Consider the following 106,876-nt stretch of genomic DNA (forward strand, 5'->3'; position numbering starts at 1 on the left):
CCTCTCATTCGCGAGCCGCTTCATTGTGCAAGCCCGGAAATTCATCAAAGCAGTTCGTTGACAAAATGTCGATAAAATGATGACATAAAATCGTCAAGATGAGGAAGAGCTGAATGACGAAGAAGTCGGAGGATAGCTTTGAAGGACGGGAATGGGCCGAAAACGCCCTGCCCGAACATTTGAAGCCGGTCGCGGCCATCGGCCCGATCGTTTCCTCCGCGCATCTCGCCGAAGGCGGCTCTCCCGGCCTCTCCGAAGTCGAATACGGGCTGATCCTCGCATCGCACGCCTTTCACCGCTGGATGATGCGCTGCATGGCCGCCGCCGGCGTGCCCGGTCTTTCTCCCATCGAAATCCTGATCCTGCACACGATCCGCCACCGTGATCGCGGCAAGAAACTCGCCGACATCTGCCTGGTGCTCGACATCGAGGACACCCATGTCGCGACCTACGCCATCCGCAAGCTCGAAGCAGCCGGCCTCGTGACGACGGGCAAGGAAGGCAAGGAAAAGACCATCCTCATCACCGACAAGGGCTCGGACGCCTGCACGCGCTACGCCCAGATCCGGGAACGCCTGCTGGTTTCCTCCACCGCCAAGGCCCGCCCATCGGAAGAGACACTTTCCGAAATCGCCGCCGTCCTGCGTTTCATGTCGGGCGCCTATGAACAGTCCGCGCGCGCCGCGACCACACTTTGAACGAGGATGACCGCGTGACTGCCGAAATGCCTGCGCCCCTGCTCGCCGTCGAGAAGCTGTCCGTTGCCTTTAATGGCAATCCCGTCGTCGAAGACCTGAGTTTCTCCGTCACGCCCGGCCGGACATTGGCGATCGTCGGCGAATCCGGCTCCGGCAAATCGGTGACATCTCTATCGATCATGCGGCTGTCCGACATGATGGGCGGTCAGTTTCCTTCAGGCCGCATCGTCTTTCGCGGCAAGGACGGCGAGATCGACCTGACGCGCGCGCCGCAAAAGACCATGCGCACCATCCGCGGCAAGGAGATCGCCATGATCTTCCAGGAGCCGATGACCTCGCTGAACCCGGTCTTCACCATCGGCGACCAGGTCGCCGAGGTGCTGATGCTGCACGAGAAGATGACGAAGGCAGAAGCGCTTGTCGAGACGCGCCGGCTGCTCGACATGGTTCGCCTTCCAGACAGCGCGGAACTGATCGGCCGTTATCCGCACCAGCTGTCCGGCGGCATGCGCCAGCGCGTCATGATCGCCATGGCGCTCGCCTGCCGGCCCAAGCTTCTGATTGCCGATGAGCCGACCACGGCGCTCGACGTCACCATCCAGGCGCAGATCCTGACGATCATCCGCGACCTGCAGCAGGAACTCGGCATGGCGGTGATCTTCATCACCCATGACATGGGCGTCGTCGCCGAAATGGCCGACGACGTCGTCGTCATGTGGAAAGGCCGCAAGGTCGAGGAAGGCCCGGTCGGCGAGATCTTCAAAGCTCCCAAGCACCCCTATACCCAGACGCTGCTGTCTGCCGTGCCGAAGCTCGGCAGCATGACCGGCGAGGAATTCCCGAAGCGCCTGCCGCTGACCATGATGGTCGACGGCGAGCCGAAGCTGGTCGGCGACGTTCACCTGCAGCGCACCGCCCGCTACGACGCGGCCCCGATCCTGTCGGTGCGCGATCTCGTCACCCGTTTCGACGTGCGCAAGAACCTCTTCGGCAAGGCGACGCACCGCGTGCACGCCATCGAAAACGTCAGCTTCGACATCTTTCCGGGCGAGACGCTGGCGCTCGTCGGCGAAAGCGGCTCGGGCAAATCGACGATCGGCCGCACGATCCAGCAGCTCCAGAACGCCACGTCCGGCGAGATCCTCTTCGGCGGTCGCCCGGTCTCGGCCATGAACTATGCCGAGCGGCAGCGGCTGAAGCAGGAGATCCAGTACATCTTCCAGGATCCCTTCGCCTCGCTCGATCCGCGCAAGACCGTCGGCTTCTCGATCGCCGAGCCGATCCGTACCCATGGCCTGATCCTCGGCGAAAGAGAAATCGAAAAGCGCGTGCACGAACTGCTGGAGCGTGTCGGCCTGACGGCCGCGCACGCCAAGCGCTACCCGCACGAGTTCTCCGGCGGCCAGCGCCAGCGCGTCTGCATCGCCCGTGCGCTTGCGTCCCGCCCCAAGCTGATCATCGCCGACGAGGCGCTGTCGGCGCTCGACGTCTCGATCCAGGCGCAGATCATCAACCTGTTCATGGAGCTGCAGGAACAGGAAGGCCTCGCCTATCTCTTCATCAGCCACGACATGGCGGTGGTCGAGCGCATGAGCCACCGGGTCGCCGTGCTCTATCTCGGCCAGATCATGGAGTTCGGCAGCCGCCAGCAGGTATTCGAAACGCCCGCCCATCCCTATACGCGCCGGCTGCTATCCGCCGTGCCTGTCGCCGAGCCCGGCAAGGGCCGCGAGCGCGCCATGCTGGAAGGGGAAATCCCGAGCCCGATACGGCGCGTCGGCAACGAACCCGCGGTTCTGCCGCGCAAAGAGATCGCCCCTGGCCATTACGTGGCCAAGGGTGCGTGAGCCGCTTTCTCTTCTCAAGAAGGCTGTCGAAACAGGAGTGAGTAAATGATCAACAAAAAGGGGATCCACGCCGCTTTCATCGCAATTGCGATGGCGGGCAGTTTCATGACCGCAGCGCCGGCTTTTGCCGCTGGTACGCTGACCGTGTCATCGCCGCAGGATCCGGGCAGCTGGGACCCGGTCGACACCTTCCTCGTCAACTGGGCGTCGGTTGCCACCAACGTCTATGACGGCCTCACCTATCGTGGCCCGGACCTCAAGCTCGTGCCCGGTCTTGCCACCGCATGGGAAGAGCTCGACGGCGGCAAGCGCCTGCGCTTCACGCTGCGCGAAGGCGTCAAGTTCCACAACGGCGAGCCCTTCAATGCCGAAGCGGTGAAGTTCACCTTCGAGCGCCTGCTCGGCGAAGAAGGTTCCAAGGGCCCGCAGAAGTCCAACTATGCGGTGATCGAAAAGGTCGAGATCGTCGACGAAAAGACCGTGGATCTGGTTCTCAAGACCCCGGATCCGGTGCTGCTCACCAAGCTTGCCGGCTATGGCGCGATGATCGTGCCGCCGAAGTACATCAAGGAAAAGGGCGAGGACTATTTCAACGCCCATCCGGTCGGAACCGGCCCGTTCAAGGTCGTCTCCTATGAGCCGAAGGTCGGCATCAAGCTTGAAGCCTTCGCCGAGCATTGGGGCGGCGCGCCGAAGCTTTCCAACCTCAACTACCGCTTCATCTCGGAGCCGGCGACCGCCGTTGCCGAACTGCAGGCAGGCCGCGTCGATCTCGTCATCCCGCCCACCATTCCGATCGGCATGATCCCGACGATCCAGGACGACAGCAACCTGGAGATCGCTTCAAGCGCCGGTCCGACCGTTTACGCACTGCGCTTCAACACCCGCGACGGCATCACCAAGGATCCGAAGGTCCGCAAGGCGCTGATCCTCGGTGTCGACCGCGACACCATCATCCAGTCGATCCTCGGCGGCCAGGCGGACCCGATTGCCAGCTTCCAGGGCAAGCTCTCCTTCGGCTTCGACCCGGCGATGAAGCCGCTGCCTTACGATCCGGAACAGGCCAAGGCTCTGCTGAAGGAAGCCGGTGTTGCGCCGGGCGCCTCGGTCCAGATCGACGTTCGCGGCAACGATGCGACCTTCAACGAGGTCGTGCAGGCAGTGGCAAGCTACCTGCAGCTGATCGGCATCAACGCCACGATCAAGCCGTACGAGACCAACGTTCTGCTGAACGACATCATCCCGGCCGGAAAGACCGGTGCGATGTTCCAGCAGTCCTGGGGCGGCTGGACGCTCGACTACGACAACACCGCCTACTCGATGTACCACTCGGGCGAAAAGTGGAACCCTTACGACAGCGATCCGGAACTCGACAAGCTGCTTGAATCCCAGCGTTCGATCACCGACCGGGCAAAGCGCGAGGAAATCCTCAAGCAGATCGCCAACTACGCCGCCGACCGTTCGCTCGAGATGCCGCTCTACAACCTCAACGCCATCTTCGGCGTGAGCAAGCGCGTCAAGAACTTCACGCCGGTGCCCGACAGCCGCCTGCGGCTGACGGACGTGACGGTCGAGTAAACAATCCGGTCCGCCGCTCGCATGAGGCGGCGGACCACTTTCTCTAAAGGGCGGGTCACTTGGCCGGATTTCTGATCAAACGTTTTCTGCAGGCGGTCTTCGTCGTGTTCGTCGTGACGCTGACCGTCTCCTATGCCATTCGCTTCACCGGCGATCCGGCCCTGATGCTGGCGCAGGGCGCCGGCAGCGTGACTGAGGCAGACCTCGTGCGCATTCGCGAGGGGCTCGGCCTCAACCAGCCCTTCCTTGCACAGTACTACGACTTCATCACCGGCATGTTCAGGCTCGATTTCGGCCGTTCCTTCATGGGCGGCACCCCGGTCTCGCAGCTGATCGCCTCGGCGCTGCCGGCGACCATGCTGCTGGCCTTCGCCTCGCTGATCGTCTCCATCGCCATTTCCATTCCGCTCGGCATCCGTGCTGCCGTCGCCCGCGGCAAATGGGCCGACCAGACGATCCGCATCCTGTCGCTCGTCGGGCTTTCCTTCCCGAACTTCTGGCTGGCGATCATGCTGGTGCTCTTGTTTTCGATCGTCTTGAAATGGCTGCCGCCGAGCGGCATGGACGGCTTTGCAAGCTTCATCATGCCGGCGCTCACCATGGGCATCATCCTGACGGCGACCAATGTGCGGCTGGTGCGCACCGCGATGCTCGAAACGCTGCAGTCGCAATATATCATGGTCGCCCGCGCCAAGGGCCTCAGCGAAAGCAAGGTGCTCTACAAGCATGCGCTTCGTAACTGCGCGATCCCGCTGATCACCTATTTCGGCCTGCAGTTCGGCGGCCTGCTCGGCGGCATCGTCGTCGTCGAGCTGGTCTTCAACTGGCCGGGCATGGGCACGCTCGCCTTCGACGCGGTCGCCTCGCGCGACTATCCCGTTCTTCAAGCCGTGATCACCGTACTTTCGCTGATGATCGTCGGCGTCAACCTCCTGGTCGACATCGCCTATGGCCTCGTCGATCCGCGCATCCGGACGGAGTGAGCCGATGACGTCCAAGGCCTCCAGCACCCGCTTCGCCCGTTTCCGCAATCTCGAATTCATCCTCGGCGCGCTTCTGACCGGCGGCATCTGCCTCGCCGTTCTCTTCTCCGGCGTGCTCTTTCCGGGTGGCGTCGACAAAATCGACCTGATGGCGCGGCTGACGCCGCCCTTCGTCAACTGGGCGCATCCGCTCGGCACCGACCCACTGGGCCGCGACGTGCTGGCCCGTGTCGTTGCCGGCGGCAAGATCTCGCTGCTCGTCGGCCTGACCTCGGTTGCCGGCGCCGTCGTTCTCGGCGTCGTCATGGGGCTCGTTTCGGGCTACTATCGCGGCTTCTGGGACATGCTCGTCATGCGTTTTGCCGACGTGCAGCTGGCGCTGCCCTTCATCCTGCTGGCGATCACCTTCATCGCCATCGTCGGCGGCGGACTGACCAACACCATCATCCTGCTGATCGTGTCGCAATGGGTGCAATATGCGCGCCTCGTGCGCGGCTCGGTGCTGTCGCTGCGTGAGCGCGAGTTCATCCAGTCGGCCCGCGCCATCGGCGTGCGCGACTACAAGATCCTGTTCCAGCACCTGCTGCCGAACCTGATCGGCCCGGTCATCGTCTTGATGACGCTGAATGTCGCCAACAACATCCTGCTTGAAAGCAGCCTCACTTTCCTCGGCCTCGGCGTCGATCCGCTGATCCCGAGCTGGGGCGGCATGCTCGCCGACGGCCGCACCTATCTCCAGAACGCCTGGTGGGTCAGCGTCTTCCCCGGCCTTGCGATCCTCTTGACCGTTCTCGGCCTCAATCTTCTCGGCGACTGGCTGCGCGACAGCCTCGACCCAACCGGCAGAACCTCGCGATGACCATGATTTTCGAAGGCGCCTTCGAGCGCACGCTCGACACGCTTCTGACCACCTACGGCAAGGAAGCCGCCCGCGGCACCAAGCTCGAGGCCTGGCTGTTCGACGATGCGGCGAGCCGCAAGGCAGCCGAACAGAAGCTCGCAAGCTTCGGCGTCAAGGCCATGCTTCGCAGCGCCTACAAGCCGTTGCTGCACTTCTTCCTCGAAGAAGTCGATCGTGACGCGCTTGCCAGCGTGACCATCGCCTATCCCCAGCATGAAGGCGCGCCGCAGAACCGCTTCCTGCTCGAAGCCTATCCGCTGGCGGCCCTCGTCGGCGATGCCGAGATCCGCTTTGCGGCCGGCAGCACGAAAGCCTTCACCTACGATGTCGCGCTGACCTTCCGCGACGGTCGCCAGCAAAGCCACAGCGTCTTTGCGCCGAACCACATCCACACCGATTTCATCGGCGAGACCCTGCTGTCCCCGACCGGCTGGATCCGGCTCGACGAGGGCTGCGACAAAAACCGCGAATGCCATCTCGAAACCGATTACGAGCGGCTTTTTGCCGGCACCATGCGGGCGATCGCCGACCATGCCTGGGGTGACAGCGAACCCTATTTCGAAGAGCTCAGCATCCGCGCGACCCTGCCGGTCACCGACTTCCGCCTTCCCGTCGGCGAAGAAGTCCTGAGCCTGCGCGAAGCGCTGCACGAGGACTTCTATTTCTCGCTGCTCGAAGTCTTCCAGAAGAAGTCCGGTCGGCCGCTCGGCGACCGCGGGCTGAAACCCGGACAGATCGTCCCAGAAATCGTCTTTGGCGTCGACAAGCCGACGGTCGTTGTCGAGACGAGGCCTCTCCAAGCGACGGACGTGGACGGCGACGCCCAGCCGATCGGAACCGCCGAAGCGCCGTTGTCGGTCGCACAGGTCCATGCCGAGCTCGCCGAAATCGACGGCCAACCCTTCCAGGCGCAATCGCGTGCCGGCCGGCCGGTCAAGGCCCGCTATCGCAAGGGAAGCGATGCCGCCGTGATGATCAGCGGCGGCCAGCATCCCAACGAGACGACCGGCATCGTCGGGGCACTGCGCGCCGCCCAGGCGCTTGCCGCCCGTGCGGGCGCGCACTTTACCATTTCGCCGCTCGAAAACCCCGACGGCTATGCCGTGCACCAGCGGCTTCGCGCCGACAATCCGCTGCACATGCACCATGCAGCCCGCTACACCGCCCTCGGTGACGACCTTGAGTACCGCACGGGGGCGGCGCTCAACGAGCGCGAGATCCGCAAGGAGGCCGAGCGGCTGACCGGTGCACAGCTGCACGTCAACCTGCACGGCTACCCGTCGCATGAGTGGACCCGGCCGCTTTCCGGCTACGTGCCTCGCGGTTTTGCCATGTGGACCCTGCCCAAGGGCTTCTTCCTGATCATGCGTCACCATGCCGAATGGGAGAGCCGCGCCGAGCAATTGATCGAAGCGGTCACGCTCAGGCTTGCGGCGGTCCCGGGCTTGCTCGCCTACAACGACGCCCAGATCGCGCTTTACGAGATCCACGCCGGCGAAACCGGTTTCAGGATCATCAACGGCTTCCCCTGCATGATCTCTGTCGACGATCGCCACACGGCGCCGCTGACGCTGATCACCGAATATCCGGACGAGACGATCTACGGCGACGCTTTTGTCGCCGGTCATGGAGCGCAGATGGAAACGGTGCTGGCCGCTTACGACGCGTTTCAAGACATGATGGCACTTGCCTGACGCCAACCACCTGCAGGCAGCGTAGCAGTTGAGGCCCGTCGACAGACGGGCCTGCGGCGTCACAAGCCGAAGTCGGTGCCAACGCCCCTCGACGAAAGTCGCATCCCAGTCCGCAGAGCTTCGCGCCCGCCCGAAAAAGCTGGGAATAAACGCAACCAATTGTAGAAACTTCCCCTAATCGCCGTTAACGATGGCGACAAAAGCCATATGAGGCAATTGCCTGCGATTGTTGGGTTTATCTCCTGATTCATCACATGGCGCGAAGGGCAAGCATATCGCGGGGGCGAAAACGAGATGAAGCTGCTGAAAAGCGCACAACAATCATTGATTGAAAGCATATCCAACCGTCAGTTCGTCACGCTGGCAAACGGCACCAGCGCACTGAAGGGCCACAAGCATCGCATCGCGATGAATGACAACGACAGCATGATGACTTTGACCGATGGCGACAGCACGTTGCACATCTGCCGTCGAGACCGGCTGTGGCTGTATAAGCGCGGCATTGCAGCGCGTATAAAACAGCTGTCGGAATCCTATCTTCTGCACCGCATCACCGGGCCGCTCGAAGGCGCCTTCATTGACTGCGGCGCCAATGTCGGCGAACTCGGCGCCTTTAGCCGCGCCAAGGGCCTTGAGTACCACGCCTTCGAACCGGAAGGCCTGGAAGCGGATTGCAGCGACCTCAACAACTTCGGCGGCGCGCGCAAAACCAACCGTTTCGGGCTCTGGTCGAGCGACGGCGAGCTGACCTTCTATTCGAAGCCCAATTCGGCAGACGGCTCGCTGTTCGAGACCGAAGCCTATGTCGATCAATTCAAGATCAAGGTGCGCAGCCTCGACAGCTATGCAGCCGAGACCGGCCTCAAGAAGGTCGCCATTCTCAAGATCGAGGCAGAGGGCGCCGAGCCGGAAATACTGGCCGGAGCACATGAAACGCTGAAGCAGACCGCCTATGTCACCGTCGATTGCGGCTTCGAGAAAGGCGTGAAGAAAGAGAGCACGCTGGTCCCGGTGTTCAACATCCTGCTCGAAGCCGGCTTCGAAGCGATCGAGTGGAACCCGCAACGGGTCACGGCCCTGTTCAGAGCCAAGGCACGCTAGGCGGTTCGGTCGGCCACGAGGCACTATTTATCGGGCGACAGCGCGTCTGACGCCGCCCAGGTTCAGGCTTCGCGTTTCAATGCCGTCGATCGTCTCCAGCGCGAGCGTTCCGGCCGTTCGGCCATCTCACCGGGCGCGAAAGCTCGCATTTCCTTGGGGGTTGGGAAGTCTTGCTTCCCAACCCCCATCTGTTTTCGCCTCTAAGCACTCGTTCGATCCGATACGGTAACCTGCGACCGTTCTGCGTTGCGACGTTCCGCCATACCCCGTTAGAACCGAGACAAATGGCGTGACAATGCGCCGCAACGTTGCGGCAATCCTCGTCCACCAGAGGTGGGCAGCACACGCCCGTCAGTTTCGGAGATCCCCAATGCGCCTGCTTCTTGTCGAGGACGAATTGGAAATGGCGTCGGCGCTCAGCGCCGCGCTTGGCCGCTATGACATGATCCTGGATCATGCCCCCTCGCTCGACCACGCCTTGGCCGCCATTGCCAACCACGTGCACGACGGGATTATCCTCGACCGGCAGCTGCCCGACGGGGATGGCCTGTCGCTCATCCCGCGCGTGCGTGCGCTGAAGTCGGGAATTCCGGTGATCGTGCTGACGGCACGCGGCAGCGTCGACGAACGGGTGAAAGGTCTCGACATGGGCGCCGACGACTACCTCGCCAAGCCCTTTGCCGTGGAGGAACTGCTCGCACGGATTCGCGCCCTCATGCGGCGCGCGCCTGACATCGCGCCGATGACGGCGCGCATCGGCAATCTTGTCTTCGATTTTGACAGCAGGCAGGCACGAGTCAACGATCGTATTCTCGATCTTCCCCGCCGCGAGTTGCTCGTTCTGGAGACACTGGCACGCAGACAGGGCCGAACGGTACAGCGCTCGACGCTGGAGGAATCCGTCTATGGCTACGACGACGAAATCCAGTCCAACTCGCTCGACGCCCATGTTTCGAGGCTTCGTCGCAAGCTCCTCGAAACCGGCGCCGACGTCGAGATCCACAGCATCCGTGGCGTCGGCTACCTGTTGCGGTTAATCCCATGACCTCAAACCCGACCAACTCCCTGAAGAAGCGGCTGATCTGGCAGATCCTCACCTTTCAGGTGCTGTTGCTGATGGCCGTGATCGCCGGCTTCATGGCCCTGCTCACGCGCGCCGATCTTGGCGGAAAGTTCATGGATGCCGACGCGGCCTCGGTTGCAGTCGGCTCCATCAAGCCGATACCGGGCCAAGGCCTGACGTTGGTCGAGACAGCCCAGCTGCGTGCCATGCGGGCCGAGTCTCCGGACTTCTGGTTCATCGCGCGAAACGAGCGCGGCGACGTCATCCGCACCGGACCTGTGCCGGACGCCTATCGCAGCATTGGCGAGCACCTGGACCGGATTGCCTTTGGCGACATCCGTGACAGCGTCGCGCCCTACACCCTCTCGTCGATCGTCCGCTCCATCACCACCGATACCGGCACCTACACCGTGCTGACGGGAGGCGGCCGCCTGTGGAGCGCTTCCTTCGCAGTGTTCCTCCTGGCGAACCTGCTGCTGCTGCCAATCGTGCTGATCGTCGTCCTGATCCCCGCCTTTGCCATCCCGATCATTGTCAGGCGTGCGTTTGCCGGTCTTGCGGATGTGGTTGACCAGGCCAGGAAGATCGATGTCGACCGGCGGGGTGCGCGTCTGCCCGAGCATCAGATTCCGGGCGAGGTCCGCCCGCTGGTCGAGGCGTTCAACGGCGCCCTGCAGCGGCTCGACGACGGCTATGAACGCCGCCAGAGGTTCATCCTCGATGCTGCGCACGAACTCAGAACGCCGGTTGCGATCCTGCAGACACGGCTAGAGGGCCTTGACGCGGGACCACTTAGAAGCCGCCTGCTGATCGATTCCAACCGCATCGCCGGCCTTGCCGAACAATTGCTGGATCTCGAACGCATCGATCGCGACGGCGCCGATTTCGCAAGGCTCGACCTCGTGTCGCTCTGCCGCGATGTGGCGGCGGACCTCGCGCCGCTTGCGCTTGGGGCTGGCTGCGAGCTCTCCTTCTGTTCTGTAAGCGAACGCGTCCTTGCGCGCGGCGATGCCGGCGCTCTGGAGCGGGCTATTACGAACCTGGTGCGCAACGCCATCGAACACGCGGGCGGTCAGATTACCATCTCGGTCGAGCGTGGCGGCGTGATCGAGGTCACGGACGAAGGACCGGGCGTACCGGAGCGCGAGCGCGAACGCATCTTCGAACCGTTCCATCGGCTGCACCCGCGCGACCACGGTGCGGGTCTCGGCCTCCATCTGGTGAGCGAAATCATCGGCCGGCACAAGGGACACATTTCCGTCGTCGACGGACCATCCGGCGGCGCGTGCTTCCGCATCAGCCTGCCTGTCGATTGATACGGACGCGGGTCAGTTAACAAATAATTAACACAAAAATCAGTGATTTAGCTAAATTTGCGCAATGTTGGTGCAATCGGTGCGGCCGACAAAGGGCCCCATCTTCCTGCACCGCGCCCGCACGCCCCCATGCGAGGCGCGAATAGCGGAAGAAAGCGCCACGATCGGCGCGGATCCAATCACGGAGCACATTCATGCGGCACTCCATCAAGCGTTCCATCTGCCTCAGCCTCTCCCTCCTCCCGTTCGTCTTCGCCCAGCATGCGCTGGCAGCGGACTTTTCCGCCCCCACCTATCAAGACCCGCCAGCCTTCAGCTGGAGTGGCGCCTATGTCGGTGCCCATGGCGGCATCGGCTTCACCGGCACGCCCAACCCATTCGCCGATCGCAACGGAGTCGCACTTGGCGTCCAGGCGGGCTACAACATGCAGGCCGGTCCCGGCATCGTCGGCGCCGAAATCGAAGGCTCCTACCTCGGCGACACCGAGCACAAGGTCAACGGCGGCAAGCTGAAGGAAAAATGGCGCGCAGCGGTCAAGGCAAAGGCCGGCCTCACCTTCGACCAGACGCTCGTCTACGGCACGGCCGGCTATGCCATGACCAGCTACAAGAAGGGCGGCGGCGTTCAGAACGATGTCGGCTTCAAGGGCGGCTACCTTGTCGGTGCCGGCGTGGAACAGGCCTTTGCCGGCGGTCTCTCGGCCAAACTCGAATACAACTACATCATGACGCCGGATGTCCGCACCAGCACCATCGCGGGTTCCAGCGAAAAGGACATCAACAGCCACGTCATCAAGGCCGGCATCAACATGCGCTTCTAAGCCTGGCCGTCGGTTCGCCGCAGCGCTGCCTGCGCCCCCGGGCAAGCTGCGACCGACCGACGTCCGAGCTTTCGACCGCTGGCCAAGCCGTGCATGCGCGGGGCCCGGCCAGCGGTCGATCGCGGTCTTCGCCGATCAGCAATCAGGCGGCGGCATCCCTTTCCACCGGTTCTGCCTTGGCCAGCCGGCGCCAGATGGGTGCCAGCGCGGCAGCAATGTCGCCGTGGAGCGCGAAACGCCTGTCGTAATGCGCCCGCAACGCCGGGTTGGGACGGTAATGCCGCTCGGTGCGGACCATCGCGGCCGCACCGGCCGAAAGGTCGGCAAACAGCCCGATCCCGACGCCTGCGGTGATCGCGGCCCCAAGCGCGCCGGTCTCGCGCGACCGGGCGACCGTGACCGGCACGTCAAGCACGTCGGCGAAGATCTGCGGCCAGATCAGGCTGCGCGATCCGCCGCCCGACAGCACCGCCTCGCTAAAGCGCGCACCGGCGGCACGCAGCGTCGCGATGTGCTGGCGATGGCCGAAGGCGACGCCTTCGAGCACGGCGCGCACCAGATGCCCCTTCGTGTGCCAGCCGGCGACACCGTAGAAGCCCGCCCGGGCATGACCGTCCTGCTGAGCCCCGTAGAGATAGGGGTGATAGAGCGGATCGTCCGCGCCGGGCTCGATCTCTGCCGCCAGCTGGCAGCAGAGGTCGAAGGGCGAGCGACCGTCCTTTCCATCGTGCGGAAACAGTTCCCGCACCAGCCATTCGAGATTGGCGGCGGAGGTGGCGCTCGCCTCGATCGCCATGTAGCGCGTGCGATCGAAGGTCGAGGACATGAAGATCGGCCGCGAGAGATCGGGCCGATCGACGATCACCTGGTTGATGCTCCAGGTGCCGGCGATGATCGAGGCCGCTCCTGTCCTTGTCACCCCCGAGCCGATTGCCGAGGCGACAACGTCGAAGAGGCCGCCGACAACGGGGGTGCCGGCCGAAAGGCCCGTCTCCGACGCCGCCGTCGCGCTGACCCTGCCGACGATCGCATCGCTCTCAAAGAGATCCGGCAGCAGATCCATGCTGTCGCCAAGGCCGTAGGCGGCCATCAGCGCCTGGTCGTAGCGCCGTCCCGCCACGTCGAGCAAGCCGGCGCCGCTCATGTCGGAGACATCGCTGACGCGGGCGCCGGTCAGGCGATTGACGACAAAATCCTTGCAGAGGAACACCGTGCCGATTTTCGCGAAGAGATCCGGCCGGAAACGCTTCAGCCAGGCGAGCAACGTCGGCGTTTGCGACGCCCAGGGGCTTTGTCCGGCGATCGGATAGGTCCGCGCGCCGACGCCCTCCCCCCGCCATTCATCGACGATGCCCGCGGCGCGGGTGTCGAGCGACTGGATGGCGATGAGCGGTTCGCCATTGCGGTCGAGCGCATAAAGGCCGTTGCCGTGTCCGGCGCAGCCGATCGCGACGATCTCGTCCGCCCGGATACCGGCACGCTCGATTGCGGTGCGGATGACCACCTGTGCCTGGCTCCAGAGCTCGCCGAGCCCGCGCTCGACATGGCCGGGCGCCGGCATATGGCTGTGTCCCTCTTCCGCGGCGAACGCGACCTCGTTGCCCTCTCGGTCGAACAGCACCGCCTTGATCACGGTGTTGCCGGCGTCGATCCCGAGCAGATACTCTCCCATGCGCGAACCCCTCCCAAGGTTCTGATCCTTTCGGTCGAGGCGCCGCCACTCTCCTTAGCGACGGCGTGCTCCAACCCAACACATGACGCATCGCGCCTTAAGGCACGACACGTCCCAGTCATTCTCAACCGCGCTGGTAAAGCGCGTAGGCTTCCTCGCCGCTGGCATCCTCATGGATGATCGCCATCAGGCCGCTAACGACGGCGCTCGGATTGGCGTGCTGGTAGATGTTCCGTCCATAGACCATGCCCATTGCGCCCTGGCGCATCAAGGCCGCCGATTTGTCAAAGACGTTGCGCAGGTCTTCCTTGCCGCCGCCGCGCACCAGAACCGGGCAGCGCGCCGCCTCGACGACCCTGTGGAAATCCTCCGCATTGGTTGTTGGGTCCGCCTTGACGATATCGGCACCCATCTCGCGCGCAAGGCGGGTCAGCGTCACGATCTTCTCGGCATCCCCATCGACCATGTAGCCGCCATGCTCGGTGACCGGCTGCATGACCAGCGGCTCGATCATCAACGGCATGCCGTATTTGTCGCAATCGGCCCGGACGCGCGAAATGTTGGCGACGCATTGCCGGAAGAGATCGGGCTCATCCGGCAGCATGAACAGGTTGACGACGACGCAGGCCGCGTCCATCGCCAAGGCGCCGATCAGCGGCTCGGCCTCGTTCTGCAGCACAGCCCACATGTGCCGGTGGCGAATGCGGTTGTAAGGATTGCCCATGTCGAGCCGCATGACCAGCGCCGGCTTGTCCTTGCCCGGAACCTCCTGCAGCAGATCGGCTTGGCCGAAATTCATCTGGATCGCGTCAGGGCTGGCGGCAACCAGCGCCTTGACCACCGCCGACATGTCTTCGAGGCCATTGAGGAACGATGGTTCGTTGCAGACGCCATGGTCGATCGCGACATCGAGGCAACGTCCACCACCGAAGAGACGGTTCATCCGGACCTTGCTGTTGTTTCGCATAATGCACTCCTTTGTTCGTTCCGTGCGGAAAGGGTTTCCTCGTCGACGCCGTGGCGCGCGGCGAGGAGGGTGAGAAAGCGTTCACGCTCGTGTGCGGCGCGGGCCGGCGGCCAGTGTTTTTCATGCGCCAGCAAAGCGAGAGCAGCGTCGGTCATGTCGAGCGAGAGCTCGCCCGATATCGCCAGCGTCGTGCGGCGCAGGAGCAGATCGTCGAGGTGCTCGACGGCCTCGTTGCGGATCAGGAACTGCAGCTCGCGCGCCGAGTAACCGGGATGCGGAAGAACATGGTCGCTGCCCACGGCAATGAAGTCGGCAATCAGCGTCGAGTCCGTTCCGTAGCGCGCAAGAAGCGTGCGCATCCGCTCCTTGGAAAGACCGGTCGCCAGCGCGACATCGTGGATCCAGGCCTCGCGATCGGAAGGGAAATGCCGGCCGCCGCCAATTGCGCGGTCGCCGGTAGCCACTCGGCGCTGGCGTTCCAGGCGTTCCAGCGCGAGATCGGCCGCCAGTTCGCCGAAGGATCGGAACGTCGTCCACTTGCCGCCGATCATGCACAGCACCGGCGGGCCGTTGTCGCCCGTCTCGACAAAGGTGCAGAAATGGTCGCGCGGGATGCGTCCCGTAAAACTGTCTTCGCTTGCCGGCAGCGGCCGCACGCCCGAAAACTGGAAGACCACCTCTTCCGGCCGGATCTTGATGTCAGGCAGGACGAAAGCGAGAGACTGGAGGATGTAGTCGCGCTCGTCCGGCTCGCAGCGGACCGTTTCCGGGTCATCGACGCGGATGTCGGTCGAGCCCACCAGCACCTTGCCGAGATAGGGAAAGAGGATGCAGATGCGGCCATCCTCGTTCTCGTAATAGATCATGTGCCCGTCGAGCGCTTCCATGAGCTCGGGATTGTCGATGATGAGGTGCGATCCCTTGGTGCCGCCCATCAGCGGCGCCGGCCTCGATGCCTTCGAGAACAGTGCGCCGTTGGCGATGTCGATCCAGCCGCCGGTGGCGTTGATGATCAACGCCGGTTCGATGGCGGCGACAGTGCCGGTCACGCCGTCCTTGAGTTCGTAGCGCCCCGGCGCCGTCAACGTCAGTTCCGCATGGTTGACCGCGCGGGCATGGGATCCAGCGGCAAGCCCATCCTTCAGAAGCTCGATGCCGAGACGTTCGGGCTGGCTGACCCAGGCGTCGTAGTAAGTGGCCGAACTTTTGATCTGCGGGTTGAGCGCCGGCCAACGCGACAGCGTGGCGCGCCGCCCGCGGAACGCGTGCTTCGGCATGAGCGCGCGCTTCCGCGTCAGGAAGTCATAAATGCCGAGGCCCATCTTGACCGCGACCGCACCGCGGCGGCTCGGGCGCCGCGTCAGGCCGAGGAAGCGCACCGCACCGTTGGCGAGCCCCGAGAAGATGTCGAAGATCGGCACGGTCGTCGGCAACGGCGCAACGTAATGCGGCGCGTTCTTCAGCAACCGGTCACGCTCCACCAGCGATTCCCGAACAAGGCTGAACTCGCCGTTTTCGAGATAACGCAAGCCGCCATGAACCATGCGCGACAGCGCCGCACTCGCGCCCGAACAGTAGTCGTGCTTCTCGACGAGCAGCACGTTCACCCCCTGCAGCGCCAGTTCGCGAAAGACGCTGAGGCCATTGATGCCGCCGCCAAGGACGCACACGTCTACCTTCGGGCTCTCGGCGAGCCCGTTGAAAATCTCTTCACGGTTCATGATGCCAGCCCGTTACCTGTCCATGTTCGCCAGCTTCGCGGCGACCGCCGCGTCGATTGTCGAAAGGTCGTCCTGATCGAGCCGGATCGTTCCGGCCCGGGCATTGTCGAGCGCCTGCGCCGGATTGCGGGCACCGCAAAGCGCAAAGGTCACACCCTCCTGGGCAAGCGTCCAGGCAATCACGATCTGGGCAATCGTCGCGCCATGTTTATCTGCGATTGGCCGGATCGTCTTTGCAAACGCCGCGACCTTCTCGCGATTGCCGACCGAAAAGCGCGGATTGTCACGCCGCTGGTCGTCGCCGGAAAACACCCGCTCTGGTCCGATGCCACCCGAGAGAAGCCCCAGCGCCAGCGACGAATAGCTGAGCGTCGCCACATTGTTGCGCCTCGTCAGCGGCAACAGCTCCGCCTCGATCTCGCGATCAATCATGCTGAAGCGTTCCTGGATTGCATCGAGCCCTCCGATCGCGATGTACTGCTCCAGTTCGCTTCGGCCGACATTGCTGGCGCCGATCGCCCTGATCTTGCCCGCCTGGCGCAGCTCTTCGAGTGCTGCAACCGTTTCCTCGATCGGCGTCGTCGGGTCCTGCCAGTGGGTGATATAGAGGTCGATATAGTCGGTGCCGAGCCGCTTCAGGCTCTGCTCCACCTCGTGACGGATCGCGTCGCGGCCGAGATAGCGATGCACAGGCTTGCCGTCCTGGTCGAAGAAGTGCCGGCCCTTGTCGGTGTGCCAGACGAGCCCACATTTGGTGGCAATGACCGCCTTGTCGCGCCGGCCGACCAATGCCTTGCCGACGATCTCCTCCGAGCGGCCGAGGCCATACGCCGGCGCCGTGTCGATCAGCGTCACACCGGCGTCGAGCGAAGCCTGAATCGCAGCGATCGATTCCCGTTCGTCGGTGCCGCCCCACATCCAGCCACCGATCGCCCAGGTGCCGAGCCCGACGGCCGAAGCCTTCACGCCCGAACGGCCGATCTCCCGCATCAATTGATCCCCACTCATGCCAGAAGTCCCTTTTCACTAGCCATTGCGAGCACCCGCTCGCCGGTCGCTTCGTCCGTCACCAGTGTGTCGAGATGCCGCCCACGCATGACGCTGAGGATCGGTCCTGCCTTGTTCGGCCCACTCGCCACGCCGATCTTCATCGGGATCGAGGCAAACTCCTGAAGCGTCAGCGAAACCAGCGAACGATTGAGGCTGTAGTCGCAGACCTGGCCCTTGTCATCGAGCAGGTGGGCCAAGAGTTCGCAGCTTGCGCCGGATCGTTCGATCGCCGCCCGGTCGGTGCTCGAGGACGGATGCAGGTCGTAGTAACTCGAATCGTCCGACAGGATTGAGCCGATGCCGACCACCGCGACCTTCGCCTCACGCGCCCTGCCGAAAACATCGGCGACCGAGCGCATGTTGATCAGCATCGCGCGCTCGGCGGCGCTGTCGGCAAAGAGCGGCGCGTGGATCTGGAAGGAGCGACCGCCGAGCCGGTCGGCCATCAGCGTCGAGACGTGGTTGACGTCGGTATAGTGCTTGCCCTGGACGCAGCCGGTCGCCGGGATCACCTCGACATCGAAGCGGCGCGGCGCCTGGAGCCCCGCGACGACGGCGCTGACGCCCTTGCCGCCGGTGATGCAGATGGTGTCGCCGTCGCCGATCTCTTCAAGCAGCAGCCTTGCTGCCGCCTCGCCGACCGCCTGAAGCGCGGTCTGCTGGTTGTCAGAAACCGTCGGCACGACGATCGCCCGGCGGATGCCGCCGATCGCAAGCAGCTGCTCTTCCATGTCGACCAGCGGTTCGATCGGCGACTTGATCTTGATTTCGACGAGGCCGAGCTGGCGGCCGCGCTTGATCAGCCGGTTGACGGTCGGCTGCGAGATGCCGAGCCGGTCGGCGATCTGCGACTGGGTCAGCCCTTCGAGGAAGTGCAGGACCAGCGCCTGGTGCATCTGCCTGGCGACGACAAGTTCCTCGCGGGCATTCGAAACCGGGGAGAGTGTGGGTTTGGCAATCGGCATGGTCAGACGGCCTTCCGCTTGTGCAGCAAGTGGTCGATGGAAACGGCAGCCAGGAGAATGCAGCCTTTGATCATGTCCTGCCAATAGACGGACACGTCGAGAAGGATCAAAGAGCTGGTGACGACCGAAAGCAGGGCCATGCCGAGAATGGCGCCGAGGATCGTGCCGGAGCCGCCGTTGAGCGAGGCGCCGCCGATGACGGCCGCGGCGATGATGTTGAGTTCCATGCCGACACCGAAGGTCGGCGTCGCCGCCCCGAAGCGCGACATATAGATGACGCCGGCGACACCCGCGAGCGTCGAGCAGAGCACCGTCACCCAGAACTTCACCTGCTTGGTCTTGATGCCCGAGTAGAGCGCCGCCTTCTCGTTGCTGCCCGTATAGAACACCTTGCGGAAGGCGGTGGCACGACGCAGCAGGAAGTCGAACAGGATCACGACGGCGACGAAGATCAGGATGACATAAGGGACACCATGGAACGTGCCCTGCCCCACCGCCTTGAATGAGGCAGGCAGCGTGAAGAGCGACAGCGGCGTACCCTTGGTGATGACGAGGCAGAGGCCGCGCACGATGACCATCGCCGCCAGCGACGTGATGAAATGGTTGAGGCCGACCACGGTCACGAAGAAGCCCATGATCATGCCGATCATGCTGCTGGCGAGAATTCCGACCAGCGAGGCCGTCCAGGGATCGACGCCGGCCAAAAACAGCGAACCGGCGAGCACCATGGCGAAGCAGACGACAGAACCGACGGCGAGGTCGATACCGCCGACGATCAACAGGATCGTCATGCCGACAACGACGATGCCTTCAACCGAAAAGCTCATCAGCATGGCGCGCATGTTGCCGAAGGTGAGAAAATGCGGCGAGGCAAAGCTCATGATGATGCCAAGTGCCAGGATGATCGCGATCAGCCCTGCCTCGCGCATCGTGCCGATGCGTTTCCAGGCCGGCGCCTGCCTCTCGGTTGCAACCATCGTATCCACTGCCATTTCCGCCTCCCCGGCTCTTTCCGTTCTTTCAGGCGACATGTGTTGTCCTGCCCGTTGCGATCCGATCCGTCTGCGTCACGCCGGACGCCAGACGGATCACCGCCTCCTCGCTCATGTCACTATCGTTAAGTTCGCCGGCGATCGCGCCCTCGCGCACCACCAGAACCCGGTCGCAGAGCCCGAGCAGTTCCGGCAGTTCCGATGAGATGACGACGATGCCGATGCCGGTCTCCGCAAGCTCGCGCAGCAGCCTGTGGATCTCGGATTTCGCGCCGACATCGATGCCCCGCGTTGGTTCGTCCATCAGGATCACCTGCGGGCGGACGGCCAGTTGCTTGGCGATTGCCACTTTCTGCTGGTTGCCGCCCGAAAGCGACGACACCGGCATGTCGATGCCGCCCATGCGCACGCCGAGGCGGCGCACGAAATCGCGGGCAAGATCGGCTTCGGCCCTCGCGTTCAACAATCCAAGCGGACCGGTCAGCGTCTTCAGATCGAGCACGGATATGTTCTGGGCGATCGACAGCTCGGTGAAGACGCCGGAGCCCTTGCGGTCTTCCGACAGGTAGACGATGCCGGCGTTGACCGCGTCGCGGTAGTTGGCGATGCGCTGGACTTTTCCGCGCAACGCGACCTCGCCTTTCGACCTGGCTCTGAGGCCACAGATCGCCTCGGCAATCTCGGTGCGGCCCGAACCGATCAGGCCACCGATGCCGAGGATTTCGCCGCGCTTCAGGTCGAAGGACACATTGTCGATGCGATCGCCATCGCCAAGCTGCCGCACGGAAAGAATGGTCTCGTCCGAGCGCGCGTTCGGCGCCTGTTTCGGCGGATAGAGCTGGCTGATTTCGCGGCCGACCATGCGACGCACGACATCGTCGGGCGTCACGTCGGCGATATTTTCCGTCACCACATGGCGGCCGTCGCGAAACACCGTGACGCGGTCGCAGAGTGAGAAAATCTCGGCCATGCGGTGGCTGATATAGATGATCGAAATACCCGCGGCCTTGAGGTCACGGATGATGCCGAACAGCGCCTGGGCTTCGGCCTCCGTCAGTGCCGCGGTCGGCTCGTCGAGGATCAACACGCGGCAATCGAGCGTCAGCGCCTTTGCGATCTCGACAAGCTGCTGGCTGGAAATGCCGAGGTCGGCGACCTTGCGGCGAACATCGATCAGTGCAAGCCGGTTCATCACGAGCTGGGCCTCACGCTCCAGCGCGCCGTAGTTCATCAGCGGCGAGCGGCGGCGGTTGGTGGCAGCCATGAACATGTTCTCCGCCACCGTCGCATCCGGGCAGAGGGCTATTTCCTGGTGGACGAGGCCGATGCCGAGCGTCTGGGCGATCGCCGGCGAGCCGATTTTGACCGGCGCGCCGTCGACCAGCACGTCACCGTCGTTCGGCTGCAACACGCCGGCAATGATGTTCATCAGCGTGGACTTGCCTGCGCCATTCTCGCCGCAGAGCGCGTGGATTTCTCCCCGCTCCAGCTGAAAATTCACCTCCGTCAACGCCTTCACCGCACCGAAATGCTTGGTGACGCGCCGGACCTCCAGAACCGGTTGTGCTGCCATGCCGTCCTCCACCCGCATCACTGGCTGCCCGACGCACGCCGGGCAGCCAAGTCGTATCCTTACTCGTCGATACCCTTGGTACCACGACGCTTCAGGTACTTGTCCCAGTAGAAGTCATCGGCATTTTCGGCGGTGACGATGGAAAGGCCGTTGTCGACGACGGGGATGCTCATCGGGTTGAAGCCCGAGCGCTTGGCGTCGTTCATCGGGTCGATCAGTTCCGGGTGTTTCGCGAGCCAGAGCAACATGAAGCCCATGTAGCCCTGCATACCCTGGTTCGGGTTGATCGAACCGAAGACTTCGCCGGCCTTGATCATGTCGAGAATGTTGGCGTTGACGTCGGCGCACATGACCAGCACCTTGCCGCCGCTTTCCTTGCTGGCCTGGGCAGCACCGATTGCCGAGTTCGCTTCCGGCATGAACACGGCGCCGAGGTTCGGATTGGCCTGGATGAGGCTCATCAGTCCCTGATAGGCCTTGTTCGGATCCTGGTTGGAGGCGGCGCGGCCGACAAGTTTCATCTCGGGCCACTTTTCCCCCATGCGGGCGACGAAGGCGGCGATGCGCTTGTCGTGGTTGTCCTGACCGGGGTTTTCGAGGACCGCATACTCGCCCTTGCCACCCATCTTCTCGGCAATCGCGTCGGCGGCATAGGTGCCTTCGCGGGTGTTGTCCGAGGTGATGAAGGAGACGCGCTTCGACAACGGCGAGTCCGCTGCGAAGGTGACGACCGCCGTGCCCTGATCGATCGCCCGGTTGATCGGTTCGATGAACGGATCGGAGTTCATCGGATGCACCAGAATGCCGGCCGGGTTCTGGGCGAGCGCCTGGTCGAAGGTGGCGATCTGCTTGTTGACGTCGTATTCCGGCGTGCCGGTATATTCGGTCTCGCAGCCGAGCTGCTGGCCGGCCTGCTTGAACATCTCATAGACCGGGAACCAGTATTCGACGCCCGAGACCATGACGTTCATGACGTATTTTTCGCCGGGCTGGCAGCGAAACGGGTTCGCCGTCTCTGCACTCGCCGAAGTGGCCCAAAGCGAACTTGCCAAAGCCGATGATGCAATGACCGCCAGAGCGGTCGTGCTGAAAAATTTGCGCACGCTTCCTCCTCGAGGCCGAAGCCCCTCCCAAAAACCGATAGGGTCGCTTCCTGCGACCGCTGAATGTATGAGTTCGCCGGAACTCCTCCTCGACTTCCGACAGTCACGATTAAAGCGGCGGACTCGGTGAGTGTCAATATAATTCACGCGATGAATAATAATTCATTCCCGAAGTGGAAAACCGGCGCCGCTTCCTTCAATCTGCTGTCATGGGGATCGGCTAGAGGGCGGCGATGGCTACCCTTCAACAGATCGCCTTTCATGCCGGCTGCTCGCTGGCGACTGTCTCGCGCGTGCTCACCGGCGAAGGGCCGGTCAGCGACGAGATGGTGCGCCGCGTACGCCGGGCGGCCGCCGAACTTGGTTATCGGCCGCCTCCGGCTGCAGGGCGCACCGCCAGCCGCAGCCAGCCGATCGTCGGCGTGCTGGTGCCGAGCGTCACAAACCCGGTTTTTGCCGCCTCGCTCGCCGGCATCCAGCACCGACTGCAGGCGGCCAACCACGGCGTGCTGATCGCCCAATCCAATTACGACCCGGCACTGGAAGCCCGCGCCGTGCGCTCGCTGCTCGAACAGCGCCCGACCGGCCTGATCCTGACGCTCTGCGATGCCCGCACCAGCGAGGCGCTGTCGGCGGCATTGCCGCCGACGGTGCTTCTCAACAACCGGCCCGTCGCCCGTTTCGCCGCCGCGGTTACCGTCGACAATTATCGTGCCGGCTTCGAACTGACCCGGCATATCCTGGCGCATGGGCACCGCCGCATTGTCGTCGTCTCTGGCCACTTTCACTCGTCCGACCGGGCGCGCCTGCGCTACGAAGGATATTGCGTGGCGATGCGGGAAGCCGGCGTCGCGCCGCTGGAAGCCGTCGAGATCCCCTTCGTCGACGGCTATGAGAACCTAGACCTCAGCGTCGTCATCGCCCACCATCGCCCAACGGCAATCATCGCCTCCAATGACCTTCTCGCTCTCGGCGTCATCGCGGCCTTGCGTCGCGAGGGACTGTCGGTGCCGGCCGACGTCTCGGTCGCCGGCTTCGACGGCATTGCGCTCGGGCGGCTGATGAGCCCGACGCTCACGACGATCGCGATGCCCGACGGCGACATGGGGCTCGCCGCAGCAGCGCTGCTGCTCGACATGGCCGAGAATGCCTCGCGCTGCCGCCATCTCACCCTCGACGGCCGGCTCTATCCCGGCGGGACCGTTCGGCATCTCTAGCCTCGAAACCAGGCAATCGGAGAAGCTCTCCTCGCCTGCTGACATCGCGCCGGCATGAAAAACGCCGCCCGCGAAGTTTCCTCCGGGGCGGCGACAAACGTCACAAAAGGTTGGTTCAGCTGCGCGGCAGCAGGCTTTCGACTTCGGCCGCGGCCTCGTCCAGCGCTTCCTTCGGGGTTGCCGTCTGTTCGACGATGCGCGAGAGGTTTTCGACGATCGTCTGCGTGACCTTCACGCCGTTGCTGCCCGGGAAAGCATACCAGGGGCGCATGCGCGGCATCTGTTCGAGACCGGCGCGAAACAGCGGGTTTTCCTTGTAGAAGTTGGCCAGATACTCCGGCGACTTGGCGGCAAGCTCGTTGTTCGGCACGTAGCCGGTGCCGGGAACGACGACCGACGCGCCATAGGGGCCGGCGGCGAACTTCGCAAACTTCCAGGCAGCTTCCTGCTTTTCGGCGTCGCGGGTCAGGATGACGACGGCATTGCCGCCGGTCGGCAGCTTGCCATTCACCGGATCGATCAGAGGGATATGGGCGGTCCGCAGGTCGAACTTGTCGCCGACATTCTTGATCGTGTTGCGCAGGGCCCCGGTCGTCTGGAAGGCAAAGCCGATCTTGCCGGCAACGAAGGCCTGTTCGCCGGCCTGCTTGGTCAGAACAGGCAGACCGCCTTCCTTGACCATGCGGTCGAGCACTTCGACGGCCTTCTCGCCTTCGGGGCCATTGAACGCAACCTTGCTTTCGTCAGCACTCAGCATGTCGCCGCCGGCACCGAAGAGTAGTGCCGAGAACATCCAGTCGTCGCCCTGCCAGCGGAAGTCGATGCCTTCGTTACCGTCGCCGAGCGCCTTGATCTTGCCGCCGAGCGCGATGACCTCGTCCCAGGTCTTTGGCGGGTTTTCCGGGTCGCCGCCGGCTTTGCGCACCAGATCGGCGTTGTAATACATGATCGGGTTGGAGGTGGCGAAGGCAAGGCCCACCTGCTTGCCGCCGACCTGGGCAAGCTTCAGGATGTTTTCCGAAAAGCCCTGTTCGGCCATGTTTCCGTCCTTGGCGATGAACGGGCCGAGGTCGACGGGAATGTCACGCTCGTTGACCATGCGCAGGCGGTTGAGGCCGATGAAGGTGAGATCCGGCATTTCGGCGGTACCCGCCTGACGCATGATCGTCTGGATGCCTTCCTCATAGGTCGCCGAGGGGTTGGCGAAGGTGATCTTGATGTCGGGGTTTTCTTCCATGAACTTCTTCGAGATCGTGTCCATCACGTCCTTGAAGAATCCGGGCATCGGATAATGCACCGTCAGCTGTGTCTCGGCATAGGCGGGTGCGGCAAGCATCAGCGATGCGGCAGCCGCGGTAAAAAGCTGTCTCAGATGTGTCATGGGTTGCGCTCCAGGTTGGACCGTTCAGCCTTTGAGACCGGTCATGGTGATGCCCTCGACGAAGCGCTTCTGAGCCAGCAGAAATGCGCTCACGAGGGGAAGGGTGATGATGAGGGTCGCGGCCATTAGCGCGCCGTAGTCGTCGCCGGCTTCCGCGGCGCGGAAATAGAGCAGGCCGAGCGGGGGCGTGGCGTAATCCTGGTTTGTGACGACGATCAGCGGCCAGAAGAGATCGTTCCAGTGGGCAACCACCGAGAAGATCGCAAAGGCGGTGATCGCCGGCCAGGCATTCGGCACGATGACGCGCGCGACGATGCCGGCCTCCGACATGCCATCGAGCCTTGCCGCATGGATCAGGTCGTCGGGCATAGCGCGGAAGAACTGCAGGAACAGGAAGATCGCAAAAACCGAGATCGAAAAAGGCGCCACAAGGGCCGTGTAGCTGTTCAGCACCGACAACTTGTCGAAGGCCACGTAGATCGGCAGCGCCGTCGCATGGATCGGCACGAGCAGGCCGAGCATGACGAGGACCATCATGGTCCGCGCGGCGCGGAACTTCAGCTTCGCCATGGCATAGGCGCAAGGGATGGCAACGACGATCTGGATGACGAAGATGAGGGCGCAGACGATGACGCCGTTGAAGAGCAGCGTCGTCATCGAGACCCGCGACAGGGCCTTCGAAAAATTCTCGATGTAGGACCACTGCTGCGGGATCAGCGACAGCGACGAGGAGAAGATCTCGCTCTGCGCCTTGCCGGCGGTCGAGACCATGAAGATGTAGGGCGCGAGGAAGAGGAGAGCGCCAAGCGAGAGCACCGTCAGACGGGCAATGCGTGCAACGGAAAGAGCGTTGGTCATGCGTAATGCACCTTCCGGTCAAGCACGCGGTACTGCAGGAACATCAGGACGACGAGGATTGCGAGGAAGGCGACGGTCATCGCCGAAGCGTAGCCGACGCGCAGGTAGACGAAGCCCTCCTGGTAGATCGTGAAAAGCAGCACCTCCGACGCCTTGTTCGGCCCACCCTCGGTCAGCGTCTTCACCGTCTCGAACACCTTCACCGAATTGATGATGCTGATGGTGGCGACGAACAGCGTCGTCGGTCCGAGCATCGGCCAGGTCACGAGGCGAAAGCGGTCGAACCAGGATTTCGCGCCGTCGACTTCCGCCGCCGCATAGAGTTCGCGCGGGATGGCGGTGAGGCCGGCGAGAAACAGCACCATGTTGAAACCGACGGACTGCCAGATGCCGATAATCGACAGGCCGTAGAGCACGGTGCTGGAAGCGCCGAGCCAGTTGGGACCGGCAATGCCAAAGAGGGCGAGGAAGGTGTTGATCGGGCCGATGGTCGGATGGAAGAGGAACTGCCAGACCGTTGCCATGGCAACGAGCAGCGAGGCGACCGGCAGGAAATAGACTGTGCGGAAGAAGGCCCTGCCCTTGCTTTCCGCCTCGATCAGCATGGCGATCGCCAGCGCCAACACGATCGAGACCGGCGTGACGATCACCGTATAGACCGCCGTGTTCCAGAGCGAGCGGCGGAAGGTCCGGTCGCCGAAGAGCTCGGCATAGTTCTCGAAGCCGACGAAGCGAAAGCTGCCGTAGCCGAGCTCGAAATCGGTGAAGCCGAGCACGATCACCGCCAGCGTCGGCAGCAGAATGAAGAGGAAGAGCAGGACAATCGCCGGAAGGGCGAGCAGCCAGGCGATGCGGGCCTCACGCGTCGCGGGCTCGACGGTCACGGCTTCGAAGGTCCCAACGCTAGCCATGGACCTTCTCCACCGTGGCGGCAATCGCAACCGGCTCGGCCTGAAGGCGCGCGCCGTCCTGGCCGAAGAGCATCGCGCGCTCGGCCATGATCTCGACGTCGACCGGCTGGCCAAGACTGAGCGAGGCGGCCTCGGATGGCGACGCCTTCGACGTCATCACCTCGCCGATCGCGTCAAGACGGGCATGGAGGATCACCTCCGAGCCGAGAAACTCCATGCGCTCGACCCGCGCGGTCAGGCGGCCGGTGCCTGTCGGGTGGAAGCGAACGAATTCCGGACGGACGGCGAGTTGCACCGGCTGATCCGGTGCCTGCCCCCGTTTTGCCAGCAGCACGAGATCGCCGAAGCGCACGATGCTGGCAGCATCGGCGCGGGTCGCAAGCACGTTGATCTTCGGCTGGCCAAGAAAGCGGGCGACCTCGATGTGGGCGGGGTTGTCGTAGATCTCCTTCGGGCTCGCCAGCTGCAGCAGGTTACCGCCAATCATCACCGCCACCCGGTCGGCCATCGACAGCGCTTCCGACTGGTCATGGGTGACGTAGAGCGTCGGTACGCCAGCACGGCGATGAAGGTCGACGATCTCGCCCCGGGCATGGACCCGCAGGTTGGCGTCAAGGTTGGAGAGCGGCTCATCCATCAGGAAGACGGCCGGGCGGCGTACCATGGCGCGCGCAAGCGCCACGCGCTGGCGCTGGCCGCCGGACATCTGGCCGGGCTTGCGGTCGAGCAGATGATCGATCTTCAGCGCCAGCGCCATGTCCTTGACCTGACGCTGGATATCGGTTCGGACCTGCTTTTGCCCGGGCAGAAGATTGCCGATGACGGGAAGGCGCTGCATCGCCGTCAGACGCCGCATGGCAAGCGGCACGGCGATGTTCTGGCCCGCTGTCAGATGCGGATAGAGGGCATAGGACTGGAAGACCATCGCGACGTTGCGATCGGCCGCGGGCATGCGTGCAACGTTCTTGCCGCCGATGACGATCTCGCCGGTATCGCCATGGTCAAGGCCGGCAACAATGCGCAGAAGCGTGCTCTTGCCGCAGCCAGAGGGGCCAACGAGCGCGATGAACTCACCCGCTTCGGCTTCCAGGCTGACGCCTTTGAGGATGGCGTTACCGCCATAGGACTTGGTGATCGCGCGAAGCGAAAGTACGCTCATTGCGCCGCCTCCACCTGGATCTTCTTCTTCGCGGCGAGCGGGTAGACCTGTTCGACGATCGGATCGAGCACGTGGTTGACAACCCCTGGAACCCGGATGATTTCGCTGGACACGTCGTCGTCGGTGAACACGTGCACGACGGCGCCGACCAGCCGCTCGCCCGGCATCGGCCGCTCCAGCGTGTCGATGATGAAGGAGGTCGGTGGCGCCCAGACGAGCGACATTCCGGCATGTTCGCCGGTCCAGGCCCAATGCAGGTGGCCGCTGGCATGCAACACCACGTCAGAAGTGGCAAACAGATCAAAGAGGCGCTGGCGCTGGCGGGGGCGAATGCCCCAATAGCCGGTGTCGCCTTCGTTGGGGTCATCGACGAACAGCGGCTTATGGGCGAAGACGGCAACCTTGCGCCCGTCACGGCCCTGCAACTGATCTTCCAGCCAGGCGAACTGCTTTTCTTCCTCTTCGTCCTCGAAGCCGAAGAGCAGGCTGTTGAGACCGACCAGCCGCCAGCCGGCGTGATCGGAAACCCAGTAGTCGGGGCCGGCAAGGCCGCGCCAGCGGGCAAGCCGCAACGGGTCGACCGGCTGGTGCGAGCCCGGCAGATGGCCGACATCGTGATTGCCGGGCACGGTCAGAACCGGCATCGAGAGTTGGCCGAGCAGGCCAAGCGAAAAGGTGATGTCGTCTTCGTGGTCGGCACCATCGATCGTCACGTCGCCGGTGTGAATGACGAGATCGGGTGCGACGTCCTCGATCCAGGCGCGAACCGGTTCCCAATTGCCGTTGAAGTGGCTTTTGGCGGGGCTGAGATGGGTGTCGCTGATCTGGACGATCTTCATGGGAAACGGGCCTCCGACGATGGCTGCGGGCATTGGCGTCGGAGAATGCGCATCTCCCTTCCGCCGTGGTTGGCCGCAGTCTTTAGGGAGCTGCCATGTCAGTTTGGTAACAGCCGTTCTCAGCTGATTTTCAGTTTCTCCATGAAAGCGTCACCTTCAGGAATGCCAAGCGGTCGCCAAATTCGCTCTTGCCTACCCCGGCGGAGGTGCCGCGGCCGTTGTGCTCAAAATTTCACGTTATCGTATACAATAATTTGCGCATATTGACGACGAAAAGCCCAAATCATGAGCAGTCGCCCTGAACCGTCGACGACCGCATCCGGCACCAAAAACGGCCATTCCCGCTATAAAACATAGCCTTAGGCACGACGATCAGACTTGGCACGATTGATGCTTCTTCTTTGATGCAAGGAGAACGCCTCATGTCGAAAGCCGCAGAGATCGATATCGTTTCCGTTTCCAAGATGTATGGCGCGACCACGGCCGTGCATTCGATCAGCCTGAAAATCCCCGCCGGCAGCTACTGCTGCTTCCTCGGTCCGTCCGGCTGCGGCAAGACCTCAACCCTGCGCATGATCGCCGGCCACGAGAGCATTTCCTCGGGCGATCTCAGGCTCGGCAATGTCGTCGTCACCGATTTCCCGCCGGCCAAACGCAGCACGGCGATGATGTTCCAGTCCTATGCGCTGTTCCCGCATCTCGACCTCATCGACAATGTCGCCTTCAGCCTGAAGATGAAGGGCGTCGACCGTGAGATCAGGCGCGCCAAGGCGCTCGACATGCTGAAGCTGATGCAGATGGGGGCCTATGGCACCAGGCGTCCGGCCCAGCTCTCAGGCGGTCAGCAGCAGCGCGTGGCGCTGGCGCGCGCCCTGATCACCGAGCCGGAAGCGCTGCTGCTCGACGAACCGCTCTCGGCTCTCGACCCGTTCCTGAAAATCCGCATGCGCGCCGAACTGAAGAAGCTGCAGAAGTCGCTCGGCATCACCTTCGTGCATGTCACCCACAGCCAGGAAGAGGCGATGGCGCTCGCCGATCTCATCGTCATCATGAACAACGGCCGGATCGAACAGGCGGCGGCACCCCGAACCGTGTTCGAACGGCCGTCAACCGCCTTCGTCGCGCGCTTCATGGGCGACCACAATGTGCTCTCCGGCAAAGTCCGGGCGATCAGCGACGACATTGTCGAGATGGAGACGATGGAAGGTCAGACCTTCTCGGTGCGCGACATCGGTCAGGAAATCGGCCGGCCGATCGACATCGGCATCCGCACCGATCGCGTGCGGCTCGCGACATCGGGCGACAAGGGCCTCGGCTTCCAGGCCGTGGTTTCCAACATCGAATACCGCGGCGCCTCGGTGAAGCTCACCGCCATCGGCGCCGGCAGCGACGACTTCACGGTGATCGTCAGCGACGCCGACTATTTCAGCAAGCCCGTCGCGGTCGGCGACGCGGTGTCCCTGAGCTGGACCCTGGAGGACGTCGTCCCCCTCGGCCGCCTTTCCGCATGAGCTAATCAACCATCACAAGAAGGGGAACTGCCATGACGACTGAAACCAAGACCGAGAAACCTGCGAGCGGCCTGACACGCCGTTCGCTGCTCAAGACCGGCGCTGCCGCCGTCGGCGCGATCGCCGGCTCCGGTGTGATCACCGGGTTCCCAACGATCTGGGCGCAGAACCCGATCACGCTGCGCCAGTTCGGCACCGGCGTTTCCAACATCAATGCGATCGCCGAGAAGTGCAAGGAAGACCTCGGCATCACGCTGGAGATGACGGCGACCGATTCCGACGCCGCAGCCCAGCGCGCGGTGACCCAGCCAGACTCCTACGACATTGCCGACATCGAATACTGGATCGCCAAGAAGGTCTTTCCGGCCGGCGTGATGCAGCCGATGGACGTGAAGAAGATCAAGTACTTCGACAAGATCGTGCCGCTGTTCATCGATGGCAAGTTGAAGCCCGAGAGCGTCGTTGCGCAAGGCACGGCGCCGCACACCGTCGGCTTCGTCGACGCGCAGGATTCAAAGACCTTCGCCAGGTCGCCGACCGACTGGATGACGCTGATCCCGACGATCTATAACGCCGACACGCTCGGCATTCGCCCCGATCTCGTCGGCCGCGAGATCTCGACCTGGGCCGACATCATGGACCCGGCCTTCAAGGGCAAGACCGCGATCCTCAACATTCCATCGATCGGCATCATGGATGCGGCGATGATCATGGAGGCGATGGGCAACATCAAATATGCCGACAAGGGCAACATGACCACGGACGAGATCGACAAGACGATCGACTTCCTGATCAAGGCCAAGCAAGACGGACAGTTCCGCGCTTTCTGGAAGTCCTTCGACGAGAGCGTCAACCTGATGGCCTCGGGCGAAGTTGTCATCCAGTCCATGTGGTCTCCGGCCGTCGCTGCCGTCCGCTCCAAGGGCATCGCCTGCAAGTACCAGCCGCTGAAGGAAGGCTACCGCGCCTGGGGCGGCGGCCTCGGCCTTGCCGCGCATCTAGAGGGCGCCCAGCTCGATGCTGCTTACGAATACATCAACTGGTACCTGTCGGGCTGGGTCGGCGCCTACCTCAACCGCCAGGGCTACTACTCCGCCGCGATGGAAACCGCCAAGGGCTTCATGTCCGAGGACGAGTGGGGTTACTGGGTCGAAGGCAAACCCGCCAAGGGCGACATCCTCTCGCCCGAGGGCAAGATCATGGAGAAAGCGGGTGCGGTGCGCGACGGCGGCTCGTTCGACGAGCGCATGGGCAAGGTCGCCTGCTGGAACTCGGTGATGGACGAGGACCGCTACATGATCAAGCGCTGGAACGAGTTCATCGCGGCTTAGCGGCAACGCCCACACTGAGGTGCTGCCCCTCTCCTCGGGTTAAACCCGAGGACTAACCCTCTCCCCGCTCGCGGGGAGAGGGGACGTGCCACGAAGGGCGCGCGGTGCAGTTACGCAAGCCAACAATACGTGTGGATCGACCCGGAGGCGCCACATCTGCCTTCTCCCCGCCTGCGGGGAGAAGGTGCCGGCAGGCGGATGAGGGGCAGCCCCATTCGATGAAAACAAGAGAGGAACGAAGATGGCGACACTTGCGACATCGCAGTCAGGGGAGATCGGAACAGAGACGGCACCTCGGCGCCTCAACATCCCCCGCACGCTGGCCTCCTACATCCAGGCCCTGCCGCTCACCCTGATCCTCGGCTTCTTCTTCGTGCTGCCGATTCTCACGATCGTGGTCGTCAGCTTCTGGGACTATGATTTCGCCGGGCTCTACCCGGACTTCCTGACGATGAACTATGCCGACACGCTCGGCTCCTGGGTCACCTGGAAGACCTATCTCAACACGCTGAAGTTCACCGTCCTCGTTTGGGCGCTGACACTGGTGATCGGCTTCTGGGTCGCCTATTTCCTCGCCTTCCATGTCCGCACCACCACCATGCAGATGGTGCTCTTCCTCGTCTGCACCGTGCCGTTCCTGACCTCCAACATCATCCGGATGATCTCCTGGATCCCGGTGCTCGGCCGCAACGGCCTCGTCAACTCGACTCTGATCGAGCTCGGCCTCATCCCGCAGCCGATCGAGTGGCTGCTCTATTCCGATTTCGCGGTCGTGCTTGCCATGGTCCACCTCAACACGCTGTTCATGGTGACGCCGATCTTCAACACGCTGATGCGCATCGACCGGTCGCTGATCGAGGCGGCGCGCGATTGCGGCGCTTCCGGCGGCCAGATCCTCTGGAACGTCATCCTGCCGCTCGCCAAGCCCGGCATCGCCATTGGCTCGATCTTCGTCGTCACCCTCGTCATGGCGGATTTTTCGACAGTTCAAGTCATGTCCGGCGGCCAGAGCGCCTCCGTGGCGCTGATGATGAAGAACCAGATGTCGTTGCTGCAATATCCGGCCGCCGCTGCCAACGCGGTGGTTCTCCTGATCGTCGTTCTCCTGATGGTCGCCGCGATCCTGCGCGTCGTCGATATCCGCAGGGAGCTTTGACATGAACCACGAGAAACGCGGCAAAGGCTTCTACCTGCTCGCAGCCTTCTTCACCCTGTTCGTGCTGTTCCTCTACGGGCCGCTCTCGGCGGTGCTGATCCTCTCCTTTCAGGGACCGGACGGCGGTCTCACCTTTCCGCTGAACGGCGTCTCCGTGCACTGGTTCTACAATCTGTTCGAGAAGCAGGCGGTCGGCGACTTCGGCGCTTCGTTCCGCCGTTCCTTCACGCTCGGGCTGATGGTGATGGTGGTCAACGTCGTGGTCGCGCTGCTTGCGGGCCTCGCCTTCCGCCGGCGCTTCCGCGGCGCGACGGCGCTCTTCTATCTGACCGTCGCAAGCCTCGTCGTGCCGTCGATCATCATCTCGCTCGGCATCGGCGTTGTCTTCCAGCAGTTTGGTCTGAAACCCGCCTGGTACTCATCCGGTTTCGGCGCGCATCTGACCTGGACACTGCCCTTCGGCGTGCTGATCATGTTTGCGGTCTTCAACCGGTTCTCGCCTGCTTACGAGGAGGCGGCGCGCGATCTCGGCGCGACGTCCTGGCAGACCTTTCGCCACGTGCTCCTGCCGATGATTGCCCCGAGCCTGATCGGCGTCGGCCTCTTCGGCTTCACGCTCTCCTATGACGAGTTTGCCCGCACGCTGATGACCTCGGGCAGCTACAATACCCTGCCGCTCGAAATCTACGGCATGACGACGAACGTGACGACGCCGGTGCTCTACGCGCTCGGCACGGTCACCACGCTTTTCTCTTTCACCATCATCCTCGTCGCGCTCGCCATCATCCTGATGCTGCGGCGCCGCCAGGCAAAGCTGAGCTAGGCCCGATGCGCATTCTGATCGTCAATCCCAACACCACCGCCTCCATGACGTCAAAGGCAGCAGCGGCTGCGCGGGCGGTCGCCGAACCCAACACGGAAATCCTCGCCCGCACGTCGAAATCCGGCCCGGCCTCGATCGAGGGGCATTATGACGGTGCGATCGCGCTTCCGGGGCTGCTTGCGGAGATCCGTGACGGCGAAGCCGCAGGCGCGGACGCCGTCGTCATCGCCTGCTTCGACGATACGGGGCTTGAGGCCGCGCGTGCGCTGGCCCGCATCCCGGTGGTAGGCCTATGCGAATCCGCTGTCGCGACCGCTTCCATGCTGGCGCAGCGCTTCACCGTCGTCACGACGCTGGAACGTTCGCGGGTACTGATCGAAAACCTGACCCGGCACTACGGCATGGCCGGCCGGGCGAAGGTGCGCGCCGCCGATATTCCCGTGCTTGAATTGGAAGACAACGGTTCCAACGCTCTTGCCAAGCTCCGGCGTGAAATCGAGCTGGCGCTCCATCAGGACGGCGCCGAGGCGATCGTGCTTGGCTGCGCCGGCATGGCGGATCTCGCCCGCATGCTCCAGGCCGACTACGGCGTACCGGTCATCGACGGCGTCTCGGCCGCGGTCAAGCAGGCCGAAGCACTGGTGTCGCAAGGACTTTCCACCAGCAAGCGCGGCTCCTACGCGCCGCCGCTCAGCAAGTCCTATTCGGGTTTGATGAGCGCGCTTGCGCCGGCCACGGCCTGAGGTGATGTGGAGATGAGGATTCATCCGTCACAGTCGCCATGCCCCGGCCACGCCTTGAGATGACGATGGCGACCAGGATTGATCCATCACCGTCGCCAACACCGCGTTCGATGCATCCGCTTCGGCAACGATCCAGTCGCGAAAAGCCTGGATCTTCTTTTGACGCCGGCTACTCTGCGGATAGACCAGCCAATAGGCGCGGCCGTCCCTAACGACATGATCGAACGGCCGGATGAGCCTGCCGCTCTTCAATTCCTCCATCAGGAAGGTCGAGACGGCGATCGCAATGCCATGGTCGGCGAGCGTGGTCGCGACATCCATCGCCTGAACATCGAAGATCAGTTCGGTGCCGTTGCTCGCCGGTGGCTCGACGCCGGTCTCGATCATCCAGCGCCGCCACCAGCTGGCATTGCCGAAGCGCCGGACCCGCAACACGTCGGAGGGTTCCTTCAGCTGGTGCTTCTCCAGGAATGACGGTGTGCAGACCGGCACGTAGTCGAGCGGGAACAGCGGAAACACGTCGTTGCCGGGCCAGTCGCCGGCGCCGCTGCGTACCGCGAGATCGATGGCATCGCGCTTGAAGTCGATCAAGTCGGTCGACATGTGGACGCGGATGCTGATGTTCGGATGCGCCGTCTGAAACGAGGCAAGCCGCTGGCCGAGCCAGCTCGACACGACAGTCGGCAGCACCGAGATGTGCAGATGATGTTCGGTCTTGTCGGCAATCTCGGAGAAGGCCGCACCCAGAAGATCGATCGCTTCGGTCACTTTCGGCGCAAGCAGGCGCCCGGCAGCGGTCAGCCGCACCTCGCGTGGAAGGCGGACGAAAAGCGGCGTGCCGACCCGGTCCTCCAGCAACCGGATCTGGTAACTGACGGCCGCTTGCGTCATGCCGAGTTCGTCGGCGGCGCGGGTGAAGCTCAGGTGCCTTGCAGCCGCCTCGAAGGCGCGCACCGCACTCATGGGTGGAATCTTGCTCATGGCGTTGAGATAAGCATTCTTTATGCCAGCATGCGAGAAATCGCTTTGCGCGAAGCGGCAAAAAACCTCACTTTTTTCGCGAACACACCACAGCCAAGAATGAGGATAGCAATGCTTAGTGCAGTGCGATCAACGATTTATCATGTCCTGAACTGGGCCGATAAGGCCCTCAGTTCCCCCGTCGCCATCGATACGTTCAACGAATTCCAGCTCCGGGATATCGGACTGACGCGGGACCAGGACCACATCCGTGCGCGCGTCGGCGACACGACGGATCCGTGGCACTGGCCGGATGAGTGCTCACCCAAGACACAGCCGTTGCCGGAACGGACGCAGGGCCAAGCCCTTCGCACCGCGGCCATCTCGCCGCGGGCAACCGCCGGCGAAAATAAACACATAAGCATTTCTTTATGCGATTGACGCGACCCCGACGACAGTGCATTGTCCTGCCATCGTGGTTCTTCGCCCGCCTTTTGGCGGGATGGAGCTAAGAGGGAATTCGGTGCGGCGCCTCAAAAGCGCCCATGCCGGAGCTGCCCCCGCAACTGTAGGCGGAGAGCGGCCGTTCGATGATGTCACTGAGGAAGACGCCTCGGGAAGACGGAACGGCTCGTGACGACCCGCAAGCCAGGAGACCTGCCGCGATGAACAACGTCCACGGGCGGGGTGTCCGATGAGGCGCGTTGACGACGCGGGATAACTCCCGCGCCGCGGCTGCGTCGCATTGAAATCCTTGCCCACAACCTTCGGGGTAAGGAAATGACCATCAAGACTGCCAATCTCGGTTTCCCACGCATCGGTCGCCAGCGCGAACTGAAGTTCGCGCTCGAACGCTATTGGGCCGGAAAAGCCACACGCGACGAGTTGCTCGCAACAGGAGCGAAGCTGCGGGCCGAAAACTGGGCCGCGCAGAAGGCGCGCGGCATCGACATCATCCCGTCGAACGACTTCTCCTTCTACGATCACGTGCTCGATACGGCCGTGCTTGTCGGCGCCATCCCGGCGGCCTATGGCTGGAAGGGTGGTCCTGTCGATCTCGACACCTACTTTGCCATGGCGCGCGGCTCGACCGGCACCCCTTGCGCTTCCGGCTGCACGCATGCGGCAAACGACAGCGGCCATCCCGCGCTGGAAATGACCAAGTGGTTCGACACCAACTACCACTACATGGTGCCCGAATTCGAACGCTACCAGCACTTCGAGCTGACGCATAACCGGCCGCTCGAAGCCTACATTGAGGCTGAAGCGCTCGGCTATCGCACACGCCCGGTGCTGCTCGGTCCGGTGACGTTCCTCAAGCTCGGCAAGGCGAAAGGCGGCGGCTTTGATCCCGTCGACCTGATCAAGCGGCTGCTGCCAGCCTATGTCCGGGTTCTCACCGAACTTGCCGATGCCGGCGTCGAATGGGTCCAGATCGACGAGCCCTGCCTGGTGCTCGATCTCACGGACAAGGATCGCCGGGCCCTCGACCTTGCCTATCGCACCTTCGCCGCCGAGATCCCTCGGCTGAAGATCATGCTTGCGACCTATTTCGGCTTGATCGGCGACAACACGGCAGCCGCACTGGCGCTTCCCGTTGCCGGCCTGCATGTCGATCTCGTACGCGCCCCGCAACAGATCGATGCGCTCATCCAATCGACCCCGGCCGACCGGATCATTTCCCTCGGCGTCGTCGACGGCCGCAACATCTGGCGCACCGATCTTGCCGGCCTATTTGGACGGCTGCAGGCGCTGGTCTCCGCCCATGGCCGCGACCGCATCGAGCTTGCGCCCTCGTGCTCGTTGTTGCACGTGCCGATCGATCTCGACCTCGAGCGGGCTCTCGATCCCGAGCTTTCCTCCTGGCTTGCCTTCGCCGTGCAGAAACTCGACGAACTGAGCCTGCTTGCCCGCGCCTTCGAGCCGGGTCTGGCCAATCCCGAGAATGTGTTCTCGGCCTCGATCGAGGCTGCCAAGGCGCGGCTCACCTCGCTCAGGATACACGATCCGCTGGTCGCGGGACGGCTGAAGATGCTGACGGCTGCCGACAGCCGACGGCAATCGCCATTCGCAACGCGCCGTCAGCTGCAGGCGGAACGGCTGTCGCTTCCGCTTTTCCCGACGACGACGATCGGCTCCTTCCCGCAGACGTCAGAGGTTCGGCACGCCCGGTCGCTGCATGCCAAAGGCGAGCTCAGCTATGTCGACTATGTCGCCTATCTGCGCCGCGAGACCGAACAGGCGGTGCGCTGGCAGGAGGAGATCGGCATCGACGTGCTGGTCCATGGCGAGTTCGAGCGCAACGACATGGTGCAGTACTTCGCCGAGCAGCTTTCCGGCTATGCCTTCACCCAGAGCGGCTGGGTCCAGAGCTACGGTTCGCGCTACGTGCGTCCGCCAGTCATCTTCGGGGACGTCTCCCGGCCCAATCCGATGACCGTCGAATGGGCGGCCTTCGCACAGTCGCTGACCGATCGGCCGGTCAAGGGCATGCTGACGGGTCCGGTCACCATGCTGCAATGGTCCTTCGTGCGCGACGATCTTCCCCGGCAAGTCGTGTGCAGGCAGATCGCACTGGCGCTGCGCGACGAGGTGAGCGATCTCGAAGCGGTGGGCATCGCCATCATCCAGATCGACGAACCGGCGCTGCGGGAGGGCTTGCCGCTTAGACAGGACGACCGCAGGGCCTATCTCGACTGGGCGGTCGAATGCTTCCGTCTCAGCGCCGCCGGCGTCGCCGACGCCACCCAGATCCACACCCACATGTGCTATTCCGAGTTCAACGACATCATGGCGGCGATCGCCGCCATGGATGCCGACGTCATCTCGATCGAGACATCGAGGTCGAAGATGGAACTGCTCGGCGCCTTCACCGAGAAGGCCTATCCGAACGAGATCGGCCCGGGCGTCTACGACATCCATTCGCCACGGGTGCCCGGCGTCGAGGAAATGGTACACCTCATCGAAAAGGCGACCGAGGGTCTCACTCCGGACCAGATCTGGGTCAACCCCGATTGCGGCCTAAAGACCCGGCGCTGGGCGGAAACACGACCGGCGCTCGTCAACATGGTTGCGGCTGCGCGTTCGCTGCGACAGGCCCTCTCCGCAGCGCCTCGCGAGACTGTCCGCGCATGACGGTCCACACCGAAACGGCGCCGAGGGAAACCTCGGCGCCACAAACCCTGATCGACATCGTTTTCCCCGGCGACACCAACCATCACGGCACGCTTTTCGGGGGCGCCGGTCTCGCGCTCATGGACCGGATCGCCTTCATCGTCGCCACGCGCCACGGCCGCGTGCCGTTCGTCACCGCATCCTGCGATCGCGTCGACTTTCGCGCACCTGCGCGTATCGGCCAGATCGTCTGCTTCGCCGCCCAAGCGATCCGCATCGGGAGGCGATCGATGGTGGTCTCCGTCGATATGACTGCGGAGGATATCGCCACCGGCGACCGTGAACTCTGCAGCCGTGGCACGTTCACCATGGTCGCGATGCCGGGCGCCGATCAAGCGAGTTGGGTACTGCCCCCGCTCGAAATGGCGACGAGCACGCCCGACGATGACGACGTTCTGCACATGGTCGACATCGTCTTCCCCGACCAGGCCAATAGTTTTGGCGCGATGTTCGGCGGCGACGCGCTCGCGCAAATGACGAAGGCGGCTTTCATTGTGGCGTCGCGTCGGAGCCGCCGGGCAACTGTCCTCGCCTCCTGCACCGGCATGGACTTCAAGCACCGGATCACCGTCGGCTCGATCATCGAACCCGTCGCCCGGATCATCAGGACCGGTCGCAGCTCAGCGACCGTCGAGGTCGAACTCTGGTCGGAAGAGCTGTTGACCGGCATGCGCCGCCGGACGGTCACCGGAACCTTCGTCATGGTCGCCGTTGATGAGGACAACCGGCCGGTGCGCGTTTTCGCCGCCTGACTGGAGGGCTCCCGGAGCATGCATTGCCGCACGGGCGCCCTATCCACAGCCTTGATGGCGGGCGGCCGTTTACTCCCCGTTATCCACACTCGAAAAGAAATCATCCCCTTGCCCCACCATTCGGCACCTGGAACCTATTGACGTAAATTCGCGATGAACTACTATATCTAGTGTTCAAGGTTCTCTCGATTCGTAGGGATTGAGAGCTAAGATGGGAATACGGTGCGCCGGCGGATTTCTGCCCGGCTATGCCGTAGCTGCCCCCGCAACTGTAGACGGCGAGCGACTGTCCGGAATTGGACCACTGAGGCATGAGGCCTCGGGAAGGTCGGGATTGAAGCTGAGACCCGTGAGCCAGGAGACCTGCCTCGAACACCAAACGTCCACGGGCGGGGTGTCCGGAGGGGTTGAGTTGCGTGCGGCAGGATGAGCCTGTCCGATCGTCTCGACATCTCCCCGGCAACCTGCCGTAAGCTTCGGGGTGAAGTCATGTCAGTTTCTTCCAGTTCAGATCCACCCGTTGGAAACGGGTGCGCTTTCCTGCGCGCCTGATCGAATTGCCGCGTGCCGAAAGTGCGAGAATTCGGCGCGTCCCATCACGAACGATCCGGCCCGGTCGCTCCGAGCGATGATCGGGCCCGCCTGATGACGCCAACTTCGACCCGTTCGGGTCGGAGCACGGCATCTCATTGTCCATCGCCATCCCTGACGGTTCGCGTCCGCGCGCGCCGACAACCTTTTGCGCCCAGTTTCGAATTCCGTTCACGAGGAACCCATGTCCATCACCGTCTACAGCAAGCCTGCCTGCGTCCAATGCACCGCCACCACCCGTGCGCTCGACCGCCAGGGCATCGACTACAGGATCGTCGACATCTCCGAAGATCAGGATGCCTTCGCCCTCGTGCAGGGCCTCGGCTACCGCCAGGTCCCGGTGGTCGTCGCTGGCGAGCAGCATTGGGCCGGGTTCCGCCCGGACATGATCGGCTCGCTTGCGTGAGGGAGAGGCGGTGGGCCTGATCGTCTATTTTTCCAGCCGTTCGGAAAACACCCATCGCTTCGTCGAGAAACTCGGCCTTCGCGCGGCCCGCATACCGCTCAGGGAAGGTAAGCAAGAGCTTACGATTTCCGAGCCCTACGTGCTCGTCGTGCCGACCTATTGCGGCGACGACGGTCGCGGTGCGGTGCCGAAACAGGTGATCCGCTTTTTGAACGATGCGGGCAACCGCTCCCACATTCGCGGCGTGATTGCCGCGGGCAACAGCAATTTCGGCGCGACCTACGGGATCGCCGGCGACGTGATTTCGGCCAAGTGCCGGGTGCCCTACCTCTACCGGTTCGAGCTTCTCGGAACAGAAGAGGACGTCGCCAATGTCAAAAACGGGATGGAACGATTTTGGACGTCACAACACTCGAACGCCCCCTGAAGGCGACAGAAACAGCGCTCGATTACCATGCGCTGAACGCGATGCTGAACCTCTATGACGAGGACGGCAGGATCCAGCTCGACAAGGACCGGCAGGCGGCGAAGCAGTACTTCCTCCAGCACGTCAACCAGAACACCGTCTTCTTCCATAACCTTAGGGAAAAGCTCGATTATCTGGTGACCGAAGGCTATTACGAGCAGGAGGTGCTCGACCAGTACTCCTTCAATTTCGTGCACGATCTCTACGACCACGCCTATTCGAAGAAGTTCCGCTTCCCGACCTTCCTCGGCGCCTTCAAGTACTACACCTCCTACACGCTGAAGACCTTCGACGGAAAGCGCTACCTGGAGCGCTACGAGGACCGCGTCTGCATGGTGGCGATGGCGCTTGCGCGCGGCGACGAGGGGCTCGCCCGTGATCTCGTCGACGAGATCATTTCCGGCCGTTTCCAGCCGGCGACCCCGACTTTCCTCAACGCCGGCAAGAAGGCGCGCGGCGAACTCGTTTCCTGCTTCCTGCTGCGCGTCGAGGACAACATGGAGAGCATCGGCCGCGCGATCAATTCGGCGCTGCAGCTTTCAAAACGCGGCGGCGGCGTGGCGCTGTCGCTCACCAACATCCGCGAGATGGGCGCGCCGATCAAGCAGATCGAGAACCAGTCCTCCGGCATCATCCCGGTGATGAAGCTGCTGGAAGACTCGTTCTCCTATGCCAACCAGCTCGGCGCCCGTCAGGGAGCCGGTGCCGTCTACCTGCACGCCCACCACCCCGATATCATGCGCTTTCTCGACGCCAAGCGCGAAAACGCCGACGAGAAGATCCGCATCAAGACCCTGTCGCTCGGTGTCGTCATCCCCGACATCACCTTCGAACTCGCCCGCAACAACGAGGACATGTACCTGTTCTCGCCCTATGACGTGGAGCGGGTCTATGGTGTGCCGTTGACCGAGATTTCGGTGAGCGAGAAGTACCGCGAGATGGTCGAGGACGCGCGCATCCGCAAGCGGAAGATCAAGGCACGCGACTTCTTCCAGATCCTCGCCGAGATCCAGTTCGAAAGCGGCTATCCCTACATCATGTTCGAGGACACGGTGAACCGGGCAAACCCGATCGCCGGCCGTATCACCATGAGCAATCTCTGCTCGGAAATCCTGCAGGTGAGCGAGCCCAGCGCGTTCAACGATGACCTCTCCTACAAGCACATGGGCAAGGACATTTCCTGCAATCTCGGCTCGCTGAACATTGCGGCTGCGATGGACACGTCCGATTTCGGCAAGACCATCGAGACCTCGATCCGGGCGCTGACGGCCGTATCGGACATGAGCCACATCTCCTCCGTGCCCTCGATCGAGAAGGGCAACGACGACAGCCACGCGATCGGCCTTGGCCAGATGAACCTGCACGGCTACCTCGCCCGCGAACGCATCTTCTACGGCTCCGAGGAAGGTATCGATTTCACCAACATCTATTTCTACACGGTGACCTACCACGCCATCCGTGCTTCCAACCGCATAGCCATCGAGCGCGGCGAGAGCTTCAAGGGCTTCGAGAACTCGAAATATGCGTCCGGCGAATACTTCGACAAATACACCGAGGCCGAATGGGTGCCTGCGACGGAGAAGGTGAAGGAGCTGTTCGAAGCGGCCGGTGTCGACATCCCCACCCAGGAGAATTGGCTGGAGCTGAAGCAGGCGGTGATGGAGGGCGGGCTCTACAACCAGAACCTCCAGGCCGTGCCGCCGACCGGCTCGATCTCCTACATCAACCACTCGACCTCCTCGATCCACCCGATCGTCTCGAAGATCGAGATTCGCAAGGAAGGCAAGATCGGCCGCGTCTATTATCCCGCCGCCTTCATGACCAACGACAACCTGGAATATTACCAGGACGCCTACGAGATCGGCCCGGAGAAGATCATCGACACCTATGCGGCCGCCACCCAGCACGTCGACCAGGGCCTGTCGCTGACGCTGTTCTTCCGCGATACGGCCACCACCCGCGACATCAACCGCGCCCAGATCCATGCCTGGAAGAAGGGCATCAAGACCATCTACTACATCCGCCTTCGGCAGATGGCGCTTGAGGGCACGCAGGTCCAAGGCTGCGTTTCCTGCGCGCTTTAACCTCGCATCCCTATTCGATGCCCCTCACCCTAACCCTCTCCCCGCAGGCGGGGAGAGGGGACGTGCCAAGCGAAACGCTGAGGGGCATCTCTCACCGCGCGGATGAGGGGCCAGCACCATTCAAAAAGGTCCAACCATGAACATGCACACCAAACCCGCAAGCCGCATCCGCGCCATCAACTGGAACCGCATCGAGGACGACAAGGACCTCGAAGTCTGGAACCGTCTGACCGGCAATTTCTGGCTCCCCGAAAAGGTGCCGCTCTCCAACGACATTCCTTCCTGGGCTACACTGAAAGCCGAGGAGCAGAAGCTCACGATCCGCGTCTTCACCGGCCTGACCCTGCTCGACACCATCCAGAACGGCGTCGGCGCCGTCAGGCTGATGGAGGATGCGGCGACCCCGCACGAGGAAGCGGTGCTCTCCAACATCTCCTTCATGGAGGCCGTGCATGCGCGCTCCTACTCCTCGATCTTTTCGACGCTCTGCCTCACCCCCGACGTCGACGACGCCTATCGCTGGTCGGAGGAAAACGAGTTCCTGCAGAAGAAGTCGGCGCTGATCATGGAGCAATATGCCTCCACCGATCCGCTGAAGAAGAAGGTCGCCAGCGTCTTCCTCGAGAGCTTCCTGTTCTATTCCGGTTTCTACCTGCCGATGTACTGGTCGAGCCGAGCCAAGCTCACCAACACCGCCGACATGATCCGGCTGATCATTCGCGACGAGGCGGTCCACGGCTACTACATCGGCTACAAGTTCCAGCGCGCGCTGGAGCGGTTGAGCGAAGAACGCCGGCAGGAGATCAAGGACTTCGCCTTCGACCTGCTTCTCGAGCTCTACGACAACGAGGCGAAGTACACCGAAGCGCTTTACGACGGCGTCGGCCTTACCGAGGACGTGAAGAAGTTCCTGCACTACAACGCCAACAAGGCGCTGATGAACCTCGGCTACGAGGCGCTGTTTCCGGCCGAGGCGTGCAAGGTGAACCCCACCATTCTCTCCGCCCTCTCGCCGAACGCCGACGAGAACCACGACTTCTTCTCCGGCTCCGGCTCCTCCTATGTCATCGGCAAGGCGGTCGCGACCGAAGACGAGGACTGGGATTTCTGAGAGGCTCCGGGCATTTTCGAAATATTGAACGCCGCCCGAGCATCTGGTCTTCGGGCGGCTCCGCGCATCAACGGGCTTGGCTCTCCGTTGCGACCGAGCGCCTAAAACCCATGGTCGCCTGATTCCCTCCTATCTCGTGATCCGAAATCCGTTGATGTTCTCCGCCGCCTCGACATTTTCGGCAACGACCTGCGAGACCCGCGCGGCCGGGGGCCCTTGATGCAAGCGCTCAAGCATGGTCGCCACAGCCGCTTCCGGGCCGATGATCAAGGCGGAGACCGAACCGTCTGCTTCGTTGCGCACCCATCCAGCGAGGCCCAACCCTTGGGCCTCGTCACGCGCCCAGACGCGAAAACTGACACCCTGAACGCGCCCGATGATCCGAACACGCACCGACTTTCGGGCCTCGGCCATGATCGCCTCCAGCGTTTTCCTCTCTATCTGGAGCAACGGGTGACGAAGGCAAGCGCGGCCGGCATTGGCGGCCTCAGCCTTGGCGCCGGTTGGCCACGACCGCCTCGATCGAACTCAGTTCCGACGCGATGCGATCGATCAGCAGCCGCACCCGGCGCGGCTGGACGCTGAGCGGCGGGTAGACGATCTGCAGCCCCGTTTCGCCGGTCGCAAAGTCCGCCAGCAACTCGACAAGCGCGCCGGAGGCGAGATCCTCCGCAATGTCCCAAACGGATTTCAGCGCAATGCCATGTCCGGCCCGGCACCACTGCGCCACCAGCCCGCCGTCGTTGGCAACCCGCCTGCCGCGCACCATGACCTTGTAGGGCTTGCCGGCCACCTGAAAGGCCCATTCGCGGTCGAGATTGGCGCCGAAGCGCATGATGATACAGTCGTGTCGTGAAAGATCGTCGGGATGCTGCGGTTTGCCCGAGGCTTCCAGATAGGCAGGTGCCGCGCAAACGACGCGACGGTTCTCGCCCAGCGCTTTTGACCGCAGCGTGCTGTCGGCAAGAACGCCATGGCGAATGGCGAAATCCATGCCCTGCCCGACGAGATCGACATAGCCATCGGTGAGGTTCAGGTCGACCGTCACGCCGGGGTGCTCGGCGAGAAACCGGTCGAGGATCGGCACGATGTAGCGTCGCCCCATATCCTCCGGCGCGCTGAGCCGGATCGGCCCGGAGATCGTGCGGGCGCCAGAGCGGACACCCGCCTCGAGTTCGTCTGCCTCCGCCAGCAGCCGGCGCGCACCATCGACGAGGAGGCGCCCCTCTTCCGTCAGGCTGATCGCCCGCGTCGTGCGCTTCAGAAGGGCCGCGCCATAATGCGCTTCGAGCGCCGCCAGCCGTTCGGATACCGAGGCCGGTGACAGCCCCTTTTCGCGCCCGGCGGCGGAAAGCCCACCCTTTTCAACGATCAGCAGGAACAGCGAGAGATTATCGAGCAACATTCTTCGGTTCCTCCGAAACATCATTTCGGATTTAAGCCAATTATCCGGATGCGCCGCAACAGCTAACTTCCCTATCGAAAGGAAGCGCACCATGCAGCTCGACCATGTGACCATCCGCACACGCGATATCGAGGGAACACGAGCCTTCTTCGAAGCGGTTTTCGATCTGACCACCGGTCAGCGCCCCTCGTCCATACGTCGCATTGCCGGATACTGGCTCTACGCGTCAGGCAAGCCGATCGTCCACATCATCGGCAGCTATGGCGACGGCTTCGATCACTCCGCCGAGGCGATCGACCACGTCGGCTTCCGGCTCGACGGCTATGTGGCTTTTCGCGCCAGGCTCGACCGCCTCGCCGTTGCCTATTCGACCATGGATCTCGCCGATATCGGCGAGCGCCGGCTGTTCCTGCGCGCCCCCGGCGGCCCGCTGCTCGAAGCCGTCTTTTCCGAACCTGTTCCTCTGGAGAATGAACATGACATTCAGTGACAACACCGTGTCCGTCGTCATCGGCGGCACCAGCGGCATCGGCGCCGCCGTCGCGCGCGCGCTGACCCGGCGCCCCGGCTGCGTCGAGATCGCCAGCCGCGCCACCGGCCTCGATATCGCCGACGCCGAAGCGGTCGCCGCTTACTTCCGCAAGCTCGGACCGATCGACCATCTCGTCGTCACCGCCGGCTCGTCCGCGCCCGGCGGAAAGGTGGCCGATGTCGACCTCGACGCCGCCAAGGCCGCCTTCGACGTCAAGTTCTGGGGTTCGGTCGTGCTTGCACGCGAAGCTGCAACAGTGATGCGCCCCGGCGGCACCATCACCTTGACCTCGGGCTTCCTCGCCCGCCGCACCGTTGCCGGCACCTTCGTCAAGACGGCGATGAATGCGGCGCTTGAAGCCACCGCAAAGGTGCTCGCGCACGAACTGGCGCCGGTGCGCGTCAACGTGGTCAGCCCTGGGCTGACGCAGACGGAAGCCTATGCCGGCATGGCGGGTGACGCCCGCAACGCCATGTTCGATCGCGCCGCAGCCACCCTGCCCGCCGGCCGCTTCGGACGGCCCGAGGATATCGCGCAAGGCTATCTCCTTGCCATCGACAACCCCTTCGTTACCGGGTCGATCATCGACATCGAAGGCGGCGCGCTCATCCAATGAACGCAGACCAACGTGGCATCTGCGGCCCGCGGCGCGGGAATATGCGGATGCCACGACACTTTTCTTTTCACGTCGTCTATGGTGCTGCCGACACGCCGTAACCTGACCAGCGCTGGCGGCACCGAACTCGACTTCGTCACCGCCGAATTCATACGCGTACACACTTCGTCCATTGTTAGGAGCAAGCCATGAAAGCCGTCGCCCTCACCCGCTACCTGCCGGTCTCCGACCCGGAGAGTTTCCTCGATGTCACCCTGCCGAAACCGGCGCCTGAGGGGCACGATATCCTCGTTGCCGTGGCCGCCGTCGCGGTCAATCCGGTCGACGTCAAGATGCGGGCGCCGAAAGACAAGATCGAGGAAACGCCGCGGGTGCTTGGCTGGGATGCAAGCGGGATCGTCGAGGCCGTCGGCGCCGATGTGACGCTGTTCAAGCCCGGCGACCATGTCTACTACGCCGGCGACCTGACGCGGCCCGGCTCCAACCAGCAATTCCACCTTGTCGATGAGCGCATCGTCGGCCACAAGCCGAAGAGCCTCACCTTTGCCGAGGCGGCTGCCCTGCCGCTGACGACGATCACCGCCTATGAGGCCTTCTTCGATCGGCTCGGCATCGACAGGGACGGCGCCGATCGCGGCCAGTCGATCCTCATTGTCGGCGGCGCCGGCGGCGTCGGTTCGATCGGCATTCAGCTGGCAAAGCGCGCCGGCCTCACGGTCATCGCCACGGCCTCCAGGCCCGAGACCATCGCGTGGGTCAAAGAGCTCGGCGCCGATCACGTCGTCAGCCACCGCGAACCCCTCGTCGAGCAGGTTCGGGCGCTCGGCTTTGCCAATGTCGACCACATCGCCATCTTCAACGACATGCGCCATTGGGACGCCGCGGTCGAACTGATCCGCCCGCAAGGCGGCATCGTCTCGATCGACAACACCGACGTGCCGATGCCGATGGCCGGCATGAAGACCAAGGCCGCCAGCCTGCATTGGGAGTTCATGTTCGCCCGCCCGATGTTTAAGACCCCTGACATGGTCGAGCAGCACCGTCTGCTCTCCTTCGTCGCCGACGAGATCGATGCCGGACGGCTGAAGACGACGCTTGCCGAGGTGCTGTCGCCGATCAACGCCGAAAACCTGCGCGAGGCACACCGCCGGATCGAAACCGGGGCGGCCAAGGGCAAGATCGTCATCGAAGGATTTGGCGATTAATCTCTGACAGCAGGACTAAGCGAAATCGCTCGCTGCGAGATAGATCGCGGCGAGCGCCTCGAAGCCGGCCTGATCTGTCTCATCGAAACGTTCGGGTGTGGGGCTGTCGAGGTCGAGTACGCCGAGCACCTTGCCGTCCTTGATGAGCGGTACGACCAGTTCGGAGCGCGACGCCGCATCGCAGGCAATATGCCCCGGAAAGGCATGCACGTCCGGAACGAGCATCGTCTCCTTCTGCGCCACGGCACTGCCGCAGACGCCCTTGCCGACCGGAATGCGCACGCAAGCGACCTTGCCCTGAAAGGGCCCAAGCACCAGCTCATCGTTCGCGCGCAGGAAGTAAACCCCCGCCCAATTCAGGTCCGGCACGAGATCGAAAACAAGCGCCGAGAGGTTGGCGGCATTGGCGATAAAGTCGCGTTCGTCGTGTAAAAGGCCGCCGAGTTGACTGGCCAGTTCGCGATAGAATTCAGCCTTGTCGCCGGTGTCGATGGTCTTCGTCGCAAACACGGTTGTTCCTTTCAAATCTCGGCATCAGGCCGGTCGGCCGGGTCTGCCATTGGCTCGCAGCCCGCGCGCCTTCGGCGCAGCAATATCACCAACCCCGGACACAGCAAATTGCGATCCCGGGTCACAGGCGATATATCCGCGTCAATATATCGATTCCACAGACTGGCCTTTCAAGCCCCATCCCGCCCGCCTCCCCTGCTGCGCCCTACTGGAAGACAAGGAGAAAACCATGCCCTACGATCTCATCCTGTGCCAGGGACGCATCGCCGACAGAACGCCGGGCGCGATACCGGGCGCTGCGTTGACCGCAGAAGCGCTAAGCAAACGCACGGGGTTGCGGGCCACCGTTATCGGCGCCCCGGCGCCCGCCAGGGAGGATGACTGGTCGGAGAGCTTGCCGGAAGCAGGCCAGGCTCTGGCCGGCCTGCAGCATGCCGTGGCTGAGACGCTCCAGCGTGGCAGCAAGCCGCTGGTGGTGGCCAATACCTGCTCGGCGAGCCTTGCAACGCTTCCGGTCGTCGCCCGCAAACACCCCGATGTGGTCGTGCTGTGGATCGATGCCCATGGCGACTTCAACACGCCCGAGACCACCGAGAGCGGCTACCTCGGGGGCATGGTTCTTTCTGCCGCCTGCGGGCTCTGGGACAGCGGCCACGGCAGTGGCCTGAACCCGGCCCAGATCGTCATCCTCGGCGCGCGCGACATCGATGCGCCCGAGGCGCTCTTGATGCAAAGGGCCGGCATCCGCACGCTTTCGCCGGCGGAAGCAACACCGGAAGCCATGCATGCGATCATCGGAGACAAGCCCGTCTGGATCCACGTCGATTGGGACGTGTTGGAGCCAGACCACGTGCCGGCCGCCTACGCCATTAAGGACGGCCTCCTGCCAGGCCAGTTGCGGGCCATTTTCGAGATCATCCCGGAAGCACAGATCGCGGGCATCGAGCTTGCGGAATTCGAAGCCACGCAGGACAAGTTGAAGGACGCAGCCGCGATCGAATGCCTGCTTCACATCGTGTGGCCGCTGAAAGCGATGCGGCCCGAATGATAAGGCGCGAGTAACCTCAGCCGTCCGTCTCCGGCGCCGCCTTCACCGCCGTGATGATTTCGCCGAGCAAGAGATGGAGCGCGTCGCGGTAGCCGTTGCGGGCAGACGGTCCGCTCTCGGCAGAGGTCATGACCACGGTGAGGTCGAGGCTCGGGATGATGTAGAGCATCTGGCCGCCATAGCCCCAGGCGAAATGCACGGTCTCGCCGGCGATCTCGCGGGCGAACCAGCCGTAGCCGTAGCTGTCGCCGGAGAAGCGTGAAATGGTACGGTGCTGCCAGGACGCTTCGATCCATGTGGGAGACACAAGCTGCACGCCTGACGCCGTGCGACCGCCATTGCGATAAAGTTCGCCGAAGGCAAGCAGCGAACGGGCGCTCATCGCCATCTGGTTGCCGCCGAGATAGATGCCCTGCGGATCGCGGTCCCAGGCGCCGATGCGGAAACCGTCGAGCGGTCCGAGCCACTCGCGCGCGAGAGTGAGGGTCGACTTGCCGCTGACCTTGGTCAGGATCCCCGAGAGCAGATGGGTCGAGGCGGTGGAATAGAGCATCTGCCCGCCGGGATCGTCGTCGAAGGGCTGGGCAAGTGCGGTGCGCACCCAGTTGCGGCTCGCGACCCATCGCCCGTAGTTCGGACCGGATAGGCGCCCGAGACCGGCCTGCATCGACAAGAGATTGCCGATGGTGATGTCATTGATGCGCGGATCCGGCGAGGCCGGCAGATCGGCTTTGAGGATCGGCGCGATCTTCTGGTTCGGTCCTTGGAGCAGCCCCTTGTCGATGGCCATGCCGACCAGCGCCGAGATGATCGATTTCGACGCTGACTTGATGTTCGTCGCGTCCGTTACCCGGTTGCCGCGATAGCCGCGCTCTGCAAGGATCGCGCCGTCGCGGGCAACGATCACGGTTTTCAACGGGCTGAGGTCCGGACGCTCCGTCAACGCGTCAAGGAGCGCCGCAGCCGGCGCCGACGTCTGTGCGGCGGCGGGCAAGGCGATCAGCATCAGGGCGCAGAGGGCAACGACAAATCGGATCATGAAGCAGCATCTAAGACTGCCGTGCGTCGCCGTCACCCGTCACAACGCCATCTCACACCGAATTGAAAGCCGGTTGATCGCTGCCGATGACGCGGATCAGGGCGACGGCGGCTTCGCAAAGGCGTCGACGAAACGCCGGAGGCTTTGCTCCACGAATGCGGTCACGGACACGCTGGGGTCGAAACTCCACCAAAGCAGCGACCCCTGCCACTGCGACGCCATCAGCAATCCGAGCCCGGGGGATGCCGCAGGTAACCCGGCGAGGCATTCGTCGAGCACACCCGAAAGCACGTCGCGCCACTTCGCGCCGCGGGCGCGCAGCAGCGGATTACGCAGGTCTTCGCGCAATATTCTGAGGTCATCGGCATAGCTGTCGATGCCGCCGTAATCGCCGGAGAGCCCGACCAGCAACGCGATCGCACCTTCCGGCGTTCGCGGCACGCCCGCCATCAACTCCGCCGTCTGGCCGTCCAGCCCATCCCAGGCGTGGACGAGCGCGCTCTGGATCAGCCGCGCCTTGTTGTCGAACCGCTGCACCAGCGTGGCGCCGGATAGCCCCGTTCTCGCGGACAGTGCTGCGAAGGTCAGCCCCTCCGGCCCTTCCGCCCGCATGATCGCGAAGGCTGCCTTCAACACCTCTTCGTCGGGCATCGTCTTTGGACGCGGCATCTTGACTCCAATTTATAAACGAACAATCATTTATATATTGAAGTGGTCGTACATGCCAGAGGCTAACGACGCGAAGGAGGAAGTCATGACGCTCAAAGGAAAAGTCGCACTGGTCGCCGGCGCCACGCGCGGCGGTGGTCGTGGCATCGCCAGCGAACTCGGGGCGGCCGGCGCGACAGTCTACGTCACAGGTCGCACGACCCGGCAGCAGCAATCCGAGTACAAGCGGCCTGAGACGATCGAGGAGACGGCCGAGATCGTCAGCGATCTCGGCGGCGAGGGCATCGCCGTTCAGGTCGATCATCTGCAACCAACCGAGGTCGAAGCACTGGTCGCGCGCATCCGCCGCGAACAGGGGCGCCTCGACATTCTCGTCAACGACGTCTGGGGCGGCGAACTGCTGTTCGAATGGAACAAGCCGGTGTGGGAACACAACCTGGAAAACGGTCTCCGACTGTTGCGCCTCGGCGTCGACACCCATCTGATAACCGCCCATTACGCCCTGCCGTTGATGATCGAGAACCCGGGCAGCCTGCTTGTCGAGGTCACCGACGGCACCGCCGAGTACAACGCCGTGAACTACCGGCTGTCGCCCTTCTACGATCTCGCCAAGGTTTCGGCCAACCGCATGGCCTGGGCGCACGCCAAGGATCTCGCCCCACACGGTGCGACATCGGTGTCGCTCACGCCTGGCTGGATGCGCTCGGAGATGATGCTCGAACATTACAGCGTCCGCGAAGACAACTGGCTTGAGGCGACGAAGAACCAGCCGCATTTCGTCATCTCGGAAACACCGCGCTTCGTCGGCCGCGCCGTGGCGGCTCTTGCGGCAGACCCCGAAAAGTCGCGATGGAACGGTCAGTCGCTGTCGAGCGGAGCGCTGGCTCAGGTCTACGGTTTTACCGACCTCGACGGCTCACGGCCCGACTGCTGGCGCTACATGCGCGAGGTGATGGAGGCCGACAAGCCGGCCGACGCCACCGGATATCGCTGACATTTGGGTGCCTGAACCACCATCAACGGGCGTTGCGATCTTGAACCCGAGGGTCGCCTCCTATAGTTCGAAGCTTCAGGCAACCAATGAGCCGCTGCGCCGCATGTCCCAACAGGGAAGTCTGCGCCGCCAGGTAAGTGATAGAAGATGGCATCGCGGGATCGTTATTCGAGAAAGCTGGAATGCGCCAAGTGCGGAGCCTCCGGCTTTGCCGAAGCCTCCGAGAACGACAGCGCCAAGGGCGGCAACCGCGGTTTTACCATCGACGCCATGCCCAAGGGCTTTTCGACCGAGCGCAATTCCTCCGACCCCGCCAAACACATGGTCCGCTGCCGCTGCGGCAATGTGTTCGCGTTCAAGCAGAAGACGGTTTACGCGCCGGGCAGCGAGCCGCGCGGCTAAGCTTCGCGCAAGTCCGCGCGTCCATGTTGAGAAAAAATTCACCATCTTGTCTCAACATCGACCCAATCGGCGGGCAGCTATGGCGCGGACGCGCGTTCAAGTTTTGTTGATCGCAGTGGCCCGTGGCCAAGGCTTGCGGCCAAAGCTGCCACCGCTTAATCGCTGACGTTGAAGCCGACCGCAGCGTGTTGATTTGCGCACAGTCGGCGCCCGCGCCGCACGAAGGATGCTTGGCGGCGAAGCATTTTCCAGGAGCCCGAATGCGGCGCGAGACGAAACAGAGCCCTTCTTCCGAAACGCCCCGCGCGGCCACGCTTTTGGCGCCCCTGCGCCGGATGCGCAGTGCGCTTGCGATCGGCGCGATGGCAATTGCTCTGTCCGGCTGCATGGCGCTCGATGCCGACGACGTGCGCGAGCCGCCACCGATCCCGGCCAAGCTCATTGCCGCCATGGCGAAGAACGGCAGCAAGCCGGAAAGCCCCGTGCTCGTTCGCATCTTCAAGCAGGAGAGCGAGCTTGAGGTTTGGAAGCAGAACAGCAAAGGCCAATACGTACTTCTGAAGACCTATCCGATGTGCCGCTGGTCGGGGAAACTCGGGCCCAAGATGAAGTCGGGCGACCGCCAGGCGCCGGAAGGTTTTTACCATGTCTCGGCCGGCATGTTGAACCCGAAATCGCAGTATTTCCTGTCGTTTAACCTCGGCTACCCGAACCGTCTGGAATCGGCGCTCGGCTATACCGGCGAGGCGCTGATGGTGCATGGCGCCTGCTCGTCTTCGGGCTGCTACGCGCTGACCGACCAGGGCGTCGGCGAGATCTATTCGGTGGTCCAGCGCGCGCTTGCGGGCGGTCAGGGCAATTTTCAGGTCCAGGCCTATCCTTTCCGAATGACGGCGGCAAACATGGCCAGCCACCGCGGCGATCCGAACTTCGACTTCTGGAAGAACATCAAGCAGGGCTACGACATCTTCGAGGCGACGAAGCGCCAGCCGAAGGTTTCGGCCTGCGGTCGTCGCTACGTCTTCAACACCGAGTTTGAGGGTGGCGAGCCGACCGATCCGCTCGCCGCCTGCCCGCCGGCCATCTCGACGCCCGACGCCGGGCTGGTGGCACGGTTGCAATCGGAAGACGCCAAGCTCGCGGGCCTGATGGCAAACCAGACCTCGGCCCCGCTCAACGCCTATGTGGACGGCGGTATGCATCCGAGCTTCCGGGCGCTGCTTGAGAAAAACGGCGCGGAAAAGCTGGCCGCGAAGATATCGGGAACTAAGTATCCCATTAGCCGACCCGAAGCGGCACTGGCGGACCCCTACGCCGGCCTGTGATCGCTTCGACTGGAAACGCGCATGTGACCCTGGGGCTGTGCGCGTCGCCAGCAGCGAACAACAGGACGACCGAGGGTTCCATGCCTGACCAAGTGATCCGCCGCCGCACTTTCCTGCAACTCTCAGGCGGCCTGGCGGCCGCGACGCTTGCGGGTTGCGCCTCGCCCCGTCCGATGGTGACCCGCTCCTACGCGCCGGAGCAACCCCAGATCGCTAGTCCCGCGCTTGCGGAGATCTACGGCGAAAAGCCGAACGAGCCCTATCCGCTACCGGCGATCCCCTACGAGAAGATCGAGCCGCAGTTCTACCGCCAGATGGTCGCCGATCCGACCGGCGAGACGCCCGGCACGCTGGTCGTCGATGTCGGTGGCCATTTCCTCTATCGGGTTTATGAGGGCGGGCAGGCGATGCGCTACGGCGTCGGGCTCGGCAGGGCGGGCTTTGCCTGGGCCGGGCGCGGCGTCATCCAGTACAAGCGCGAATGGCCGCGCTGGAACCCGCCGGACGAGATGGTGGCGCGCCAGCCCGAGTTGCAGCAATACAGTATCGAGGCGGGCGGCATGGATCCGGGCTTGCGCAACCCGCTCGGTGCCCGCGCCATGTACATCTTCCAGAACGGTGAGGACACGCTCTACCGCATTCACGGCTCGCCGGAATGGTGGACCATCGGCAAGTCGGTGTCGTCGGGCTGCGTGCGGATGATCAACCAGGACGTCGTCGATCTTTACAACCGGGTGCCGAACGGCACGCCGATCGTCGTCACCGACCTCTCGGGCGGCGGCATGGCACAGTCGCAGCCACAGCCGCAACCACAATACCTTCCGGAAGAGCAGCCGCAGTCGCGGCGACCGAACTACATGCGGATGGGGCCGGACGGACTGCCGGCCCTCTAGCCCCTTTGGATCAATTCGTCCGGAATATGGCGGCAATAGCCGCCATTCTGTCGCCCGCTACAGGACGAGCAGCGGTGTCTTGCCCCTGACCCGATTGTAAAGATCGATCGCGTCCTGCTGCAGCATGCGCACGCAGCCGGCGGACGCGTTCTTGCCGATCGAGCGCCACTGCGGCGAACCGTGAATGCGATAGAGCGTATCCTGGCCATCCTGGAAAATGTACATGGCGCGGGCACCGAGCGGGTTGTCGAGACCCGGATCCATGCCGCCGGCATCGATGCCGTATTTCTTCAGGTGCGGCTGGCGCGCGACCATGTCGTCGGGCACGGTCCAGCGCGGCCATTTGCGCTTCCAGTGCACCACGGCGCGCCCCTTCCAGGCACGACCGGCAGCACCAAGACCGACGCCGTAGCGGATGGCGCGACCACCGGGCAGCACGTAATACAGGAACATCGTCTGGGTATCGACAACGATCGAATACGGCGGTTCGTTGGTGGCATAGGCCACTTCCTGGCGCAGGAACTGCGGCTTGATCTCCGTGTACTGGATACCCGGAACATCGTAGCCTTCGTCCTTCACCGGCGCGTAGATCGACGCATAGTCGTAGGTCTTCGTCGGCACGTCCGCCGCGTCCGCTGCCTTTTCCGGCGAACCGCCGCCGCCCGCGATCGGTTCGATCAGCTTCGGCTTCGGTTCGGGTTTCGGGATCTGCGTGCAGGCAGTCAAAACGGAACTGGCGATCACCGCGAGCAGCGACCGGCGGGACAAATTCATCGACACTTTAATTCTATTCCAGGTTGGAGATTTCGCTTGGAGAGGGTCCGAGGAGAGGCCCAAGGCTGTTGGGCCGAACCGTGACCGAAATGTGGTGAAATCCATTCTTTGGCGTGGATCTCGCGCCATGTTGAGCACTCGATCAGGCACTGTTGCAGATTTCCCGCGCTGCCCGTCATGACTGCCTCACCCGACCGCCAGATCGCCCATCGCCGGGTCCGGAATGACGACGATGGTGCTGCCATCGCGGACCTGATCGTGAAGGTAAACGACATCCTGGTTGATAAGACGGATGCAGCCGGACGAAACCGCCTTGCCGATCGAATGCGCCTCGGGACTGCCGTGGATGCGGTAGAGCGTGTCCCTGCCATCCTTGTGGATGTAAAGCGCGCGTGCCCCGAGCGGGTTCTTCAGACCTGGCGGCATGCCGCCATTGGCGATGCTGTAGGGCGCGAGTTTCGGTTGGCGCGCCACCATCTCGTCGGGTGGGGTCCAGCGCGGCCATTTGCGCTTGTAGGCGACAACCGCCCGACCGGACCAGGCAAACCCTTCGCGGCCGACGCCGATGCCGTAGCGCATCGCCCGCCGACCGGGCAGCACATGGTAGAGATATTTCGCCGGCGTATCGACGATCAGCGTGCCCGGCCGCTCTGTAGTCGGATAGTCGACCTCCTGGCGCCAAAACTTGGGGTCGACATCGGCAACCTTGACCTCGGGGATCGGGAATTCTTCGTCCGGCATCGCATGATACATCGGCGGCACGGTACGCCGATCCGGGAGCGGCGGGGCTGCGCGTGCTGGCAGCACGGTCGGCGTCGGGCGCACGGTCGCGCAACCCGTGACAAACAGCGACGCCGCCCCAATGAAGAGGCTGCGACGGGTGAGCGTGATGCCGGTCTTGTGATCGGCCGTGGGTGAAGAAAGCTCGTCTGGTTTGGTCATATCGGGCATTCAACGATTCGATTTGTTGCAATGCCGCCTTCAGGGAAGTCCTACCTTAAGGCTGCCTTAAGGGAGGGGCTCAAGAGTTCCGCTCGCAAAAAAGTGAGGAATACCAATGCGGATCCTGATCGTCGAAGACGACGATATCCTGCGCGACGGCCTCAAGGTTGGACTGGCGCTGGCCGGCTTCACCACCGATGCCGTCGGCACCTGCGACGCAGCCGCAACGGCGCTTGCGGCCAACGGCTTCGACGCCGTGGTGCTCGATCTCATGCTGCCCGACGGTTCCGGCTTGGACATCCTGCGCGACCTGCGCGCCAACCAGAACGATATCCCGGTGCTGCTGCTCACCGCCCGCGACACGGTCCGCGACCGGGTGGCGGGCCTCGATACAGGCGCCGACGACTATCTCGGTAAGCCGTTCGATCTTGACGAGGTCGCAGCCCGGTTGCGCGCCCTTTCGCGGCGCTCCAGCGGCCGTGCGACCGCTGCTCTCGAATGGGCGACGTTGAAGCTCGATCCGGCACGCCAATCGGTGGAACAGGCGGGCAAGCCGGTGCAGCTCTCAAGGCGCGAATATTCGATCCTTCACATGCTGATGGCGCATCCGGGCGTCATCTTCTCCAAGGCCAAGCTCGAGGACAAGCTTTACGGCTGGCAGGAGGAGATCGAGAGCAATGCCGTCGAAGTGCACATCCACCATCTGCGCAACAAGCTCGGTCCCGGCCTGATCGAGACCGTCAGAGGCATCGGCTACCGTCTCGGTGGAGCCGGTTGATGCGGTCTTTGCGCACCCGGCTCTTCGCCATCCTCTTGATCACCACCGGCCTGCTCTGGCTGTCGGCCACGGTCTGGATCTTCCTGAGCACCCGTGCCGAGGTCGAGCGCGTGCTCGATGCGAGGTTGATGGAGGCGGCACGCATGGTCAATTCGCTGATCGTCAGCCAGGACATGCTGAAAGACGACGAGGCGAGCGACCGCCCCGCCCAGAGCGCGATGAGAATCCCCGTTCTCGATCACCCGCACTACGACCGGCAGCTCTCCTGCCAGATCTGGTCGCTCGACGGCACGCTCATCGGCAAGTCGGACAGCGCGCCAAACACGACGCTTGCCGCCCATGCGACCGGTTTTTCCGAGACCGTCATCAATGGCGAAACCTGGCGGGTGTTTGCGGTCGAGAATGCCGGCCTCGGCGTGCGCGTGCTCGTCGGCGACAACCTGCGCATCCGCGACCGGCTGGTCAACGATCTCGTCAAGGGCCTCCTGTTTCCAGCACTTCTGATCATTCCGCTGCTTGCGGTCCTGATCTGGCTCAGCGTCGGGCGCGGACTGGCGCCGCTCAGGCGGCTCGCTGGCGATCTGGCCGCACGGGACGCCTCGGATCTGCATCCGATCGACGGTCTCGACACGACGAAGGAAATCAGACCGGTGCTCAAGTCCCTGAACGGCCTCTTTGCCCGCGTCGCCGGCGCCCGCGAGCGCGAGCAGAACTTCATCGCCTTTGCCGCACACGAACTGCGCACACCGCTCGCCGGCTTGAAGACCCAGGCCCAGGTGGCGCTCGCCAGCGACGACCGCGACATCAGAGACAAGGCGCTCGGCCAGATCGTCGCCGGCGTCGACCGCACCGGCAAGCTGGTGCGACAGCTGCTCGACATAGCGTCGGTGGAAGCGGTGGAGGACGGCAAGGCGGCCGGAGCCTTCAGCCCGGGGGAGATGCTCGCAAGCCTCGGGACGGAGCTGCGGAGCCACGGGACGCCGGCTGCAGAGATCCATATCGACGAACAGCTGCGCAGCTTGAAGATCGGCATGGAACCGGAGCTATTCCGACTGGCCGCGCGCAATCTCCTGGAAAACGCTCTCAATCATTCGCCGCCTGGCACGAGCGTCAGATGCGGCATGGAAAGACAGACCGGCGGTGTCGTCATCGCGATCGACGACGCCGGACCCGGCATCCCCGAAGACGAGATGGCACATGTGACCGAACGCTTTTTCCGTGGGCGTTTCAGGACAGCGATCGGCAGCGGCCTTGGGCTCAGCATCGCCGAACTCGCGCTTGATCGCGCCGGCGCCGAGCTACAATTGCGCAATCGGGCGGAGGGCGGCCTTTCGACCCGCATCGTCCTGCCGCAAAGTCTCATTCTGTGAGGCAATCACGCTGCGGGCCGATTTCATGGCTCTGCTATTGCGCAACTCCGGACGGAAACCACTTCAGGCGCTTTTTCGCATCGGCGGGTCCGGCAACGGCACTGCCGCCATCAGCGCCCGGGTATAGGCGTCCTGAGGGTTCTCGAAGACCGCCCGCCGCGTTCCCATCTCGACGATCCGGCCGCCGCGCATGACGGCAACATGGTGCGACATGCGCTCGATCACCGCCATGTCGTGCGAGACGAAGAGATAGGCAAGACCCATCGTTTCCTGCAACTCGAGCATCAGGTCGAGCACGCGGGCGCGCACCGACACGTCGAGCGCTGCCACGCTTTCATCCGCGACGATCAGCTTCGGATTGACCGCTAACGCCCGGGCAATGCAGATGCGCTGACGTTGGCCGCCGGAAAACTCGTGCGGGTAGCGGCTGGCGGCATCGGGCCCGAGACCAACGCGGCGCAAGAGGTCGGCGACGCGGTCAGTGCGTTCGCTGCGGTTGCCGATGCCGTGGATGACGAGCGGCTCGGCGATCGCCGCGCCAACGGCCATGCGCGGATCGAGCGAGGCATACGGATCCTGGAAGATCATTTGCGCCGAGCGGCGCACCGGCCGCATCTGCCGCTGTGTAAGCGCGCCGATCGCCTGTCCGTCGATTGTCACGTCGCCGGCAAACGGGATGAGGCCGAGCACCGCCTTGCCCGTCGTCGATTTGCCCGAGCCGCTTTCGCCGACGAGCCCCAGCGTCTCACCGGGGAAGATATCGAAGGAGACGTCACTGACGGCGGCAGTCAACTTCTTTCCACCCAGCAGACCACTCGGCTTCTTGCCGTAGTGGACAACGAGGTCGCGTACGGAAAGGACAGGGCCGCTTGCCCGTGGGATCGAAGTCGGCAAAGCCGGGCCGATGCGCGGTGGACCGTCGGTGCCTGCATGCGCGCCGAGCCTTGGTACTGCCGCCAACAGGTCCTGCGTGTAGCGCTCGCGCGGAGCACGGAAAATCGGCGAAACGTCCCCCTGTTCGACGATCCGCCCCTGCTGCATGATCACCACGCGGTCGGCCATCTGCGCCACCACGCCCATGTCGTGGGTGATCAGGATGATCGAGGCGCCGAATTCCTTTTTCAGATCCTTCATCAGCGTCAGAATCTGGGCCTGGACCGTGACGTCGAGCGCCGTCGTCGGCTCGTCAGCGATTAGCACCTTGGGACGGCAGGAGAGCGCCATCGCGATCATCACCCGCTGCCGCATGCCACCCGACAGCTCGTGCGGATATTGCCTCATCCGCCTCGCAGGTTCCGTGATCTGCACCGCATCGAGCATGCGCAAGGCAACGGCGGCAGCGGTCGTCCCCTCGGAGCCCTGATGCTCACGGATGGCCTCGGTCAGCTGCTCGCCGATCGACATGACCGGGTTGAGCGACGTCATCGGCTCCTGGAAGACCATGGCGACATCGCCGCCGCGCACGCTGCGCATGGCGCTGTTGGAGAGCTTCGAGAGTTCGCGGCCTTCAAGCTTGATGCTGCCGGACGCGATCCTGAGCGAGGTCTTCGGCAAGAGCCCCATGACGGCGAGCGAGGTCACGGACTTGCCGGACCCGCTCTCGCCGGCAATGCAGAGCGTCTCCCCAGTTTTAAGGTCGAAGCTGACCGCGTCGAGGACCCGGCGTGGGCCCTGAGGTGTCAGCGCATCGACCGAGAGCCCGTCGACGCTGAGAACGGGAGACGCTGCGATCACGAAAAGACGATCCTCGGGAAGTAGAAGGAGACCACCCAGTTCGGCTGGTCGACGATTTCGCTGATCCTCAGATCGCCGCAGACCGAGCAGAGCAGATAGGCGTCGACTGGGCTCAAGCCGTGCTCGGCGCCGAGAAGGTCGATCATGCGCATCAGGCTTTCGCGCGCACCGGTCATCAGGTCCGGCCCGATGCCGGTCGTCACCTCGTAGCCGGCCGCGTCGAGATGGCGGGTCACCGGACCCGGCGTGGTGAAGCGGGGGCTTGCGAGACGCGCGTCCTTGACGAGCTCGATCGTCGCTTCCACTTCCATCTGGCTCTCGATGGCCGTGCCGCAGACCTCGCCGTCGCCCTGGGCCGCGTGCGTATCGCCGATCGAGAACAGCGCGCCTTCCACCTCGACCGGCAGATAGAGCGTAACGCCCGATGTCAGGTCGCGAATGTCGAGATTGCCGCCGACGCGGCGCGGCGGCACTACGGAGTGCAGGCCTGGCTCCGCCGGCGCGACGCCGATCGTGCCGGCGAACGGTTTCAGCGGCACGCGGCCGCCGGGACCGTAAAGAGCCGGTGCCATGCTGGTGGCGTCATAGGACCACATGTGGAGCGCCGGATCGGTGAACTGGTCGGCAAGCAGGCCGAAGCCCGGAATGTTGGCCGTCCAACCGACGCCCGAGGGAATGAAGCGACGGATCGTTACTTTCAGTGCGTCACCGGGTGCGGCACCTTCGACATAGACGGGGCCCGTCACCGGATTGATCCGGTCGAAATCGAGCGCGGCCAGCGTCTCGAGCGTCGAGCCGGCACCGAGCTGGCCCCCGGAGGAATCGAGACACTCGAAGTGAATGGTCTCACCGGGCTTGGCGATCAGCGTAGGCTCGAAGTCACGGTTCCAGCCAAAGTGATGCTTGGCGCGGTGGATGGTGTGGGTGCAGGCAACGCACATGAAATCTCTCCCAAACTCAAGAGGAGGCTCCCCGCAGACAACCTGCGGGGAGCCTGACGCTTACTCTTTCACGAAGATCGCGTCGTAGTTGATGACGCGGGTCGGATCGACGTAGATGTCGCCGTCGCCGCCCATGCGCGGCGACTTGGCCACGACCCGGCGCTCGTTGGTGACGGGCACCCACGGCGCATCGGCCATAATGTCGGTGAAGATCTTGCCCCAGGCCGCCTGACGCTCGACCGCTTTCGCCGGATCGGACATCGAATCGGCTTCAACTGCACGCTTGTCGAGCGCCTCGTTGCAGTACCACGACCAGTTCCAGCCGCCCTGCACGGCGCCGGAGCAACCGAGGATCGGGCCGTAGAAATTGGACGGATCCGGGAAGTCGGCGATCCAGGCCATGCCGCCCGACCAGATCATCGGCGCCTCGCCTTCCGTTCCGCCGGCGGCGATGACATTGGCCTGCGCCAGCGCCCGGACTTCCGCCTTGATGCCGATCGCGGCCAGATCTTGCTGGATTGCCTGGGCGATGCGCGGCTGCGGATCGGTGTTGGTCGAATAGAGCACCGTCTCGAAACCATCGGCATGGCCGGCTTCGGCCAAGAGCGCCTTGGCCTTCTCGACGTCATAGGCATAGCCGGTGAACGCCTTGTCGTAGCCCGGCATCAGCGGCGGCAGCGGCTGGTTGGCAGCCGTCGCGCGGCCGTTCAGGATGCGGGTGATGCGCTCCTTGTTGATCGCCATGTTGACGGCCTGGCGAACCTTGACGTCGTCGAAGGGCTTCACCTTGGTGTTGAGCGTCACATAGCCGGTGTGCAGTTGCTGCCCGTCCACGATGATCTCCGCACCTTCGGGCGAGTTCTTGATTTCGAGGAACTTCGCCGGTGGGATGCCGTCGCCGGCAATGTCGACCTCGCCCTTCTGCAGGCGCAAGAGCGCCACCAGCGGCTCCTGGCCAACCTCGACGGTGAACTTGTCGATATGCGGCATGTCCTTGACGAAGTAGTCCGGGTTGCGCTCGAAGGTCAGGCTCTGGCCGACCGTCCAATCCTTCAGGATGAAGGTGCCGGAGCCGACCGGCTTCTTGCCGAAATCGCCGGCCGCCGCTTCCACTGCTTCCTTCGGCACGACCGAGGCGAAGTTGACGGCGAGCACGTGCAGGAAGGTGGCGTCCGGGCGCGAGAGATGGAAGACGACGGTGCCGTCGTCTGGCGCTTCGATGCCCTCAAGTGTCGTCGCCTTGCCGCCCGAAAGGTCGTCAAACCCCTTGATCGCTCCGAAGAAGCCGGCACCAGGCCCTTGCGTCTTCGGGTCGACGGCGCGCTCGATCGAGTATTTGACGTCAGAGGCGACGATCTCGCGGCCATTGGTGAACTTCACGCCCTTACGCAGCTTGAAGGTATAGGTCAGGCCATCCGGTGCGACCTCAAAGGTTTCGGCCAGCGACGGCACCAGTTCGGTGGTGCCCGGCTTATAGTCCATCAATCGTGAGAACAGGCTCTTGATCATCGACCAGTTGACCCAGTCGTAGCCGATCGCCGGATCGAGCGTGGCGATGTCGTCCTTGTAGGTGATGACGATATCGCCGCCCTGTTTCGGCGCGTCCTGCGCCGTCGCTGCAAGCGGTGCCAGGACAAGTGCTGCGGCGACAGTTGAAGTTCGAAGCCAGCTTTTGAACATTTTTGTTCCCCTTTTTGGTTGCTGTGCGGATGAGCTTTTCCAGGAAAAGTGCGGAGCGGTTTTCCGCGCGGGATTGCGTAGAAAACTCCTAGCGGGCGCGGATGCGCGGATCGATGAGCGGCGCGATGAGATCGGCGATCAGATTGCCGATGACGATCGCGAGCGCCGAAACGAGCGTCACCCCCATGATGATCGGAATGTCGACCTGCTGGATCGCCTGCCAGGCCAGCTGGCCGATGCCCGGCCATCCGTAAACCGCTTCGACGACGACCACGCCGCTCATGAACTGGCCGATGTCGATGCCGATCATCGCGATGATGGGCAGCAGCGCATTGGGCAGGGCATGTCGGAAGACGATGCGGAACGACGAGAGGCCCTTGGCGCGCGCGGTGCGCACATAGTCCTGGTTGAGCACGTCGATCATCGCCGAGCGGACCATGCGCGCATACCAGCCGGCGCCGAGAATGCCGAGCGTCAACGCCGGCAGCACCACATGGGCAAAGGTGCCGAAGCCGCTCATCGGGAACCAGGCGAGCGTGACGGCAAAGACGTAGAGGAGCAGGAGCGCGGCGACGAACTGCGGCGCAGACACGCCGACGAAGGACGCCATCATCACGAGGCGATCGACGAAACCGCCACGCCTGACCGCCGCAAGGACGCCGAGGGCGACGCCGAGCACGACCTCGACGAATATGCCGGCCGCCATCAGGATCAGGGTCGCCGGCAGGCGCGCGGCGATCAGCGTACCGACATCGGTCTTCTGGGCGTAGGAGCGGCCGAGATCGCCCTGCACGAGCCCCTGCAGATAGGTCCAGAACTGCACGAGCAGCGGCTGGTCGAGCCCAAGCTCGCGGCGGATGTTGGCGACCGTCTGGGCCGTGGCGCTGCGCCCTGCAATCATGCGGGCCGGGTCGGCCGGCAAAGCATAAAGCAGCAGGAAAGTGATCGCGGCGACGCCGAGAAGGATGAGCGCCGTCTGGACCAGGCGGCGGAGCAGAAGGAACGCCATCTCAGCCCCTCCCGCGCTGCGTCGGATCGAGGATGTCGCGGAGCGCATCGCCGACCAGATTGAAGGAGAGCGCGGTCAAGAGGATGACGGCGCCGGGGATGAAGACCAGCCAGGGTGCGGCCTGAAAGTAGCTCTGGCTCTCGAAGATGATGTTGCCCCAGGAGGGTGTCGGCGGCTGCACGCCGATGCCGAGAAAGGAGAGGGTCGCCTCAAGCAGCACGGTCGTCGCGATGCCGAGCGTGCCCCAGACGATCGCCGTCGGCACGAGATGCGGCAGGATGTGATGAAACAGGATGCGGCCGTGGCCGGCTCCGAGCGAGCGCTCGGCCAGGATGAAGTCGCGTTCGACGAGGCCGCGGGTTTCCGTATAGACGATGCGGGCGACCTGCACCCAGTTGACGAGCGCGATCACCATGGCGACGATCCACAGGCTCGGGCGGAGCAGCGCGGCAAGCACGATCGCCAGCAGCAGCGCCGGAAAGGCCATCATCAGGTCGGTAAAGCGCATCAGCGCATTGCCGACGAGGCCGCGCATGTAGCCGGAGAGAATGCCGATCAAAAGACCGATGGTCACGGCAACGCCGTTGGCGACGAGGCCGATGACGAGTGACGTGCGTGCGCCGTAGAGCAGCCGGGACAGCAGATCGCGGCCGAGCGTGTCGGTGCCGAGCAGGAACTGGGCGCTTGGTGGCAGCGGCGCGCCCTCGAGCGTCAGGCCGTCGAACATCTGTTCGTCCGGGCTGTAGGGGGCGATCAGCGGTGCGGCGAGCGCCAGCACCACCACCAGAACAACGACGACGAGGCCGAACAGCGCCGCCGGCTGCCTGAGCATGGATTTCAGGACCTGCATCAGCCGGCCTCCGGCAGCGGCTCGGCGCCGCCCAAGATGGAGCCGGCGACCTGTTCCATCGACAGACGCTTCTTCATCGCGCAGTTGCGCAGGATGCCGTAGGCCCGCTCCTCGTCGACATGGCAGGCCTGGCCGATCTTCAGCACAGCTGCGTGAACGAGCGGCCGCATCCGCACCCGCTCTTCGAGATGCGCGATCTTCTCGCCAACGGCACGGCGCTCCTGATGGATGCCGACCGCCATCACCAGGGCCGGATAGACGGCCGACGACGCCAGCGGCTTGGCGATGATCGCGGCTGCCCCCTGCCCCATGGCCCAGGCGACGCGCCCCGGCGCTTCCGAACCGAGCAGCGCAATCAGCGGCCGCGGTGCCTGTTCATCCTTCCACGGCAGGAGCCCGCTCCAGCCCTGGTCGGCGTCGACCAGGATGATGTCGGGCAAGTGGCGTTCATCAAGCGGTTGCCATTGCACCGTAACCTCAAAGCCAAAGAGCTTGAGCTGACGCACAAGGCGCTCGGTCGTCTGGTCCTCGCGGTGCAGGATCGTTGCCCGCCAGCCGGTGAAATTCGGTGTTTCCCTCATGAGACGATCCGCAGTTGAGGCGCCCGACGCTTGCGCTGGCCGGTCAAGTATGGGTCTGCGGCTATGGATGGCTGCGAGACGACGATATCGAAGCCGCCCTCGTCGTTGATCCGGCCGAGATGAAACGGAAGGGCTGCATGATGGGTCTGCGGATCGACCCTCAATGGTCCGAGCACGCTCGGCCGCGACAAGGCAGAAACGAGCTGCAGGATCGTAGCGGGATCGTCAGCGCCCGCCTCGACGATCGCTTCGGCGCAGAGCTTGACGGAGGCATAGGCGCTGGCAAATACGCTGGAGATGCGCCGCCCGGCACCGAACCTGTTGTCGACACGTTGCTTGAACGCCGCATTCTCCGGCGACGCAACGGTGTCGAAATAGGAAGCGGCGCAAAGCTGTCCGGTCGCAACTCCAAGCCCGATATCGGTCAGTTCGCATTCCTGCAGGTCGCAACTGACGACCGGGCAGCTATCCGGGCGGAAGGCCGGGTCGCGCTCGGCAAGCGCCCGCATGGCGGCATGAAAGGCGTAGCTCGACGGGCCGACGAGGTTGTTGAGGACGAAGCTCGGCCGGCGCTGCTCTATCTCGGCGACGATGCGCTCGACCGCGGTTTCCTCGAGCGGCAGGTAACGTTCGCCGAGCACGGCGCCGCCTGCCTCCTCGACCAGCTCGCGCGCGAGCCGGTTCATCTCCCAGCCCCAGACATAGTTGGCGCCGACGAGATAGGGCCGGTTGCCGAAGCGCGGCAGGAGGTAGTCGAGCAGCGGCAGGAGATGCTGGTTCGGGCAGCCGCCCGTATAGATCACGTTGTCGTTGGCCTCGAAGCCCTCGTAAGGGCACATGTACCAGAGCAGGCCATCGTGCTTTTCGACCAACGGAATGACTTCCTTGCGGGCAAGCGAGGTGATCGTGCCTATGATGTGGCGGCAGCCGTGATCGCGCAGCAGCGACCGGGCACCTTCAAGGTAACGGTCGATGTTGGCCTCGGGGTCGACGAAGACGGGTTCGATCCGGCCCGGATGTGCAGCCGCGATCTCCTCGATCGCCAGCTCCGCACCGTCACGGCAGTCGCGGCCCATCGTGCCGTAAGGCCCGGTTGTGGAATAGAGGATGCCGATCTTTATCGCGTCGCTCATGGTCCCGCCAAAAAACCAAAAACCCCATGACGCCGCACCCATCGAAGATGGGGGGATCATGGGGCCAAACTGCCCGTCGACCATCAAGGTCATGTGAAGGGATTGATCTGCTCAATCTGAGAGCATGATTAAGATACGGGCAGCCGGCGACTGTCAAGCAAGGAATGGCAACAACGAGAGGGATTGTGCGCAACTTTGCATGCGGCTCCCGCACCGACGCGGCAACAAAGGATTTCGGCGCCTTGCGCCATTTGACCGGCCCGCAAGCGGGCCGGTCCGGTTCGCATCCGTTTAGAACTTCCGGCTGATCGCGATCTTGAAGTTTCGGCCCGGCATCGCCGAGATTCCGTCGCTGAGATAGGGCTCGTAGTATTTGTCGAAGATGTTGTCGACGGCCAGATGCACTTCGCCGCCCTCCATGAAGCCCGAGGTCGGCGTCCAGTCCAGGAAGAGCCCGTGCACCGCGTAGCCGGCACTCGGCGGGCGGGCATAGCTCTTTCCGTCCTGGTTGTAGGGCGTGCGGTTCTGGTCGTCGACGAAGGTTCCCGTCCAGCCAAAGGCGAGATCCCGATCCGGGACCTTGATCCCGGCGGTGGCGATGACCGTCAAGGGCGCGAGATCGTTGATGTAGGTGTCGGGACCCCAGATGTTGTTGACGGCGCCGGTGCGCTCGCCCGTCATCCAGGACACGCCGAGGTCACCGAACAAGCGTTCGGTCTCGTAATGCGATTGCAGTTCGATGCCGCGGATGTCGTAAGACGGCGTGTTCCAGTAGAACGGCACGTTGCCGGTGACGCCGGCGAGGTTGACGGTGCCGAACCGGCGTGTGACCGGGTTGGAAACGTGGTTGTTGTAGGCCGAGATGCGCGTCGACAGAAGGTCGTCGGTCGCCAGCACGTTGTCGAAGCTCAGGTCGACGCCGATGTTGAAGGTGCTGTTGCGTTCGACCTCCAGCCCGCGGCTGGTGCCCGACGCCTTGGTGATCACGCTCTGGGTCGAGTAGAGCTCGTCGATGTTGGGTACCCGCATCGCATAGGCCCAGTCGGCAAAGAACCGCACCTCTGGTGTTGCTTCCCACGAGAGGCTGATCGCCGGCGTCACGCCTTGATGCGTGACGGCGGAATAATCGTGTCCGGCCAGCGGGTTGTTGAAGCGCGGTGCGTCGTTCGGCACCCCCTTGGAACGCACGTGGTCATAGCGCAGGCCCGGGGTCACCGTTACGGTATCCGTCAGCTCGATCCGGTCGCGGACGAAAGCCGCAAAGGTCTTCTGCGTGCCTTCCGGCATGAACCAAGGGGCGTAGTAACCGTAGTTGTATTGCGCCTGGGTGCGGTTGGCGATGTCGTACATCCAGATGTCGCGGTCATGGTCGAGATACTGCACGCCGTAATTGAGGCTGTGCGACAGGCCGCCGAGCGAGAAGTTGGATGTGTTTTCCGCTTCGAACTTGATGTCGGTGTAGGCGGCGTCGTTTTCGTAGCCGCCGACGGATGCGCTCGGGCTGAGCCCGGGGATGTTGGGGCGCGTGGCGTGCTGGCTGGTCGACGAGAAGCTCGCCATCATGCGGTAGTTCACGAGGTCGCTGTCGCCGGCATAGCTGTAAGTCAGCGTCGAGGTGAAATCCTCGATCTCGCGCCAGGTGAGAAGCCGGCGCATCGCCTCCTTGTAGCCGTAGGTGGTGATGCTGTAGTCCGACGGCGCCGACTGGCCGCGGATGGCTGCGACCGGCCCCCAGTTATCGTTCTGACCGTAGGCGAGCGTGCCCCTGATCTCGTGGCCGTCATATTCCGCGCCGACATTGGCAAGCAGGCTGGTCAGCTTGGAATTTGAATAGTTGTAGACCTCGCCACCACCAACGCGCATGTCGTCGCTCTTGCGCCACGTCCCCGCCAGGAGGCCGTCATAGGTGATGGGGCCGCCGAAATCCGACTTCCCGTAAAGCGCGCCGGTTTCCAGAAACTGCTTGTTGGCGCTCTGGAAACCGGACTTGGCCCAGACGCCCCATTCCTCGCCCGGCCTGAGCATGTCGGCCGCATCCTTTGTTTCCATCAGCACGGTGCCGCCGAAGCCGCCATTGCCGTAGCGCACGGATGTCGCGCCCTTTTCGATCTCGACGCGCTTGAGCAGTTCGGGCTCGATGAAGACGGTGCCCTGGTCGTATTTCTCGAAATTCTTCGGGGCGCCATCGAGGATGATGCGCACGTCCGACTGTCTGGCGAACCCGCGGATGGCGATCGTCTGCCCTTCGAGGCGCACGCCACCGCCCAGGGACACGCCGGGCGTCTTCTGCAGCAATTCCGGAAGGCTCGACGCCTGCGCCTTTTCGATGTCCTCGGCGTCAAGAATTGCGACGTTCGGCGCGCGGTCGCTTCGTCTGGCATCGTCACGAGCGACGATCGGCGCCAGCTTCGTGCCATCCCCTTCTACCGGTGCCGCGGCTTCGACGGCGCCCATGAGCTTCACTGTCGAGCCATCGACAAAACGATAGCGGACACCCGTTCCGCTCAACAGGCGCGACAGCGCCTCGTCTGCGGCCATTTCACCGGAAACACCATTCGTGCTGATACCTGAGGCGACCGAGCTATCGAACACCACCTGCAGCTTGAGCTGCGCGGCCAGGCGGTTCACGGCCGTTGTCAACTTGCCCGAGGGCACATCGACCCGATGCAGCGATGCATCCTGGGCAAGCGCTGCGGTGGCCGTGAAGGCAAGAACCGTACCCGTCATCAACAGGTTGAGAATTCCGGAGAGGCGGCGTCCGCCGGTCGCATTCGAATATGGCATGATGGTCCCAGACAGTGAGAGATGGCCGAAACGGCCGGGGTCTGGTTGCTGGACGAACGGGGCGCCTCTTCAGGGACACCCCCGTGTTGATTTTTTTAACGAAGGATCGTCACGTAGGGGCCGATCCGGGTGACCTCGACATCGAAAGCCTCGGCGAGACCCTGCAATGTCCCGATGGGATCGGAGAGGTCGAAGCTGCCCGACACCCGTCTCGCACCGACAGAGGCATCGGCGATCAGGATCTTGCCGGGAACGTAGCGCCCGATTTCCTCGACGATGGACGTGATCGTGCGCTCCTCGAAGACGAGGCGTCCTTGCCTCCAGGACGCAGCCAGAAACGGGTCGACCGGCCTGATATCGCCGAGCCGGCCATCGTGTGTGTAATCCAGCTGCTCGTTGACCTCGACGCGGCGCGGTGGCGTTGCCGCATCGGTCGCAACCGACACCGCGTGCTCAAGCACGGTGACGCTGGCACCGTCGTCGGTCAGGTTAACGTCGAATGCCGTGCCAAGCGCAGTCGTTGTTCCGCCTCCGGCTTCCATGACAAAGGGCCTGTCCTTGTCGGCTGCGACCTTGACGAACGCCTCGCCACGCAACAGCACGATCCGCCGCTCGCCCGAGGAAAACCGATAGGCGACGGCCGATTGGGCGTTGAGCTGCAACGTCGAACCGTCGTCGAGCATGAAGATTGGCCTTTCGCCCGTGCCGGCAATAACGTCGGCCCGCATCCGCATCGGACCGTCGAGCGCAACAAACAAACCGGCTCCGGCAACGGCGATGGCTGCAAGCGATGCCACGGTCTTGCGCCGGGGTCCGGCTGCCTTCACCGCCCTTTGCGCGAACTCCGGTTCGCGCCGGATCAGCAACGACACATCGCCGATCGCCCTTTGAACGCGCGCGAAGATCTCGGCATGCGCGGGGTCTTCCGCGCGCCACCGTTCGAAGGCAGACCTGAGCTCTTCGTCGTCAGGGTCTCCCTTCAGCCGGACCAGCCAGTCCACCGCCTGCTCGCGCAGCCGCTTTTCGCGCGTGGTGCGATCGTGCTGAGGCGTATCACCGGTTGACGCATGCCGTCCGCTGCGCGCCGTCACAACACCTCCTCCAGCCGATCGAGGCAATGCAGATAGGCCTTGCGCAGGTGCCGGTCGACCATGTTGCGGCTAATACCGATGCGCACGGCGATCTCGTCCGAAGTGAGGTTGCCGATGCGGCTTGCGAGAAATACGCGGCGTCGCTGCAGCGACATCTCCATGATCGCCACTTTCAGGATCGACAGCCGACGGCGGAGATCGATGTTGGCGTCAGGCGCGGCGATTTCGCTTGCAACCGCCAGGGCCTCTTTTTCGCTGCCGGAGAAAAGCTTAAGCTCGAAGCGATCGCGACGCAGCCAGTCAATGCCGAGATTGGCGCAGGCACGGCGCAGAAACGCCCGCAGCGAGGATTTGCCCTCGAGCGAGGTGCGCCGATCGACCAGTCGAACATAGAGTTCGTGGACAACGTCGTTTGCCGTTGCCGGCTGGTGACCACGCCGCCGCGTCATCGCGCACAGCTCGTCGTAGTAGGCCACGATCGCGTCGTCGAGCATCAAATGCGAAGCTGATTTCTTTGGCATGGTTTTTTTCAGGGCCGATCGGAACCGCCGGCGGAGCGAGGTGGGACGAACAGGGCGCGCGGATGTGCCGGCGCCGGCGTTCATTAGCGCGTCCTTTCGGCGCGCACAATAAATATGATAAAAATACTCATCTTTATTTTCGGCGCACCTCTACCCGGTCTCGATGACAACACAGTTCGGTACCGCTTGGGCGGTTCTGCCGCCCGAAAGGATGCGTTGACATCGAGAACAGGAGTGACACGCTGAGACGCCAATCACACCGGTCATCCGCACGGGACTGACCTGCGGACAGGACGAACCGGAAGGAGGAAATCATGGCAGCGAACGGTAGCTACCACGGAAAGTGCTTCTGCGGCGCAGTCGAAATCGAAGTGAGCGGCGACCCGGCCGCCATGGGCTATTGCCACTGCTCCTCCTGCCGCAGCTGGTCTGCGGGGCCGGTCAATGCCTTCACGCTATGGCCGCCGGAGAAAGTGAAGATCGTCAAGGGCGCCGACAACCTCATCGGCTATCAAAAGACCGCAACCAGCGTGCGCAAATGGTGCAAGGCCTGTGGCGGGCATGTTCTCAACGAGCATCCGCTCTGGGGCGTGACCGACGTTTATGCGGCGATGCTGCCGCAGCTTCCCTTCAAAGCCATGCTGCATGTCAACTACCAGGAGACGGTGCTGCCGATGAAGGACGGCCTGCCCAAGTATCGCGACTTCCCGCCGGCCTTTGGCGGAACGGGAGAAATGATCGCCGAGTAAATCAGCCCGGAGCCGTGCTTGCCAGATAGCGTTGCAGGGCGGTGCGCGTATTGACGAACAGACGGTCAGGGCCGAGCTGGTCGGCAAAGCCGGAGGCACGCACATAGGCCAGCACGTCCGGATTGAGCTCGGCCAGCCAGACGCTGACGCCGCGCTCGCGGATACGGCGTTCCCCCTCCATCATCATCTGTAGGGCGGAGTATTCGATGTCGAAGACACGGCTCATGTCGAGCACGAGAACCCGCGGCTTTTGTTGAGCGACGAGCGCCTGGGCCTGGTCTGCGACCTGCTGGGCATTGGCGAAGAACAGGCGCCCCTCCGGTCTGAGGATCAGGAGGCCCTCGAAGGTTTCGTCGTTCGGATGCTCCGGCGACTGCGGCCGCAGCCGGTCGGTCCCGCGCTTGCGGCCGACCACATAGACCTTCGCCGACGCGGCCTGGCGCGCGAGCCCGATGAAGGACAGGATGATCGCGACGATGATGCCCTGGAGGGTGCCGAAGAAGAGCACGCCGAGGAAGGCGGCGAGCGCCCATTGGAACTCCATCCGCCGGACCTTGCGAACCGACCAGAAATCCGCGGGTTTGATGAGGCCGACGGAATAGACGATGACGATCGCTGCAAGGACCGCCTGCGGCAACAGGCCAAGCAGCGGTGCCAGCACCAGCATGGTGGCTGCGGCAGCCGCGGCCGTGACCAGCGACGCCACCTGCGAGTGCCCACCGACAGCGCGCACGACCGCCGTCTGCGACGTACCGCCGCCGGCGCTCATGGCGCCGAAGAGCCCGCCGGCAAGATTGGCGGCCCCGGTCGCCAGCAATTCGCGATTGGGCCTGATCGGCGGATCGGACGGAGCGGCGAAGGCGCGGCCGGCGGCAATCGTTTCCGTAAAGCTCATCAGCGCAATCCCGAGCGCGCCCGGAAGAAGCTCCTGCGCCAGACTGAGGCTTGGGAGCGTGATCGAGGGGAGCGAGCGCGGGATGAAGCCGACGGTTGCGACCCCGAGCGCCTCCAGACCGGCGAACCACGAAAGCGCGATGCCGGCGGCCACCGCAAGCAGCGGCGCCGGCGAATGCGGCCAGAGCCGCTCCAGCGCCAGAAGGGCGATGAGCGCCACGGCGCCGATCGCAAGGGTCAGCACGGATGTGTCGGAGAGGTGGCCGACGATTGCGAGGATATCGCGAAAGAAGCCTTCCTTGGCGATGTGGATGCCGAGCAGCTTCGGCACCTGATCAAGCACGATGACGAGGCCGATGCCGGCCTTGAAACCGATCAACACCGGCGACGATATGAAATTGGCGACAAAGCCGAAACGAAGCACCGACGCCAGCATCAAAAGCGCGCCGGTCAGGGCGGCAAGCGTCGCGGTGGCCGTGATCAGCTTGCCGGGGTCACCATCCGGCACCGCAAGCCCGAGTTGCGTGCCGGCAAGGATCGCAAGGGTGGTCGTCGACGAAACGCTGAGGACTTTGGACGTGCCGAGAAGCGCGTAGACGATCATCGGCACGAAGGCGGTGTAGAGGCCGACACTGACCGGAAGACCGGCGACCGTGGCGTAGGCCATGGCCTTCGGCAGAACCACGGCGGCGGCCGTCAGCCCCGCAACGACGTCCAGCCGCAGGCCCGCGGCGGGCGCGCGATCGACATTGACAAACGGGTGTTCGTTCGATGCCATCCGGACGGTTCTCCGGTAGAAATATCATGAAGTTATCATAAGCGATAACATCGGGTCCGAGCCCTTGCAAGCGGTGTTCATGCGCCGTCAGCCAACGCCTCGTTCGCGGCTGCCGGGTGCTGACGAGCCGCGAGAACTTGGCCAGCCTACCGCTGGCTGCCTGACCAAGTTGCCGCTATGCTGGCCGGCATGCATGGCTCTCATATCCGGCGAAAGGGGAGGTTTGCGTGGGGGTGAAAAACACTAGGGCCTATTCGAAGCGCATGCGGCGCCGCTTCTTCTACAAGCTCTACGAACAGCTCAACCTGTTGTGGCCGATCTTCTCGGCAATCCTCCTTGTGATGGCCGGGTCCGGGTTCGTCATCGGGCGCATCGAGGACTGGCGGCTCGACGAGGCGCTTTACTTCACCTTCGTCACCGGGCTGACCATCGGCTACGGCGACCTGACCCCCAAGCACCTGAGCGCCCGGCTGCTGGCCCTCGTCATCGGCCTCTGCGGCATCGTGCTTACCGGCCTCGTTGCGGCCGTCAGCGTACAGGCGCTGAACGCGACCAGCAGGGACGACCCGGACGAGCGCTGACGACAGAGAAGCGGACGGCCCTTTGTCGCCCGCCCCCCCCATCATCGAACGATAACTCAGCTCGCCACGAACCGGCCTTCGGAAACGATCTCTGTCAGGGCCTTGCGCGGGCTCGGCTGTTCGCGCTGCTGCAAGCCTTCGGGAAGCTGCGTCTTGTCGCCGAGCCGGCCGATCGCGACGGCCGCCTCGATGCGAAAGTTTTCCGGGACCTCAAGTTCGGCGCGGGCGCGGTCATAGTCGAGGCCGGCCATGCCATGGGCCTGCCAGCCGGAATGCGCCGCCTGCAGGGCGAGTGCGCCCCAGGCGGCACCGGCGTCGAAGGAATGGGTGTAGGAGGGTACTTCTTCGGTCGCGCCCGGCGGCAGAAGCGAAGTCTTCGACAGCACGAAAATGAGGGCCGAGGCATCTTTCGCCCAGCTGCGGTTGAACTCGTTCAAGAGCCCAAGCAGCTTGTCCCAGCCCGCCTGGCCGCGTCGTGCATAGACGAAATGCCAGGGCTGAGCGTTGTAGGCCGACGGAGCCCAGCGCGCCGCCTCGAGGATCTCGAACAACTCGGCTTGCGAGATCTCTGCGCCTGTATAGGCGCGAGGCGACCAGCGTTCGAGGAAGAGCGGGTTGATCGCGTGATCGGCGATCCGTGAATTCACATGCAATGTCATGGGGAACTTCCATTCATCGACGGCACCGTGCCGTCATTTGGCAACAGACAGATTGGTCAAAGGCGGTTGATGCTCTCGTACCGATCGCAGCGGCTTCGCAACGTCGATATCTCGTCGGAGAGTTCGGCGATACGGTCCTTGAGCTCGTTCGTCGTGCCATCCTCAATTTCGTCGAAACCGAAGCAGTCACGCGCTTCGTGAAGTTCCAGCCTGCCCTGCAGGACCTCGCGGATTGCGCTCAAGCGCTCATATTGCCGTAACATGCTCATATCAGACCTCATCTCGCAGCAGCCGCCGCGACTGGGCGACCGCATGGCAGTTCTTGACCGCCGGCCCGGCGTCGAGCCGAGTCCTGTCGAGATTATCCACTTAAATAGTAGATTAAAGGAATTCTGACCCAAAGAGTAAGCGTGAGGCGAAAAACCGCTCCACATTGGTCCCGGCCATGGCATGGCACGGAGGTGATCCCGGGCGATGGGAGGCCCGCCCGGGAAAACAGGTCATTCGGACCGGAAGCCCTTCCGCGTGGGCCGGTTTCCATCGAGGAAACCCATATCGCGCTGCAAGTGATCCGAAACATCCCTGATGTCGACGACATCGGCGCCCCGGCGCTTGCGAGCAAACAGAAACGCCAGCCACGAACGCGCGGAAAAGTCATGTGCCGACGAAAAACTGCGGACTTGAATGGTGGTCATAGCTGTCATCCTCTTCATCAATCCGCCTGATGGGCGGACCTTGAAAATGGCGATGAACAGCATCACCTTCCAATCGAATATCGCGCATCATGCATAAGGCCAATTAATGCATAAGACACTTCCGCTCCCGCCCCTGACGGCGATACGCGTTTTCGAGGCCGTGGCCCGGCACGGAAGTTTCACCAAGGCGGCCGGAGAACTCGGCATGACCCAGGCCGCGGTCAGCTATCAGATCAAGGTGCTCGAGGACCGGGTTGGCGCTCCCTTGTTTTTGCGCCGGCCGCGCCAGATCGCGCTGACCGAGATTGGCCAGCGGCTGGCGCCTGCGATCACGCAGGCCTTCGAGCAGATCAGCGAAGCCTATGTCACGGCACGCGGCGGCGCCCAGGGAACGCTCGTCATCAGCACGATCGCCACCTTTGCCTCCAACTGGCTGGCGCGGCGTCTCGGATCGTTCCAGATCGCCCACCCGTCACTGGCCGTCCGTCTCCAGACGGAACCCCATCTGGTCGACTTTACCCGCGAAGAGGTCGATATCGGCATTCGCTCCGGCTTGGGCGACTGGCCGGGCCTCGTCGCGCACCGGCTGATCGAAGCCGACTTCACCCCGATGCTCAGCCCGTCGCTCGCAGCGAGCATTGGCGGGGTGAAGGAACCGGCCGACCTGTTGCGCCTGCCGCTACTCGACACCTCCGACCCCTGGTGGGCGAAGTGGTTCGAGACGGCGAATGTGTCGGTGGAAGGACTTGCAAGCCGGCCGGGCAACAGCATGGGCGCGCAGGTTTATGAGGGCAATGCGGCAGCCGCCGGCCAGGGCGTTGCCATTCTGACACCCGCCTTCTTCGCACAAGAACTGGCGGACGGCCGCCTGGTCCAACCCTTCGATCTCCTGTGCACCGACAACCAGGCCTACTGGCTGGTCTATCCGGAGACGCGGCGAAACTCGCCGAAGGTCGGCGCCTTCCGACAGTGGATCCTTGGCGAGCTGGCCGCGGCGACGCGATGAGGCGAAGCGTCGCGCGGCGTTTTGGGACGTTTCAACGTGAGCCGATGATCCTCGATAAGGGACGCACGCGTTCGCTTTGGCGCCGGTTGCGAGACGATCGACATGAGCTACTTCCTCTTTGCCTTTGCCGTTTTCCTGATCCTCCATCTCGTCCCGGCCTGGCCGGCCCTGCGGCAGGGCCTGATCGACAGGCTCGGGCGCGCCGCCTATTTCGCCATCTACTCGCTCCTGTCGTTGGTCGCACTCGGTTTCGTCTTTGACGCGGCGCTGCAGCTTGACTTCATTGCGCTCTGGCAACCGGCCGCCTGGCAGGCCTGGGTAACGTTGCTGTTTGCCCCGCTCGGGATCTTCCTTGTGCTCGCCGGCCTCTTCAGCCGGAATGCTCGTTCCATCTCGCTGCACAAGGCGGACGACCGTCCAGGCGCCATCGTCGCGATTACCCGCCACCCGGTGCTTTGGGGTTTCCTCATCTGGGCCACTGGTCACATCGTGGCGAACGGCGACGTGCGCTCGGCGGTCCTCTTTGGCGGTTTCGCACTGTTTTCGATCGGCGGGTTTTTGATGCTGGAGAAGCGCGCGCGACGACGCCTCGGCGACAACTGGTCAGAGGCTTTGAAGGGGACCTCCGTGTGGCCCTTGGCTGCGATCGCCAAGGGCGAAGCCGCCCTGCGCATCGACCCGGCGATGATCGTCGCGGCGCTTGCGACGGCGGCCATCACCGCGCTCCTTCTTTTCGGCGGGCATCAGTCCCTCTTCGGCGTCGACCCGCTCGTTCAGGCGACCGCCTTTTAACGGGTCGGCGCCGAGCCACCGGTCGCCGGATCGACATACCGTCGCGCGTGATTCTGACAAAAATCGAGATAGGCGCGCACGATGCTCGAGGGGTGGCGATGGTGCGGATAGAGCAGGCTGAGCTGCTGTTCGGTCATGGGACAATCGACGAGCACGGGCCTGAGCCGTCCACCGCAGATCGGTTCGGCCGCCAGAAACGGCGGCACCCGCTACATCTTTGCAACCACCAACCCGCCTCTGCGGCAGCAACAGTGGCGGGACCGGCCAAGCTCGCCAGCAACCGCTGTCGCGCCGACCAAGGCGCGGTAGCGGTATTCCTTGCTGGCGCAAGCACGATTGAACCGACATCACAATGCGCTGTCGGCATGCGCTCTCAGACAGTCTCACCCCATTGGCCGGCAGGCGGCACAACGCCCTTGGTGAACAGGAAGCAGCCATAGAGGCGCAGTTCGCCCGTGACAATGATGCAATAGGCGCGCTTCGCCTCCTCGTAGAACGCAAAACGCTCGATGGCATACATCTGCGGCGCCTCGCCTTCGGCGCGGGTGATCTCAGCCTGGACCTCACGCTGGACGTCCGGCAACTCGCCCGCCTTTCCGTTCGGGGCCATGCGTGCGGCCGAAGGCTGCAGCGGCGTGTCGAGCGGCATCACGGAGAGTATGGCTCTGGCGGCGCGCGCTGCCGAGACATTGGCAATGGAGAGCGGCAGGCCGAGCCGCGTGTGGCGGGCGATCGTCTCGGCCGGAAAATTTGCGTCCACGAGCGCGATGCGGTCGCCGTGCCCCATGGAGCGCAGCGCATGCAACACGTCGGCACTGAGCGCCGGATCGATGTTTTTGAGCATCAGAGTGTCCTTCCTGGGATTGCCTCTGCGTCTCTAGATCCAGGCGCAGATCCACGATGCCGGCAGGGTTGTCGCCCCTGCCGTGTCCGTTTGATCGTTTCTTGTCGAGGGAGTGGGCGGCAAAGCCGCCCGCTCTTGGCTCCCGGTGCTAAACGCCCGTCAGCCGCTCGCGATACTTGTCGATGATGACGGCGAGGATGATGACGACGCCGGTGATCATCTGGCGCATGAAGTCGCTGAGGCCGAAGAGGATGAGGCCATTGGCGAGCACCCCGGTGATGCAGGCACCGAGCAGCGTGCCGATGACAGTACCGCGGCCGCCATTGAGGCTGGTGCCGCCGATGATGACGGCAGCGATCGCGTTGAGTTCGAAGCCGATGCCGATGATCGGGCTCGCGATGTTGAGGCGCGCCATGTAGACCATTGCGGCGATGCCGACGAGCGCACCAGCAATGGTAAAGGCCGCCACCTTGTAGAACATCAGCGAGTGGCCAGCGAGGCGCACGGCCTCCTCATTGTTGCCGATGCCGTAGAGCAGCCGGCCGAACACCGTCTTCGACAGGATAAACCAGGCGATCGCCACCAGCACCAGCGCGATCAGGAAGACCACGGGAATGCCGAAGATCATCTCAGACCCGAAGGCGTTGAAGCTCGGCGGGAAGGAATAGATCGTGCGTGCATCCGTGACCTGAAGTGCGGCGCCGCGCGCAATGTTGAGCATGCCGAGCGTGACGATGAAGGAGGGCAGCCCCCAGAAGGCGCTGATCCAGCCATTGAGGAAGCCGCAGACGACGCCGGTGCCGACGGCCGCGAGCGTCGCCAGCACCACCGCCTGGAACACCGAGAGATCGGGGATCGTCAGCACCGTGCCGCCGACGACGGCGCAGAAGGCGAGCATGGAGCCGACCGAGAGATCGATGCCGCCGATCAGGATGACGAAGGTCATGCCGACGGCCAGGATCAGGTTGATGGTGATCTGCGTCAGGATGTTGGAGATGTTGTTGGCCGTCAGGAAGTGCTCGGTCGAGACCGAAAAGAAGACGATCAAAAGCAGCAGCGCCAGGCCGATACCGGTGTCGCGCAACAGCATCTTCGGCGACCAGCCCGATGGCCGGCTAGGTTTGGCCGTTTCGCTCGCTTGTGTGTTTTCGAGTGCTTGCATCTTACGGCCTCGCCTGTTGCTGCTCGCCCTGGTAGGCGTATTGGAGAATGCGTTCTTCGGAGAATTCCGGTCGCGACAGTTCGCCGACGACGCGGTGCTGCGACATGACGAGGATGCGATCCGAAAGCGTCATCAGCTCCGGCAGCTCGGAGGAGACGATCAGCAGCGCGAGACCGCGTTCGGCGAACTGGCGGATCAGCGCATAGATCTCGGCCTTGGCGCCGACGTCGACGCCGCGGGTCGGCTCGTCGAGCAAAAGTACCTTCGGATTGCGCGCCAGCCATTTGGCGAGCACCACCTTCTGCTGGTTGCCGCCCGAAAGTGTAGCGGCATTCTTGCCCGGGCCGCCGTATTTCAACTTGAGTTCGGCGCCGAGCCTCTCGGTCACCGCGATCTCGGCTTTCTTGTCGAGGATGCCGGCTCGAGACACGTCGGAAAGCGACGCGAGCGTGACGTTGGCAGAAATCGGCATGTTGAGGATCAGCCCCTCCTCCTTGCGGTCTTCGGTGACGAAACCGATGCCGGCATTGATCGCCGCGCGCGGCGATCGGAAGGAAACAGGGGTACCTTCGAGGTGCAGCGCGCCTGAAAGCGGCAGTTCGGCCGCCGCGATCGCCCGCAGAAGCTCGGTGCGCCCGGAGCCCACGAGGCCGGCGATCCCGAGGATTTCGCCCTTGTGCAATTGCAACGATATGCCTTCGGCATGGGGCGATTGCGGATGGCGGAAGTTGACAAGCGAAAGCGCTTCCTCGGGCCGCGCGAGCGAGACCACTTCGCTTGCCATCTGCTGCTGCAACTTCCGACCGACCATCGCGCGCACCAGGTCGTCCTGGCTGGTCTCGGCGATCGGGCGCGAATACACGGTCTCGCCGTTGCGCAGCACCGTCACCCGGTCGCAGATGCGGAAGACCTCGTCGAGGTGGTGGGAAACGAAGATGATCGAGACGCCGCGGCTGCGAAGGTCGTTTACAATCGCAAACAGCCGCTCGGTTTCTCGCGACGTCAGCGTTGCCGTCGGCTCATCGAGGATGAGGATGCGGCTCTCCGTCATCAATGCGCGGGCGACCTCGACCAGCTGGCGGTGGGCGATGCCCAGCCGCTCGACCGGCCAGCGCACGTCGATGTCGCTGAGCCCGATGGCGTCGAGTGCTGCGCGTGCGCCCGCATGCATCTCCTGCCGCTTGACGACGCCGAACGCGTTGCGCGGCAGATGCTCGATAAAGATGTTTTCGGCTACCGACAGATAGGGCAGCAGGTTGAACTCCTGGTGCACCACCTGCAGGCCGTTGGCCTTGGCATCGCGCGGTGTTGACGGCGCGTAGGCGCGGCCGGCCAGGTTGATGACGCCCTCGTCCGGGCGAACGATGCCGCAGAGAACCTTGATCAGGGTCGACTTGCCAGCCCCGTTCTCGCCGATCAGCCCGTGCACTTCGCCCGGTTGAACGGAAAGGCTGACGCCGTTCAGCGCCCTGGTGCCTCCGAAGGATTTCTTGACATCGTGCAGCTCCAGAACCGGCGGCGTCGAGACACCGGCCGTCTGCGCACCCACGGTTTGCGCATTCTTCATGATCAGGCCCTTTGAAATCGCGCAGATCGGACTGAGCCTGTCCTCCGGCTCCTCCAATTGCATTCCTTGTCAAGCCGCACCGGGGCGAACCCGGTGCGGTACAGGCGATCCAGAGCCTACTTCACATCGTCCTTGGTCACGAGCTTGATGTCGGTCTTGACCCAGCCTTCAAGCTTGGGGCCGCCGGCAACCACGGCAAGCGCCTTGTCGATGGCGTTGGCCGCCATCTCCGAGCCGAACTGATCGACGGTCGCCAGAAGCTTGCCGTCCTTCAGCATCGGCGCAACCGCGGGCACGTTGTCGAAGCCGACAACCTTGATATCGCTGCGGCCGGCCGCGTCGAGCGCCTTGACCACGCCGATCGCCATGGAGTCATTGGCGGCGAGCACGCCTTGAATGTCGGGATGCGCCGTCAACATCGTCGAGAACACGGCGTTGGCCTCCTCGGTCTCCCAATGGGCCGTGCGGGAATCGATGAGGTCAAGCTTGCCCGCGGCAATCGCGTCCTCGAAGCCGAGCTTGCGCTGGGCGGCGTTGTCGGCGCCCGGATTGCCTTCAAGGATCACGACCTTGCCGCCGGCGCCGAGGTCCTTGGCGAGCGCATCGCCGACCAGCTTGGCGCCGCCGCGGTTGTCCGGTCCGACGAAGGCGAGATCGATACCCGCATCCTTCTTCGCCTGCTCGTCGAGCGAGACGTCAAAGTTGACGACAACGATGCCGGCGTCCATCGCCTTCTTCAGCGGTGCGACCATGGCGCGACTGTCGGCCGGCGCAATCACGATCGCGTCGACCCCTTGCGTGATGAAGTTCTCGACACCGTTCAGCTGGCTTTCGAAATCGGTCTCGTTCTGCATACCGATGGCCTTGAGCTCGTAGTCGCCGCGCTTCTTGGCATGCGCCTCGGCACCTTCGAGCATGTTCTTGAAGAAGTCGTTGGCCAGTGACTTCATGACGAGGCCTACAACGGGCTTGTCGGCGGCGAGCGCGATCGTCGGCAGGGCGGTTGCGACGGTGAGCGCGAGAATCGATGCGAATCGTGAAAGTTTCATGGGTTTTCCTCCGAGTGAAAAGATGGTCCTCCAACCATCAATGAAACGTTTCATCGCGAGTTCACGCGACAGCCGCTTCAAGCGTTAGAAGAACGAAACATAACATCATTGTCAACATGAAACGTTTCATCGTCCGGAAAATTGTGCTGGCAGGCGCTACCGGTTCGCGGCATTCTCTGATTTAACTGGCTGGGCGGCACTTAACTGATGATCGCGCGACCAAGACTGTAAGACCTTGATCGGGCGTGCGAATTTGAGCATCACCTGATCAAGGGAGACCGGGAGCCAACCATTTGAACCCGACGATCAAGGATGTTGCCCAGCGCGCCGGCGTCTCCGTCGGCACGGTTTCGCGCGTGCTTGCCAAAAACAAGACGGTCAACGAAGACATCAGGACCAAGGTGGAAGCGACGATCGAGGCGATCGGTTATCGGCCCAACATCCTGGGACGCAGCCTTCGCCTGGCCAAGACCGACATCATCGGCCTTGTCGTTCCTGATATCACCAACCCCTTTTTTGCCGAACTCGCCAAGCACGTGGAGATGCTGGCCTCTGCCGAGGGCTATTCGGTTCTGCTGGCCAACACCCACGACGACCCGGAGGCGGAAAAACAGCAGATCGAGACCCTCCTTGGACGACTTCCCGCCGGCCTGATTCTCGTTCCGGTCAGCAACAGCCTCGTCGACAATCTTGTGATCGGCACCCGCACGGTTACCGTCGACCGCCCCTTGAGCGGCCACGCCCTTGTCGCCGTCGACAACCGGCAGGGCGGCTATCTGGCCGCCGACCACCTGCTCTCGCTCGGACATCGCCGGATCGGCTACATCAGCGGACCAGGCACGACCGAGGTGTCATCGGAACGTCGCGACGGGTTTCTTCGTCGGCTCGATGCCTTCAGGGAAACCCACGGCGGCGAATACATCGCACCGCAGATCGTCGAGGGCCACTTCGATTACCGGTCGGGCGAAGAGCTTGGCAAGCAGCTCCTGATGCAACCCGCCGCCACCCGACCGACGGCGATTGCCACCTCCAGCGACCAGCAGGCGATCGGCCTTTTGCGCGCCGCAGGCGACATGGGCGTGCGGGTGCCGAACGACCTGTCGATCGTCGGCTTCGACGACATTCCGCTTGCCTCGCTGGTGCAGCCACGCCTGACGACCATTCGCCAGCCGATCGACGAGATGGCCCGCCTGGCGCTCGAAGGCGTGCTTGGCAGCCACGCACTCGAAGAAGAATACAAGCTGCAGCCGGTGCTAATGCGGCGCGGATCCTGCACTTCACCATCGGCGCCCTGACTTCAAGCGCGCCGATGGGGAGCGAGCCGGAAAGACACGTTAAAACCCGAGCACAACAGCCCCGCCTGTGAGGCCGGCTCCTGCCGCCGTCAACAGCAGTTTCTCGCCGGCAGCGATCGGCTTTTCCCGATGCGCGAGCGACAGCGACAACGGGATCGTTGCCGCGGACGAATTGCCATAGTCAGCAATCGTGCGCACCGTTCGTGCCGGCTCGATGTCGAGACGATCGGACACCGCGTCGAAAATCCGGGCATTGGCCTGGTGCGGCACGAAACGACTGATGTCCGAGGCCGTGCAGCCGGCCGCGTCCATTGCGCCGACGGCGCCTGCGACCATCATCTCCACCGCCTGCGCGAACATCTCGCGCCCGTCCCGCATGGTCATCAGAGAATCCGCAGCCGGCATGCCCGGCGAAAACGGCTTGCTGCTTCCGCCTGCCGCAATCGAGATCAGATCGTAGCGGCTGCCGTCGGCCTGGAGATCGACGCCGAGGACGCCCGTTTCAGGATCGTCGGAAGGCGCAATGACGACGGCGCCGGCGGCATCGGCAAAAAGCACGGCGCTTGCCCGCTCCGCCGGATTGATGCGCCGGCTCAAGATATTGGCGGCGACCACAAGCACCGGCCTGCCCTGCACGCGGACGAAACCATCGGCAAGCGCCAGCGCGTAGAGAAACCCCGAACAGGCGCCGGCAAGATCGACCGCACCCGAACGGGGAAGCCCCAGGCGATGGGCCAGAAGGGGTGCGGACGGTGGCAGCAGATGATCGGGCGTCGAGGTTGCAAGCAGCGTCAAGGCGACATCGCTGCGCGGTACACCGGCATCATCGAGCGCTGCGGCCGCGGCACGCGCCGCAAGTCCGCTCAACGTCTCGCCATCCTCGACCCACCGACGCTCGCGAATGCCGGTGCGCCGCTCGATCCAGCCGGGCTCCAGGCCGAGCGTCGTCTCGATCTCTGCATTGGCGACGCGACGAGCGGGCACCGCATGGCCGAAGCCCACCAGGCGTGACGATCGCGCTCCCCTCACAACTGCCCCGCCGCAAACAGAGATGCCGCCTCGTCGATGGCGTCGTAGGCCCGCTCCAGGTCCGCTTCCGAGGCGCAATAGGGGGGCATCAGGTAGATGACATTGCCCAGTGGACGGATCAGCAATTGGCGCTTTCGAAAAAAAGCGCGAAGCCTTGGACCGACCTCTGAGAGGTAGCCGCCTGCTGGAACCCTGAGATCGAGCGCGGTGACCGTCCCGGCATGACGGACGCCGCTGAACCGGGGATCTCCGCAAAAACGCGCCAGATGCCGCGCTTGCCTTCCGACAAGCGTTTCGATGCGTTCCTGCACCGGCTCCTCGTTCCAGACGGCGAGATTGGCGAGCGCCGCGGCGCAGGCGATCGGATTGGCCGTATAGGAGCTGGAATGAAAGAACGTCTTGCGCCGATCCGCCGACAGATGCGCTTCGAAGATCGCGGGCGTGCAGAGTGTCGCAGCCAGTGGCAGGGCGCCGCCGGTCAGGCCCTTCGATGTGCAGAGAATGTCCGGTGAAATGCCTGCCTGTTCGCAGGCAAACAGGCTTCCCGTGCGCCCCCAGCCGGTCATGACCTCGTCGGCGATCAACAGCGTTTCGTGCCGTTCGGCAATCCGTTTCAATGCCGCAAGAACCGAAGCCGGATAGGTCTTCATGCCGCCGGCACCGAGCAAGAGCGGCTCGATCAGCAACGCCGCAACCTCGCCGGTGTCGCAGGCGGCCTCGAAAGCGTCGAGCGTTACCTGCTCGCGACCGGGCTCCGGGAACGGCAGGCGATCGACCGAAAAGAGCAGCGGCGCGTAGGCGGCGTTGAAGACGCCTCTTTCGCCCGTCGACATCGTGCCGATCGTGTCGCCGTGATAGCCGTGCTCCATGACGCAGATGCGGCGGCGCGGGCGGTTGGCGTTGTGGAAGAAACCGAGCGCCATCTTCAGCGCGACTTCGACCGCAGTCGAGCCGCTGTCGGAGTAAAAGACGTGGGCCAGTCCGGCAGGCGCAATCTCGAGCAGCCCCTTGGCAAGCTCTTCCGCAGGCGCGTGGGTGTATTCGGCGAAAATGACCTGGTCGTAGCTCTCCGTGGCCGAGCGGATCGCCTCCATGATCACAGGATGGCGGTGGCCATGGGTGATCACCCACCAGGACGAAATCGCATCGAGGATGCGCTCCCCGTCCTCCTCGATGAGATGGGCACCCTCGGTGCTGGCGATGCGGCGCATTGCGGGCTCCAACGCGTGCTGGGTGAAGGGATACCAGACGGCCGAGTTGTTCATGCCGGGACCTCCTGAAATTCGGCAATGTCGAAGTTTTCGCGGAAAGCCTGCCGCAAACGATCCGGCGTCAGCGGTCCGATCCGCGGCAGCCGCCCAAGCCGGCGAACCCTTCCCAACTGGGGAATGATCGTCTCGGTGTCCGCCTGTTCGTCGCCGATGAAGACGACGCCGAGGATGGGGATGGCGCGCGAACGCAGCGCCTCGAGCGACAGCAGCGTGTGATTGATCGTCCCAAGTCCGCTTCGGGCGCAAAGGACCACCGGCAATTGCCAGCGGGCGAAGACGTCAGCAAAGACCGTACGCTCGGTGAGCGGCACAAGAAGACCGCCGGCCCCCTCGATCACGAGCGGATGGTCGACAGAGGGTGGTGATAGATCGTCAGGCCGGATTGCGACGCCATCGCGCCGCGCCGACAGATGCGGTGAGACGGGCGTGTTCAACCGGTAAGCTTCCGGCAAGATGCGCGCGGGCGGGATTCGGCCGAGGCGCGCTACCGTCTCGGTGTCGGTTTCCTCGTCGAGCCCCGATTGCACCGGCTTCCAGTAACAGGCGCCAAGGGCATCGGTGAGGGCTGCCGAGAAGATCGTCTTGCCGATGCCGGTGTCGGTGCCGGTGACCACAAAACGCCGTCTCATGATCGTTCCTCCATCATCGCGTTTTTCAGCCGTCGCAGCATGTCTGCGATCTGCACCTCATCGACGTTGAGCGTGATCGCGACCCTCAGGCGCGCGGTGCCTTCAGGAACGGTCGGAGGCCGGATCGCCCGCAGATCAAAACCCTCCGCCCGCAGGCGCGCAGCGATCCTGACGGCCCTTCCATTGTCTCCGATCAGGATCGGAAGGATCTGCGAGCCGCTGCCTTCAACACCGAGCATTTCGGCAAGCATCCGGTTGGCATAGGTGCAAAGACGGTCGAACCTGGCCCGCCGCTGGGGTTCGTCGGCGACCATCACCAGGGCCTCCCGAACGGCGGCTGCGATGAGTGGCGATGGCGCTGTCGAATAGATGAAACTGCGGGCGCGGTTGACGAGGTAATCGCACAGAACCGTGCTGGCGCTCACAAAGGCGCCGGAGGCGCCGAGCGCCTTGCCGCAGGTGTGGAGCACCACGACATTGTCGCGGCCCTCGAGCTCCACCGCCAGTCCGCGGCCCTCGGGCCCGGCCACACCCGTCGCATGCGCCTCGTCGACCACCAGAAACCCCTCGTGCCGGTCGGCAAGCGCTGCAAGCTCTCGAAGCGGCGCCCGGTCGCCGTCCATCGAATAGAGGCTTTCAACGGCAATCCACGGGCGCCCGGTTCCGCCGGCATCGCGCCACGTCTTGATCGCGTCCGCAAAGGCGTCCACGTCGTTGTGCCTTGCGGCGCGCGCGCTGGCCCTGCCTGCCGCCATGCCCTCATGCGCACTCGCGTGGATCAGTGCGTCACGGACGATCAGATCCTCGCGCTGCGGCAAGGTCGAAAACAGCGCGGCATTGGCGGCGTAACCGCTGCCGAAGAAGAGCGCCCGCTCCGCGCCGAAGAACGCCGCCGCCTCCGCCTCCAGCGCCTCGTGCTCCGGATGGTTGCCGCGCAGCAGCCGCGAGCCGCCGGAGCCGACCGGCACGCCGCGCTCGATTGCCGCTGTGATCGCCGTTTTCAGGCGCGGCGAGCCGGCAAGCGCCAGATAGTCGTTGGAGGTGAAATCGATACCGCCGGCCGAGACGAGGGCACGGCTGCGCCCTTTCCGCTCAAGGCCGCGAAGCGTCTTCTCGTAGCACTCGAGAAGGCCCGCCATCACTCCGCCGCATCCCGCGCCGCGTCGTGTCCGTCAGCAACAGCCATCGGCCTCAGGCCAAGACGACGAAAGAGCGCGGCGTCGTGATCCTCGCCGGGATTGTCGGCGGTTAGAAGCGTTTCGCCGACGAAGATCGAATTGGCGCCGGCAAAGAAACAGAGCGCCTGCATCTCGTCGCTCATGTCAGTGCGACCGGCCGAAAGACGGACATGAGACCGGGGCATCATGATGCGCGCAAGCGCGATGGTGCGCACGAAATCGATCGGATCGACCGGCGCCGCATCGGCGAGCTTGGAACCAGGGATCGGGATCAGCATGTTGATCGGAACGCTTTCGGGCGGCGTCGGCAGATTGGCGAGCGTCACCAGCATCGAGATCCGATCGTCGTCGCTCTCCCCCATGCCGAGGATACCGCCGGCACAGACCTTGATGCCGGCATCGCGGACGTTCGCCAAGGTCTCCAGCCGATCGGCAAAGCTGCGGGTGGTGATGATCTCGCCGTAAAAGCGCTCCGACGTATCGACATTGTGGTTGTAGTAATCGAGCCCGGCGTCGGCCAGTCGCGCGGATTGCCCGGGCGACAGCATGCCGAGCGTCATACAGGTTTCCATGCCCAGCGCCCGCACGCCCTTAACCATGGCGACGATCGCCTCCATGTCGCGTTCCTTGGGGCTGCGCCAGGCAGCACCCATGCAGTAGCGTGTCGCACCGCCTTCCTTGGCTTTCCGCGCTTCAGCCAGAACCCGTTCGACCTCCATCAGTTTCGAAGCCTTCAGCCCGGTCGGATAGTGCGCCGACTGGCTGCAATAACCGCAATCTTCGGCGCAGCCGCCGGTCTTGATCGAGAGCAGACGGCTCATCTGTATGGCGTTGGGGTCGAAGTGATCGCGATGGACGGACTGGGCCCTGAACAGGAGGTCGTTGAACGGCAGATTATAGATTTTTTTCGCATCCGCCTGATTCCAGCGGACTTTGGTGGGGTCAACGTCAGTCGTCTCAGCGTCCGTCGATCGTGTTGCGTCCAACATTTCGGCACATCCTCTGGTCCATCGCGATGGCGATATAGATAGAATCCAATATTATCTATAATTTCTCGCAAGACGCGAAGAGACAAGCACTCAAAAGGTGTCGACGGCGACAAATACACATCTCAGATTGTATATTTATCCATAGAGCTCCGCGCATCACACAAACAAGGGACAGTGCTTGGCTGGAAGAACGAAGCGAAACCAGCCCCCGTCCCCAATTGCTACGGCCCACAAACATGGCCAAAAATGCGTCAAACACGCCCGTTTATCGGATATTTCCGGGGTCAAAGACACTGTTCCGGCAAAAGACCGACGGGACCATCGCCGCGACCTGATCGCCCCGATGGTTTTATAGATAATTTTTCCCCGACGTTTCTGCGTGTACGCAAGGGCGAAGAATACGGGCCTTGACAAGAGCCGATCCGGACGCTCAGTTTGAAGCATTCACCAGGGGTGTCCCGACAAGGGGCTGAGATTCTGCTAGGCGTTCGCGCGGCGCAGTGACCCGTTGAACCTGATCCAGTTCATACTGGCGTAGGGACGGTGCAGACATCGCTGCCGCTATCATCGCATCTCGTGCGAGCCCGGATCGGCAAGGCGTTCTTCCCTCCCTTCCAGCGTGAGCTGGGTCTCCAACCTTGGAGCCTCGGCATGCCTATCGCGACCCCGCCACCCCCAGGCCGACACCCCGTGCGCCACATGCGGACGCGTTGACGATGCACGTTCTCGTCAAAGGCGCCGGCGTCGCAGGACTGACACTGGCGCATGAGTTGGGCACCCGCGGCATCGACGTGACAATTGCCGAGCGAGGCACGGATTTCAGGGGCACTGCCTCCTGGTTTGCGGGCGGCATGCTCGCGCCCTGGTGCGAGCGCGAGAGCGCGGAAGAGACGGTGCTGACACGCGGCATCGGCGCCATAGACTGGTGGGACCGTGCGCTTCCGGGCGCAGTCTCGCGCAACGGCACGCTGGTCATCGCCCCGGCGAGAGACGTGGGCGAACTCAAGCGCTTTGCAGCCCGCACCACAGGCTACGAATGGCTCGACACCGAGGAGATCGCGCGGCTGGAGCCGGCGCTCGCCGGACGCTTCCAGCAGGCGCTGTTCTTTCCGGGTGAAGCCCATCTCGACCCGCGTCGGGCTCTTGCATCGCTGCGCCAAAAGCTCGTCAAACGTGGCGTCGGCTTCGTTGACGCGGCTGGTGTGGACGATGACGCTTTTGACCTGATCGCCGACTGTACCGGCGCGTCCAGCATTGGCAGTGTCAGCGGCCTGCGGGGCGTCAGGGGCGAAATGCTATACCTTCAGACCGACGACGTGGCGCTGTCGCGACCGGTGCGGTTCATCCACCCGCGCATTCCGCTCTACATCGTGCCGCGCGGTAACGGTCTTTTCATGTGCGGCGCCACCATGATCGAGACGGACGATGGCGGCCCGATCACGGCCCGCTCGCTGATGGAACTCTTGAACGCCGCCTATGCCCTGCATCCCTCGTTCGGCGAGGCGCGCCTCGTCGAGACCGGCACCGGTATCCGCCCCGCCTTTGTCGACAACCTGCCGCGCGCCGTGCGCGCCGGAAACACGATCACGGTCAACGGGCTCTATCGCCACGGCTTCCTGCTTTCGCCAGCGTTGGCGCAGGAGGCCGTCAACCTTGTGCAAGGCTCGGACCTGAAGGGAGATGCCGCATGCAACTGACCGTCAACGGCGAGGATCATGATCTCGTCGTCACCACCCTCGCCGATCTCCTGGCCAAGCTCGACTTCGAAGGGGACTGGCTCGCCACCGCCGTCAACGGCGAGTTGGTGCACCGCGCAGACCGGACGGCGCATATCCTCACCGATCGCGATCGGATCGAAATTCTCTCGCCGATGAAAGGAGGCTGAGACATGCTGACGCTTTATGGACAGGAGCTGCGCTCACGCCTGCTGCTGGGCACCGCCCGCTACCCCTCGCCCGCTGTGCTCGAAGACGCCGTTCGATCATCGGCGACGGAAATCGTCACCGTTTCGCTGCGGCGCGAAACCGCCGGCGGGCGCCAGGGCGGCGCCTTCTTCGAACTGATCCGCGCCCTCGGCGTGCACGTCCTGCCAAACACGGCCGGCTGTCATTCGGTGTCGGAGGCGGTCCTGACGGCCAAGATGGCGCGCGAAGTCTTCGCCACCAACTGGATCAAGCTCGAAGTCATCGGTCATCACGACACGTTGCAGCCCGATGTTTTCGGGCTCGTCGAAGCGGCCCGCATCCTGAGCGCGGAAGGTTTCGACGTCTTTCCCTACACGACCGACGATCTGGTCGTTGCCGAGCGGCTGGTTGAAGCGGGCTGCAAGGTGCTGATGCCCTGGTGCGCGCCAATCGGCAGCGCCATGGGCCCACAGAACCTCCCGGCGCTGCGAACGATGCGGGCGCAGTTCCCCGACATACCGCTGATCGTCGATGCCGGCATCGGGCGTCCCTCGCACGCGACGACGGTGATGGAACTCGGCTTCGACGCGGTTCTGCTGAATACCGCCGTCGCTGGAGCAATTAAGCCTGCCCTGATGGCCTCGGCCTTCGCCCGCGCCGTCGAGGCGGGCCGCGAGGCGTTCGAGGCCGGCATGCTCGAACCGCGCGATTTCGCCGTTCCCTCCACCCCCGTCATCGGAAAGGCGGTGTTCGCGTGAAACTCGACCCCTTCTACCTCATCGTCGACAGCGCAGAATGGATCGAGCGGCTGGTGCCGCTCGGCGTCAAGCTTGTCCAGCTTCGCATCAAGGACCGACCGGAAGCGGGGCTGCGCCGCGAAATCCGCACGGCAAAGGCGGTTTGCGAGCGGCACGGCTGCCAACTCATCGTCAACGACTATTGGCGCCTCGCGATCGACGAGGGCTGCGATTTCGTTCATCTCGGCCAGGAAGATCTCGCGGACGCAAGCCTCGACGCGATCCGCGCCGCCGGACTGAAACTCGGCCTCAGCACCCATGACGAGACCGAGCTGGAGACGGCCCTTGCCGCCAAGCCCGACTACGTTGCGCTCGGCCCCATCTACCCGACGATCCTGAAGCAGATGAAATGGGATGCGCAGGGGTTGCCCCGCCTTTCGGCCTGGCGCGAACGCGTCGCACCGCTGCCGCTGGTTGCGATCGGCGGGCTCAATATCGAGCGGATCGACGGCGTGTTCGAGCACGGCGCCGATAGCGCCGCCGTCGTGACCGACATCACGTTGAACGCTGATCCGGAAGGCCGGACGCGGCAGTGGATCGCGAAGACGGCGCGCTGGCGGTAACAGCCCTGGCGCGCGCCATCAGGCGATCGTCAGCCGAGACAGCCAGGTGGTATCCAGATTGCGCTTGCGGCAATAGGCCGTCAGCCGGTCGCGGGTCTTGCCCGGCCGGTCGAGACCGAGGAAACGGGAGGCGTTGCGCCAGAGGATATTCTGCTGCTGCTCCTCGCCGACCTTGGCGAGCCTCAATTCCTCGACGATCCTCGGGACATAGGCGTTGTAATCCTTCTCAAGCGCCATCATCGACCAGTCGGTACCGAACATCAGATGACGGGCCTCCTTGTCGTATGTTTGCAACCATTGATCCAGCAGGGCTCGGATTTTTTCATGAAGTTCGGCGTCGGGGTCGCTGACCAGTTCGCTCAGATAGCTCAGATCCGCAAAGAGGTTCGGACGGCGCTCGTGATCGATCGTCATCCCGATGATGTCTTCCCAGGTTGGCGGCCCGGAAAACTTGTCTTCGGCACAGGACACCATCACGCCGGTCGGCGCACCGGGACGTAGAACTTCATCGAAGGCGCCGAAATGCGCCAGATTGATCCGCAGGGCGTTGTACTGGTTGGTATCGAGCAGCTTCTTCCAGTAGGCCGGGCTTGCCAGATTGCCGAAACCGCAGCCCGCGCCGATGCTGTTTTCCGCATGCGCCATGATCGGCACCTCGTTGTCGCGGCACCAGACGTAAAGTCGCTTCAGCGCCGCATCGAAGGCCGGATCGGCATTGCCCCAAGCCTTGAAGCCCATCGGCGGGTAGATTTTCACGCCGATGAAGCCCTTCTCCATGATGGCGTATTTGACGTTTGCAAGCGACGAGCCCGGGCTCTGCACCTCCCGATGCGGATCGAAGCCGACAAAGCTGTGCATGTGAAAGCCGTGCTGCCTGATCACGATCTGCTGGATCTCGTCCATGACGTCGACCTGATCGCGTTGTGGCGACGCTCTGCCACCAATCGACTTCTCGAAGTCGAGGATGCTCGGCGTGATCAGCGAGAACTGGCATCTGGACGCAAAAATCCGGGCATAGGTTTCTGCCAGGTCTTCGCGATAGTCCTGCATCAACCGCACGAAGGAGAGGTAGGTGCCGATCTTTTCATCGGACTTGGCGGCAGCCGCCAGGGCATCGATGTCCTCTTCGGCCAGATCGACCGAACCCCGCTGAAGCGTCTGCGGTAAAACGGGCTTGCCTGTGAGGTGCCTGAGCAGTCCGTCATGGTCAGGCGCATCGCCTCCGCGACGCGCCGCCAAGGTGGAGCGCTGCTCGCGCGCACGCTCGACCAATTGCTTGATCGCCGTGCGCAGTTGCTCTTCCTTGCGCCGATCCAGCTCCTGGTCGGATGGCCGCCGCACCTGCTTCCGGAGAATCCTGATTTCATCCCTGGCTTTCGGCGCGACGTCGCCAAGCGCGGTGATGAGAAAGACCACCAGGGCATTTTCCAGGCCCTTGGCCTCGATCGGGTCCGAGGAGAGCCTGGCATCAAGCCTTTTCTCGCGCAACGCCACATAGCGGACAAGGCCTTCGACCGGCACATCGGCTGCGTTGAAGAAATGGCAATGGACATCGATGACCGGGTGGGGAAGCGTACAGGCGGCAGCCGGAGGCCAGTTGCCCCGACATCCTGAGAGCATGTTCGCCGCAACACCTGCCGAGACAAGCCGCAAGACATCGCGTCGTGTCACGGCGGCAACCGGACCAGCCCAGTCGACCCCCATCGTCCCCTCCTGTCGCGAGACCCCCTCGAACAATCGGGAAAACATTACTCCGCCCGACGGCCCTATGGAATAGGTATTTACTTGCTGTTACTCTCTCCAGGCAGTGCAACTTTCACCTAAGTGATGGAACCAACAAGTATGACCCTGCGCGTTACCTGCCACCCTCAGCTATAGCGCCCCTGCGCGTACCGTGGTTCGGCAACGAGCGCGCGATTGCCCCGGCGCAATCCAACCGCGCTTCAGGCGATCACGATTTCGGAAAGCCAATCCGTGCCAAGCTCATGCGTCTTGCAGTAGGCGGCGATCCGCTCGCGCGTTGGCCCGGGACGATCCAGACCGAGGAAGCGGGAGGCATTGCGCCAGAAGATGTTCTGCCGGAGCTCCTCGCCCACCCCGGCTCGTGCGAGCCCGTCGACCATTCGCGCAACGTAGTTGTTGTAGTTCCTTTCCCGCGACATCATCGACCAATCCGTCCCGAACATCAGGTGACGGGCTGTTGGGTCATAGGCGTTGAGCCAGGCATTCAGGCGCTTGCGGATATCATAGTGCAAACCTGCACTTGTGGTGCTGACCAGTTCGCTCAGATAGCTGAGGTCGGCATATAGGTTTGCTCGATGATCGTCACGGATCGTCTTTCCGATGATCTTCTCCCAACTCGGGGGGCCGGAGAATTTGTCCCTTTCGCAGTTAACCAGAATACCGGTCGGCTCCCCCTTGCGCCGGCTTTCGTCGAAGCCGCCAAAATGCGCCAGATTGATCCTCAAATCTCTATAGTGGCGATCATTGAGCAGTTTGCGCCAATGCACGGGACTTGCGAAGTTGCCGAATCCGCAATGCGCGCCAAGGCTGTTTTCCGTATGCGCCATGATCGGCACGTCGTGCTTGCAGCACCAGTTGTAAAGCTTCTTCAGTGCGGCTTCGATCGGCTTGGCATTGCCTGTCGCCTGAAACCCCATCGGCGGGTAGAGTTTGACCCCGATGAACCCCTTGCACATGATCGCGTATTCGACATTCTCCAGCGAGGAGCCTGGATCACACACCTCCCGCTTCGGATCGAAACCGACGAAGCTGTGCATGCGGATGCCCCGCTCCCTGGCCACGATCCGTTGTATCTCGTCCATGACGTCGATCTGGTCGCACTGCGGCGAAGCCTTTCCGGGAATCGACTTCTCAAAGTCGAGAATGCTCGGCGTGATGACAGACAGCGAGCACCTGGATGCGTAGATCCGCAGGTAGTTCTCGGCCAGGTCCATCCGGTAGTCCTGCATCAGCTGCACGAACCTGATGTAAACGCCAAAGATGTCGTGGGTCTTGGCGGCCTTGACGATCGCGTCGATATCAGTTGGGCTGACACCGCCAATGCCATCCAGAAACGAGCGCGGCAAGTTGGCGCGGTCCGCGAGCTGATCCAACAAAGCGTCGTAGGCGGGCTCTTCGCCGAAGAAGCCCTGCACGAATTCGCTCGTCGACCGTTCCTTTTTCGCAAGCGCAATGAGCGCCTCGACAGCTCTGTACAGTTGCTTGTCCTTGCGTCTCTGGAGTTCTGCCTCGGAGAGAGGGCGCGCGCGCTTCTGGAGAACGGCAAGCTCGTCCTTCGCTTCCGGCGCGACATCTGCGAGCGCAACGACAAGAACGACGGCCAAGGCGTTCACGACCGGCGTCGGTATCTTACCGGGCGTTCCTTCCCGCAGCGCCAGGTAGCGCACGAGCCCCTCGACCGGCACGTCCGCCGCATTGAAGAAATGGCAATGAACATCGATGACAGGATAGTCCAGGTCGCATTCGCCGGGCGGGGGCCAGTCATGTCGACATCCGGAGAGCACGTTCGCCGCAACACCTGCCGAGACAAGTCGCAAGACATCGCGTCGTGTCACGGCGGCAACCGGACCAGCCCAGTCGACCCCCATCGTCCCCTCCTGTTGCGAGACCCCCTCGAACAATCGGGCAAACATTACTCCGTCCATCGGACCTATGGAATAGGTATTTACTTGCCGTTACTGACACATCGTAGATCAACTCGACCTGCCTTTTAGTTGGGAGAGAGGCATGTTACTCTGAAATCTTGGGGAGATTTTTGCGTGGTTGGTGGCGCCGGCAAATATGAATTCCAACGTTACCTGTCGGGAGCCCTTGTGCAATGGTCCTCCCCGACAGCAACGGAATCGTCTGGCCCGGCGCGGGAAGATTTCCTCGGCTCGCTGCTTTTTGCCGACATATCTGGGTTCACCCGCCTGACCGCCAAATGGTCCGAGAGCGACCGCGCGGCCGGCGCCGAACGTGTCAGCCTGCTTCTGAACGGCTTCATGGGCGCGCTCATCAGGCACGTGGAAGGCCATGGCGGCACGGTCTTGAGCTTCGCGGGCGACAGTTTGCTTGCCGGCTGGCAGGCGTCGTCCCCGGATGAACTCGAACAGACTGCCTGGCGAAGCTGCTACTGCGCGGGCCGGATCCGCGAAGAGATCAAGGCGCCAGGCGGTCCTGAAGACGCGCTGCAATTGCGCATCGCCGTCGGTGCTGGCGCCATCACCCTGCTGCACCTCGTCCCCCGCATCGATCAGCGCTGGCTGATCGTCGGCGGCGATTGCCTGGCCCAGGCCGACCATTGCGGCCAGCTGAGCGATGCCGGCGAAATACTGGTATCCGACGCGGTGTGGCAGCTGATTGGCAAGCACGCCAGGGGCGGCCCAAGCCGCGACGGGACCACGCGCCTCGAAGAAATCAGCCCCCTTGGAACCGCAAGCCTGCCACGCCCAGCGCGTGCGAGCACCGCCCACGAGCAGCTCGAAGCCTATCTGCCGCTTTCCCTTCGCAGCCGCCTTCTGTCGCCGCTTTCGGAGTGGCTCGCGGATCTTAGGACCGTGACGGCACTGTTCGTGCACGTGACCGGCAAGGACCTCGATGCGGATCTCGACCGGTTGAACAGACTGGTCAGCCGGTCGATCGCCGTGGTCGGCCGCACCGGCGGGGAAATCCTTCACACGGCCCTGCATGGCGATGGGCTGGAGGTCTTCGCGGTCTTCGGGCTGCCGGGCGAAAAACACGCCGGCAATGCCCGACGCGCGATCCTTGCAGCGCTTCGGCTGTCGCGCGAGCTCGCGCAGCCGGATCTGGGTCTGTCGGCCGGCATTTCCACCGGCGAGAGCTTCTGCGGCGCGCTCGGGGCAAGCCATCGCGCAGACTACACGGTCGTCGGCGCTGCCGTGAACATGGCCGCTCGGCTGGCAAGCGTTGCCGCTGGCCGCATCCTCGTCGACCAGGCGACGGAAAAGGAGGCCGTCGGCCAGATTGCCTTTGCCGGGCCATGGTCCCTTGCCATACCCGGGGTGCGCGGCGGCGTGACGGCCTTCGCACCGATCGAGGAGACGGTGCCGGCAATCGATGGCGGAACCCCGATCCTGCTCAACAGGGCAGCCGAGCTTGCGGCACTTTCCGCCTACCTGGAGCGCGCGGGCAAGGCGCAGTCCGGCGTGATGATCGTGAAGGGTGATTCCGGCGTCGGAAAATCGGCGTTGCTGCGCACCTTCGTCGAACGTTGCCGCGATCGCGGAAGCCGCGTTCTTGTCGGCAATGCCGACGATATCGAAAGCGACGTGCCCTATTTTGCCTGGCGCGGCGTGATCCGTGACCTGCTGGGCATCGGTGACCTGCGTGGCGTGGAAGCCGCGGATCAGGTGGGGCGTTTCTTCGTCCAAAGGCCGGAACTCGCGCATCTCGCGCCCTTGCTGAACGATGCCATCAACCTCGCTTTGACCGACACGGTGGAGACCCGCGCCATGTCGGGCGACGGCCGCTCCCACCGACTGCGCGAACTCTTGAGCGAGCTCATGAGCAGCAGCCTGGCCCCGGCACAGGGGCTGATCGTTCTGGAGGATGTGCACTGGCTCGACGAGGCCTCCGGCCAACTTCTGGGACGCGTGGTTTCAGGAGCCGCACCGGTGCCGGTTGTGGTATCGACCCGGACGACGAGAACGCAGGAAGACGTGTCGCGTTGGACCGGTCAGCATCATAACGGCGCTGAGACACTCGATCTGATGCCGCTTGATTTCGAGGGCACGATCGCGCTCGTTCGCGCCTCTATCGGCAGCAATTCGCCGGCAGACGGCATAGGCGAAGCGGTCTATGCCCAGTCGGCGGGAAACCCGCTGCTGATCTGCGAGATCTGTCGGATGATCGACGAACGCCGGTTGCCGAAGGCTGCAGAGGCGCCCATCTCGCTGGCAGAAACCGGTTCGAACGACGCGACGCTGCTCAACACCGCCAAGGCCACCGTCACGGCCCGGACCGATCAGCTTCCGGCGGAACTGCAAGTGCTCCTGAAAATCGCGAGCGCCATGGGTGCGGCTTTCTCGGTGGCCGAATTGAGCGCGCTGGCGCCGATCCGGAAAACGGCGCTCGATATCGAAGGAAGCCTCGCTCGATTGCAGGCGGCACATTTGATCAAGCCCGTGGACGATCGCCCGGGCCGTTTCATGTTCAGCCACGCCGTCATCCGCCGCGCCATCTACGACAGCATGCTGACCGAACAGCGCCGCGAAGCCCATCGCGCCATCGCCCTGGCGATGGAGGAGCGTGGACAACTCGACGATGCCGAAAACCTGCCGCGCATCCTCAGCCACTGGGAGCGCGCCGGCGAGGCCGCTCTGGCGTTCAACTATCTGGATCGCGTCGCCGAACTGCGTCTGCGCCAATTCGACAATGCCGCGGTCGTCGACCTGATCACGCGCTTCTTCAAGACGGCGCACGAACTTGCGATCACGATCGCTGCCCAAAGACGGGCGGCCGCCTGCTTCCTGCTCGGCGAAGCCAGCCTCAATCTCGGTCGCGCCGAAGCCGCACGGCACGCCTACGAGGAAGGACTGCGGCTGTCCGGCATGCCGCTTCCGCGCAGTTCAGCCGGCCTTGCGCTTCACCTCGTGCTCGACCTCGCCGAACAGGTGTGGCGTCGTGCGACGCATCGGGACCCGGACTGGATCCTGAAGCGCGAAATCTCGCGGTCGCCCTCAGACCCGTTCCTGCTTGTGGCACGAGCGCACGAGGATCTGACGCGGATCTACTATTTCACCAGCGAGAAACTGCGGCTGATCCATGCGACGCTCAGGGCGACGAACCTTGCCGAGAGAAACCGCTTCGTGTCGCCCACGACAGCGACTAATTACGCGAGCCTTGGGGCAATATGCGGCGTGATCCCGCTGCACAGCCAGGCCGAACATTACAGCCGGCTGGCCGCTGCACTCTCGGAACGCGTGGATCAATTGGGAACGCGCGTCCGTGTCGACCTGCTGTCAGGCATGTACCAAATCGGCGTCGGTCACTGGCGCGAAGGCAAGCGCGCCTTCGAGGCTGGCCTCGGCAATGCCGCCACCGTCGGCGATCTGAGGCGGTGGTGCGAAGTCGCCGTCGGCCTCGAGACCATTTCCGGCCCGTGGCTGCTAACCTCCGCCTTCGAGGGCATAGCGCCGTGGGAGATCCTGGTTCAGCGCATCTGCGAGGAAGGGCGCCGACGCGGCGACACCCAGGTGCTCGGCTGCGGCCTGCTCGGCCGCGTGCGGGGTCATGCAGCACTTGGCCGATGGAATGCGATTGATGGCGACCTCGACGAACTGGAGCGGATCCTTCGCGAAAAGGCGGAAGGGTTGGAACTCGTCCACTGCATCGAAGGTGCCTCGCTGTTAAGTGAAGCCGCACGGCGCAAGGGCAACGCGAGCGAGGCGACGGCTTGGCTCGAGAGCGCGCTTTCCTGGTGCCGAACGCTGAACCCGGCGATGAAGACCCGCACGCTGCCGGCGCTCGCCCGCCTGTTCGACGTCGCCAGCGACCCTGCTGGCGGCGACCTGGCAGCGGCACAATTGGTTCTCGGAAAGCTCGAGCGTTTCGCGCGGGTGTACCCGATCGGCCGCCCGGCGGCAGCGCTCGGCGAGGCGACGCTCAATCTCAGACGTGGTCAAAAGCGGCGCGCCGAACGCGGCGCGCAATACGCCTTTGCAGAGGCGATCCGACTGGAAATGCCGGCGGTCGCGCTCGCGTCGCTCAACCACGCGGCAGGACCGAAGGATGCGGCGTCGCGACAGGCGTTTGAGACGATGTTTTCCTTGCGCCGGGCCGCCTGGAGCGAGGTCCTTCCGTTTGATCAGGTTGATCTTCAGCAGCATGTCCCAATGGCCCGGTCTCAGGGAGGTCGCGCATGAACCGCACCAGCCCGCCCCGCATCCTCATCGTGCTTGCCCACTTTGACGAAACCCGCAACCCCAGGGGCCGTCCCGACTTCATGCCGCAGGGAACCGGCCACCTGTTCCTGGCGGGCGCCTTTGCAAGGGACCGCGTGAACCTTCGCTGCTACAGCGAATTCCACGACGGGCCGCTCGTCGACGAAGCCGCCTTTGCGGAGCTGGACATGCTGGTTCTGACCGGCGTAACCGCCGCCTTTGACCGGATGCGGCACCTGACGGCCTATGCCCGCACGAAATCGCCCGGCTGCGTCGTCGTCGCCGGTGGGCCGGTCGTGCGCAATCTGCCGGTATCGAGCGCCGAGACCTTCGACTACGCGTGCGATGGCGATATCGAGGAAATGCAAACCGTCATTGGTGAGGTCTTCGGGGAATGGGCCGTGGCCGAGACGATCCTGCCGCGCTTCGACCTCGCCAATTGGGGCGGTCCGATCAGCTATGTCGAGACGAGCCGCTACTGCAATTTCAAATGCAGCTTCTGCGCGCTCACGGCCGAGAGCCGGCGCTACCACAGCTACGATCTCGGCTATATTGAAGCCCAGTTGCGCAATGTACCGGCCCGGAAATACGTGCTGTTCATCGACAACAATTTTTACGGCAACAGCAAGGACGTCTTTCATGCCAAGCTTGAACTGATCCGGAAGCTTTGGCAGGAGCGTTTGTTCCAGGGCTGGATCGCGCTCGTCACCGGGGATTTCTTCCGCGACCTCGACAATCTCGAAGCGGTGCGGGCGGCCGGCTGTCTCGGCCTCTTCAGCGGCGTCGAAACGCTGAACGAGGCGCAGCTCAAGCGCTACCAGAAAAAGCAGAACCTGGTGGTTCCGCAACTGGAAGCCATTCAGACCTGCCTCAAGGCCGGCGTCGCGTTCCAGTACGGCCTGATGTTCGATCCGGCGTCGCAAACGATGCAGGCGATGCAGGACGAACTCACCTTTATCACCGGCGAAAGCACGATGCCCTTGCCGGCATTCCTGAGCCTGACGATCCCGCTGCTCGGCACGCCGCTGTTTGACGAATGCGCCGCCGAAGGACGCTTCTTGCCCGAAGCCAAGCTGCGCGACATGGACGGCTTCACGCTGATGACTCGTCCTCTCGACGCGCTCGACGACGTCGCGCTGTTTGCGCGCAAGCTGTCGCGGCTCGACGGCAATCGCGGTCGCATCCTGCGTCATTGCCTTGGCTTTTACCGCAACTACCGTCGCTCGCTCTCGGGCCGACAGATGGCGCATTTGCTTGCCAACAGCCTGCGCCTTGCCCTGCCATCGGTCATGCATCGTCATGGTCTGCCGCAGCGCTCGGGAAACGACGATAAGCTCACCTATGTCACGACGACGCAGCCGCTCGGTCCGCTCTACACGCCAGCCTTCCGGGTGGGCGAAGGTTTCCGCTCACATTTCGCGCCGACGATGATTACCGACGCGTCGGGCGCGCTCGACGAAACCATCGCTCGCAATCTCGACGTCCGTGGCAGTCGGCGGCGGAGGGCCGGTCACGGCCTGGAACCCACGCCCGGTTGAGGGCATCCGGAAACTGCGTCAATGTGACGTACCGGCTGCAACCTTGAGTGCGTGAAGTTGGGTTCCGTTGGTAAGATTGGATTCAAACTTTTTGGGTAAGCTTCCGTTAGCTATTTCACACCTGTCGGCCGGCGATCGCCGTCGACCTTGTTTTGCGTACGGGTGCCCATGCGTTTTTCGTCTGCGACCGCGATCCTGCTTGCCGGCCTGATTTCCGGCTGCTCCTCCAGCTCGAGCCTCGATGCCATCGCGCCGCGCCCTTCGCGCGAAACCACCAGTTCCGTTGCGCTGACGGCAGCGCCGGTGCCGGCAGCGAGCGTCGGTCAGGCGGTAGCACAGGCGACGCCGCCGCAAAACATCCAGGACGCCCCGCCGCAGGAAATGCTCGCCTGGGCCGGACCGGTTCCGGAACCCGAGGCCTTCGCACCCGCGGCCAACACGACCACGACAACAACGACGACGCTGGAGGCGCCCGTTCCGGGCGCGCGACCGGTCGCCTTTGTTGCGCCGGAAAATCCGGTGACGCAGGCGATGCCGCGCGGACGCTCGCAGATCTACGGTCATCGCTTCCGCGACGCCAAGCCGATCAATTTTGGCCGCGCCAAAAATCCGCGCAAGATGGCCGTGCACGGTGTCGACGTTTCGCGCTGGCAGGCGGACATCGACTGGGCAAAGCTGCGCACGCAAGGGGCCAACTTCGCGTTCATCAAGGCGACCGACGGCGGCGACCATCTTGACCCGATGTTCAAGAAGAACTGGCGCGCCGCCAAGGCAGCCGGCATGCGCCGTGGCGCCTATCACTTCTTCTACTGGTGCCGCACCGCCGGCGAGCAGGCCGACTGGTTCATCCGCAACGTTCCGCGCGAGCCCGGCGCACTGCCGCCTGTCATCGACGTCGAGTACAACGGCGAATCCAGCTGCAAGCGCCGCCTTTCGCCCGAGCGCGTGCGCGAAAAGATGCAGGTCTTCATGGACAAGCTCGAAGCGCACTATGGCCAGCGCCCGATCATCTATACGGCACCGGACTTCTACAAGGACAACCTGCAGGGCGCGTTCAAGCAGTATCCGTTCTGGCTGCGCGCGGTCGCCCAGCACCCGTCGATCGTCTACCCGAACAGCAAGTGGCTGTTCTGGCAGTATTCGGGCTCGGGCCTGTCGCAAGGCGTTGACGGCAAGATCGACCTCAACGTGTTCCACGGCAGCGAGGAACAATGGCACGACTGGCTGGAAGCGCGCGCGAACTGACCCGGCGCGCTCGTCGCCTTCAAGTCTTCGTCTGCAGAAAGCTTAAGCCCCGGAACGTGAGGTTCCGGGGCTTAATTGCGACCTGACCGGGAGAAAATGTCAGGCCGCCTGGACCTTCTTTGAAACCCGCGCCCATTCCGGGATCCAGTCGCGATGCGCGATGAGCAGATCGTCGACGAGCGACCAGATCTGGTCGAGGTCGAGTTCGGCCGCCGTATGCGGATCCATCATCGCCGCGTGATAGAGATGCTCGCGGTTCTCGGTCATGAGCGCCTGCACCGTCAGCTCCTGCACGTTGATGTTGGTGCGGATCAGCGCGGTGAGCTGTGGCGGCAGGTCGCCGATGAAGGTCGGCTGGATGCCCGAGGCATCGACCAGGCACGGCACTTCCGCCGCGCAGTTCTCGGGCAGCGAGGTGATGCAGCCGTTGTTGCGCAAATTGCCGTAGATCACCGAAGGTTCGCCGGTCCAGACCGAGTTCATGATCGAGGAAGCGTATTCGTGGCTCTCGGCCACTTCGATCTTTTCCGCCTCCTTGAAGGCGGCCGCCTGTCCCTTCCAGCGCTCGATCTGCTCGACGCAGCGCTTCGGATATTCGTCCAGCGGAATGCCGAATTTCTCGATCAGATCGGGACGGCCGTCCTTGATGAAATAGGGCGTGTATTCGGCGAAATGCTCCGAGCTTTCGGTGACGAAATAACCGAGGCGGGTCAGCATCTCGTAGCGCACCTTGTTGGGGCAACGCGGGTTCCAGTGGCTGGGCTTGGGGAATCGTCCCTCGCGGTAGCCGCGCATCAGATCCGGATAGAGATTGCGGAAGCTGCCGTCAGGCTGTTTGTGTTCAAAATTCAGGTAGAAGGCCATGTGGTTGATACCGGCCGCACGGTAGCGGATCTCCGACACCGGGATATCGAGATCGCGCGCCAACTCGAAGGCCGTGCCTTGGACCGAGTGGCAGAGACCGACCTGGCGGATCGTCGGAAACTTTTCGGAAATCGCCCAGGTGTTGATCGCCATCGGGTTGACGTATTGCAACAGGATGGCGTTCGGGCAGACCTGCAGCATGTCCTCGCAGATCTTCCAGAGATGCGGCACGGTGCGAAGCCCGCGCATGATGCCGCCGACGCCGAGTGTGTCGGCGATCGTCTGGCGCAGGCCGTATTTCTTCGGCACCTCGAAATCCGTGACCGTGCAGGGCTCGTAGCCGCCGATCTGGAAGGCGACGACGACGAAGTCGGCGCCTTCCAGCGCTTGTCTCTGGTTGGAATGGGTTTCGATCTTCGCCTTGACGCCGAGCGTGCGCACCAGCTTGCCGGCGACGATCTCGCTTTCGCCGAGGCGCTCGGGGTTGACGTCCATCAGCGCGATGGTCGCTGACGACAGCGACGGCCGCTGCAACACGTCGCCGATGATGTTCTTCATGAAGACGGTGGAGCCGGCGCCGATGAAGGTGATCTTGGGTTGTCTGGTCATGGATTGCCTCTCAGTTCTAACGGTCATGCTGCCACATCGAAGGCGGCTTTCACGAGCCTTTCGGTGTAGGCGGTCTTGGGATTGGAAAGGATTTCGCTCACCGGCCCCTCCTCGACGATCTTGCCGTGCTGCATCACCACCACCCGGTGGCAGAGCGCGCGCACGACCTTGAGGTCATGGGAGATGAAGAGGTAGCTCAGTCCCCGCTCGTCCTGCAGCTTGCGCAACAGCTCAATGATCTGGGCCTGGACGGAGAGATCGAGCGCCGAAGTCGGCTCGTCGAGCAGGATGAATTCCGGCTCGAGCGCGATGGCACGGGCGATCGCAATGCGCTGGCGCTGGCCGCCGGAGAACTCATGCGGAAAGCGCGACAGGATGTTGCCGGGCATGCCAGCGGCGACAAGTGCGTCGATAACGCGGTCGAGCCGTTCCTTGCGGTTCTCACCGATGCCGTTGACGACTAGGCCCTCCTCGATGATCTGGCCGATCGACATGCGCGGGTTCAGCGAGGCGAACGGGTCTTGGAAGACGATCTGGATGCGCGAGCGCAACGGGCGCATCGCCGTGCGGTCCTTGTCGTGGATCGGGATGCCGTCGAAGAAGATCTCGCCGCCATCGGCGTTGAGCAGGCGGATCAGCGCCTGGCCGAAAGTCGTCTTGCCCGAACCGGACTCGCCGACCAGTCCCAGCGTCTCGTGCTTGCGCAGATTGAGGCTGAGTTTGTCCACCGCAACGAGTTCCGAAAACTCAGACCGGAACAGACCACCCTTCTTCAGCATGAAGGAGACCTTCACATCCCGCCCGTCGAGCATGATCGGCGCATTGTCCGGCAAAGGCTTGGCGGCACCCGACGGTTCCGAGGAGAGCAGCCGTTTCGTATAGGAATGCAGCGGATTGGCGAACAGCGCCGCTGTCGTGTTGTGTTCCTTCACCTCGCCGTATTGCATGACATAGACGTAGTCGGAGAACTGCCGCACCACCGTCAGGTCGTGGGTGATCAGGATCACCGCCATGCCGAGTTCGCGCTGCAGGTCGCGGATCAGGTTGAGGATCTGCGCCTGCACGGTGACGTCGAGCGCCGTCGTGGGCTCGTCGGCGATCAGGACATCCGGGTCGTTGGCAAGCGCCATGGCGATCATCACCCGCTGACGCTGGCCGCCGGAGAGCTGGTGCGGATACTGGTTGATGCGAAGTTCAGGATCCGGGATCTTCACATGGCGCAAGAGTTCCAGCGCCCGCTCGGTCGCAGCGCGTCGGCTCATCCTGCGATGCGCCCGGATCGCCTCGATGATCTGCGTGCCTACCGTATAGACCGGGTTCAGCGAACTCATCGGCTCCTGGAAGATCATTGCCAGCCGGTTGCCGCGCAAGGCTCGCCGTTCGCGCGGCGCAAATTTCAGCACGTCCTTGCCGTCGTACTCGATGCGCGATTGCGGGGCGATGGTCGCGCGCTTGGAGAGCAGCCCCATGACGCTGCGCGCCGTTACCGATTTGCCAGAGCCGGATTCCCCGACGATGGCGATGGTCTCGCCGCGGTAAAGCTGGAACGACACGTCCTTCACCGCCTCCACCGTGCCATGCTCGACCTTGAAGCGAACCGCAACGTTGCGCGCGTCGATGATCGGCCGGCCGGCCCGTTCGGCAAGATCCTTGCGCTCAGACGGGGCGGCTGCGAGGACGTCGAATGTCTCTGTCATGATGCGTCCTTCTCAATAGGGATCGATGGCGTCGCGCAGGCCGTCGCCGAGCGCATTGAAGGCGAAGACGGTGACAAGAACGAAGGCGACCGGCGAGAGGATCCAGGGATAGGACCCGATGACGGAATAGGTGGAGGTGTCCTGCAGCATCAGCCCCCAGGAAATGAGCGGCGGCTTGACCGCAAAGCCGAGGAACCCGAGGAAGGATTCCAGCAGCACCACCTGCGGGATCGACAGAGTGACCGCGACGATCACGTGGCTCATCACGTTTGGCAGGATGTGCTGGAAGATGATGCGCCTGTCGCTGGCGCCGACGGCGATTGCCGCCCGCACATAGTCGATACGGGCGAGCGCCAAGGTCTTGCCGCGCACCTCGCGTGACATCTGCGCCCAGCCGAGCGCCGACATGACGATGATGACGAAGGCGAGGAAGACATTGGTCGGCGCCGTCACCGGGATCAGCGAGGTCAGCGCCAGATAGAGCGGCAGCTGCGGAAAGGCGAGCACCAGTTCGACGAAGCGCTGGGTCCAGACGTCGAAACGGCCGCCGAAATAGCCCGAAGCCATGCCGACCGTCGTGCCGACGACCGTGACGATCGAGACGACGATCAGCGCAATCATCAGCGAGATGCGTGACCCGACGAAAATGCGCGAGAGCACGTCGCGGCCGAACTTGTCGGTTCCAAGCAGATGCACCGGCGAGCCGTCGACCGCACCGAAGAAATGGCGCTCGGCCGGGATCACGCCGAAGAGGCGGTAGGGCGCGCCCTTGACGAAGAAGCCGAGGATCTGCGGGTTGTCGTAATCCGGGCCGATGATCGGCTGGAAGGTGATCGGGTCGAGCTCCGTGCCTTCGGTCAGCGGATAGCTGCGCGGCGAAAAGACGAAGTTGCCGTCCTTATCGGTGAAGCTGATCGCCTGCGGCGGTGCGAAGGCGACGCCGGTTGCCTTCGGATCGACCGGAGACAGGAAATCGGCAAAAACTGCCATGAAGAGCAACAGGCCGACGAGCACGAGGCCGAGCATGCCGGTCCAGGACCGCTTCAGCCGGCGCCAGACCAGCGCCTGGTAGCTCTCGTTGTGTTGCTCGTTCTTGGGTTCTACGGCGATCGGAAGGGTTGTTTGCATCTCAACGGTCATGCCGGGGCTCCTCCGAGACGCACGCGCGGATCAAGCGCTGCAAGCAGCATGTCGGCAATGATGTTGCCGAGGATCAGCGTTGCCGACAGCACCAGCATGAAGGTGGCAGTGACATAGACGTCGCCCACCCACATGGAGCCGACGATGGCCGGTCCGACGGTCGGCAGCGCGAAAATGATCGCGGTCTCGATCTCACCGGTCAGCATGTAGGGCAACACAACGCCCTGGTACATGATCAGCGGATGCAGGGCATTCGGCACCGCGTGGCGCATGACCACCGCGCCTTCGCTCAAGCCCTTGGCGCGCGCCGTCTCGACATATTGAGCGTTCAGCGTGTCCAAGAGATTGCCGCGCATCACCCGCATATTGTAGGCGAGGCCGCCGAAGGTGGCGATCGCCACGACCGGCCAGACATGTTTGACGAGGTCGACGAACTTGTCCCAGGACCAGGGCGCGCCGCCATAGCGGGCCGAGTGGAAGCTGTTGATTTCGCTGACATTGAAATGGAAGACGAGAATGTAGACGATGATCAGCGCCATCAGAAAGCGCGGCACCGTCATGCCGAGGAAGGCGACCGTCGAAAGCAGGCTGTCGATCCAGGAATATTGCCGTGTCGCCGCGATAATACCGAAGGAAATGCCGATGATCGACGCGAGGATATGGCAGACGAGAGCTAGGGCCAAAGTGCGCGGCAGGCGCTCGCCGACGACATCGGCGACCGGCTTGTTGTAATAGAGGCTGTGGCCGAAATCACCACGCGTCAGAATGCCGGTCATCCAGTTGACGTATTGCACCGCCATCGGCCGATCGAGCCCATGTTCCTTGCGATAGGCCTGCGCCTGGGCTTCCGCTTCCTCATAGGACGCGCCGCCCTGGTTGATCAGCTGCGAGCGGATGTAGTCGCTGTAGTCGCCGGGCGGAGCCTGGATGATGGCGAACGTCGCCACGCTCAGCACCAAAAGCACCGGAATGGCAGAGGCGATGCGGACAAGCAGAAACCTGAACATGCCGTTTCCTTCTGTCGTTGGGGTGATCGAGCGCTCCTCCGGCCTTTCAACCGGAGGAGCGGTTGCTTTAGTTGCTCAGGCCCTTCTCGCCGGG

At 63.5% G+C, this 106,876-nt stretch carries 96 protein-coding genes and 3 riboswitches; of the genes, 45 read left to right on the forward strand and 51 right to left on the reverse strand.

Features of this window, described 5'->3' with window-relative positions:
- Positions 1 to 113: 113 nt before the first annotated feature.
- From VGO04_RS13970 to VGO04_RS14015, 10 genes are all read left to right on the forward strand, one after another.
- A complete protein-coding gene (locus VGO04_RS13970) occupies positions 114 to 698 on the forward strand; it encodes a winged helix DNA-binding protein (protein WP_327496556.1) in 585 nt (194 codons plus the stop codon).
- Between the two features lie 26 nt (positions 699 to 724).
- The gene (locus VGO04_RS13975; protein ID WP_327496647.1) at positions 725 to 2,545 is read left to right on the forward strand and encodes an ABC transporter ATP-binding protein; all 1,821 of its coding nucleotides are present in this window, start codon (positions 725 to 727) and stop codon (positions 2,543 to 2,545) included.
- A 90-nt stretch (positions 2,546 to 2,635) separates the two neighbouring features.
- Positions 2,636 to 4,123, forward strand: a complete 1,488-nt coding sequence (locus VGO04_RS13980; protein ID WP_414650543.1) for an ABC transporter substrate-binding protein — start codon at positions 2,636 to 2,638, stop codon at positions 4,121 to 4,123.
- Positions 4,124 to 4,182: 59 nt separating this feature from the next.
- Complete coding sequence (locus tag VGO04_RS13985) at positions 4,183 to 5,106, forward strand: ABC transporter permease (protein ID WP_327496558.1); 924 nt, start codon at positions 4,183 to 4,185, stop codon at positions 5,104 to 5,106.
- Between the two features lie 4 nt (positions 5,107 to 5,110).
- Positions 5,111 to 5,965: an ABC transporter permease gene (locus VGO04_RS13990; protein ID WP_327496559.1), complete on the forward strand. Its 855-nt coding sequence runs from the start codon at positions 5,111 to 5,113 to the stop codon at positions 5,963 to 5,965.
- Positions 5,962 to 7,701, forward strand: a complete 1,740-nt coding sequence (locus tag VGO04_RS13995) for a peptidase M14 (RefSeq protein WP_327496560.1) — start codon at positions 5,962 to 5,964, stop codon at positions 7,699 to 7,701. Before VGO04_RS13990 ends, VGO04_RS13995 begins: the two co-directional genes overlap by 4 nt.
- 294 nt (positions 7,702 to 7,995) lie before the next feature.
- The gene (locus VGO04_RS14000; RefSeq protein ID WP_327496561.1) at positions 7,996 to 8,802 is read left to right on the forward strand and encodes an FkbM family methyltransferase; all 807 of its coding nucleotides are present in this window, start codon (positions 7,996 to 7,998) and stop codon (positions 8,800 to 8,802) included.
- A 370-nt stretch (positions 8,803 to 9,172) separates the two neighbouring features.
- Complete coding sequence (locus tag VGO04_RS14005; protein WP_327496562.1) at positions 9,173 to 9,847, forward strand: response regulator transcription factor; 675 nt, start codon at positions 9,173 to 9,175, stop codon at positions 9,845 to 9,847.
- Positions 9,844 to 11,181, forward strand: coding sequence for a HAMP domain-containing sensor histidine kinase (locus VGO04_RS14010; RefSeq protein WP_327496563.1), 1,338 nt, complete (start codon positions 9,844 to 9,846; stop codon positions 11,179 to 11,181). The genes VGO04_RS14005 and VGO04_RS14010 overlap by 4 nt, the downstream gene beginning before the upstream one ends.
- Before the next feature lie 194 nt (positions 11,182 to 11,375).
- On the forward strand, positions 11,376 to 12,002 hold the full coding sequence (locus tag VGO04_RS14015) for an outer membrane protein (protein ID WP_327496564.1): 627 nt from the start codon (positions 11,376 to 11,378) through the stop codon (positions 12,000 to 12,002).
- 142 nt (positions 12,003 to 12,144) lie between these two features.
- On the opposite strand, the gene VGO04_RS14020 is transcribed toward VGO04_RS14015, so the two are convergent.
- The 8 genes from VGO04_RS14020 to VGO04_RS14055 all read right to left on the reverse strand — a co-directional run bounded on the left by VGO04_RS14020 (position 12,145) and on the right by VGO04_RS14055 (position 22,045).
- Entirely contained in the window at positions 12,145 to 13,674 is a 1,530-nt protein-coding gene (locus VGO04_RS14020) for an FGGY-family carbohydrate kinase (RefSeq protein WP_327496565.1), read from the reverse strand.
- Positions 13,675 to 13,798: 124 nt separating this feature from the next.
- Positions 13,799 to 14,641 carry a class I fructose-bisphosphate aldolase gene (locus tag VGO04_RS14025; protein WP_327496566.1) on the reverse strand — a complete coding sequence of 281 codons (843 nt, stop codon included), beginning with the start codon at positions 14,639 to 14,641 and terminating at the stop codon, positions 13,799 to 13,801.
- The gene (locus VGO04_RS14030) at positions 14,614 to 16,362 is read right to left on the reverse strand and encodes a glycerol-3-phosphate dehydrogenase/oxidase (protein ID WP_327496567.1); all 1,749 of its coding nucleotides are present in this window, start codon (positions 16,360 to 16,362) and stop codon (positions 14,614 to 14,616) included. Before VGO04_RS14030 ends, VGO04_RS14025 begins: the two co-directional genes overlap by 28 nt.
- Positions 16,363 to 16,374: 12 nt before the next feature.
- On the reverse strand, positions 16,375 to 17,370 hold the full coding sequence (locus VGO04_RS14035) for an aldo/keto reductase (protein WP_327496568.1): 996 nt from the start codon (positions 17,368 to 17,370) through the stop codon (positions 16,375 to 16,377).
- Positions 17,367 to 18,377, reverse strand: a complete 1,011-nt coding sequence (locus VGO04_RS14040) for a sugar-binding transcriptional regulator (protein WP_327496569.1) — start codon at positions 18,375 to 18,377, stop codon at positions 17,367 to 17,369. Before VGO04_RS14040 ends, VGO04_RS14035 begins: the two co-directional genes overlap by 4 nt.
- Before the next feature lie 2 nt (positions 18,378 to 18,379).
- Complete coding sequence (locus VGO04_RS14045) at positions 18,380 to 19,369, reverse strand: ABC transporter permease (RefSeq protein ID WP_327496570.1); 990 nt, start codon at positions 19,367 to 19,369, stop codon at positions 18,380 to 18,382.
- 28 nt (positions 19,370 to 19,397) lie between these two features.
- Complete coding sequence (locus tag VGO04_RS14050) at positions 19,398 to 20,942, reverse strand: sugar ABC transporter ATP-binding protein (protein WP_327496571.1); 1,545 nt, start codon at positions 20,940 to 20,942, stop codon at positions 19,398 to 19,400.
- Between the two features lie 59 nt (positions 20,943 to 21,001).
- Positions 21,002 to 22,045, reverse strand: coding sequence for a substrate-binding domain-containing protein (locus tag VGO04_RS14055; protein WP_327496572.1), 1,044 nt, complete (start codon positions 22,043 to 22,045; stop codon positions 21,002 to 21,004).
- Positions 22,046 to 22,278: 233 nt separating this feature from the next.
- Here VGO04_RS14055 and VGO04_RS14060 point away from each other — a divergent pair, with 233 nt between their 5' ends.
- Complete coding sequence (locus tag VGO04_RS14060; protein ID WP_327496573.1) at positions 22,279 to 23,262, forward strand: substrate-binding domain-containing protein; 984 nt, start codon at positions 22,279 to 22,281, stop codon at positions 23,260 to 23,262.
- A 115-nt stretch (positions 23,263 to 23,377) separates the two neighbouring features.
- Here VGO04_RS14060 and VGO04_RS14065 read toward each other — a convergent pair whose 3' ends face one another.
- The 5 genes from VGO04_RS14065 to VGO04_RS14085 are packed head-to-tail and all read right to left on the reverse strand — an operon-like array spanning position 23,378 to position 28,410.
- Positions 23,378 to 24,643 (reverse strand): ABC transporter substrate-binding protein, encoded by a 1,266-nt coding sequence (locus tag VGO04_RS14065; RefSeq protein ID WP_327496574.1) that lies wholly within the window; start codon positions 24,641 to 24,643, stop codon positions 23,378 to 23,380.
- 24 nt (positions 24,644 to 24,667) lie between these two features.
- On the reverse strand, positions 24,668 to 25,501 hold the full coding sequence (locus VGO04_RS14070; protein WP_327496575.1) for a carbohydrate ABC transporter permease: 834 nt from the start codon (positions 25,499 to 25,501) through the stop codon (positions 24,668 to 24,670).
- Positions 25,498 to 26,412 carry a sugar ABC transporter permease gene (locus VGO04_RS14075; RefSeq protein ID WP_327496576.1) on the reverse strand — a complete coding sequence of 305 codons (915 nt, stop codon included), beginning with the start codon at positions 26,410 to 26,412 and terminating at the stop codon, positions 25,498 to 25,500. The genes VGO04_RS14070 and VGO04_RS14075 overlap by 4 nt, the downstream gene beginning before the upstream one ends.
- Complete coding sequence (locus VGO04_RS14080) at positions 26,405 to 27,571, reverse strand: ABC transporter ATP-binding protein (RefSeq protein ID WP_327496577.1); 1,167 nt, start codon at positions 27,569 to 27,571, stop codon at positions 26,405 to 26,407. Before VGO04_RS14080 ends, VGO04_RS14075 begins: the two co-directional genes overlap by 8 nt.
- On the reverse strand, positions 27,568 to 28,410 hold the full coding sequence (locus VGO04_RS14085; RefSeq protein WP_327496578.1) for a metallophosphoesterase: 843 nt from the start codon (positions 28,408 to 28,410) through the stop codon (positions 27,568 to 27,570). Before VGO04_RS14085 ends, VGO04_RS14080 begins: the two co-directional genes overlap by 4 nt.
- Before the next feature lie 422 nt (positions 28,411 to 28,832).
- On the opposite strand from VGO04_RS14085, the gene VGO04_RS14090 reads away from it, so the two are divergent.
- The 5 genes from VGO04_RS14090 (at position 28,833) to VGO04_RS14110 (ending at position 33,974) form a co-directional block, all read left to right on the forward strand.
- On the forward strand, positions 28,833 to 29,921 hold the full coding sequence (locus tag VGO04_RS14090) for an ABC transporter ATP-binding protein (protein ID WP_327496579.1): 1,089 nt from the start codon (positions 28,833 to 28,835) through the stop codon (positions 29,919 to 29,921).
- 32 nt (positions 29,922 to 29,953) lie between these two features.
- Positions 29,954 to 31,252: a PotD/PotF family extracellular solute-binding protein gene (locus VGO04_RS14095; protein WP_327496580.1), complete on the forward strand. Its 1,299-nt coding sequence runs from the start codon at positions 29,954 to 29,956 to the stop codon at positions 31,250 to 31,252.
- A 241-nt stretch (positions 31,253 to 31,493) separates the two neighbouring features.
- Entirely contained in the window at positions 31,494 to 32,408 is a 915-nt protein-coding gene (locus tag VGO04_RS14100; protein WP_327496581.1) for an ABC transporter permease, read from the forward strand.
- A gap of 1 nt (position 32,409) precedes the next feature.
- Positions 32,410 to 33,231 carry an ABC transporter permease gene (locus tag VGO04_RS14105; protein ID WP_327496582.1) on the forward strand — a complete coding sequence of 274 codons (822 nt, stop codon included), beginning with the start codon at positions 32,410 to 32,412 and terminating at the stop codon, positions 33,229 to 33,231.
- Between the two features lie 5 nt (positions 33,232 to 33,236).
- Entirely contained in the window at positions 33,237 to 33,974 is a 738-nt protein-coding gene (locus tag VGO04_RS14110) for an aspartate/glutamate racemase family protein (protein WP_327496583.1), read from the forward strand.
- Between the two features lie 27 nt (positions 33,975 to 34,001).
- Here VGO04_RS14110 and VGO04_RS14115 read toward each other — a convergent pair whose 3' ends face one another.
- Positions 34,002 to 34,937 carry a LysR substrate-binding domain-containing protein gene (locus VGO04_RS14115; protein ID WP_327496584.1) on the reverse strand — a complete coding sequence of 312 codons (936 nt, stop codon included), beginning with the start codon at positions 34,935 to 34,937 and terminating at the stop codon, positions 34,002 to 34,004.
- 129 nt (positions 34,938 to 35,066) lie between these two features.
- On the opposite strand from VGO04_RS14115, the gene VGO04_RS14120 reads away from it, so the two are divergent.
- From VGO04_RS14120 to nrdF, 7 genes are all read left to right on the forward strand, one after another.
- Positions 35,067 to 35,375 carry a hypothetical protein gene (locus tag VGO04_RS14120; protein ID WP_327496585.1) on the forward strand — a complete coding sequence of 103 codons (309 nt, stop codon included), beginning with the start codon at positions 35,067 to 35,069 and terminating at the stop codon, positions 35,373 to 35,375.
- A gap of 18 nt (positions 35,376 to 35,393) precedes the next feature.
- A riboswitch (cobalamin riboswitch) is annotated at positions 35,394 to 35,613 on the forward strand.
- A gap of 101 nt (positions 35,614 to 35,714) precedes the next feature.
- Positions 35,715 to 38,069, forward strand: a complete 2,355-nt coding sequence (metE, locus tag VGO04_RS14125; protein ID WP_327496586.1) for a 5-methyltetrahydropteroyltriglutamate--homocysteine S-methyltransferase — start codon at positions 35,715 to 35,717, stop codon at positions 38,067 to 38,069.
- Positions 38,066 to 38,860: an acyl-CoA thioesterase gene (locus VGO04_RS14130; protein WP_327496587.1), complete on the forward strand. Its 795-nt coding sequence runs from the start codon at positions 38,066 to 38,068 to the stop codon at positions 38,858 to 38,860. The genes metE and VGO04_RS14130 overlap by 4 nt, the downstream gene beginning before the upstream one ends.
- 160 nt (positions 38,861 to 39,020) lie before the next feature.
- Positions 39,021 to 39,245, forward strand: a riboswitch (cobalamin riboswitch).
- Between the two features lie 390 nt (positions 39,246 to 39,635).
- Complete coding sequence (gene nrdH, locus VGO04_RS14135; protein WP_327496588.1) at positions 39,636 to 39,857, forward strand: glutaredoxin-like protein NrdH; 222 nt, start codon at positions 39,636 to 39,638, stop codon at positions 39,855 to 39,857.
- A gap of 10 nt (positions 39,858 to 39,867) precedes the next feature.
- Complete coding sequence (nrdI, locus tag VGO04_RS14140) at positions 39,868 to 40,284, forward strand: class Ib ribonucleoside-diphosphate reductase assembly flavoprotein NrdI (RefSeq protein WP_327496589.1); 417 nt, start codon at positions 39,868 to 39,870, stop codon at positions 40,282 to 40,284.
- Positions 40,254 to 42,407, forward strand: a complete 2,154-nt coding sequence (nrdE, locus tag VGO04_RS14145) for a class 1b ribonucleoside-diphosphate reductase subunit alpha (RefSeq protein ID WP_327496590.1) — start codon at positions 40,254 to 40,256, stop codon at positions 42,405 to 42,407. Before nrdI ends, nrdE begins: the two co-directional genes overlap by 31 nt.
- Positions 42,408 to 42,543: 136 nt before the next feature.
- Positions 42,544 to 43,518 (forward strand): class 1b ribonucleoside-diphosphate reductase subunit beta, encoded by a 975-nt coding sequence (nrdF, locus tag VGO04_RS14150; RefSeq protein ID WP_327496591.1) that lies wholly within the window; start codon positions 42,544 to 42,546, stop codon positions 43,516 to 43,518.
- A 129-nt stretch (positions 43,519 to 43,647) separates the two neighbouring features.
- Here nrdF and VGO04_RS14155 read toward each other — a convergent pair whose 3' ends face one another.
- Positions 43,648 to 43,932 (reverse strand): acylphosphatase, encoded by a 285-nt coding sequence (locus VGO04_RS14155; RefSeq protein ID WP_327496592.1) that lies wholly within the window; start codon positions 43,930 to 43,932, stop codon positions 43,648 to 43,650.
- Between the two features lie 73 nt (positions 43,933 to 44,005).
- Positions 44,006 to 44,923, reverse strand: a complete 918-nt coding sequence (locus VGO04_RS14160) for a LysR family transcriptional regulator (RefSeq protein WP_327496593.1) — start codon at positions 44,921 to 44,923, stop codon at positions 44,006 to 44,008.
- 91 nt (positions 44,924 to 45,014) lie between these two features.
- On the opposite strand from VGO04_RS14160, the gene VGO04_RS14165 reads away from it, so the two are divergent.
- The 3 genes from VGO04_RS14165 (at position 45,015) to VGO04_RS14175 (ending at position 47,276) form a co-directional block, all read left to right on the forward strand.
- Positions 45,015 to 45,413, forward strand: a complete 399-nt coding sequence (locus VGO04_RS14165) for a glyoxalase (RefSeq protein WP_327496594.1) — start codon at positions 45,015 to 45,017, stop codon at positions 45,411 to 45,413.
- Positions 45,400 to 46,071: an SDR family oxidoreductase gene (locus tag VGO04_RS14170; RefSeq protein ID WP_327496595.1), complete on the forward strand. Its 672-nt coding sequence runs from the start codon at positions 45,400 to 45,402 to the stop codon at positions 46,069 to 46,071. Before VGO04_RS14165 ends, VGO04_RS14170 begins: the two co-directional genes overlap by 14 nt.
- Positions 46,072 to 46,259: 188 nt before the next feature.
- Positions 46,260 to 47,276, forward strand: a complete 1,017-nt coding sequence (locus VGO04_RS14175) for a zinc-binding alcohol dehydrogenase family protein (RefSeq protein WP_327496596.1) — start codon at positions 46,260 to 46,262, stop codon at positions 47,274 to 47,276.
- 15 nt (positions 47,277 to 47,291) lie between these two features.
- Here the strand turns inward: VGO04_RS14175 and VGO04_RS14180 are convergent, their stop codons facing one another.
- The gene (locus VGO04_RS14180) at positions 47,292 to 47,786 is read right to left on the reverse strand and encodes a GAF domain-containing protein (RefSeq protein ID WP_327496597.1); all 495 of its coding nucleotides are present in this window, start codon (positions 47,784 to 47,786) and stop codon (positions 47,292 to 47,294) included.
- A 229-nt stretch (positions 47,787 to 48,015) separates the two neighbouring features.
- On the opposite strand from VGO04_RS14180, the gene VGO04_RS14185 reads away from it, so the two are divergent.
- On the forward strand, positions 48,016 to 48,834 hold the full coding sequence (locus VGO04_RS14185) for an arginase family protein (protein WP_327496598.1): 819 nt from the start codon (positions 48,016 to 48,018) through the stop codon (positions 48,832 to 48,834).
- 16 nt (positions 48,835 to 48,850) lie between these two features.
- On the opposite strand, the gene VGO04_RS14190 is transcribed toward VGO04_RS14185, so the two are convergent.
- Together VGO04_RS14190 and VGO04_RS14195 are read right to left on the reverse strand one after the other, a co-directional pair.
- Positions 48,851 to 49,873, reverse strand: coding sequence for a serine hydrolase domain-containing protein (locus VGO04_RS14190; protein ID WP_414650540.1), 1,023 nt, complete (start codon positions 49,871 to 49,873; stop codon positions 48,851 to 48,853).
- A gap of 96 nt (positions 49,874 to 49,969) precedes the next feature.
- Positions 49,970 to 50,542 carry a TetR family transcriptional regulator gene (locus VGO04_RS14195; protein ID WP_327496599.1) on the reverse strand — a complete coding sequence of 191 codons (573 nt, stop codon included), beginning with the start codon at positions 50,540 to 50,542 and terminating at the stop codon, positions 49,970 to 49,972.
- 85 nt (positions 50,543 to 50,627) lie between these two features.
- Here VGO04_RS14195 and VGO04_RS14200 point away from each other — a divergent pair, with 85 nt between their 5' ends.
- The 4 genes from VGO04_RS14200 (at position 50,628) to VGO04_RS14215 (ending at position 54,156) form a co-directional block, all read left to right on the forward strand.
- Positions 50,628 to 51,536: an SDR family oxidoreductase gene (locus VGO04_RS14200; RefSeq protein ID WP_327496600.1), complete on the forward strand. Its 909-nt coding sequence runs from the start codon at positions 50,628 to 50,630 to the stop codon at positions 51,534 to 51,536.
- 147 nt (positions 51,537 to 51,683) lie between these two features.
- On the forward strand, positions 51,684 to 51,938 hold the full coding sequence (locus VGO04_RS14205; protein WP_327496601.1) for a hypothetical protein: 255 nt from the start codon (positions 51,684 to 51,686) through the stop codon (positions 51,936 to 51,938).
- 335 nt (positions 51,939 to 52,273) lie between these two features.
- Positions 52,274 to 53,263: a murein L,D-transpeptidase family protein gene (locus VGO04_RS14210; RefSeq protein WP_327496649.1), complete on the forward strand. Its 990-nt coding sequence runs from the start codon at positions 52,274 to 52,276 to the stop codon at positions 53,261 to 53,263.
- 80 nt (positions 53,264 to 53,343) lie between these two features.
- A complete protein-coding gene (locus VGO04_RS14215; protein ID WP_327496602.1) occupies positions 53,344 to 54,156 on the forward strand; it encodes a L,D-transpeptidase in 813 nt (270 codons plus the stop codon).
- Positions 54,157 to 54,213: 57 nt separating this feature from the next.
- Here VGO04_RS14215 and VGO04_RS14220 read toward each other — a convergent pair whose 3' ends face one another.
- Together VGO04_RS14220 and VGO04_RS14225 are read right to left on the reverse strand one after the other, a co-directional pair.
- Positions 54,214 to 54,930 (reverse strand): L,D-transpeptidase, encoded by a 717-nt coding sequence (locus VGO04_RS14220; RefSeq protein ID WP_327496603.1) that lies wholly within the window; start codon positions 54,928 to 54,930, stop codon positions 54,214 to 54,216.
- A 186-nt stretch (positions 54,931 to 55,116) separates the two neighbouring features.
- Positions 55,117 to 55,872, reverse strand: a complete 756-nt coding sequence (locus tag VGO04_RS14225) for a L,D-transpeptidase (RefSeq protein ID WP_327496604.1) — start codon at positions 55,870 to 55,872, stop codon at positions 55,117 to 55,119.
- A 115-nt stretch (positions 55,873 to 55,987) separates the two neighbouring features.
- On the opposite strand from VGO04_RS14225, the gene VGO04_RS14230 reads away from it, so the two are divergent.
- Together VGO04_RS14230 and VGO04_RS14235 are read left to right on the forward strand one after the other, a co-directional pair.
- A complete protein-coding gene (locus VGO04_RS14230) occupies positions 55,988 to 56,650 on the forward strand; it encodes a response regulator transcription factor (protein ID WP_327496605.1) in 663 nt (220 codons plus the stop codon).
- Positions 56,650 to 58,020 (forward strand): ATP-binding protein, encoded by a 1,371-nt coding sequence (locus tag VGO04_RS14235; protein ID WP_327496606.1) that lies wholly within the window; start codon positions 56,650 to 56,652, stop codon positions 58,018 to 58,020. Before VGO04_RS14230 ends, VGO04_RS14235 begins: the two co-directional genes overlap by 1 nt.
- 63 nt (positions 58,021 to 58,083) lie before the next feature.
- On the opposite strand, the gene VGO04_RS14240 is transcribed toward VGO04_RS14235, so the two are convergent.
- The 10 genes from VGO04_RS14240 to VGO04_RS14285 all read right to left on the reverse strand — a co-directional run bounded on the left by VGO04_RS14240 (position 58,084) and on the right by VGO04_RS14285 (position 70,344).
- Positions 58,084 to 59,754: an ABC transporter ATP-binding protein gene (locus VGO04_RS14240; RefSeq protein WP_327496607.1), complete on the reverse strand. Its 1,671-nt coding sequence runs from the start codon at positions 59,752 to 59,754 to the stop codon at positions 58,084 to 58,086.
- Positions 59,751 to 60,695, reverse strand: a complete 945-nt coding sequence (locus VGO04_RS14245) for an acetamidase/formamidase family protein (protein ID WP_327496608.1) — start codon at positions 60,693 to 60,695, stop codon at positions 59,751 to 59,753. Before VGO04_RS14245 ends, VGO04_RS14240 begins: the two co-directional genes overlap by 4 nt.
- A 60-nt stretch (positions 60,696 to 60,755) precedes the next feature.
- Positions 60,756 to 62,375 carry an ABC transporter substrate-binding protein gene (locus tag VGO04_RS14250; protein ID WP_327496609.1) on the reverse strand — a complete coding sequence of 540 codons (1,620 nt, stop codon included), beginning with the start codon at positions 62,373 to 62,375 and terminating at the stop codon, positions 60,756 to 60,758.
- A gap of 88 nt (positions 62,376 to 62,463) precedes the next feature.
- Positions 62,464 to 63,384: an ABC transporter permease gene (locus tag VGO04_RS14255; protein WP_327496610.1), complete on the reverse strand. Its 921-nt coding sequence runs from the start codon at positions 63,382 to 63,384 to the stop codon at positions 62,464 to 62,466.
- Position 63,385: 1 nt separating this feature from the next.
- On the reverse strand, positions 63,386 to 64,234 hold the full coding sequence (locus tag VGO04_RS14260; RefSeq protein ID WP_327496611.1) for an ABC transporter permease: 849 nt from the start codon (positions 64,232 to 64,234) through the stop codon (positions 63,386 to 63,388).
- Complete coding sequence (locus VGO04_RS14265; RefSeq protein ID WP_327496612.1) at positions 64,234 to 64,815, reverse strand: ANTAR domain-containing response regulator; 582 nt, start codon at positions 64,813 to 64,815, stop codon at positions 64,234 to 64,236. Before VGO04_RS14265 ends, VGO04_RS14260 begins: the two co-directional genes overlap by 1 nt.
- Positions 64,812 to 65,948 (reverse strand): transporter substrate-binding protein, encoded by a 1,137-nt coding sequence (locus tag VGO04_RS14270; protein ID WP_327496613.1) that lies wholly within the window; start codon positions 65,946 to 65,948, stop codon positions 64,812 to 64,814. Before VGO04_RS14270 ends, VGO04_RS14265 begins: the two co-directional genes overlap by 4 nt.
- A 291-nt stretch (positions 65,949 to 66,239) precedes the next feature.
- Positions 66,240 to 68,732, reverse strand: coding sequence for a TonB-dependent receptor (locus VGO04_RS14275; protein WP_327496614.1), 2,493 nt, complete (start codon positions 68,730 to 68,732; stop codon positions 66,240 to 66,242).
- Between the two features lie 95 nt (positions 68,733 to 68,827).
- Entirely contained in the window at positions 68,828 to 69,823 is a 996-nt protein-coding gene (locus tag VGO04_RS14280) for a FecR family protein (RefSeq protein ID WP_327496615.1), read from the reverse strand.
- Complete coding sequence (locus VGO04_RS14285; protein ID WP_327496616.1) at positions 69,820 to 70,344, reverse strand: RNA polymerase sigma factor; 525 nt, start codon at positions 70,342 to 70,344, stop codon at positions 69,820 to 69,822. The genes VGO04_RS14280 and VGO04_RS14285 overlap by 4 nt, the downstream gene beginning before the upstream one ends.
- Before the next feature lie 314 nt (positions 70,345 to 70,658).
- Between VGO04_RS14285 and VGO04_RS14290 the strand changes: the two genes are divergently transcribed.
- Entirely contained in the window at positions 70,659 to 71,093 is a 435-nt protein-coding gene (locus VGO04_RS14290) for a GFA family protein (RefSeq protein WP_327496617.1), read from the forward strand.
- A gap of 1 nt (position 71,094) precedes the next feature.
- Here VGO04_RS14290 and VGO04_RS14295 read toward each other — a convergent pair whose 3' ends face one another.
- Positions 71,095 to 72,765: a SulP family inorganic anion transporter gene (locus tag VGO04_RS14295; RefSeq protein WP_327496618.1), complete on the reverse strand. Its 1,671-nt coding sequence runs from the start codon at positions 72,763 to 72,765 to the stop codon at positions 71,095 to 71,097.
- 263 nt (positions 72,766 to 73,028) lie between these two features.
- Here VGO04_RS14295 and VGO04_RS14300 point away from each other — a divergent pair, with 263 nt between their 5' ends.
- Positions 73,029 to 73,346: a potassium channel family protein gene (locus VGO04_RS14300; protein ID WP_327496650.1), complete on the forward strand. Its 318-nt coding sequence runs from the start codon at positions 73,029 to 73,031 to the stop codon at positions 73,344 to 73,346.
- 56 nt (positions 73,347 to 73,402) lie between these two features.
- On the opposite strand, the gene VGO04_RS14305 is transcribed toward VGO04_RS14300, so the two are convergent.
- From VGO04_RS14305 to VGO04_RS14315, 3 genes are all read right to left on the reverse strand, one after another.
- Positions 73,403 to 74,005, reverse strand: coding sequence for a nitroreductase family protein (locus tag VGO04_RS14305; protein ID WP_327496619.1), 603 nt, complete (start codon positions 74,003 to 74,005; stop codon positions 73,403 to 73,405).
- A 56-nt stretch (positions 74,006 to 74,061) separates the two neighbouring features.
- Positions 74,062 to 74,274 (reverse strand): hypothetical protein, encoded by a 213-nt coding sequence (locus VGO04_RS14310; RefSeq protein ID WP_414650541.1) that lies wholly within the window; start codon positions 74,272 to 74,274, stop codon positions 74,062 to 74,064.
- Positions 74,275 to 74,505: 231 nt separating this feature from the next.
- Entirely contained in the window at positions 74,506 to 74,763 is a 258-nt protein-coding gene (locus VGO04_RS14315; protein WP_327496620.1) for a hypothetical protein, read from the reverse strand.
- Positions 74,764 to 74,806: 43 nt separating this feature from the next.
- Here VGO04_RS14315 and VGO04_RS14320 point away from each other — a divergent pair, with 43 nt between their 5' ends.
- On the forward strand, positions 74,807 to 75,706 hold the full coding sequence (locus VGO04_RS14320) for a LysR substrate-binding domain-containing protein (protein ID WP_327496621.1): 900 nt from the start codon (positions 74,807 to 74,809) through the stop codon (positions 75,704 to 75,706).
- Positions 75,707 to 75,808: 102 nt separating this feature from the next.
- A complete protein-coding gene (locus VGO04_RS14325; protein ID WP_327496622.1) occupies positions 75,809 to 76,498 on the forward strand; it encodes an NnrU family protein in 690 nt (229 codons plus the stop codon).
- Here VGO04_RS14325 and VGO04_RS14330 read toward each other — a convergent pair.
- The 5 genes from VGO04_RS14330 to VGO04_RS14350 all read right to left on the reverse strand — a co-directional run bounded on the left by VGO04_RS14330 (position 76,495) and on the right by VGO04_RS14350 (position 81,120).
- Positions 76,495 to 76,704 (reverse strand): hypothetical protein, encoded by a 210-nt coding sequence (locus tag VGO04_RS14330; protein ID WP_327496623.1) that lies wholly within the window; start codon positions 76,702 to 76,704, stop codon positions 76,495 to 76,497. The genes VGO04_RS14325 and VGO04_RS14330 overlap by 4 nt on opposite strands.
- A gap of 167 nt (positions 76,705 to 76,871) precedes the next feature.
- A complete protein-coding gene (locus VGO04_RS14335; RefSeq protein ID WP_327496624.1) occupies positions 76,872 to 77,342 on the reverse strand; it encodes an RbsD/FucU family protein in 471 nt (156 codons plus the stop codon).
- 148 nt (positions 77,343 to 77,490) lie between these two features.
- Complete coding sequence (locus VGO04_RS14340; RefSeq protein ID WP_414650542.1) at positions 77,491 to 78,504, reverse strand: ABC transporter permease; 1,014 nt, start codon at positions 78,502 to 78,504, stop codon at positions 77,491 to 77,493.
- Position 78,505: 1 nt separating this feature from the next.
- The gene (locus VGO04_RS14345) at positions 78,506 to 80,071 is read right to left on the reverse strand and encodes a sugar ABC transporter ATP-binding protein (protein ID WP_327496626.1); all 1,566 of its coding nucleotides are present in this window, start codon (positions 80,069 to 80,071) and stop codon (positions 78,506 to 78,508) included.
- Positions 80,072 to 80,187: 116 nt separating this feature from the next.
- On the reverse strand, positions 80,188 to 81,120 hold the full coding sequence (locus tag VGO04_RS14350; protein ID WP_327496627.1) for a sugar ABC transporter substrate-binding protein: 933 nt from the start codon (positions 81,118 to 81,120) through the stop codon (positions 80,188 to 80,190).
- A gap of 293 nt (positions 81,121 to 81,413) precedes the next feature.
- On the opposite strand from VGO04_RS14350, the gene VGO04_RS14355 reads away from it, so the two are divergent.
- Positions 81,414 to 82,415 carry a LacI family DNA-binding transcriptional regulator gene (locus tag VGO04_RS14355; protein ID WP_327496628.1) on the forward strand — a complete coding sequence of 334 codons (1,002 nt, stop codon included), beginning with the start codon at positions 81,414 to 81,416 and terminating at the stop codon, positions 82,413 to 82,415.
- 39 nt (positions 82,416 to 82,454) lie between these two features.
- Here VGO04_RS14355 and VGO04_RS14360 read toward each other — a convergent pair whose 3' ends face one another.
- The 5 genes from VGO04_RS14360 to bioB are packed head-to-tail and all read right to left on the reverse strand — an operon-like array spanning position 82,455 to position 87,511.
- A complete protein-coding gene (locus VGO04_RS14360) occupies positions 82,455 to 83,444 on the reverse strand; it encodes a beta-ketoacyl-ACP synthase III (RefSeq protein ID WP_327496629.1) in 990 nt (329 codons plus the stop codon).
- A complete protein-coding gene (locus VGO04_RS14365) occupies positions 83,441 to 84,709 on the reverse strand; it encodes an adenosylmethionine--8-amino-7-oxononanoate transaminase (protein WP_327496630.1) in 1,269 nt (422 codons plus the stop codon). The genes VGO04_RS14360 and VGO04_RS14365 overlap by 4 nt, the downstream gene beginning before the upstream one ends.
- On the reverse strand, positions 84,706 to 85,344 hold the full coding sequence (gene bioD / locus VGO04_RS14370; protein WP_327496631.1) for a dethiobiotin synthase: 639 nt from the start codon (positions 85,342 to 85,344) through the stop codon (positions 84,706 to 84,708). The genes VGO04_RS14365 and bioD overlap by 4 nt, the downstream gene beginning before the upstream one ends.
- Entirely contained in the window at positions 85,341 to 86,483 is a 1,143-nt protein-coding gene (locus VGO04_RS14375; protein WP_327496632.1) for an 8-amino-7-oxononanoate synthase, read from the reverse strand. Before VGO04_RS14375 ends, bioD begins: the two co-directional genes overlap by 4 nt.
- Positions 86,483 to 87,511 (reverse strand): biotin synthase BioB, encoded by a 1,029-nt coding sequence (gene bioB, locus VGO04_RS14380; protein ID WP_327496633.1) that lies wholly within the window; start codon positions 87,509 to 87,511, stop codon positions 86,483 to 86,485. Before bioB ends, VGO04_RS14375 begins: the two co-directional genes overlap by 1 nt.
- 439 nt (positions 87,512 to 87,950) lie before the next feature.
- A riboswitch (TPP riboswitch) is annotated at positions 87,951 to 88,070 on the forward strand.
- 157 nt (positions 88,071 to 88,227) lie between these two features.
- Here bioB and thiO point away from each other — a divergent pair.
- From thiO to VGO04_RS14400, 4 genes are read left to right on the forward strand one after another with little or no spacing between them, the layout of a single operon-like run.
- Entirely contained in the window at positions 88,228 to 89,208 is a 981-nt protein-coding gene (thiO, locus tag VGO04_RS14385) for a glycine oxidase ThiO (protein ID WP_327496634.1), read from the forward strand.
- Positions 89,199 to 89,396, forward strand: a complete 198-nt coding sequence (thiS, locus tag VGO04_RS14390) for a sulfur carrier protein ThiS (RefSeq protein WP_327496635.1) — start codon at positions 89,199 to 89,201, stop codon at positions 89,394 to 89,396. The genes thiO and thiS overlap by 10 nt, the downstream gene beginning before the upstream one ends.
- A 3-nt stretch (positions 89,397 to 89,399) precedes the next feature.
- Positions 89,400 to 90,173 carry a thiazole synthase gene (locus tag VGO04_RS14395; RefSeq protein WP_327496636.1) on the forward strand — a complete coding sequence of 258 codons (774 nt, stop codon included), beginning with the start codon at positions 89,400 to 89,402 and terminating at the stop codon, positions 90,171 to 90,173.
- Positions 90,170 to 90,775, forward strand: coding sequence for a thiamine phosphate synthase (locus VGO04_RS14400; RefSeq protein ID WP_327496637.1), 606 nt, complete (start codon positions 90,170 to 90,172; stop codon positions 90,773 to 90,775). Before VGO04_RS14395 ends, VGO04_RS14400 begins: the two co-directional genes overlap by 4 nt.
- 18 nt (positions 90,776 to 90,793) lie before the next feature.
- Here VGO04_RS14400 and VGO04_RS14405 read toward each other — a convergent pair whose 3' ends face one another.
- Complete coding sequence (locus tag VGO04_RS14405; RefSeq protein WP_327496638.1) at positions 90,794 to 92,479, reverse strand: amidohydrolase family protein; 1,686 nt, start codon at positions 92,477 to 92,479, stop codon at positions 90,794 to 90,796.
- 239 nt (positions 92,480 to 92,718) lie between these two features.
- Positions 92,719 to 94,419, reverse strand: a complete 1,701-nt coding sequence (locus VGO04_RS14410; protein ID WP_327496639.1) for an amidohydrolase family protein — start codon at positions 94,417 to 94,419, stop codon at positions 92,719 to 92,721.
- A gap of 192 nt (positions 94,420 to 94,611) precedes the next feature.
- Between VGO04_RS14410 and VGO04_RS14415 the strand changes: the two genes are divergently transcribed.
- The 3 genes from VGO04_RS14415 (at position 94,612) to VGO04_RS14425 (ending at position 101,465) form a co-directional block, all read left to right on the forward strand.
- Positions 94,612 to 98,664 carry an AAA family ATPase gene (locus VGO04_RS14415; protein ID WP_327496640.1) on the forward strand — a complete coding sequence of 1,351 codons (4,053 nt, stop codon included), beginning with the start codon at positions 94,612 to 94,614 and terminating at the stop codon, positions 98,662 to 98,664.
- Positions 98,661 to 100,220, forward strand: a complete 1,560-nt coding sequence (locus tag VGO04_RS14420; protein WP_327496641.1) for a B12-binding domain-containing radical SAM protein — start codon at positions 98,661 to 98,663, stop codon at positions 100,218 to 100,220. The genes VGO04_RS14415 and VGO04_RS14420 overlap by 4 nt, the downstream gene beginning before the upstream one ends.
- A gap of 168 nt (positions 100,221 to 100,388) precedes the next feature.
- Entirely contained in the window at positions 100,389 to 101,465 is a 1,077-nt protein-coding gene (locus tag VGO04_RS14425; RefSeq protein ID WP_327496642.1) for a GH25 family lysozyme, read from the forward strand.
- A gap of 99 nt (positions 101,466 to 101,564) precedes the next feature.
- Here the strand turns inward: VGO04_RS14425 and VGO04_RS14430 are convergent, their stop codons facing one another.
- The 4 genes from VGO04_RS14430 to VGO04_RS14445 are packed head-to-tail and all read right to left on the reverse strand — an operon-like array spanning position 101,565 to position 106,782.
- Positions 101,565 to 102,938: an alpha-glucosidase/alpha-galactosidase gene (locus tag VGO04_RS14430; protein WP_327496643.1), complete on the reverse strand. Its 1,374-nt coding sequence runs from the start codon at positions 102,936 to 102,938 to the stop codon at positions 101,565 to 101,567.
- A gap of 23 nt (positions 102,939 to 102,961) precedes the next feature.
- Complete coding sequence (locus tag VGO04_RS14435) at positions 102,962 to 104,635, reverse strand: ABC transporter ATP-binding protein (protein ID WP_327496644.1); 1,674 nt, start codon at positions 104,633 to 104,635, stop codon at positions 102,962 to 102,964.
- A gap of 12 nt (positions 104,636 to 104,647) precedes the next feature.
- On the reverse strand, positions 104,648 to 105,775 hold the full coding sequence (locus VGO04_RS14440) for an ABC transporter permease (RefSeq protein ID WP_327496645.1): 1,128 nt from the start codon (positions 105,773 to 105,775) through the stop codon (positions 104,648 to 104,650).
- Positions 105,772 to 106,782, reverse strand: a complete 1,011-nt coding sequence (locus VGO04_RS14445) for an ABC transporter permease (RefSeq protein WP_327496646.1) — start codon at positions 106,780 to 106,782, stop codon at positions 105,772 to 105,774. Before VGO04_RS14445 ends, VGO04_RS14440 begins: the two co-directional genes overlap by 4 nt.
- Positions 106,783 to 106,876 lie beyond the last annotated feature (94 nt).

Origin of the sequence: Ensifer sp., from assembly GCF_035999185.1 — a bacterium.
Lineage (GTDB): Bacteria > Pseudomonadota > Alphaproteobacteria > Rhizobiales > Rhizobiaceae > Ensifer.

Coding starts and splice junctions, on each gene's coding strand:
- VGO04_RS13970 (WP_327496556.1), top strand. CDS start 114: ATGACGAAGAAGTCGGAGGATAGCTTTGAAGGACGGGAATGGGCCGAA.
- VGO04_RS13975 (WP_327496647.1), top strand. CDS start 725: ATGCCTGCGCCCCTGCTCGCCGTCGAGAAGCTGTCCGTTGCCTTTAAT.
- VGO04_RS13980 (WP_414650543.1), top strand. CDS start 2,636: ATGGCGGGCAGTTTCATGACCGCAGCGCCGGCTTTTGCCGCTGGTACG.
- VGO04_RS13990 (WP_327496559.1), top strand. CDS start 5,111: ATGACGTCCAAGGCCTCCAGCACCCGCTTCGCCCGTTTCCGCAATCTC.
- VGO04_RS13995 (WP_327496560.1), top strand. CDS start 5,962: ATGACCATGATTTTCGAAGGCGCCTTCGAGCGCACGCTCGACACGCTT.
- VGO04_RS14000 (WP_327496561.1), top strand. CDS start 7,996: ATGAAGCTGCTGAAAAGCGCACAACAATCATTGATTGAAAGCATATCC.
- VGO04_RS14005 (WP_327496562.1), top strand. CDS start 9,173: ATGCGCCTGCTTCTTGTCGAGGACGAATTGGAAATGGCGTCGGCGCTC.
- VGO04_RS14010 (WP_327496563.1), top strand. CDS start 9,844: ATGACCTCAAACCCGACCAACTCCCTGAAGAAGCGGCTGATCTGGCAG.
- VGO04_RS14015 (WP_327496564.1), top strand. CDS start 11,376: ATGCGGCACTCCATCAAGCGTTCCATCTGCCTCAGCCTCTCCCTCCTC.
- VGO04_RS14020 (WP_327496565.1), bottom strand. CDS start 13,674: ATGGGAGAGTATCTGCTCGGGATCGACGCCGGCAACACCGTGATCAAG.
- VGO04_RS14025 (WP_327496566.1), bottom strand. CDS start 14,641: ATGCGAAACAACAGCAAGGTCCGGATGAACCGTCTCTTCGGTGGTGGA.
- VGO04_RS14030 (WP_327496567.1), bottom strand. CDS start 16,362: ATGAACCGTGAAGAGATTTTCAACGGGCTCGCCGAGAGCCCGAAGGTA.
- VGO04_RS14035 (WP_327496568.1), bottom strand. CDS start 17,370: ATGAGTGGGGATCAATTGATGCGGGAGATCGGCCGTTCGGGCGTGAAG.
- VGO04_RS14040 (WP_327496569.1), bottom strand. CDS start 18,377: ATGCCGATTGCCAAACCCACACTCTCCCCGGTTTCGAATGCCCGCGAG.
- VGO04_RS14045 (WP_327496570.1), bottom strand. CDS start 19,369: ATGGCAGTGGATACGATGGTTGCAACCGAGAGGCAGGCGCCGGCCTGG.
- VGO04_RS14050 (WP_327496571.1), bottom strand. CDS start 20,942: ATGGCAGCACAACCGGTTCTGGAGGTCCGGCGCGTCACCAAGCATTTC.
- VGO04_RS14060 (WP_327496573.1), top strand. CDS start 22,279: ATGGCTACCCTTCAACAGATCGCCTTTCATGCCGGCTGCTCGCTGGCG.
- VGO04_RS14065 (WP_327496574.1), bottom strand. CDS start 24,643: ATGACACATCTGAGACAGCTTTTTACCGCGGCTGCCGCATCGCTGATG.
- VGO04_RS14070 (WP_327496575.1), bottom strand. CDS start 25,501: ATGACCAACGCTCTTTCCGTTGCACGCATTGCCCGTCTGACGGTGCTC.
- VGO04_RS14075 (WP_327496576.1), bottom strand. CDS start 26,412: ATGGCTAGCGTTGGGACCTTCGAAGCCGTGACCGTCGAGCCCGCGACG.
- VGO04_RS14080 (WP_327496577.1), bottom strand. CDS start 27,571: ATGAGCGTACTTTCGCTTCGCGCGATCACCAAGTCCTATGGCGGTAAC.
- VGO04_RS14085 (WP_327496578.1), bottom strand. CDS start 28,410: ATGAAGATCGTCCAGATCAGCGACACCCATCTCAGCCCCGCCAAAAGC.
- VGO04_RS14090 (WP_327496579.1), top strand. CDS start 28,833: ATGTCGAAAGCCGCAGAGATCGATATCGTTTCCGTTTCCAAGATGTAT.
- VGO04_RS14095 (WP_327496580.1), top strand. CDS start 29,954: ATGACGACTGAAACCAAGACCGAGAAACCTGCGAGCGGCCTGACACGC.
- VGO04_RS14100 (WP_327496581.1), top strand. CDS start 31,494: ATGGCGACACTTGCGACATCGCAGTCAGGGGAGATCGGAACAGAGACG.
- VGO04_RS14105 (WP_327496582.1), top strand. CDS start 32,410: ATGAACCACGAGAAACGCGGCAAAGGCTTCTACCTGCTCGCAGCCTTC.
- VGO04_RS14110 (WP_327496583.1), top strand. CDS start 33,237: ATGCGCATTCTGATCGTCAATCCCAACACCACCGCCTCCATGACGTCA.
- VGO04_RS14115 (WP_327496584.1), bottom strand. CDS start 34,937: ATGAGTGCGGTGCGCGCCTTCGAGGCGGCTGCAAGGCACCTGAGCTTC.
- VGO04_RS14120 (WP_327496585.1), top strand. CDS start 35,067: ATGCTTAGTGCAGTGCGATCAACGATTTATCATGTCCTGAACTGGGCC.
- metE (WP_327496586.1), top strand. CDS start 35,715: ATGACCATCAAGACTGCCAATCTCGGTTTCCCACGCATCGGTCGCCAG.
- VGO04_RS14130 (WP_327496587.1), top strand. CDS start 38,066: ATGACGGTCCACACCGAAACGGCGCCGAGGGAAACCTCGGCGCCACAA.
- nrdH (WP_327496588.1), top strand. CDS start 39,636: ATGTCCATCACCGTCTACAGCAAGCCTGCCTGCGTCCAATGCACCGCC.
- nrdF (WP_327496591.1), top strand. CDS start 42,544: ATGAACATGCACACCAAACCCGCAAGCCGCATCCGCGCCATCAACTGG.
- VGO04_RS14155 (WP_327496592.1), bottom strand. CDS start 43,932: ATGGCCGAGGCCCGAAAGTCGGTGCGTGTTCGGATCATCGGGCGCGTT.
- VGO04_RS14160 (WP_327496593.1), bottom strand. CDS start 44,923: ATGTTGCTCGATAATCTCTCGCTGTTCCTGCTGATCGTTGAAAAGGGT.
- VGO04_RS14165 (WP_327496594.1), top strand. CDS start 45,015: ATGCAGCTCGACCATGTGACCATCCGCACACGCGATATCGAGGGAACA.
- VGO04_RS14170 (WP_327496595.1), top strand. CDS start 45,400: ATGACATTCAGTGACAACACCGTGTCCGTCGTCATCGGCGGCACCAGC.
- VGO04_RS14175 (WP_327496596.1), top strand. CDS start 46,260: ATGAAAGCCGTCGCCCTCACCCGCTACCTGCCGGTCTCCGACCCGGAG.
- VGO04_RS14185 (WP_327496598.1), top strand. CDS start 48,016: ATGCCCTACGATCTCATCCTGTGCCAGGGACGCATCGCCGACAGAACG.
- VGO04_RS14190 (WP_414650540.1), bottom strand. CDS start 49,873: ATGATCCGATTTGTCGTTGCCCTCTGCGCCCTGATGCTGATCGCCTTG.
- VGO04_RS14195 (WP_327496599.1), bottom strand. CDS start 50,542: ATGCCGCGTCCAAAGACGATGCCCGACGAAGAGGTGTTGAAGGCAGCC.
- VGO04_RS14200 (WP_327496600.1), top strand. CDS start 50,628: ATGACGCTCAAAGGAAAAGTCGCACTGGTCGCCGGCGCCACGCGCGGC.
- VGO04_RS14205 (WP_327496601.1), top strand. CDS start 51,684: ATGGCATCGCGGGATCGTTATTCGAGAAAGCTGGAATGCGCCAAGTGC.
- VGO04_RS14210 (WP_327496649.1), top strand. CDS start 52,274: ATGCGCAGTGCGCTTGCGATCGGCGCGATGGCAATTGCTCTGTCCGGC.
- VGO04_RS14215 (WP_327496602.1), top strand. CDS start 53,344: ATGCCTGACCAAGTGATCCGCCGCCGCACTTTCCTGCAACTCTCAGGC.
- VGO04_RS14220 (WP_327496603.1), bottom strand. CDS start 54,930: ATGAATTTGTCCCGCCGGTCGCTGCTCGCGGTGATCGCCAGTTCCGTT.
- VGO04_RS14225 (WP_327496604.1), bottom strand. CDS start 55,872: ATGACCAAACCAGACGAGCTTTCTTCACCCACGGCCGATCACAAGACC.
- VGO04_RS14230 (WP_327496605.1), top strand. CDS start 55,988: ATGCGGATCCTGATCGTCGAAGACGACGATATCCTGCGCGACGGCCTC.
- VGO04_RS14235 (WP_327496606.1), top strand. CDS start 56,650: ATGCGGTCTTTGCGCACCCGGCTCTTCGCCATCCTCTTGATCACCACC.
- VGO04_RS14245 (WP_327496608.1), bottom strand. CDS start 60,695: ATGTGCGTTGCCTGCACCCACACCATCCACCGCGCCAAGCATCACTTT.
- VGO04_RS14250 (WP_327496609.1), bottom strand. CDS start 62,375: ATGTTCAAAAGCTGGCTTCGAACTTCAACTGTCGCCGCAGCACTTGTC.
- VGO04_RS14255 (WP_327496610.1), bottom strand. CDS start 63,384: ATGGCGTTCCTTCTGCTCCGCCGCCTGGTCCAGACGGCGCTCATCCTT.
- VGO04_RS14260 (WP_327496611.1), bottom strand. CDS start 64,234: ATGCAGGTCCTGAAATCCATGCTCAGGCAGCCGGCGGCGCTGTTCGGC.
- VGO04_RS14265 (WP_327496612.1), bottom strand. CDS start 64,815: ATGAGGGAAACACCGAATTTCACCGGCTGGCGGGCAACGATCCTGCAC.
- VGO04_RS14270 (WP_327496613.1), bottom strand. CDS start 65,948: ATGAGCGACGCGATAAAGATCGGCATCCTCTATTCCACAACCGGGCCT.
- VGO04_RS14275 (WP_327496614.1), bottom strand. CDS start 68,732: ATGCCATATTCGAATGCGACCGGCGGACGCCGCCTCTCCGGAATTCTC.
- VGO04_RS14285 (WP_327496616.1), bottom strand. CDS start 70,344: ATGCCAAAGAAATCAGCTTCGCATTTGATGCTCGACGACGCGATCGTG.
- VGO04_RS14290 (WP_327496617.1), top strand. CDS start 70,659: ATGGCAGCGAACGGTAGCTACCACGGAAAGTGCTTCTGCGGCGCAGTC.
- VGO04_RS14295 (WP_327496618.1), bottom strand. CDS start 72,765: ATGGCATCGAACGAACACCCGTTTGTCAATGTCGATCGCGCGCCCGCC.
- VGO04_RS14300 (WP_327496650.1), top strand. CDS start 73,029: ATGCGGCGCCGCTTCTTCTACAAGCTCTACGAACAGCTCAACCTGTTG.
- VGO04_RS14305 (WP_327496619.1), bottom strand. CDS start 74,005: ATGACATTGCATGTGAATTCACGGATCGCCGATCACGCGATCAACCCG.
- VGO04_RS14310 (WP_414650541.1), bottom strand. CDS start 74,274: ATGAGCATGTTACGGCAATATGAGCGCTTGAGCGCAATCCGCGAGGTC.
- VGO04_RS14315 (WP_327496620.1), bottom strand. CDS start 74,763: ATGCTGTTCATCGCCATTTTCAAGGTCCGCCCATCAGGCGGATTGATG.
- VGO04_RS14320 (WP_327496621.1), top strand. CDS start 74,807: ATGCATAAGACACTTCCGCTCCCGCCCCTGACGGCGATACGCGTTTTC.
- VGO04_RS14325 (WP_327496622.1), top strand. CDS start 75,809: ATGAGCTACTTCCTCTTTGCCTTTGCCGTTTTCCTGATCCTCCATCTC.
- VGO04_RS14335 (WP_327496624.1), bottom strand. CDS start 77,342: ATGCTCAAAAACATCGATCCGGCGCTCAGTGCCGACGTGTTGCATGCG.
- VGO04_RS14340 (WP_414650542.1), bottom strand. CDS start 78,504: ATGCAAGCACTCGAAAACACACAAGCGAGCGAAACGGCCAAACCTAGC.
- VGO04_RS14345 (WP_327496626.1), bottom strand. CDS start 80,071: ATGAAGAATGCGCAAACCGTGGGTGCGCAGACGGCCGGTGTCTCGACG.
- VGO04_RS14350 (WP_327496627.1), bottom strand. CDS start 81,120: ATGAAACTTTCACGATTCGCATCGATTCTCGCGCTCACCGTCGCAACC.
- VGO04_RS14365 (WP_327496630.1), bottom strand. CDS start 84,709: ATGAACAACTCGGCCGTCTGGTATCCCTTCACCCAGCACGCGTTGGAG.
- bioD (WP_327496631.1), bottom strand. CDS start 85,344: ATGAGACGGCGTTTTGTGGTCACCGGCACCGACACCGGCATCGGCAAG.
- VGO04_RS14375 (WP_327496632.1), bottom strand. CDS start 86,483: ATGGCGGGCCTTCTCGAGTGCTACGAGAAGACGCTTCGCGGCCTTGAG.
- bioB (WP_327496633.1), bottom strand. CDS start 87,511: ATGTTGGACGCAACACGATCGACGGACGCTGAGACGACTGACGTTGAC.
- thiO (WP_327496634.1), top strand. CDS start 88,228: ATGCACGTTCTCGTCAAAGGCGCCGGCGTCGCAGGACTGACACTGGCG.
- thiS (WP_327496635.1), top strand. CDS start 89,199: ATGCAACTGACCGTCAACGGCGAGGATCATGATCTCGTCGTCACCACC.
- VGO04_RS14395 (WP_327496636.1), top strand. CDS start 89,400: ATGCTGACGCTTTATGGACAGGAGCTGCGCTCACGCCTGCTGCTGGGC.
- VGO04_RS14405 (WP_327496638.1), bottom strand. CDS start 92,479: ATGGGGGTCGACTGGGCTGGTCCGGTTGCCGCCGTGACACGACGCGAT.
- VGO04_RS14420 (WP_327496641.1), top strand. CDS start 98,661: ATGAACCGCACCAGCCCGCCCCGCATCCTCATCGTGCTTGCCCACTTT.
- VGO04_RS14425 (WP_327496642.1), top strand. CDS start 100,389: ATGCGTTTTTCGTCTGCGACCGCGATCCTGCTTGCCGGCCTGATTTCC.
- VGO04_RS14430 (WP_327496643.1), bottom strand. CDS start 102,938: ATGACCAGACAACCCAAGATCACCTTCATCGGCGCCGGCTCCACCGTC.
- VGO04_RS14435 (WP_327496644.1), bottom strand. CDS start 104,635: ATGACAGAGACATTCGACGTCCTCGCAGCCGCCCCGTCTGAGCGCAAG.
- VGO04_RS14440 (WP_327496645.1), bottom strand. CDS start 105,775: ATGACCGTTGAGATGCAAACAACCCTTCCGATCGCCGTAGAACCCAAG.
- VGO04_RS14445 (WP_327496646.1), bottom strand. CDS start 106,782: ATGTTCAGGTTTCTGCTTGTCCGCATCGCCTCTGCCATTCCGGTGCTT.